The 115,343-nt window shown below is 73.4% G+C and carries 101 protein-coding genes, 1 tRNA gene and 1 pseudogene; 37 read left to right on the plus strand and 66 right to left on the minus strand.

Going from position 1 to position 115,343, the window contains the following annotated elements; translation table 11 throughout:
* Positions 1-142: 142 nt before the first annotated feature.
* On the plus strand, positions 143-964 hold the full coding sequence (gene fdhD / locus GPA02_RS00005; protein WP_156197806.1) for a formate dehydrogenase accessory sulfurtransferase FdhD: 822 nt from the start codon (positions 143-145) through the stop codon (positions 962-964).
* Between the two features lie 137 nt (positions 965-1,101).
* On the plus strand, positions 1,102-2,388 hold the full coding sequence (locus GPA02_RS00010; protein ID WP_240133787.1) for an MFS transporter: 1,287 nt from the start codon (positions 1,102-1,104) through the stop codon (positions 2,386-2,388).
* Here GPA02_RS00010 and GPA02_RS19495 read toward each other — a convergent pair.
* Positions 2,323-3,186, minus strand: a pseudogene (locus GPA02_RS19495) (helix-turn-helix transcriptional regulator); the annotation flags it as partial. The gene GPA02_RS00010 and the pseudogene GPA02_RS19495 overlap by 66 nt on opposite strands.
* Here GPA02_RS19495 and glgX point away from each other — a divergent pair.
* Together glgX and treY are read left to right on the plus strand one after the other, a co-directional pair.
* On the plus strand, positions 3,185-5,377 hold the full coding sequence (gene glgX, locus GPA02_RS00020) for a glycogen debranching protein GlgX (protein WP_156197808.1): 2,193 nt from the start codon (positions 3,185-3,187) through the stop codon (positions 5,375-5,377). The pseudogene GPA02_RS19495 and the gene glgX overlap by 2 nt on opposite strands.
* The gene (gene treY, locus GPA02_RS00025; protein WP_156197809.1) at positions 5,377-7,839 is read left to right on the plus strand and encodes a malto-oligosyltrehalose synthase; all 2,463 of its coding nucleotides are present in this window, start codon (positions 5,377-5,379) and stop codon (positions 7,837-7,839) included. The genes glgX and treY overlap by 1 nt, the downstream gene beginning before the upstream one ends.
* Here treY and GPA02_RS00030 read toward each other — a convergent pair.
* The gene (locus GPA02_RS00030; RefSeq protein WP_240133788.1) at positions 7,817-8,383 is read right to left on the minus strand and encodes a GNAT family N-acetyltransferase; all 567 of its coding nucleotides are present in this window, start codon (positions 8,381-8,383) and stop codon (positions 7,817-7,819) included. The two genes, treY and GPA02_RS00030, sit on opposite strands and share 23 nt — an antisense overlap.
* A 419-nt stretch (positions 8,384-8,802) precedes the next feature.
* On the opposite strand from GPA02_RS00030, the gene treZ reads away from it, so the two are divergent.
* Positions 8,803-10,560, plus strand: a complete 1,758-nt coding sequence (gene treZ, locus GPA02_RS00035; RefSeq protein ID WP_156197810.1) for a malto-oligosyltrehalose trehalohydrolase — start codon at positions 8,803-8,805, stop codon at positions 10,558-10,560.
* Between the two features lies 1 nt (position 10,561).
* On the opposite strand, the gene GPA02_RS00040 is transcribed toward treZ, so the two are convergent.
* The 4 genes from GPA02_RS00040 to GPA02_RS00055 form a co-directional block, all read right to left on the minus strand.
* Entirely contained in the window at positions 10,562-11,659 is a 1,098-nt protein-coding gene (locus GPA02_RS00040) for a DNA glycosylase AlkZ-like family protein (protein ID WP_162457655.1), read from the minus strand.
* Positions 11,660-11,661: 2 nt separating this feature from the next.
* A complete protein-coding gene (locus GPA02_RS00045; RefSeq protein ID WP_156197812.1) occupies positions 11,662-11,889 on the minus strand; it encodes a DUF167 domain-containing protein in 228 nt (75 codons plus the stop codon).
* A complete protein-coding gene (locus tag GPA02_RS00050) occupies positions 11,886-12,446 on the minus strand; it encodes a DUF1697 domain-containing protein (protein ID WP_162457656.1) in 561 nt (186 codons plus the stop codon). The genes GPA02_RS00045 and GPA02_RS00050 overlap by 4 nt, the downstream gene beginning before the upstream one ends.
* 91 nt (positions 12,447-12,537) lie before the next feature.
* Positions 12,538-12,981 (minus strand): carboxymuconolactone decarboxylase family protein, encoded by a 444-nt coding sequence (locus GPA02_RS00055; protein WP_156197814.1) that lies wholly within the window; start codon positions 12,979-12,981, stop codon positions 12,538-12,540.
* A gap of 45 nt (positions 12,982-13,026) precedes the next feature.
* Here GPA02_RS00055 and GPA02_RS00060 point away from each other — a divergent pair, with 45 nt between their 5' ends.
* From GPA02_RS00060 to GPA02_RS00070, 3 genes are read left to right on the plus strand one after another with little or no spacing between them, the layout of a single operon-like run.
* On the plus strand, positions 13,027-13,464 hold the full coding sequence (locus tag GPA02_RS00060; protein WP_156197815.1) for an HIT family protein: 438 nt from the start codon (positions 13,027-13,029) through the stop codon (positions 13,462-13,464).
* Positions 13,461-13,892 (plus strand): pyridoxamine 5'-phosphate oxidase family protein, encoded by a 432-nt coding sequence (locus GPA02_RS00065; protein WP_156197816.1) that lies wholly within the window; start codon positions 13,461-13,463, stop codon positions 13,890-13,892. The genes GPA02_RS00060 and GPA02_RS00065 overlap by 4 nt, the downstream gene beginning before the upstream one ends.
* A gap of 53 nt (positions 13,893-13,945) precedes the next feature.
* The gene (locus tag GPA02_RS00070) at positions 13,946-14,875 is read left to right on the plus strand and encodes a GNAT family N-acetyltransferase (protein WP_156197817.1); all 930 of its coding nucleotides are present in this window, start codon (positions 13,946-13,948) and stop codon (positions 14,873-14,875) included.
* A gap of 31 nt (positions 14,876-14,906) precedes the next feature.
* On the opposite strand, the gene GPA02_RS00075 is transcribed toward GPA02_RS00070, so the two are convergent.
* Positions 14,907-15,407: a hypothetical protein gene (locus GPA02_RS00075; RefSeq protein ID WP_240133789.1), complete on the minus strand. Its 501-nt coding sequence runs from the start codon at positions 15,405-15,407 to the stop codon at positions 14,907-14,909.
* A gap of 75 nt (positions 15,408-15,482) precedes the next feature.
* Here GPA02_RS00075 and GPA02_RS00080 point away from each other — a divergent pair, with 75 nt between their 5' ends.
* A complete protein-coding gene (locus GPA02_RS00080; RefSeq protein ID WP_156197818.1) occupies positions 15,483-15,962 on the plus strand; it encodes a hypothetical protein in 480 nt (159 codons plus the stop codon).
* A gap of 31 nt (positions 15,963-15,993) precedes the next feature.
* Positions 15,994-16,866, plus strand: a complete 873-nt coding sequence (locus GPA02_RS00085) for an exodeoxyribonuclease III (protein WP_204986444.1) — start codon at positions 15,994-15,996, stop codon at positions 16,864-16,866.
* Between the two features lie 21 nt (positions 16,867-16,887).
* Here GPA02_RS00085 and GPA02_RS00090 read toward each other — a convergent pair whose 3' ends face one another.
* Positions 16,888-18,123, minus strand: a complete 1,236-nt coding sequence (locus GPA02_RS00090) for a carboxylate--amine ligase (protein ID WP_156197819.1) — start codon at positions 18,121-18,123, stop codon at positions 16,888-16,890.
* Between the two features lie 143 nt (positions 18,124-18,266).
* On the opposite strand from GPA02_RS00090, the gene GPA02_RS00095 reads away from it, so the two are divergent.
* From GPA02_RS00095 to GPA02_RS00110, 4 genes are all read left to right on the plus strand, one after another.
* Positions 18,267-18,884 (plus strand): DUF3000 domain-containing protein, encoded by a 618-nt coding sequence (locus GPA02_RS00095; protein ID WP_324227815.1) that lies wholly within the window; start codon positions 18,267-18,269, stop codon positions 18,882-18,884.
* Positions 18,881-20,155 carry an HRDC domain-containing protein gene (locus GPA02_RS00100; RefSeq protein ID WP_156197820.1) on the plus strand — a complete coding sequence of 425 codons (1,275 nt, stop codon included), beginning with the start codon at positions 18,881-18,883 and terminating at the stop codon, positions 20,153-20,155. The genes GPA02_RS00095 and GPA02_RS00100 overlap by 4 nt, the downstream gene beginning before the upstream one ends.
* 68 nt (positions 20,156-20,223) lie before the next feature.
* Positions 20,224-21,435 (plus strand): thiolase family protein, encoded by a 1,212-nt coding sequence (locus GPA02_RS00105; RefSeq protein ID WP_156197821.1) that lies wholly within the window; start codon positions 20,224-20,226, stop codon positions 21,433-21,435.
* Positions 21,432-23,519 carry a 3-hydroxyacyl-CoA dehydrogenase NAD-binding domain-containing protein gene (locus GPA02_RS00110; protein ID WP_156197822.1) on the plus strand — a complete coding sequence of 696 codons (2,088 nt, stop codon included), beginning with the start codon at positions 21,432-21,434 and terminating at the stop codon, positions 23,517-23,519. Before GPA02_RS00105 ends, GPA02_RS00110 begins: the two co-directional genes overlap by 4 nt.
* Before the next feature lie 49 nt (positions 23,520-23,568).
* On the opposite strand, the gene GPA02_RS00115 is transcribed toward GPA02_RS00110, so the two are convergent.
* Complete coding sequence (locus GPA02_RS00115; RefSeq protein WP_156197823.1) at positions 23,569-24,834, minus strand: MFS transporter; 1,266 nt, start codon at positions 24,832-24,834, stop codon at positions 23,569-23,571.
* 73 nt (positions 24,835-24,907) lie between these two features.
* Complete coding sequence (dxs, locus tag GPA02_RS00120; protein ID WP_204986445.1) at positions 24,908-26,800, minus strand: 1-deoxy-D-xylulose-5-phosphate synthase; 1,893 nt, start codon at positions 26,798-26,800, stop codon at positions 24,908-24,910.
* A gap of 175 nt (positions 26,801-26,975) precedes the next feature.
* Here dxs and GPA02_RS00125 point away from each other — a divergent pair, with 175 nt between their 5' ends.
* Genes GPA02_RS00125 through GPA02_RS00135 form a run of 3 tightly spaced genes read left to right on the plus strand, consistent with a single transcriptional unit; the run spans position 26,976 to position 31,365 of the window.
* Positions 26,976-28,439 (plus strand): GuaB1 family IMP dehydrogenase-related protein, encoded by a 1,464-nt coding sequence (locus GPA02_RS00125; protein WP_156197825.1) that lies wholly within the window; start codon positions 26,976-26,978, stop codon positions 28,437-28,439.
* Positions 28,436-30,436 (plus strand): S9 family peptidase, encoded by a 2,001-nt coding sequence (locus tag GPA02_RS00130; RefSeq protein ID WP_204986446.1) that lies wholly within the window; start codon positions 28,436-28,438, stop codon positions 30,434-30,436. Before GPA02_RS00125 ends, GPA02_RS00130 begins: the two co-directional genes overlap by 4 nt.
* Positions 30,433-31,365, plus strand: coding sequence for a TIGR01777 family oxidoreductase (locus tag GPA02_RS00135; RefSeq protein WP_156197826.1), 933 nt, complete (start codon positions 30,433-30,435; stop codon positions 31,363-31,365). The genes GPA02_RS00130 and GPA02_RS00135 overlap by 4 nt, the downstream gene beginning before the upstream one ends.
* Before the next feature lie 22 nt (positions 31,366-31,387).
* On the opposite strand, the gene GPA02_RS00140 is transcribed toward GPA02_RS00135, so the two are convergent.
* The gene (locus GPA02_RS00140) at positions 31,388-31,750 is read right to left on the minus strand and encodes a MerR family transcriptional regulator (RefSeq protein ID WP_204986447.1); all 363 of its coding nucleotides are present in this window, start codon (positions 31,748-31,750) and stop codon (positions 31,388-31,390) included.
* On the minus strand, positions 31,747-33,834 hold the full coding sequence (locus GPA02_RS00145) for an amylo-alpha-1,6-glucosidase (protein ID WP_156197827.1): 2,088 nt from the start codon (positions 33,832-33,834) through the stop codon (positions 31,747-31,749). Before GPA02_RS00145 ends, GPA02_RS00140 begins: the two co-directional genes overlap by 4 nt.
* 116 nt (positions 33,835-33,950) lie before the next feature.
* Here GPA02_RS00145 and GPA02_RS00150 point away from each other — a divergent pair, with 116 nt between their 5' ends.
* On the plus strand, positions 33,951-35,087 hold the full coding sequence (locus GPA02_RS00150; RefSeq protein WP_156197828.1) for a glycosyltransferase family 4 protein: 1,137 nt from the start codon (positions 33,951-33,953) through the stop codon (positions 35,085-35,087).
* A 43-nt stretch (positions 35,088-35,130) separates the two neighbouring features.
* On the opposite strand, the gene GPA02_RS00155 is transcribed toward GPA02_RS00150, so the two are convergent.
* The 4 genes from GPA02_RS00155 to GPA02_RS00170 form a co-directional block, all read right to left on the minus strand.
* Complete coding sequence (locus GPA02_RS00155) at positions 35,131-36,582, minus strand: MFS transporter (RefSeq protein ID WP_156197829.1); 1,452 nt, start codon at positions 36,580-36,582, stop codon at positions 35,131-35,133.
* A 66-nt stretch (positions 36,583-36,648) separates the two neighbouring features.
* Positions 36,649-39,516 (minus strand): aconitate hydratase, encoded by a 2,868-nt coding sequence (locus tag GPA02_RS00160; protein ID WP_156197830.1) that lies wholly within the window; start codon positions 39,514-39,516, stop codon positions 36,649-36,651.
* A 121-nt stretch (positions 39,517-39,637) separates the two neighbouring features.
* Positions 39,638-42,013 (minus strand): HAD-IC family P-type ATPase, encoded by a 2,376-nt coding sequence (locus GPA02_RS00165; RefSeq protein ID WP_240133791.1) that lies wholly within the window; start codon positions 42,011-42,013, stop codon positions 39,638-39,640.
* 453 nt (positions 42,014-42,466) lie between these two features.
* A complete protein-coding gene (locus GPA02_RS00170) occupies positions 42,467-44,500 on the minus strand; it encodes an APC family permease (RefSeq protein ID WP_156197831.1) in 2,034 nt (677 codons plus the stop codon).
* A 70-nt stretch (positions 44,501-44,570) separates the two neighbouring features.
* On the opposite strand from GPA02_RS00170, the gene GPA02_RS00175 reads away from it, so the two are divergent.
* Positions 44,571-45,224, plus strand: coding sequence for a potassium channel family protein (locus GPA02_RS00175; protein WP_193567824.1), 654 nt, complete (start codon positions 44,571-44,573; stop codon positions 45,222-45,224).
* On the plus strand, positions 45,221-45,937 hold the full coding sequence (locus GPA02_RS00180; protein WP_156197833.1) for a potassium channel family protein: 717 nt from the start codon (positions 45,221-45,223) through the stop codon (positions 45,935-45,937). Before GPA02_RS00175 ends, GPA02_RS00180 begins: the two co-directional genes overlap by 4 nt.
* Here the strand turns inward: GPA02_RS00180 and GPA02_RS18885 are convergent.
* The 4 genes from GPA02_RS18885 to dut are packed head-to-tail and all read right to left on the minus strand — an operon-like array spanning position 45,828 to position 48,179.
* Positions 45,828-46,637, minus strand: a complete 810-nt coding sequence (locus tag GPA02_RS18885; protein ID WP_240133792.1) for a DUF3159 domain-containing protein — start codon at positions 46,635-46,637, stop codon at positions 45,828-45,830. The two genes, GPA02_RS00180 and GPA02_RS18885, sit on opposite strands and share 110 nt — an antisense overlap.
* On the minus strand, positions 46,634-47,008 hold the full coding sequence (locus GPA02_RS18890) for an OB-fold nucleic acid binding domain-containing protein (protein WP_170296812.1): 375 nt from the start codon (positions 47,006-47,008) through the stop codon (positions 46,634-46,636). Before GPA02_RS18890 ends, GPA02_RS18885 begins: the two co-directional genes overlap by 4 nt.
* Positions 47,008-47,712 carry a DUF3710 domain-containing protein gene (locus tag GPA02_RS00190; RefSeq protein WP_170296813.1) on the minus strand — a complete coding sequence of 235 codons (705 nt, stop codon included), beginning with the start codon at positions 47,710-47,712 and terminating at the stop codon, positions 47,008-47,010. The genes GPA02_RS18890 and GPA02_RS00190 overlap by 1 nt, the downstream gene beginning before the upstream one ends.
* Entirely contained in the window at positions 47,709-48,179 is a 471-nt protein-coding gene (gene dut, locus GPA02_RS00195; protein WP_156197835.1) for a dUTP diphosphatase, read from the minus strand. The genes GPA02_RS00190 and dut overlap by 4 nt, the downstream gene beginning before the upstream one ends.
* Before the next feature lie 68 nt (positions 48,180-48,247).
* Between dut and GPA02_RS00200 the strand changes: the two genes are divergently transcribed.
* Complete coding sequence (locus tag GPA02_RS00200) at positions 48,248-48,736, plus strand: DUF3093 domain-containing protein (RefSeq protein ID WP_162457657.1); 489 nt, start codon at positions 48,248-48,250, stop codon at positions 48,734-48,736.
* Here GPA02_RS00200 and GPA02_RS00205 read toward each other — a convergent pair.
* Positions 48,706-49,005, minus strand: a complete 300-nt coding sequence (locus GPA02_RS00205) for a DUF4193 domain-containing protein (protein ID WP_156197837.1) — start codon at positions 49,003-49,005, stop codon at positions 48,706-48,708. The genes GPA02_RS00200 and GPA02_RS00205 overlap by 31 nt on opposite strands.
* Positions 49,006-49,269: 264 nt before the next feature.
* Between GPA02_RS00205 and sepH the strand changes: the two genes are divergently transcribed.
* Positions 49,270-50,355 (plus strand): septation protein SepH, encoded by a 1,086-nt coding sequence (sepH, locus tag GPA02_RS00210; RefSeq protein WP_156197838.1) that lies wholly within the window; start codon positions 49,270-49,272, stop codon positions 50,353-50,355.
* 34 nt (positions 50,356-50,389) lie between these two features.
* Here the strand turns inward: sepH and GPA02_RS00215 are convergent, their stop codons facing one another.
* The 10 genes from GPA02_RS00215 to GPA02_RS00260 form a co-directional block, all read right to left on the minus strand.
* Positions 50,390-51,373: a DUF2332 family protein gene (locus tag GPA02_RS00215; protein WP_156197839.1), complete on the minus strand. Its 984-nt coding sequence runs from the start codon at positions 51,371-51,373 to the stop codon at positions 50,390-50,392.
* 11 nt (positions 51,374-51,384) lie between these two features.
* Positions 51,385-52,152 carry an SCO1664 family protein gene (locus tag GPA02_RS00220; protein ID WP_156197840.1) on the minus strand — a complete coding sequence of 256 codons (768 nt, stop codon included), beginning with the start codon at positions 52,150-52,152 and terminating at the stop codon, positions 51,385-51,387.
* Positions 52,149-52,694 (minus strand): DUF3090 domain-containing protein, encoded by a 546-nt coding sequence (locus GPA02_RS00225; protein WP_156197841.1) that lies wholly within the window; start codon positions 52,692-52,694, stop codon positions 52,149-52,151. The genes GPA02_RS00220 and GPA02_RS00225 overlap by 4 nt, the downstream gene beginning before the upstream one ends.
* Before the next feature lie 43 nt (positions 52,695-52,737).
* Complete coding sequence (locus GPA02_RS00230; RefSeq protein ID WP_193567821.1) at positions 52,738-53,439, minus strand: MSMEG_4193 family putative phosphomutase; 702 nt, start codon at positions 53,437-53,439, stop codon at positions 52,738-52,740.
* Between the two features lies 1 nt (position 53,440).
* On the minus strand, positions 53,441-54,181 hold the full coding sequence (locus GPA02_RS00235; RefSeq protein ID WP_156197842.1) for a pseudouridine synthase: 741 nt from the start codon (positions 54,179-54,181) through the stop codon (positions 53,441-53,443).
* Positions 54,178-55,032: an SMC-Scp complex subunit ScpB gene (scpB, locus tag GPA02_RS00240; RefSeq protein WP_156197843.1), complete on the minus strand. Its 855-nt coding sequence runs from the start codon at positions 55,030-55,032 to the stop codon at positions 54,178-54,180. Before scpB ends, GPA02_RS00235 begins: the two co-directional genes overlap by 4 nt.
* On the minus strand, positions 55,029-55,874 hold the full coding sequence (locus tag GPA02_RS00245) for a segregation and condensation protein A (RefSeq protein WP_204986448.1): 846 nt from the start codon (positions 55,872-55,874) through the stop codon (positions 55,029-55,031). The genes scpB and GPA02_RS00245 overlap by 4 nt, the downstream gene beginning before the upstream one ends.
* A complete protein-coding gene (locus GPA02_RS00250; RefSeq protein WP_156197845.1) occupies positions 55,861-56,706 on the minus strand; it encodes a ParA family protein in 846 nt (281 codons plus the stop codon). The genes GPA02_RS00245 and GPA02_RS00250 overlap by 14 nt, the downstream gene beginning before the upstream one ends.
* A 260-nt stretch (positions 56,707-56,966) precedes the next feature.
* Positions 56,967-57,893 carry a site-specific tyrosine recombinase XerD gene (locus GPA02_RS00255; protein ID WP_240133793.1) on the minus strand — a complete coding sequence of 309 codons (927 nt, stop codon included), beginning with the start codon at positions 57,891-57,893 and terminating at the stop codon, positions 56,967-56,969.
* Positions 57,894-57,909: 16 nt separating this feature from the next.
* Positions 57,910-58,869 (minus strand): heme o synthase, encoded by a 960-nt coding sequence (locus GPA02_RS00260; RefSeq protein WP_156197846.1) that lies wholly within the window; start codon positions 58,867-58,869, stop codon positions 57,910-57,912.
* Between the two features lie 280 nt (positions 58,870-59,149).
* Here GPA02_RS00260 and tkt point away from each other — a divergent pair, with 280 nt between their 5' ends.
* Genes tkt through pgl form a run of 5 tightly spaced genes read left to right on the plus strand, consistent with a single transcriptional unit; the run spans position 59,150 to position 65,690 of the window.
* Positions 59,150-61,327, plus strand: coding sequence for a transketolase (gene tkt / locus GPA02_RS00265; RefSeq protein ID WP_170296814.1), 2,178 nt, complete (start codon positions 59,150-59,152; stop codon positions 61,325-61,327).
* 13 nt (positions 61,328-61,340) lie between these two features.
* Complete coding sequence (tal, locus tag GPA02_RS00270) at positions 61,341-62,477, plus strand: transaldolase (RefSeq protein ID WP_156197848.1); 1,137 nt, start codon at positions 61,341-61,343, stop codon at positions 62,475-62,477.
* Positions 62,477-64,015 carry a glucose-6-phosphate dehydrogenase gene (gene zwf, locus GPA02_RS00275; RefSeq protein ID WP_156197849.1) on the plus strand — a complete coding sequence of 513 codons (1,539 nt, stop codon included), beginning with the start codon at positions 62,477-62,479 and terminating at the stop codon, positions 64,013-64,015. The genes tal and zwf overlap by 1 nt, the downstream gene beginning before the upstream one ends.
* Entirely contained in the window at positions 64,012-64,938 is a 927-nt protein-coding gene (locus tag GPA02_RS00280; RefSeq protein ID WP_156197850.1) for a glucose-6-phosphate dehydrogenase assembly protein OpcA, read from the plus strand. The genes zwf and GPA02_RS00280 overlap by 4 nt, the downstream gene beginning before the upstream one ends.
* Positions 64,935-65,690, plus strand: coding sequence for a 6-phosphogluconolactonase (gene pgl / locus GPA02_RS00285; RefSeq protein ID WP_156197851.1), 756 nt, complete (start codon positions 64,935-64,937; stop codon positions 65,688-65,690). The genes GPA02_RS00280 and pgl overlap by 4 nt, the downstream gene beginning before the upstream one ends.
* Before the next feature lie 38 nt (positions 65,691-65,728).
* Here pgl and GPA02_RS00290 read toward each other — a convergent pair whose 3' ends face one another.
* The 10 genes from GPA02_RS00290 to uvrC form a co-directional block, all read right to left on the minus strand.
* Positions 65,729-66,457, minus strand: a complete 729-nt coding sequence (locus GPA02_RS00290; protein ID WP_156197852.1) for a DUF6882 domain-containing protein — start codon at positions 66,455-66,457, stop codon at positions 65,729-65,731.
* A 10-nt stretch (positions 66,458-66,467) separates the two neighbouring features.
* Positions 66,468-66,815 carry an RNA polymerase-binding protein RbpA gene (locus GPA02_RS00295; protein WP_156197853.1) on the minus strand — a complete coding sequence of 116 codons (348 nt, stop codon included), beginning with the start codon at positions 66,813-66,815 and terminating at the stop codon, positions 66,468-66,470.
* A 22-nt stretch (positions 66,816-66,837) separates the two neighbouring features.
* Positions 66,838-67,083, minus strand: coding sequence for a preprotein translocase subunit SecG (secG, locus tag GPA02_RS00300; RefSeq protein ID WP_156197854.1), 246 nt, complete (start codon positions 67,081-67,083; stop codon positions 66,838-66,840).
* 96 nt (positions 67,084-67,179) lie between these two features.
* Positions 67,180-67,977 carry a triose-phosphate isomerase gene (gene tpiA / locus GPA02_RS00305; protein ID WP_156197855.1) on the minus strand — a complete coding sequence of 266 codons (798 nt, stop codon included), beginning with the start codon at positions 67,975-67,977 and terminating at the stop codon, positions 67,180-67,182.
* 6 nt (positions 67,978-67,983) lie between these two features.
* Positions 67,984-69,186, minus strand: coding sequence for a phosphoglycerate kinase (locus GPA02_RS00310; RefSeq protein WP_156197856.1), 1,203 nt, complete (start codon positions 69,184-69,186; stop codon positions 67,984-67,986).
* Between the two features lie 107 nt (positions 69,187-69,293).
* A complete protein-coding gene (gap, locus tag GPA02_RS00315; RefSeq protein ID WP_156197857.1) occupies positions 69,294-70,298 on the minus strand; it encodes a type I glyceraldehyde-3-phosphate dehydrogenase in 1,005 nt (334 codons plus the stop codon).
* Positions 70,299-70,511: 213 nt separating this feature from the next.
* Positions 70,512-71,495 (minus strand): DNA-binding protein WhiA, encoded by a 984-nt coding sequence (gene whiA, locus GPA02_RS00320; protein ID WP_156197858.1) that lies wholly within the window; start codon positions 71,493-71,495, stop codon positions 70,512-70,514.
* A gap of 17 nt (positions 71,496-71,512) precedes the next feature.
* Entirely contained in the window at positions 71,513-72,520 is a 1,008-nt protein-coding gene (locus tag GPA02_RS00325; RefSeq protein ID WP_240133794.1) for a gluconeogenesis factor YvcK family protein, read from the minus strand.
* Positions 72,513-73,517: an RNase adapter RapZ gene (gene rapZ, locus GPA02_RS00330; RefSeq protein WP_156197859.1), complete on the minus strand. Its 1,005-nt coding sequence runs from the start codon at positions 73,515-73,517 to the stop codon at positions 72,513-72,515. The genes GPA02_RS00325 and rapZ overlap by 8 nt, the downstream gene beginning before the upstream one ends.
* Positions 73,510-75,513 carry an excinuclease ABC subunit UvrC gene (gene uvrC, locus GPA02_RS00335; protein ID WP_156197860.1) on the minus strand — a complete coding sequence of 668 codons (2,004 nt, stop codon included), beginning with the start codon at positions 75,511-75,513 and terminating at the stop codon, positions 73,510-73,512. Before uvrC ends, rapZ begins: the two co-directional genes overlap by 8 nt.
* A 32-nt stretch (positions 75,514-75,545) precedes the next feature.
* On the opposite strand from uvrC, the gene GPA02_RS00340 reads away from it, so the two are divergent.
* Positions 75,546-76,031 (plus strand): OsmC family protein, encoded by a 486-nt coding sequence (locus tag GPA02_RS00340; RefSeq protein ID WP_156197861.1) that lies wholly within the window; start codon positions 75,546-75,548, stop codon positions 76,029-76,031.
* 50 nt (positions 76,032-76,081) lie between these two features.
* On the opposite strand, the gene uvrA is transcribed toward GPA02_RS00340, so the two are convergent.
* From uvrA to chvE, 6 genes are all read right to left on the minus strand, one after another.
* The gene (gene uvrA, locus GPA02_RS00345; RefSeq protein WP_204986449.1) at positions 76,082-79,069 is read right to left on the minus strand and encodes an excinuclease ABC subunit UvrA; all 2,988 of its coding nucleotides are present in this window, start codon (positions 79,067-79,069) and stop codon (positions 76,082-76,084) included.
* A 106-nt stretch (positions 79,070-79,175) separates the two neighbouring features.
* Positions 79,176-79,982 (minus strand): ATP-binding cassette domain-containing protein, encoded by an 807-nt coding sequence (locus GPA02_RS00350; protein ID WP_240133795.1) that lies wholly within the window; start codon positions 79,980-79,982, stop codon positions 79,176-79,178.
* Positions 79,979-81,145 (minus strand): ROK family transcriptional regulator, encoded by a 1,167-nt coding sequence (locus GPA02_RS00355; protein WP_156197863.1) that lies wholly within the window; start codon positions 81,143-81,145, stop codon positions 79,979-79,981. Before GPA02_RS00355 ends, GPA02_RS00350 begins: the two co-directional genes overlap by 4 nt.
* A gap of 34 nt (positions 81,146-81,179) precedes the next feature.
* The gene (gene mmsB, locus GPA02_RS00360; RefSeq protein ID WP_156197864.1) at positions 81,180-82,358 is read right to left on the minus strand and encodes a multiple monosaccharide ABC transporter permease; all 1,179 of its coding nucleotides are present in this window, start codon (positions 82,356-82,358) and stop codon (positions 81,180-81,182) included.
* Entirely contained in the window at positions 82,355-83,923 is a 1,569-nt protein-coding gene (gene mmsA / locus GPA02_RS00365) for a multiple monosaccharide ABC transporter ATP-binding protein (RefSeq protein ID WP_156197865.1), read from the minus strand. Before mmsA ends, mmsB begins: the two co-directional genes overlap by 4 nt.
* 75 nt (positions 83,924-83,998) lie before the next feature.
* Positions 83,999-85,144, minus strand: coding sequence for a multiple monosaccharide ABC transporter substrate-binding protein (gene chvE, locus GPA02_RS00370; protein ID WP_156197866.1), 1,146 nt, complete (start codon positions 85,142-85,144; stop codon positions 83,999-84,001).
* A gap of 301 nt (positions 85,145-85,445) precedes the next feature.
* On the opposite strand from chvE, the gene GPA02_RS00375 reads away from it, so the two are divergent.
* Positions 85,446-86,102 (plus strand): MBL fold metallo-hydrolase, encoded by a 657-nt coding sequence (locus GPA02_RS00375; protein WP_156197867.1) that lies wholly within the window; start codon positions 85,446-85,448, stop codon positions 86,100-86,102.
* A 1-nt stretch (position 86,103) separates the two neighbouring features.
* On the opposite strand, the gene GPA02_RS00380 is transcribed toward GPA02_RS00375, so the two are convergent.
* The 3 genes from GPA02_RS00380 to GPA02_RS00390 all read right to left on the minus strand — a co-directional run bounded on the left by GPA02_RS00380 (position 86,104) and on the right by GPA02_RS00390 (position 89,270).
* Positions 86,104-87,228 carry a TerC family protein gene (locus GPA02_RS00380; protein ID WP_156197868.1) on the minus strand — a complete coding sequence of 375 codons (1,125 nt, stop codon included), beginning with the start codon at positions 87,226-87,228 and terminating at the stop codon, positions 86,104-86,106.
* Positions 87,229-87,472: 244 nt separating this feature from the next.
* Entirely contained in the window at positions 87,473-88,756 is a 1,284-nt protein-coding gene (locus GPA02_RS00385; protein ID WP_240133796.1) for an MFS transporter, read from the minus strand.
* A 64-nt stretch (positions 88,757-88,820) separates the two neighbouring features.
* On the minus strand, positions 88,821-89,270 hold the full coding sequence (locus GPA02_RS00390) for a MarR family winged helix-turn-helix transcriptional regulator (RefSeq protein WP_156197869.1): 450 nt from the start codon (positions 89,268-89,270) through the stop codon (positions 88,821-88,823).
* Positions 89,271-89,399: 129 nt separating this feature from the next.
* Between GPA02_RS00390 and GPA02_RS18755 the strand changes: the two genes are divergently transcribed.
* Positions 89,400-90,290, plus strand: a complete 891-nt coding sequence (locus GPA02_RS18755; protein ID WP_162457658.1) for a helix-turn-helix transcriptional regulator — start codon at positions 89,400-89,402, stop codon at positions 90,288-90,290.
* Positions 90,287-90,892 carry a short chain dehydrogenase gene (locus GPA02_RS18760; protein WP_162457659.1) on the plus strand — a complete coding sequence of 202 codons (606 nt, stop codon included), beginning with the start codon at positions 90,287-90,289 and terminating at the stop codon, positions 90,890-90,892. Before GPA02_RS18755 ends, GPA02_RS18760 begins: the two co-directional genes overlap by 4 nt.
* A 102-nt stretch (positions 90,893-90,994) precedes the next feature.
* Here the strand turns inward: GPA02_RS18760 and GPA02_RS00400 are convergent, their stop codons facing one another.
* From GPA02_RS00400 to GPA02_RS00420, 5 genes are all read right to left on the minus strand, one after another.
* Complete coding sequence (locus GPA02_RS00400; protein WP_156197870.1) at positions 90,995-91,891, minus strand: carbohydrate ABC transporter permease; 897 nt, start codon at positions 91,889-91,891, stop codon at positions 90,995-90,997.
* A gap of 14 nt (positions 91,892-91,905) precedes the next feature.
* Positions 91,906-92,883 (minus strand): carbohydrate ABC transporter permease, encoded by a 978-nt coding sequence (locus GPA02_RS00405; RefSeq protein WP_156197871.1) that lies wholly within the window; start codon positions 92,881-92,883, stop codon positions 91,906-91,908.
* Positions 92,880-94,307, minus strand: a complete 1,428-nt coding sequence (gene ngcE / locus GPA02_RS00410) for an N-acetylglucosamine/diacetylchitobiose ABC transporter substrate-binding protein (protein ID WP_156197872.1) — start codon at positions 94,305-94,307, stop codon at positions 92,880-92,882. Before ngcE ends, GPA02_RS00405 begins: the two co-directional genes overlap by 4 nt.
* A gap of 64 nt (positions 94,308-94,371) precedes the next feature.
* Positions 94,372-95,130, minus strand: coding sequence for a sugar isomerase domain-containing protein (locus GPA02_RS00415; RefSeq protein ID WP_156197873.1), 759 nt, complete (start codon positions 95,128-95,130; stop codon positions 94,372-94,374).
* Positions 95,127-96,020 (minus strand): MurR/RpiR family transcriptional regulator, encoded by an 894-nt coding sequence (locus tag GPA02_RS00420; RefSeq protein WP_156197874.1) that lies wholly within the window; start codon positions 96,018-96,020, stop codon positions 95,127-95,129. Before GPA02_RS00420 ends, GPA02_RS00415 begins: the two co-directional genes overlap by 4 nt.
* 104 nt (positions 96,021-96,124) lie before the next feature.
* Here GPA02_RS00420 and GPA02_RS00425 point away from each other — a divergent pair, with 104 nt between their 5' ends.
* On the plus strand, positions 96,125-97,120 hold the full coding sequence (locus tag GPA02_RS00425) for an N-acetylglucosamine kinase (RefSeq protein ID WP_162457660.1): 996 nt from the start codon (positions 96,125-96,127) through the stop codon (positions 97,118-97,120).
* Here the strand turns inward: GPA02_RS00425 and uvrB are convergent.
* Positions 97,117-99,210 (minus strand): excinuclease ABC subunit UvrB, encoded by a 2,094-nt coding sequence (gene uvrB / locus GPA02_RS00430; RefSeq protein WP_156197876.1) that lies wholly within the window; start codon positions 99,208-99,210, stop codon positions 97,117-97,119. The two genes, GPA02_RS00425 and uvrB, sit on opposite strands and share 4 nt — an antisense overlap.
* A 74-nt stretch (positions 99,211-99,284) precedes the next feature.
* On the opposite strand from uvrB, the gene GPA02_RS00435 reads away from it, so the two are divergent.
* Both GPA02_RS00435 and GPA02_RS00440 read left to right on the plus strand, forming a co-directional pair.
* Positions 99,285-100,034 (plus strand): alpha/beta hydrolase, encoded by a 750-nt coding sequence (locus GPA02_RS00435; RefSeq protein WP_156197877.1) that lies wholly within the window; start codon positions 99,285-99,287, stop codon positions 100,032-100,034.
* Between the two features lie 119 nt (positions 100,035-100,153).
* Positions 100,154-100,579: an OsmC family peroxiredoxin gene (locus tag GPA02_RS00440; RefSeq protein ID WP_156197878.1), complete on the plus strand. Its 426-nt coding sequence runs from the start codon at positions 100,154-100,156 to the stop codon at positions 100,577-100,579.
* A 3-nt stretch (positions 100,580-100,582) separates the two neighbouring features.
* Here the strand turns inward: GPA02_RS00440 and coaE are convergent, their stop codons facing one another.
* From coaE to GPA02_RS00460, 4 genes are all read right to left on the minus strand, one after another.
* Positions 100,583-101,482 (minus strand): dephospho-CoA kinase, encoded by a 900-nt coding sequence (gene coaE / locus GPA02_RS00445; protein WP_156197879.1) that lies wholly within the window; start codon positions 101,480-101,482, stop codon positions 100,583-100,585.
* A 4-nt stretch (positions 101,483-101,486) separates the two neighbouring features.
* Entirely contained in the window at positions 101,487-103,157 is a 1,671-nt protein-coding gene (ptsP, locus tag GPA02_RS00450; RefSeq protein ID WP_156197880.1) for a phosphoenolpyruvate--protein phosphotransferase, read from the minus strand.
* Positions 103,158-103,321: 164 nt separating this feature from the next.
* Complete coding sequence (gene rpsA / locus GPA02_RS00455; RefSeq protein ID WP_156197881.1) at positions 103,322-104,779, minus strand: 30S ribosomal protein S1; 1,458 nt, start codon at positions 104,777-104,779, stop codon at positions 103,322-103,324.
* A gap of 176 nt (positions 104,780-104,955) precedes the next feature.
* Entirely contained in the window at positions 104,956-105,774 is an 819-nt protein-coding gene (locus GPA02_RS00460; protein WP_156197882.1) for an alpha/beta fold hydrolase, read from the minus strand.
* Between GPA02_RS00460 and GPA02_RS00465 the strand changes: the two genes are divergently transcribed.
* Positions 105,773-106,600, plus strand: coding sequence for a class I SAM-dependent methyltransferase (locus GPA02_RS00465; protein ID WP_156197883.1), 828 nt, complete (start codon positions 105,773-105,775; stop codon positions 106,598-106,600). The genes GPA02_RS00460 and GPA02_RS00465 overlap by 2 nt on opposite strands.
* 44 nt (positions 106,601-106,644) lie before the next feature.
* Here the strand turns inward: GPA02_RS00465 and polA are convergent, their stop codons facing one another.
* On the minus strand, positions 106,645-109,335 hold the full coding sequence (polA, locus tag GPA02_RS00470) for a DNA polymerase I (protein ID WP_193567822.1): 2,691 nt from the start codon (positions 109,333-109,335) through the stop codon (positions 106,645-106,647).
* Here polA and GPA02_RS00475 point away from each other — a divergent pair.
* Positions 109,334-109,786 (plus strand): hotdog fold thioesterase, encoded by a 453-nt coding sequence (locus GPA02_RS00475; protein ID WP_156197885.1) that lies wholly within the window; start codon positions 109,334-109,336, stop codon positions 109,784-109,786. The genes polA and GPA02_RS00475 overlap by 2 nt on opposite strands.
* 138 nt (positions 109,787-109,924) lie before the next feature.
* Here GPA02_RS00475 and GPA02_RS00480 read toward each other — a convergent pair whose 3' ends face one another.
* The 5 genes from GPA02_RS00480 to GPA02_RS00500 all read right to left on the minus strand — a co-directional run bounded on the left by GPA02_RS00480 (position 109,925) and on the right by GPA02_RS00500 (position 114,940).
* Entirely contained in the window at positions 109,925-110,866 is a 942-nt protein-coding gene (locus tag GPA02_RS00480; RefSeq protein ID WP_204986451.1) for a glycine betaine ABC transporter substrate-binding protein, read from the minus strand.
* A 50-nt stretch (positions 110,867-110,916) separates the two neighbouring features.
* Entirely contained in the window at positions 110,917-111,927 is a 1,011-nt protein-coding gene (locus GPA02_RS00485) for an ABC transporter permease (protein WP_156197886.1), read from the minus strand.
* The gene (locus GPA02_RS00490; RefSeq protein ID WP_240133798.1) at positions 111,924-113,192 is read right to left on the minus strand and encodes a quaternary amine ABC transporter ATP-binding protein; all 1,269 of its coding nucleotides are present in this window, start codon (positions 113,190-113,192) and stop codon (positions 111,924-111,926) included. The genes GPA02_RS00485 and GPA02_RS00490 overlap by 4 nt, the downstream gene beginning before the upstream one ends.
* 381 nt (positions 113,193-113,573) lie before the next feature.
* Entirely contained in the window at positions 113,574-114,149 is a 576-nt protein-coding gene (locus GPA02_RS00495; RefSeq protein ID WP_162457661.1) for a GNAT family N-acetyltransferase, read from the minus strand.
* A gap of 146 nt (positions 114,150-114,295) precedes the next feature.
* Positions 114,296-114,940 carry an ANTAR domain-containing response regulator gene (locus tag GPA02_RS00500; RefSeq protein WP_414635317.1) on the minus strand — a complete coding sequence of 215 codons (645 nt, stop codon included), beginning with the start codon at positions 114,938-114,940 and terminating at the stop codon, positions 114,296-114,298.
* Positions 114,941-115,038: 98 nt separating this feature from the next.
* Between GPA02_RS00500 and GPA02_RS00505 the strand changes: the two genes are divergently transcribed.
* Positions 115,039-115,112: transfer RNA gene (locus GPA02_RS00505), tRNA-Leu, on the plus strand.
* Positions 115,113-115,343 lie beyond the last annotated feature (231 nt).

The following is a 115,343-nucleotide window of genomic DNA, read 5'->3' on the forward strand; positions in this document are numbered from 1 at the left end:
CGACCGGCCGGAGCGAGCCGCGCATTACGGTGGACCAAGAGAAGGCCTCCCTCGAGTGACGTTGAACACCACTCAGAATGGAGGCCTTCTCCCTACATCCGTGTCACCAACGTGCTGACCGAGTACAGCTAGACACCTGGGCATGGCCCGGACGACGCGACGCTCCCCCGCCGTCCGCCTGCACGCCGACGGCACCCGGACGAGCCGGCCGGACACGCTCGCGGGCGAGGAGCCGCTGGAGATCTCGCTCGACGGTCAGCGCTGGCTGGTGACGATGCGCACGCCGGGCGACGACGTCGACCTCGTGCACGGGCTGCTGCTGGCCGAGGGCGTCATCAGCCGCGCCGACCAGGTGCTGCGGGTCGGGTACGGACCGGGCGTGGACGCCGGCGGGCTGCTCGAGTACAACGCGGTCGACGTCCGGCTCGGCGACGGCGCACGTGCGCCGGAGCGGCGCGAGCGCGCCGTCTACACGTCGGCCTCGTGCGGCATCTGCGGGACGTCGTCGATCGAGGCGCTCGCCCGGACCAGCAGCCACCCGGTCGCCGACCCGGGGGTCCGGGTCCGGCTCGCCACGCTGCTCGCGCTGCCCGACCGGCTCCGCGAGCGGCAGCGGCTGTTCGACCGCACCGGGGGCGTGCACGCCGCCGGTCTGCTGCTCGACGACGAGCTCGTGTGCGTCCGCGAGGACGTCGGGCGCCACAACGCGGTCGACAAGGTGCTCGGCCGGGCGCTGCGAGACGGGCTCGTGCCGCTCACCGGCGCCGTGCTGCAGGTCTCGGGCCGACTCTCCTACGAGCTGGTCCAGAAGGCGTCGATGGCCGGCGTCCCCGTGCTGGCGGCCGTCAGCGCGCCCAGCGCGGCGGCCGTCGAGCTGGCCGAGGAGGTCGGCATGACCGTCGTCGGGTTCTCCCGCGGCACCAGCCTCTCGGTCTACACCCGGCCGGACCGCGTCGTCGCCTGAGCCACGGCCGATCTCCGGACGATCGGTCGGAAGCCCCGGATGCGTGGTCGGACACGACGGCCGACGCCGGTGTTGCAGCCGGTGTGATCGAGACAGACACTCCCGACAGTCCCCCGTCCACCGACCGCGGGCGCCGGATGCCCTACCCGGCGCTCGTCGCGATGATGCTCACGAGCTTCGTGCTCGTCACCGCCGAGTTCCTGCCCAACGGGATCCTCACGGAGATCGCGCGCGACCTCGGCGTCACCGTCGGGCAGGCCGGTCAGATGGTGACGATCACCGCCGTCGTCGGCTTCCTCGCCGCGCTGACGATCGGCTCGGCCTTCCCCCGCATGGACCGCCGCACGCTCATGGTCCTGCTGGCGCTGGCGGCGGCGGTCTCGAACCTCGTGGTGGCGCTCGCCCCGACGCTGCCGCTCATCCTCGTCTCGCGCGCGCTGCTGGGCGGCGCGATCAGCGCGTTCTGGTCGATGTCGCTCACGGTCGCGTCCCGCATCGCCGGGCCCGAACGGCTCGGCCGGGCCGTGATGTTCACGACCGCCGGGCTCTCGCTCGCGACGATCATGGGCGTGCCGCTCGGCGTCGTGCTCTCGTCGGCCTCCGACTGGCGCAACGCCTTCGTCGTGCTCACGCTCGTCTCCGCGGCCGTGGCGCTCGCGCTGCGGCTGTCGCTGCCCGCCGTGCCCGCCGAGCGGTCGGCCGGACCCGCGGTGCTGCTGTCCACCCTGCGCTGGCCCGGTGTCGGGCTCGGCCTCGTCGGGCACGTGCTCACCGTGCTGGGCCACGTCACCGCCTACACCTACATCCGGCCCGCGCTGGAGCGGGTGGGTGACGAGGGCACCGTGGTGCTCGTGCTCGCCCTGTTCGGCGTCGGCGGGCTGGTCGGCAACATCGTCACGGGCGCCGTCGTCGACCGGTGGCTCGCCCCGCTGTCCGGCATCGTGCCCCTGCTGATCGGCGTGTCGCTGCTGGTCGTGATCGCGCTGCCGGGCTCGACGGCGGTCGTCGGCGCAGCCGTCCTCGTCTGGGGCGTGGCGTTCGCGGCCTGGCTGATCGTCCTGAACACCTGGATCGGCCGCCGCACGCCGGGCCGGCTGGAGGCGGGCGGCGCGCTCAGCGTCGCCGGGTTCCAGCTCGCGATCTCCGCCGCCGCCGGGATCGGTGGCCTGGTGATCGACCTCGTCGGCGTCACCTGGGTGTTCCTGCTCGGCTTCGGCTCCGTCACGGTCGGCGCGGTGGTCTTCTGGCTGGCCGGCCGCGTCCCGCCGGCCTCAGCCGACGCCGGCGCCGACGACGCCCTCGCGCCAGGCGGAGGGCAGCACGCCGTCGTGGTGGCGACGGAAGGCGCGGCTGAAGCCCTCGTCGGACGCGTAGCCGAGGCGACGGGCCACCTCGGAGACCCGGACCCCGTCGGCCAGGAGTGAGCGCGCCCGCGCCATCCGCACCTCGGTGACGTAGCCGAGCGGTGACGTGCCGGTCTCGGCGCGGAACCGCTCGGCGAACGCCGAGCGGGACATCGCCGCGACGGCGGCGAGGTCCTCCACGGTCCACGGGCGACCCGGGTGCTCGTGGATCGCGTCGAGGGCGCGCGCGAGGTGCCGGTCCGCCGTCCGCGCGGGCCAGCCCTCGGGTGCGCAGCCGTTGCGGGTCCACGCACGGAGCACGGCCAGCACGAGCGTGGTGGCCATCAGGCGGCACAGCCTGGTCGCCTCGTGGCACCGCGCCGGTGCCGGGTCGACGTGGCCGACGTACGGGGCGAGCGCGGCCGCCCCCGGCTCGGACGCACCCAGGTCGGGCACGGTGATCACGTCGGGGACCACCTGCAGGCGCGGAGCGCTCGTCGGGGTCGGGAGCAGCCGGGTCACCCGGACCTCGGCGTCGGAGCGTGCCCGGACCGTGACCGCCCGGCGCCCGACGGCGAGGAGCACACCGCCCGGCTCCACGAGGTCGCCCGGGCGTCCGTGCGCACCGGCCGGGTCGAGCGTGCACCGCAGCGCCCCCGACGGCACGGCGAGGGCGCCGCTGCGCACGGTCACCACGGCCGTGCGGCCGGCGCCCAGCAGCAGTGGTTGCCCCGCGACCAGGTGCTCGTGGGTGGCGGTCGCCACGTCCCACTCGAGGTCGGCGAACAGATCTTCCAGAGCCCGCTGGTTCACGTCGGCGCAACCGACCCCGGCCCGCGCGTATTCCGTTCGAGCCCCGGGGTGAGAGTCTTGGCCCATGCAGATCTGGCCCGGTGACCCGTACCCCCTGGGTGCGACCTATGACGGCAGCGGCACCAACTTCGCGCTGTTCTCCTACGTGGCGGACGCCGTCGAGCTCTGCCTCGTCGACGACGGCGAGGACGGGACGCTGGTCGAGCGGCGCGTCCCGCTCACCGAGGTGGACGCGCACGTCTTCCACGCCTACCTGCCGGGCGTGGAGCCGGGGCAGCGGTACGGCTTTCGCGTGCACGGTCCCTACGACCCTGCGCAGGGCCACCGGTGCAACCCGGCGAAGCTGCTGCTCGACCCCTACGCCCGCGCGGTCGACGGACAGATCGACGGCGACGAGTCGCTGTACTCCTACCGCTTCGACGACCCGGGCGCGGCGACCTCGGCCGACGGCGTCAACGACGACGACTCGCTCGGCCACACGATGCTGTCGGTCGTGACCTCGCCGTTCTTCGACTGGGGCCACGACCGGCCGCCGGGGCACGACTACGCCGACACGATCGTCTACGAGGCGCACGTGCGCGGCATGACCAAGCTGCACCCGGAGATCCCCGAGGAGATCCGCGGCAGCTACGCCGCGCTCGCGCACCCGGCGATGATCAACCACCTCACCGAGCTCGGCGTCACCGCCGTCGAGCTGATGCCGGTGCACCAGTTCGTCCACGACCCGCACCTGCAGGAGCAGGGCCGGCGCAACTACTGGGGCTACAACACCATCGGGTTCTTCGCGCCGCACAACGACTACGCGGCCTACGGCACGCGCGGCCAGCAGGTGCAGGAGTTCAAGTCGATGGTCAAGGCGCTGCACGAGGCCGACATCGAGGTGATCCTCGACGTCGTCTACAACCACACCGCCGAGGGCAACCACCTGGGCCCGACGCTGTCACTGCGCGGCATCGACAACGCCTCGTACTACCGCCTGGTCGACGACGACCCGACGCACTACTTCGACACCACCGGCACCGGCAACTCGCTGCTCATGCGCAGCCCGCACGTGCTGCAGATGATCATGGACTCGCTGCGGTACTGGGTGACCGAGATGCACGTCGACGGGTTCCGCTTCGACCTCGCGGCGACGCTCGCGCGACAGTTCCACGAGGTCGACAGGCTGAGCGCGTTCTTCGACCTCGTGCACCAGGACCCGGTCGTCTCGCAGGTGAAGCTGATCGCCGAGCCGTGGGACCTCGGGCAGGGCGGCTACCAGGTCGGCGGGTTCCCCCCGCTGTGGACGGAGTGGAACGGCAAGTACCGCGACACCGTGCGGGACTTCTGGCGCGGCGAGCCGTCGACGCTCGGCGAGTTCGCCAGCCGCATCACCGGCTCCTCCGACCTGTACGAGCACACCGGTCGCACCCCGATCGCCTCGATCAACTTCGTCACCGCGCACGACGGGTTCACGCTGCGCGACCTCGTGTCGTACAACGAGAAGCACAACGAGGCCAACGGCGAGGACGGCCAGGACGGCGAGAGCCACAACCGGTCGTGGAACTGCGGCGTCGAGGGCCCGACCGACGACCCGGAGATCAACGCGCTGCGGGGACGGCAGCAGCGCAACTTCCTCACGACCCTGCTGCTGTCGCAGGGTGTGCCGATGCTGCTGCACGGCGACGAGATGGGCCGCACGCAGGGCGGCAACAACAACACCTACGCCCAGGACAGCGAGATCGCCTGGATGCACTGGGACCTCACGGAGGAGCAGCGCGAGCTGCTCGCGTTCACGTCCTCGGTGATCGGGCTGCGCCGCGACCACCCGGTGCTGCGGCGTCGCCGGTTCTTCAACGGCTCGGTCTCCCACAGCCCCGAGGGCCCCGACCTGCCCGACATCGCCTGGCTCGACCTCACCGGTGAGCCGATGGACGCCGAGGCGTGGAACACCTGGTACGCGAGGTCGGTGGCGGTGTTCATCAACGGCGAGGCGATCGAGGAGCCGGACCGTCGTGGCCGCCGCATCGTCGACGACTCGTTCCTGCTGCTCATCAACGCCGACGCCTCCGACCTGGTGTTCGCGCTGCCCGGCCCCGACTACGGCGCCTCCTGGCGCGTCGTGCTCAGCACCGACACCAGCGCCGAGCACCCGGAGTCCTACGCCGCGGAGGACGCGGTGGATGTCGCCGCGCGCAGCGTCACCGTGCTCAGCCGCCCGCCGATCGAGTCCGCCAGCACCCCGGACCGCGCCGTCGCCCCCGCGGCGGGGGCCTGATGGGTCGCGTCCCGGTCAGCACCTACCGGCTGCAGCTCGGGCCGGACCTGACGTTCGACGACGCCGCGGCCCGGGTCGGCTACCTCGCCGACCTCGGGGTGACCGACCTCTACCTGTCCCCCGTCCTCGCCGCGGCACCGGGGTCGACGCACGGCTACGACGTCGTCGACCACGACCGCATCAGCGAGGTCATGGGCGGGCGCGCGGGTCTGGAGCGGCTCGTGGCGGCGGCGCGGGCGCACGACATGGGCGTGGTGCTCGACATCGTCCCCAACCACATGGCGGCACCGACGCCGGCGTACCTGAACAAGGCGCTGTGGTCGGTGCTGGCCGAGGGGCCGGAGTCGCCGTACGCGAGCTGGTTCGACGTCGACCTGGCGGCCGGACCGGTGCTGATGCCGGTGCTCGGGCGCCGCATCGGTGCCGTGCTGGCCGACGGCGAGCTCTCGGTCGAGCCCGCACCTGCCGAGTCGGGCCTGGACGGCATGGTGCTGCGCTACTACGACCACGTGCTGCCGGTGCGCGCCGGCACCGAGCAGCTGCCGCTGGCGGACCTGGTCGACCGGCAGCACTACCGGCTCGCGTACTGGAAGGTCGGCGACGAGGAGCTCAACTACCGCCGCTTCTTCGACGTCGGGACGCTCGTCGCGATCCGCGTCGAGCGCCCGGAGGTGTTCGACGCGACGCACCGGCTGGTGGTCGAGCTCGTGCAGCAGGGCCTGGTCGACGGCCTGCGGGTCGACCACCCGGACGGGCTCGCCGACCCGCGCGGCTACTTCCGGCGGCTCGACGAGGCGACCGGGGGCGCGTGGACGGTCGCCGAGAAGATCCTCGAGCCGGACGAGACGCTGCCCGGCGACTGGCCCGTGGCGGGCACCACCGGGTACGACGCCGCGTGGCGGATCGGCCAGGTGCAGATCGACCCGGCCGGCGCCACCGACCTCGCGGGCGTGATGACCGAGCTCACCGGCGACAGCCTCGGCGGGCTGCCCGCGCTGATCGAGTCGTCGAAGCGCGAGATCGCCACCGGCTCGCTCGCGGCCGAGGTCGAGCGGCTCAGCCACGCCGTCGCGGCGGAGTGCCGCGACGACGTCCGGCTGCGCGACCACACGCTGAGCGCGATCCGGGACTGCCTGCGCGAGCTCGTGGTCGCGTGCGACCGCTACCGCGCCTACGTGGTGCCGGGCGAGCCCGCTCCCCCGCTGAGCGTGTCCCTGCTCACCGAGATGGCCGAGCGGGCGCGGACCCGGCTCGACGCCGAGCGCGGCGAGACGCTCGACGTCGTCGTCGACCTCGTGCTGGGCCGGGAGGTCGGCAGCGCCGGCCGGCGGCAGCAGCCGCGCCGCGACGAGATCATCGTCCGGTTCCAGCAGGTGTGCGGAGCCGTCATGGCCAAGGGTGTCGAGGACACCGCCTTCTACCGCTGGACGCACCTGACGAGCCTGTGCGAGGTCGGCGGCGCCCCGCAGAGGTTCGCGGTCGCACCCGACGACCTGCACGCCTGGGCGCACGCGACCCAGCAGAGCCACCCGACCACGATGACGAACGGCTCGACGCACGACAGCAAGCGCGGCGAGGACGTGCGCGCCCGCATCGGCGTGCTGTCACAGCTCGCCGGCGCCTGGCGCGAGCACGTGCACGCGCTGCGCGAGGCGACCGCCGGCTACCGGCCCGCCGACCTGCACGGCCGCACCGAGAACCTGCTGTGGCAGACGCTCGCGGGCACGTGGGGCCCCGACGGCCCGATCGCCGTCGAGCGGATCACCGGCTACCTCGTCAAGGCCAGCCGCGAGGCGAAGGACTGGACGACCTGGACCGCCGTCGACGAGGCCCGTGAGGCCGCGCTGACCGGCTTCGTCGAGCAGCTGTTGCAGGACCGGGCGGTCGTCGACCTCATGGACGCGTGGGCACGGCGGACCGCCGAGCCGGTGCGCACGGCGGTGCTGGTGACCAAGGCGCTGCAGCTGACCGTGCCGGGCGTGGCCGACGTCTACCAGGGCAGCGAGACCACCACGGTCGGGCTGGTCGACCCGGACAACCGGCGACCGGTCGACGTCGAGCCGCTCGCGGCCGCCCTCGCCCGGCTCGACGCGGGGCAACGACCCGCGGACCTCGGCGAGGAGAAGCTGCGGCTGGTCGCGGCGCTGCTGCGGCTGCGGCGGTCGCTGCCGGAGGCGTTCGTCGGGTCGCGGTCGGGGTACGCGGCGCTGCCGACGACGACCGGGCACGCGCTCGCGTTCACCCGCACGCTCGACGGCGAGCCGGCCGTGTGCACGGTCGTCACCCGGCTGCCGGTCGCGCTCGCGGCCGCGGGCGGCTGGGCCGCCCACACGGTCGTGCTGCCCGAGGGGTCGTGGCGCGACGTCGTCACCGGTGCCGTGCACGACGGCGGACCGGTCGCGCTCGCGGACCTGCTCGCCGACTCGCCGGTCGCGGTGCTCAGCGCGGCTCCGCCCGCATGAGGATCCCGACGCCGCCGGTGAAGGTGACGCCGGCGAGCCGGTCGGCGCGCATCACCTCGCGGAACCCCCACCGCTCGTGCAGCGCGATCGAGGCGCGGTTCGCCGGGTTGACGACGTAGTAGACCGCGCCCTCGTGGTCGGGGAGGGCGGCGACCCAGCGCATGCGTGCGTCGGTGAGGGCGACCGCGACGCCGCGGCGCCGGTGGTCGGGGTGCACGGTGACGCCGCCGAGGTAGTGGCCTGGCGGCGCCGGGTCGGCGTCGTCGGCCGGCTCGGTGCGGTGGTGCGTCAGCGCCCAGCCGAGGACCGGGCGACCGCGGGCCGCGCGGTCGGCCGCCGTCGAGCCGGCCGCCGCGCGAGGCTCGGCGAGGAGCACGCACCTGTCGGGGTTTGCGATCGCGCGACCCAGCGCGGCGGCGTCGACGGTCCGGCCGGCGGCGTGCTGCACCGCGACGAGGGCCTCGACGTCGGCCGGCAGCGCGGCCCGGACGACGACCGGCAACGGGTCGCGCGCGCGACCGGGTCGGTACTCCGCGAAGGACATCCGAGCCACGGTAGCGAGGGGCTGGTCCGACCGGGGTGCCCAGCAGGAGCCGACCGGGTCGCCGTGCCCGCCCGGGTGCCTGGCCGCACGCCGGAGCGAGCTCGTAGCCCCGTGCCGAGCTCGTACGGTGCACGGTACGAGCTGGGCACGGTCGTACGAGATGGCGGCCCTGCCGGCGGTCGGCGCGGCCGCGGCGCCTGACCGGCGACGCCCCTGTCCGCCCTACCCCGTCCTGTCCTCGGGGCGAGCTCGTAGCCCCGTACCCATCTCGTACGGTGCACGGTACGAGCTCGGCACGGTCGTACGAGATGGCGGCCCTGCCGGCGGTCGGCGCGGGCGCGGCGCCTGCCGACGCCGAGGCCGTCCGACCCCCGGGACCCGGGTCGATCGGACGCGTGGCATCTGGGTACCGTCTTCAGATGAGCTCCGTCCCCGTCCAGGTCTGGGCGCCGCACGCGGCCGACGTCGCCCTCGTCGTCGGCGACGACCGCACACCGATGACCGCCACCACGGACGGGTGGTGGGAGCACGCGCCCGGGCTGCCCGCCGGCACCGACTACGCCTTCCTGGTCGACGGCGAGGGCCCCTACCCGGACCCGCGCAGCGCCCACCAGCCGCACGGCGTCCACGGGCCCTCGCGCACCTTCGACCCGCACGCCCACACCTGGACCGACACCGGGTGGGAGGGCGTCGAGGTGCACGGTGCGCTCGTCTACGAGCTCCACGTCGGCACGTTCACCCCCGCGGGCACCCTCGACGCCGCGATCGAGCGGCTCGACCACCTCGCCGACCTCGGCGTCGACATCGTGCAGCTGATGCCGGTGGCCGCCTTCGCCGGCTCGCGCGGCTGGGGGTACGACGGCGTCGCCCTCTACGCCGTCCACGACGCCTACGGCGGTCCCGCCGCGCTGCAGCGGTTCGTCGACGCCGCCCACGCGCGCGGCCTCGGCGTCGCGCTCGACGTCGTCTACAACCACCTCGGCCCGACCGGCAACTACCTCGGCGTCTACGGCCCCTACTTCACCGACGCCCACCACACGCCGTGGGGCGCCGCCGTCAACCTCGACCAGCCCGGGTCCGCGCAGGTGCGTGCGTTCCTCGTCGAGAACGCGCTGCGCTGGTTCCGCGACTTCCACGTCGACGCGCTGCGGCTCGACGCCGTCCACGAGCTCAAGGACGACAGCCCCACCCACCTGCTCGCCGAGCTGTCCACCGCCACCGCCGACCTCGCCGCCACCCTCGGCAGACCGCTCGGGCTGGTCGCCGAGTCCGACCTCAACGACGTCGTCATGGTCACGCCGGTGGCCGACGGCGGCCTCGGCATGACCGCGCAGTGGGACGACGACATCCACCACGCCATCCACGCCTACCTCAGCGGTGAGCGGCACGGCTACTACACCGACTTCGGCACGCTCGACACCCTCGTCGAGGCGTTGCGCCAGGTGTTCGTGCACAACGGCACGTTCTCCTCCTTCCGCGGACAGGTCTGGGGCGCCCCGGTGCCCGACGACGTCTCGCGCCACCGCTTCGTCGTCTCCACCTCGACGCACGACCAGGTCGGCAACCGCGGGCTCGGCGACCGGCCCCCGACGACCCTCACCCCGGGCCAGTGCGCGATCGGCGCAGCGCTGCTGCTCACCACGCCGTTCACCCCGATGCTGTTCATGGGCGAGGAGTGGGCGGCCCGCACCCCGTTCCAGTACTTCACCGACTTCGAGGACACCGACCTCGCCGCGGCCGTGCGCGAGGGGCGGTCCCGCGAGTTCGGCGAGCACGGCTGGGACCAGATCTACGGCGCCGGCGCCCAGGCCCCCGACCCGCAGGACGAGCGCACGTTCACCGGCAGCCGGCTCGACTGGGACGAGCCCACGCGGCCCGAGCAGGCCCGCCACCTCGCCTGGGTGCGCACGCTGGTCGCGCTGCGCCGCGTCCACGCCGGGCTGCGCGACGGCGCCGCCGACAGCATGCACATCTCCTTCGACCCCGATCGCGACTGGCTGGTGCTGCACCGCGGTGACGTCGACGTCGTCATCAACGCCGCCGCGTCCCCGCAGGACGTGCCGCTGCCCGAGGCGGACCGGGTGCTGCTCGCCTCGTGGGAGCCGCACACCGATGCGGGCGCCCCGCAGCAGGTCCGGCTCGCCGGCCACGACGTCGTCGTGCTCGGACGCCGCTGAGTCAGCGTCCGGGCGTGCCGGCGCTCGGCCCGTCGAGCCCGTCGAGCACGACGCGCAGACGTGCCACGGCGGCCGCGAGCGCCTCCGCCGGGACGCCGTCGTCGATCGCCTCGGTGCGGACGTCCGCGCCGGCGACCCGCCAGGTGCCGACCACCCGCCCGTCCAGCAGCACGGGATGCCGACCGGCGGAGAGCAGCGACCGCCGCGCAGGCGGCACCACCCGGGAGTCCGCCGTCCCGGGGCCGAGCACCCAGGGGTCGTAGCCCGGCACCAGCACGACCGTGCCGCCGGCGGCCTCGCCGCCTGCCACGGCCGTCGACGGCGCCCACGCCGGTGCGCCGTCGACGGTCACCTCGCGGACCCGGTCGCCGAGGTCCGTCAGCCAGCCGTGCACGCGTCGCCACGGGGCACCGAGCCCCTCGGTGAACCAGTACCGCAGGTTCGCCTCGGTCGCCGGCCCGTAGGCGAGGAGGTGGTCGAGCACCGCGCGCCGGCCGGCCTCGTCGACGTCGGGTGTCGCGGGCAGCGGCTCGGGGCTCAGCAGCCGGAACGTCGAGACGCCGTCGCGGTCGGGGCCGAAGGCGAGGTCGCTCCACCAGTGCAGCGGCTTGTAGAGGGCGTCCGAGCCCGCCCCGGTGGCCGCGGCCGGCGCGAGGTGCCGCAGCGACGCCGACCGCTCCAGGTGTGCGGCGATCTCCGCGCGTGTGGCCGGGCCGTCGGCCAGCGCCTCGCGCACCGCCTCCCGCAGCGGTGCCCAGTCCGCCAGCGCGAACCCGCCCTGCGCCTGCCAGCGCGCGGTCTCCCACATCCGTGTCGTCGTCCGCACCGCCAGCAGCGTGCGCGCCACCGCAGGGGTCATCACGTAGGAGCCGCCGCGGAACGCGTACGCGCGCACGAGCGCACCGGCGTCGAGCGCCTGCTCGAGCGTGCCCCGGGCAGGGTCGGCGAGCCGGGTCGCGACCGCCACACGGGTGTTCCACGACGGCCACGCGCGGACGGCGAGCACGCGGCGAACGACGTCGACGACGTCGCTCGCCCACGGCGGCACCAGCGCCTGCCGGCGCAACCGGCCGAGGAGGGCCCGGGCGCCGTCGTGCACGCTCAGCCGACCCGGAAGCGCTTGAGCCGGGAGGTCGCACCCGAGACGAGCTCGACGTCGCGGCGCGGCACCCCCAGGTGCCGGGCGAGCAGGGCCGCGGCCGCCTCCGTGGCACGGCCGTCGACCGCGCGCTCCCGCACCCACAGCGTCAGCACGCCGTCCTCGCCCTCGGCGACCCGGTCGCCCGCACGGCTGCCCGGCTTGACCCGCACCTGCACCACCCTGCTCACCGGTGCAGCATCTCCTGCAGCGCGAGCACGGTACGCCAGTTGCGCGCCGTCGCGTCCTGGTGCCCCGACGCCCTGCTGCGCCCGAGCTTCTCCGCGAGCACGCTGCGACCCATGCCGTCGGGCAGGTGCAGGTAGGCGACGCGGCCCCGGATCGTCAGCTCGTCGCGCGAGCCACCCTCGCGGACGCGCTCGGCGATCTCGAGAGCGGCCCGGCGCTGGGCGTCGGTGAACAGCTCCTGCGCGACGACGGCGTGGAGCCTCGTGCCGTAGGTCACGTGCGGGTACGGGTTGCCGTCGACGAGGTCGTCCCACTCCGCCGCGCGGAGCACGACCACGCGCGGCTCGATGCCGGCGCGCGCGGCGATCGCTGCCCGGATCTCGGCCGCGAGCCGCACGGGCGAGCGGCGGCCGCTCGCGGTCAGCACCACGTTGCCGGACTGCACGTACGTCGCGACGTCGGTGTGCCCGCAGTCCGCCACCGCGGAGCGCAGGTCCGCCATCGCGAGCCGCACCCCGCCGACGTTCACGCCCCGCAGCAGGGCGACGTAGGAGGCCACGCGACCATCGTGCCAGCCGGCGCGGGGCCCGAGCAGCCCGACGACGGTGCGCGCGCGTCGCGGCCGCGTGCGGCGCGGTGGCGGCGCGGTGTCAGTGCAGGTCGTCCGCCGTCATGCCGGTGCCGATCGCGACCCGGTTCCACGTGTTGATCGTCGCCACGGCCATCGCGAGGTGCACCACGCCCTTCTCGCCCCACTGCGCGAGGACCTCCTCGAACAGGTCGTCGGGGAGCTCGCCGTCCGGGCGGGTGAGCGCCTCGGTGTAGCGCAGGGCTGCGCGCTCGCGCGCGTCGAAGAGGTCACCGGAGCGCCAGTCGCCCGTGAGCGCGGCCGTGATGCGCTCCTCGCTCTCCCCCGCCTTGCGTGCGTCGCGCGTGTGCATCGCGGTGCAGTAGGAGCAGCCGTTGATCGCGGACGCGCGGATCTTGACGAGCTCGAGCGTCGGCCGGTCCAGGTGACGCCGGGCGTAGGCCTCGAGCGCGAGCACCGGTGCGTAGGCGGTCGGTGCGACCGACCGGATCAAGATGCGTGCCATCACCCGATCGTGCCCCCTGTCGGAGCCATCTCCTAGCCTGTCCGAATGGCAAGCCTGTTCACACGCATCATCGACGGCGAGATCCCCGGCCGGTTCGTCTGGTCCGACGAGGTCTGCGTCGCCTTCCTCACGATCACCCCGCTGCAGCTCGGCCACACGATGGTGGTGCCGCGCGCCGAGGTCGACCAGTGGGTCGATCTCGAGCCCGACGTCGCGGCGCACGTGTTCGAGGTCGCGCGGCTCATCGGCCGCGCGCAGCGCGAGGAGTTCGGCGCCGAGCGGATCGGGCTGCTGATCGAGGGCTACGAGGTCCACCACACGCACGTGCACGTGTGGCCGAGCCGCAGCCCGGCCGACTTCGACCACGCGAACGTCCTCACCGACGTCCCGGACGCCGACATGGACGACGCGGCCGCCCGCCTGCGCGAGCGGTTGCGCGCTCACGGCCACACCCACGTCGCCGAGGACGGAGCCGCTCGATGACCGCGCTGTCGATGACCGCCGAGGAGCGCGAGGCCTTCCTGGCCGACGTCCACGTCGGCGTCCTCGCCGTCGAGCGACCCGGCGGTCCGCCCTCGGTCACCCCCGTCTGGTACCGCTACGTCGACGGCGTGGTCGAGATCGTCACGTCCGGCGGGACGAGGAAGGTCGAGCTGCTGCGCGCCGCCGGGCACGCCAGCCTCTGCGCGCAGGTCGAGGCACCCACCCCCGCCTACGTCACGGTCGAGGGTCCGGTGTCGGTCACCTCGCCGGTGCCCGACGGCGTCGTCGCGTCGATCGCCGCGCGCTACCTCGGGGGAGAGGAGGCGGGCGCCGCCTACGCCGAGGGCCCCGGCAGCCACGACGACACGTTGATCTCGCTGCGCGTGCAGCGGTGGCGCACCGCCGACTTCGCGAAGATCGGGTTCTGAGCTCGCTCCGAGCAGGTGCGGCGCGGCCTCGCAGGAGCGGCAGACTGGGCACCATGTCCCTCACCTGGCGGCCCTACGGCCTGCCCGACGTCGAGGCCGTCACGGCCCTCGCCAACGCCGCACGCGCCGCCGACGGCACCGGGCGACCCCTCGCCGAGCACCACGTCGCCGAGCAGCTCGAGGGGCCTCGCTTCGACCCCACGACCGACACCGTCAGCGCCTGGGAGGGCGACACCCTGGTGGCGGCCGGCAGCGTGTGGGGACCGGCCGAGCCGGTCGACGGCGCCGCGCTCGGCGTCTTCGACGGCGACGTGCACCCCGACCACCGGGGCCGCGGCATCGGCACCGAGCTGCTGCGACGTCTGCAGGAGCGTGCGGCGGCGCTCGCCGCGCAGCGACACCCGGGGCTGCCGGTGCGGCTCCGCACACCCGGCGGGACGCCCGGCTCCGGCACGGCGCGGCTGCTCGAGCAGGCCGGCTTCTCCGCCGCCGCCTGGTTCGTGTGGATGGAGGTCGACACCGCGGCGTGGACCGACCCCGGCACCCCGAGCGCCGCCGTCCCGCTCGACGGGGAGACGCTGCGGCTGGCCCGCGACGCGCACAACGACGCCTTCCGCGACCACCGCAGCTCCAGCCCGGTGCCGGAGGACGTCTGGCAGCACTGGACGAGCGGCGCGACCGCCCGCCACGACCTCGGCCGTGTCGTCGTCGAGGACGGCGAGGTGCTCGCCTACGCGCTCGTCAGCTGCTACCGGCCCGATGTCGCCCACGTCGACCTCGTCGGGACCCGCCGGCGCGCCCGCGGCCGGGGTCTGGCGCGCGCCGTGCTCCTCGGCACCCTGCGGGCCGCACGCGACGCCGGGATCGACGTCGTCGAGCTCGAGGTCGACTCGACCAGCCCGACGGGCGCGGACCGCCTCTACGCCTCGCTCGGGTTCCGGCCGGTGCGCACGATCTCGCGTCATCAGCGCGACGTCGCCTGAGGGTCGACCCGACCCCGGCGACGTCGAGGGCTCACGGCGCGGCCCGGACCGGCGCGTCGAGGGAGCCCGGCGACTCCGCCGGCTCGCCGAGGAGGCGGCGCACGGCCGCCCGCGCGGCGAGCAGGGCCAGCACCAGCACCGTCACCTGGACGAACCCGCCGAGCGAGACCGAGTCGCCGAAGACCTGCGCGACGAGCTCGAGCACGACCAGCTTGCTGCCGGCGGCCACCAGCCACAGCGCCCCGCCCGCCAGCACCTTCGCACCCCGGGTCGTCGCGGCGTGCCACCGGCGCAGCACGGCCGCCTTGAGGAGCAGCACGGCCTCGAGCGCGATCTTGAGCAGGACCGCGGTCAGCAGCGAGATCGTGAAGCTCTCGCTCATCACCGCCGGCAGGTGCTCGATCGCGAGGTTGAGGACCACGACGTAGACGAAGACGTCGACGACATCGGCCGGCCGGGTCGCCAGCCAGCGCCGCACGCGGCCCCGCCGCGGCCGCTCACCGGACCCCGCCGGGGCGGACGGCGTCGTCACCGTCCCATCCTCCACCTCCCGCCGCCGGCGCGCGGGCGGTCGAGGGTGCCGGAGGCAGCGCCTATGCTCGCGGCCATGCCGACGATCATCCTGCTGACCGAGGACGCGCTGCGGCCCAGCGACGTCGAGAACATCGCGACGCTGCACGGCGACGAGCCGCTCACGATCACGGTCCTCGTGCCGGCGGACACCGAGCGCAACGTCGTCACCGACTTCATCGACCACCTCAGCCTGCTGGAGCTCAAGGAGGCGTGGGAGGCGATCACCGAGCGCGAGACCGAGGCCGAGGCGCGGCAGGAGGCCGGCGAGGCGCTCGAGCGGACCGTGTCGGCGCTGCAGGCGGCCGGTGCGACCGTGACGGGGTCGGTCGTCGACGACGACCCGCTGCCGGCGCTCACGCAGGCGGTCGTCAACACCGACGCCGACGAGGTCGTCGTCGTCACCAGGCCGCACGCGGTCGAGGACACCTTCCACCAGGACTGGGCGTCGCGGGCGCGCGAGAAGCTCGGCGTCCCGGTGCTGCACTTCTACACGGGGACCAACCTGCTCGGCTGAGCGCGTCGGCCCCCGTCGTTACGGTGGTGGGGTGCGGATCGCGACCTGGAACGTCAACTCGGTCAAGCAGCGCCTGCCCCGGCTGCTGCCGTGGCTCGACGAGCGCCGCCCCGACGTGGTGTGCCTGCAGGAGACCAAGCTCACGGCCGAGGCGTTCGGGGCGCAGCTGGGCGACCCGCTGCGCGAGCGCGGGTACGCGTTCGCGACAGCCGGGCAGCCGCAGTGGAACGGCGTCGCGCTGCTCTCCCGCGTCGGGCTCGACGACGTCGAGACCGGCATCCCCGGCGCCCCCGGCTTCCCCGACCCGGAGGCCCGCGCGGTGTCGGCGACCTGCGACGGGCTGCGCGTGCACTCCCTGTACGTGCCCAACGGCAGGGTCCCCGGCTCCGACCACTACCACTACAAGCTCGCGTGGCTCGCCGCGCTGCGGGACGTCGTCGCGCAACGACCCGGCGACGCCGTCGTGTGCGGCGACATGAACATCGCACCGGCCGACGCCGACGTCTTCGACCCGGAGGCCTACGTCGGCCAGACGCACGTGACCCCGCCCGAGCGCGAGGCGCTGCAGGCGCTCATGGACCTCGGGCTGCGCGACGTCGTGCGCGACCGCTGGCCCGACGAGCGGATCTTCACCTACTGGGACTACCGCGCCGGCATGTTCCACAACGACCTCGGGATGCGGATCGACCTCGTGCTCGCCGCCGCGCCGGTCGCGCGGCGCGTCCGTGCGGCATGGGTGGACCGGCACGCGCGCAAGGGCACCGGTCCGAGCGACCACGCGCCGGTGGTCGTCGACCTCGACGAGGCGCCCGACGGCGACATCGGGCCGGTCGTGCCGCCTCCGTCGGTGCGCCGGCGCCCCAACGCCAAGCGCACGGCGCGGCTGCCCCAGGCGCGCGGCTGAGCCGGCGCGGCGCGCCGGGCGCTACCCGGTGTGCCAGCGGCGGAACTTGCGGAACTGGTTGAGCATCGCGACCGAGACGTAGAGCAGGCGGCGCGGGTGCTTCTCGACCGCGTACCGGTAGACGTTGGTGACGGCGCCGCGCCGGCGCAGCTCGCGCACGCGCTCCCAGGTGCGCGCCGAGACGTAGCGGCGCAGCAGCGCGAGCGGCACGACCGTGAACAGGTGCTCCTCGGTGCCGACGACGGGCTCCTCGGACGGGGGGGCAGCGCCCTCGACGTAGGCGTCGCCGTACATGCGCGCCACGTTGTAGCCGGCCGCGGTCACCGCGTACCCGCTGCGACCCACGCGCGGGTTGAGCTCGAGGAACCGGTAGCGGCCGTCGCGCGGGTCGCGCTTGAGGTCGAGGTTCGCGAACCCGGTCCAGCCGACGTGCTCGAGCAGCCGCCGGGCGTGCTCGACGGCGGTGCGCGCCTCGGGGTCGTCGCCTCCGGTGATCTGGGCGACCGAGTTGCCCAGCCCGTTCGGGGTGGCCTCCTCCAGCAGCACCTGCCCGAACAGCAGGAACCGCACGCCGCCGTCGGGGCCGCAGAAGGCGTTCACCGCCGCCATGTCCTCGTCACCACCCGGGATCCGCTCCTGCACGACGACCTCGCCGCCGAACCCGGCGGCGGCCATCCGGTCGAGCAGGTCGCGCAGCTGGGCGGGGGTCTCCAGGTGGGAGACCTTGCGCTTGCCCTCGTACTCCAGCCCGTGCGTCTCGGCGGTCGCCGACGCCTTGACGACGACCGGGAAGTCCAACCAGCCGCCCACCTCGTGCGGGTCGGTGCCGACCCGGAGCACCACGGTGCGCGGGTGCGGCACGTCGAGCTCCTCGCACAGCCGGCTGAAGCCGGCCTTCGTCGTCACCTGCGCCATCGTGGTCGCCTCCGCGTACGGGACGACGACGTCCGCACCGAGCCGCTCGCGCACCCGCACGAGAGCGTGCACGGTGTGGTCGGCGCTGCCCAGCACCAGGTGCGGCGCGCCCGGCCGCTCGTCGGCGACCGCACGGACCGCGGCGACCAGGGCGTCGTCGTCGGCGTCGACGCCGGGCACGACCCGCAGGTCGACGACGGCGCTGTGCGCGACCGGGCCGGTCGCCACGCCAGCGAGCACGACCGTGCGCACGCCGTAGGCCTCGTGGAAGGCCCGCGCGGAGCCGTAGGCGCCGATGTCGCCGCCGACGACGATCGGTCGGAGCAGGTCGTCGTTCGGCACGGCCCGAGACTACCGAGCGCACGCGGCGCCCCGCGCACCGGCGCTCCCCCCGGTCGCCGCCTCGCGCTCGCCCCGGCACGGGGGGCGGTCCGGCCCGGCGTGGCACCTCCCGCGCGAGCCACCGGCCCGCTTACGCTGTCCGGGTGGACTCCGTCAAGCAGCCGCCACGGCCGCACGGAGACGGTGACGACACCGGCGGGATCGGTGTGCCACCGGACTTCGAGGCCGCGCTGCTCAGCCTGCGAGGGCACCGCCTCCGACCCGAGCTGCACCTGGAGGAGGTCCCGCCCCCGACGCGCATCGCGCCGTACGCGCTCGCGCTGACCGGTGAGGTCAACCGCACCCGTGAGCCCGAGGACCTGCTCGGGTCGGGACGTTTCGTCGTGCTCTACGACCCCGAGGGCCAGGAGGCATGGAACGGCACCTTCCGTGTCATCGTGATGGCGCGTGCCCGGATGGAGCCCGAGGTCGCGCAGGACCCGCTCCTCGGCGAGGTCGGCTGGGCCTGGCTCACCGACGGGCTCGTCGAGTGCGGCGCCGACCACCACTCGCTGTCGGGCACCGTCACCCGCGTGCTGTCGGAGACCTTCGGCGGCCTGGAGCTGCGCGGCGGCGAGGTGGAGATCGAGGTGCGCGCGTCCTGGACGCCCGGGAGTACCGACCTGGGGCCGCACCTGCGCGCGTGGGCGCTGCTGCTCTCGCAGGTCAGCGGCTTGCCACCGGTGCCGGACAACGTCAGCGTGCTGAGCCGGCGCCGATGACCGAGGAGGAGACCGCGACCGCACCGTCGGAGGACCTGCGACCGCTGCTCGCGCCCGCCGAGGGCGTGCCCGACGTCGTGGCCGGCCCGGACCGGCTGGCCGAGGTCGTCGAGGCGATGCGCCGGGGCCGCGGACCGGTCGCCGTCGACGCCGAGCGCGCCTCGGGCTTCCGCTACGGCCAGCGTGCCTACCTCGTGCAGCTGCGCCGCGAGGGTGCCGGGACCGCGCTCGTCGACCCGATCCCGCTCGGCGACCTCACGGCGCTCTCCGAGGCGCTGGACGGCGTCGAGTGGGTGCTGCACGCCGCCAACCAGGACCTGCCCTGCCTCGCCGAGATCGGCATGCGGCCGAGCTCGCTGTTCGACACCGAGCTCGCGGGTCGGCTGCTGGGGATGCAGCGGGTCGGGCTCGGCCCGATCGTCGCGGCCGAGCTCGGGCTGAGCCTGGCCAAGGAGCACTCGGCCGCCGACTGGTCGGTGCGCCCGCTGCCCGAGTCCTACCTGCGCTACGCGGCGCTCGACGTCGAGGTGCTCGTCGATCTTCGTGACGCCCTGAGCGAGAAGCTGGAGCGCGCCGGCAAGCTCGAGTGGGCGCGGCAGGAGTTCGAGGCGGTCCGGCTCGCTCCCCCGCCGGCGCCCAAGCCCGACGCGTGGCGGCGCGGCGCGCACGTCATCACCGACCGGCGCGGGCTCGCGGTCGTGCGCGAGCTGTGGCGCACGCGCGAGGAGATCGCCGCCCGCGCCGACATCGCCCCCGGGCGGATCCTGCCGGTCGCGGCGATGATCGCCGCCGGTCAGGCGAAGCCACGCTCGGCCGCCCGGCTCGCCGAGCTGCGCGAGTTCAAGAACCGCGGCGCCGCGCGACGCCTGCAGATCTGGGCCGCCGCCGTCGAGCGCGCGCTCGCGCTGCCCGAGGAGGAGCTGCCGCCGCGCCGCGCGCCGCAGAGCCCCGACGGCATCCCGGCACCGCGGTCCTGGCGCGACCGCAACCCCGAGGCCGCCGAGCGGCTCGAGGTCGTCAAGGCGGTCGTGCGGCACCGTGCCGCCGAGATCGACCTGCCGCAGGAGAACCTGCTGACGCCCGACTACCAGCGCCGGCTCGCCTGGTCGCCCCCGGAGCCCGCGACCGAGCAGCGCATCGGCGAGATGCTCACCGAGCTCGGCGCCCGGCCGTGGCAGGTCGAGCAGCTCGCCGGGCGGCTCGCGGCCGGTCTCGCCGACCCGTCCTCGGTCCCGCCCCCGGAGGCGGTAGGCTCGGACCCGGTTACCTAGTACCGCCGGTACCAACCACCGCCACCACCCCGGCGGCGCGGCGCCGGCGCCAGCCTCGGGAGGCGACGATGCCCTTGCACGGTCGTGACGTGGTCCTGGTGGACGCCGTCCGCTCACCCTTCGGTCGGGCCAAGCCCGACGGCCTGTACGCGCACACCCGCGCGGACGACATCGCCGTCGCCGTCGTGCGCGGGCTGCTGCGCCGCAATCCCGACCTGCCCCCGGAGCGCATCGGCGACGTCGGCCTCGCCGCCACGTCCCAGGTCGGCGACCAGGGCCTCACCCTGGGCCGCACGGTCGGCATGCTCGCCGGGCTCCCCCGCACCGTCCCCGGGTTCGCGATCGACCGCATGTGCGCGGGCGCGATGACCGCGACCACGCTGCTCGCGGGCCAGATCGCCGTCGGCGCGCTCGACGCCGCGATCGCCGGCGGCGTCGAGCACATGGGCGCGCACCCGCTCGGCAAGGGCATGGAGCCGAACCCGCGCTTCATCGCCGAGCGGCTGGTCTCCGCGGACGCGCTCGTCATGGGTGCGACGGCCGAAAACCTGCACGACCGCTACCCCGCGCTCACCAAGGAGCGCGCCGACGCCTACGGAGCCGCCTCGCAGGCCAAGTACGCCGCCGCGCTCGCCGCCGGGAAGATCACGCCCGACCTCGTGCCGGTCGCGGTCGCCGACCCGCAGCGCGGCTGGGGTCTCGCGACCGCCGACGAGCCGCCGCGCCCCGGCACCACGGTCGAGGGCATGGCCGGGCTGCCGACCCCGTTCCGGCCCGGCGGCCGCGTCACGGCCGCGACCTCCTCGCCGCTCACCGACGGCGCGACGGCGGCCCTGCTGACCTCGGCGGACCTCGCCGCCGAGCTCGGCCTGACCCCGAAGCTGCGGCTGGTCTCCTACGCCTACGCGGGCGTCGAGCCCGAGGTGATGGGCACCGGTCCGGTGCCCTCGACCGAGCGGGCGCTGGAGCTCGCCGGCCTCGACATCTCCGACATCGGGATCATCGAGGTCAACGAGGCGTTCGCCGTCCAGGTGCTCGCGTTCCTCGACGCGTTCGGCATCGCCGACGACGACCCGCGCGTCAACCCCTACGGCGGCGCGATCGCGGTCGGGCACCCGCTGGCGGCGTCGGGCGTGCGCCTGATGCTGCAGCTCGCTCGCCAGCTCGCCGAGCGCCCCGACGTCCGCTACGGCATCACGACGATGTGCGTCGGCCTCGGCCAGGGCGGCACCGTCGTCTGGGAGAACCCGAACTACACGAGCACGGAGGCCGACCAGTGAGCGCAGCGACCGACACGCCCACCGAGAGGGTCACCCACGCCCTCGTCCGCGACGTCGACCTGACCCCGTTCCGCGAGGCCGCCGGCAGCGGGGCGGGCGACCCGCTCGTGCTGGGGCTGATCACGCTCGACAACGGCGAGGACCACACCAAGCCGAACACGCTGGGCCCGATCGGGATGGCGGAGCTGCGCACCGCCCTCGAGGGCCTGCTCGAGCGCGCGCGGGCCGGCGAGGTCCACGCGATCGGCGTCACCGGCAAGCCGTTCCACTTCGCCGCCGGCGCCGACCTGCACGGCGCGGCGTCGATCCGCACCACCTCCGACGCGCGTGCGATCGCGCGCCAGGGCCACGACACCTACCGGCTGCTGCTCGACGCACCGGTGCCGACGTTCGCGTTCGTCAGCGGTGTCGCGCTCGGCGGCGGCATGGAGCTGGCGCTGTCGTGCTCCTACCGCACGGTGATGAGCTCGGTCCGCAACCTCGGGCTGCCCGAGGTCGCCCTCGGGCTCATCCCGGGCTGGGGCGGCACGTTCCTCGCGCCGGGCGTCGTCGGCATCGAGAAGGCGCTCGAGCTGATCGTGGGCAACCCGCTGCGCAACAACAAGCAGCTGACCGCGCCCGCGGCCGCCGAGATGGGGCTGATGGACGTCGTGCTCGAACCAGCGGACTTCCTCGCGGAGTCGCTGCGGTGGGCGACGGCGGTGCTCACCGGAGCGGTCGAGGTCAGCCGCCCCGAGCCGGCCCCGGCCGAGCACTGGGCCGCGGCGGTCGAGGCCGTCCGCGCCCAGGTCGACGCCCGGCTGCACGGGGCCGCACCCGCCCCCTACGAGGCGCTCGACCTGCTGGCGCTGTCGGCGCAGCGCGACCGGGAGGCGTCGTTCGCGGCCGAGGACGAGGCGCTCGCCCGGCTGCTGGTGTCGCCGGAGTTCAAGGCCAGCATGCACGCCTTCGACCTGACGACGCGTCGGGCGAAGCGACCGGTCGGGGCGCCGTCGAGCGACGAGGCACGCCCGGTGCGCTCGGTCGGGATCGCGGGCGCGGGGCTCATGGCCAGCCAGCTCGCGCTGCTGCTCGCGCGCCGCATGAAGGTGCCGGTCGTCATGCGGGACCTCGACGACGAGCGTGTGCAGCGTGGGCTCGGCTTCGTGGCCGCCGAGGTCGACAAGCTCCGGGGCCAGGGCCGCATCGGCGACGACGAGGCCAACCGGATCACCGGTCTGGTCACCGGCACGACCGACCTCGCCGACCTCGCGGACCGAGACCTCGTCATCGAGGCGGTGTTCGAGGAGCTCGACGTCAAGAAGCGGGTGTTCGCCGAGCTCGAGCAGGTGATCTCGCCCGAGACGATCCTGGCGACGAACACCTCGGCGCTCTCGGTCACCGCGATGGCGGCGGACCTGGCGCACCCCGAGCGGGTGGTCGGGCTGCACTTCTTCAACCCGGTCGCGCAGATGCCGCTGGTCGAGGTGGTCCGTGCCGAGCGCACCGACGACGCCGCGTACGCGACCGCGTTCGCCGTCGCCAAGGCGTGCGGGAAGTCGGCGATCGCCGTGGCGGACCGGCCCGGCTTCGTCGTCAACCGGCTGCTGGTGCGGATGCTCGGGGAGGTGCTCGGCTCGCTCGAGGACGGCACCGACGTCGAGACCGCCGACGCCGCGCTGCGGCCGCTCGGGCTGCCGATGGGGCCGTTCCAGCTGCTGCAGCTGGTCGGGCCGGCGGTCGCCGAGCACGTGCTCGACACGCTGCGCGAGAACCTGGGCGAGCGGTACCCGACCTCGCCGGGGCTGCGGCGGATGGTGACCGAGGGCGCCCCGTTCGTCGTCGTCGAGGGTCGCCCGACCGCGGCGTCACCGGTGGACCCGGGGATCGCGCGCTACTTCGGGTCGCGCGGCGGCCATGGCCAGACAGCCGACGAGCTGCTCGCCCGCGTGCGCGACGCGCTCGCCGAGGAGGTCCGGCTGATGCTCGAGGAGAAGGTCGTCACCGACGCCGCCGACATCGATCTCGCGATGATCCTCGGCGCCGGCTGGCCCTTCCACCTCGGCGGCATCACGCCGTACCTGCAGCGGACCGGCGCCCTCTGAGAGGACCACTCGGTCCTGTGTCGGTGTCGGCGTGCGGTGGGGGTGGGCGCTACGTGACCCCGCGGATCCGGGAGACCAGGAGCCCGCCGAGCACGCTGACGGCGGCGGAGAGCGCGTACAGCGCGGCGTAGCCGGAGGCCGCCGTCGCGAACGCCGCCACGAGCGGCGCCGCCACCACGGGCGCCACGACCTGCGGGAGCGCGGCGGCGATGTTGATGACGCCGAGGTCTCGTGCGGCGTCGCCCGACGACGGCAGCACCTGGGTCACGAGCGCGAAGTCGACGGAGATGAACACGCCGTAGGCGATCCCGAACACCGCGGCGCCGATGATCGCGCCCGGCCACGTCTGCGACACCGCCAGCACACCGGCGCCCACGCCGGACAGCACCGCGGAGAGCGACACGAACGGCTTGCGGCGTCCGACCCGGTCGGACCAGATCCCGGAGAGCACCGCGGTGCTCACCACCGACACCGCGTAGACGGCGACGAGCACCAGCACGCCGGTCGCGGGGTCGGCGATCCCGACGGCGTCCTGCAGGTAGTAGAGCAGGTACAGCGTCCCGAGCGCGTTGCCCAGGTTGACCAGCCAACGGGTCAGCCACGCCCAGCCGAAGTCCGGGTACCGCCGCGGCGACACCCAGAACCGCGCGAAGAACGCCCCCGCGCGGAAGCGGCCGACGTCACCGACCAGCCGCAGGTCGCGCGACCTCAGCAGGTACGGGATCACCAGCGCCAGCACCAGCCCGGCGCACGCGAGGTAGCCGGCCGTGACCCCGCCCGCGACGACCGCCAGACCGGTGCCGAGCACCAGCCCCAGGGTCTGCGCCATCCCCAGCCAGCCGCCCACCTCGCCGCGGCGGCGCACCGGCACCTGGTCCGCGACCGCGGCCGACACGGCGGCGTAGATCGCGTTGAGCCCCAGCTGGGTGACCATCCACGCCAGCGCCATCACGGCGACCGAGCGCGTCTGGCTGAGCACGACCAGCCCCAGGATCCCGACGACGGCGCCGCCCGCGACCCAGGGCCAGCGACGCCCGAACCGGCTGCGGGTGCGGTCCGACAGCGCACCGGCCAGCGGGTTGCCGAGCGTCGAGGCGAGCGCGCCCGCACCGGTGACGAGCCCGACGACGTACTCCTTCGCCTCGGGCGCGATCTCCTGCGCCTGCAGCGCGATCAGCACCTGGATCGGCCCGTAGAGCCCGCCGAAGATCGCGAGGTTCGCCAGCGTCAGCCCGAGCACCCAGCGGCGGGGCGGGTCGACGGTCGGGACGTGCTCGACGCCGACGCGGACCTCGGTCGCAGCAGCCAGCGTCATGGCCGAACGCTACTGGCCGCGCACCCCTCGAGGGGTCGTGCGCCACGCCGATGCGTGGCGGTGCCGCCGCAGGTCAGTGGCGGATGTCGACGTGCGCCGCGACGGCCGCGGCCGTGTCGCGCGCGACGTCGGCCGCACGCAGCCCGAGGTCCTCGACGATCTCGCCGCGGGAGGCGTGGTCGAGGAACCGGGTCGGGATCCCGTGGGTGCGCACCGGGGTCTGGACACCGGCTCGCAGCAGCGCCTCACGGACCGCGGCGCCGACGCCGTTCTCGACCAGCCCGTCCTCGATCGTGACGACCAGGTCGACGCCGCGCGCCATCTCGACGAGCTCGCCCGGCACCGGCAGCACCCAGCGCGGGTCGACGACGATGCTGCCGACGCCCTGGTCGGCCAGCCGGACCCCCACCTCGAGCGCGGTCGGCACGAACGCGCCGATCCCCACCACGAGCACGCGGGTGTCGCCGTCGCCGGCGGTTCGCGCGAGCACGTCGACGGTGCCGCTGCGCGACAGCGCCGGGATCGGCTCGGGCAGCGCCGACTTCGGGTACCGGATCACGGTCGGGGCGTCCTTGACAGCGACGGCCTCGCGCAGCGACTGCCGCAGCGTCGGTTCGTCGCGCGGCGCCGCCAGCCGGAGCCCGGGGACCAGGCGCAGCAGCGCCATGTCCCACATGCCGTTGTGCGAGGCGCCGTCGTCGCCCGTGATGCCCGCGCGATCGAGCACGACCGTCACGCCCGCCTTGTGCAGGGCGACGTCCATGAGCAGCTGGTCGAACGCACGGTTGAGGAACGTCGCGTAGAGCGCGACCACCGGGTGCAGCCCGGCGAACGCCATGCCCGCCGCCGCGGTGAGCGCGTGCTGCTCGGCGATGCCGACGTCGAGGACCCTGTCGGGCATCTCCTCGGCCATCGGCGCCAGCCCCACCGGGCCGAGCATCGCGGCGGTCACCCCGACGACGTCGGAGCGGGCACGCGCGATGTCGCGGATCTCCTCGGCGAACACCGCGGTCCACCCGAACCGCGACGGCACGACCGGCAGCCCGGTCTCGGGGTGGATGACGCCGACCGCGTGGAACCGGTCGGCGACGTCGCTCTCCGCCGGGACGTAGCCGCGGCCCTTCTCGGTGATGGCGTGCACGATCACCGGGCCGCCGAAGGCGCGTGCGCTGCGCAGCGCGGCCTCGACCGCGAGCACGTCGTGCCCGTCGACCGGCCCGACGTACTTGATGCCCAGCCCCTCGAACATGCCCTGCGGGCGCAGCACGTCACGCAGCCCGGTCTTCAGCCCGTGCAGGGCCTCGTAGGTGACGCGCCCGGGTGCGCCGCCGGCCTGCAGCGTGCGCTTGCCCCAGTCGAGGACCTTCTCGTACGGGCGTGAGGTCCGCAGCGCGTCGAGCTGCTTGGCGAGCCCGCCGATCGTCGGCGCGTAGGAGCGACCGTTGTCGTTGACGACGATGACGAGCCGCCGGTCGTCGGACTCGGCGATGTTGTTGAGGGCCTCCCAGGCCATGCCGCCGGTCAGCGCGCCGTCGCCGATGACGGCGACGACGGTCCGGTCGGTGCGGCCCGCGAGGTGGTTGGCGCGTGCGATGCCGTCCGCCCACGAGATCGCGGTCGAGGCGTGGGAGTTCTCGACGACGTCGTGGTCGGACTCGGTCCGGCTCGGGTAGCCGGACAGCCCGCCGCGCTTGCGCAGCCGGCTGAAGTCGGTGCGGCCGGTGAGGATCTTGTGCACGTAGGACTGGTGCCCGGTGTCGAACACGATCGTGTCCTGCGGCGAGCTGAACACCCGGTGCAGCGCGATCGTCAGCTCGACGACGCCGAGGTTGGGGCCGAGGTGGCCGCCGGTCTGCGAGACCGACCCGACGAGGAACTCGCGGATCTCCGCGGCGAGCCGCTCGAGCCGCGCGGGCCCGAAGGCGCGCAGGTCCTCGACCGAGGTCAGGCGGTCCAGCTCACCCACGCGGTCCCTCCCCGGTCTCGGTCTCGGCGGTGTCGCCGCACACCCGGCCATCGTACGTCCGCCCGCGTGGCAGGTCGGTGCAGCCGCGGTGGAGATGTTCCGCACGCCCGGGCAGGGCCGCGACGCCTCCGGCCGACCCCGCACCGGTGGCCGGAGCGCCCCCTAGGCTGGCGCCATGCGGTTCCTGCCAGGTCACCAGCTGACCCACGACCTCACCTACGGCGACGCGTTCCTGGTGCCGTCGCGCTCCGACGTCGCGTCCCGGTTCGACGTCGACCTCACGCCCGTCGACGGCGCCGGCACCACGATCCCGGTCGTCGTCGCGAACATGACGGCGATCAGCGGCGCCCGGATGGCGGAGACCGTCGCGCGCCGCGGCGGCGTCGCGATCCTCCCTCAGGACGTGCCGCTGCCCGAGGTGGGGCGCACGATCGCGACCGTGAAGTCGCGGCACCCGGTGCTGGAGACCGCGGTCACGGTGACCGCGCAGGACACCGTGCACACGCTGCAGTCGCTGCTGCACAAGCGCTCGCACGGCGCCGCGGTCGTGCTCGACGGCGACCGGCCGGTCGGGGTCGTCTCGCGCGCCGACTGCGAGGGCGCCGACCAGTTCGCGCAGGTCGGCGACCTCATGTCGGCCGACCCGACGACGCTCGGTGTCGACGTGCTCGACGGCGAGGGCACCGAGCCGATGCGGCGCGCCTTCGACCAGCTGCACGCCAACCGGCGTCGCTTCACCCCGGTCGTCGACGCCGAGGGCCGCTACCTCGGCGTCCTGACCCGTCTGGGCGCGCTGCGCTCCTCGATCTACTCCCCCGCCCTCGACGCCGCGGGCCGGCTGCGCGTCGGCGCCGCGATCGGCGTCAACGGCGACGTGGCGGGCCGGGCCGAGGCGCTGCTGGAGGCCGGCGCCGACCTGCTGGTCGTCGACACCGCGCACGGGCACCAGCAGAAGATGCTCGAGGCGCTGCGCGCCGTGCGAGGCGTCGCCCCGGACGTCACCGTGGTCGCCGGCAACGTCGTCACCGCCGACGGCGTCACCGACCTCGTCGAGGCCGGCGCCGACATCGTCAAGGTGGGCGTCGGGCCGGGTGCGATGTGCACGACCCGGATGATGACGGCGGTCGGGCGGCCGCAGCTGTCCGCGGTGCTCGAGTGCGCGACCCGGGCGCGCGAGCTCGGCCGGCACGTGTGGGCCGACGGCGGCGTGCGCTACCCGCGCGACGTCGCGCTCGCGCTGGCCGCGGGAGCCAGCCAGGTCATGATCGGCTCCTGGTTCGCCGGGACGTACGAGTCGCCGGGCGACCTGCACGTGACGGCGGACGGCCGCCAGTACAAGGAGAGCTTCGGGATGGCGTCGGCGCGCGCCGTCGCCGTCCGCTCCTCCAGCGAGTCCAACGCGTTCGACCGGTCGCGCAAGGCGCTCTACGAGGAGGGCATCTCGCACTCGCGGATGTACCTGGACCCGGACCGCCCCGGCGTCGAGGACCTGCTGGACCACATCACCTCGGGGCTGCGGTCCGCCTGCACGTACGCCGGGGCACGCACGCTCGCGGAGTTCGCGGACAAGGCGGTGGTCGGGCTGCAGTCCTCGGCCGGGTACGAGGAGGGCCGGCCGCTGCCGGGTGGCTGGTCGTGAGCACGCTCCCCCACGGTTCCTGGCCGTCGCCCCTGCGCGCGGCCGACCTCGCGGGCGCGACCGTGCGCCTGGGCGAGGTGGCCGTCTCCGGCGGCGACACCTACTGGACCGAGGGCCGCGCGTCCGAGGGTGGCCGCACCGTGCTGCTGCGGCGCGACGCCTCCGGCGCCGTCACCCGGGTCTCGCCCGAGACGGCGCCCGACGGCGGCACCTTCGACGTGCGCAGCCGCGCGCAGGAGTACGGTGGCGGCTCGTTCGCCGTCGTCGCCGACACCGACGGCGCCCCGCTGGTCGTCGCCTCGCGCAAGGAGGACGACCGGCTCTACCGCCTCGGCGAGGACACGGTCCCGCTCACGCCCGCCGACGGGCGCCGCTACGCCGATCTCGCCCTCGACCTGGGGCGCGGCCTCGTCTACGCGGTCGCCGAGGACCACGGCGAGCCGGGCGGCTTCCGCACCGACCCGCCCGTCACGCTGGTCGCCGTGCCGCTCGACGGCAGCGCCGCCGAGGACGGCGCCCGCGTCCGCACCGTCTTCGAGGGCACCGACTTCGTCAACGCGCCGCGACTGTCCCCCGACGGCCGCCACCTCGCCTTCGTCACGTGGGACCACCCGAGCATGCCGTGGGACTCGTCCCTGGTGCGGCTGGTCGAGCTCGCCGAGGACGGCTCGCTGCGGGGGCGCCCCGTCACGGTCGCGGGCGGCGACGGCGTCTCCGCGCAGGAGCCGGTGTGGACGTCTGCCGGCGACCTCGTGCACGTCGACGACCGCACCGGCTGGTGGAACGTCTACCGCACCGAGCTGAGCCGCCCCGAGGGCTGGCTGGAGCTGCGCACCCGGCACCTGCACCCCGCCGAGGCCGAGTTCTCGGCGCCGCAGTGGGCGTTCGGCCCGCGGACGGTCGCCGTCCTCGACGAGGACCACCTGGTGCTGTCCTGGGTCGAGCAGGGCCGCCGTCGGCTCGGGACGATGCGGCTCGCGAACGGCGAGCTCGAGGCGTGGGTCGGCGACTGGCTGCCCGAGGGCTCGATCGCCGCGGCACCCGACCGGGTGGTGTTCGTCGGCTCGCACCCGCGCCGCCCGAGCGCGGTCGTGGAGCTCGACCTGGCCGAGGGCGCCACCACGGTCGTCGCCGAGTCGAGCACGCTGCGGCTCGACGAGGACAGCGTCAGCGAGGCCGAGCCGGTCTCGTGGGAGGTCGGCGACGGCGTCGAGGCGCACGGCTTCTACTACCCGCCGCGGCTCGCCGGCGTGCAGGCGCCCGACGGCGAGCTCCCGCCGCTGCTCGTCATGATCCACGGCGGCCCGACGGCGGCGACCAGCCCGGGCTTCTCCCCCGGCGTGCAGTACTGGACGACCCGGGGCTTCGCCGTCCTCGACGTCAACTACGGCGGCTCGACCGGTTATGGCCGGGCCTACCGCGAGCGGCTCGACGGCGCCTGGGGCGTGGTCGACGTCGCCGACTGCGCGAGCGGCGCGGCGGCGATGGCGGCGGCCGGCAGGGCCGACCCGGCGCGGCTGGCGATCCGCGGCGGGTCCGCAGGCGGCTTCACGACGCTCGCGGCGCTGGCCTTCACGGCCACGTTCGCGGCGGGCACCTCCCGGTACGGCATCGGCGACCTCGCCGCGCTCGCGGCCGAGACCCACAAGTTCGAGGCGCGCTACCTCGACCGCCTCGTCGGCCCCTACCCGGAGGCGGAGGAGGTCTATCGGCAGCGCTCGCCGCTGCACCACGTCGACCGCATCGAGGCCCCCGTGCTGCTGCTGCAGGGCTCCGAGGACCGTGTCGTGCCCCCCTCGCAGTCGATCGGGATGGCGGAGGCGCTGCGGGCGCGCGGCGTGCCCGTCGCCTACGTCGAGCTCGCCGGCGAGGGCCACGGCTTCCGCGGCGCCGACGCGATCACACGAGCGCTGGAGACCGAGCTCGCCTTCTACGGCCAGGTGCTCGGGTTCACGCCCGCCGACGACGTCCCCACCGTCGACCTGGGCACGGCATGACCGAGCGGCGCACCGTCGTCGTCGCCGGCGCGTCCGGCTGGATCGGCCGCTACCTGACGGCGCGGCTGCGGCACCGCGGCGCCGTCGTGCGCACCGTCGGACGGCACGCCGAGGACGACGGCCGCTGGTCGGACGCCGGTTCGCTGCGACGCGCGCTCGCCGGCGCGGACCTGCTCGTCAACCTCGCCGGCCGGTCGGTGAGCTGCCGCTACAGCAAGCGGAACGCGGACGAGATCTTCCGCTCGCGCGTGGAGACGACCGCCGCGCTGGCCGACGCGCTGCGCGCGCTGGGCGGCGACGCGCCGCCGGTGTGGCTCAACGCGAGCACGGGCACGATCTACCGCGACGCCCGGGACCGCCCCCAGGACGAGGCGACCGGTGAGCTCGGTGGCGGCTTCTCGGTCGAGGTCGCGCGCGCGTGGGAGCGCGAGCTGGACACCGCCCCCGACGGCGTCCGGACCGTCGCGCTGCGGATGTCGATCGTGCTGGGGCCCCGGGGCGGTGCCGTCAACCCGATCATCAACCTCGTCCGGATGGGCTTCGGCGGCCCGATGGGCGACGGCGGCCAGATGTTCAGCTGGGTCCACGTCGAGGACGTCGCGCGCGTCGTCGACCACGTCGCGGCGACGCCGTCGATCCGCGGCCCGGTCAACGTCGCCACGCCGCACCCGGTCACCAACGCCGAGCTGATGGCGACGATGCGCGAGGTCTTCGGTGTCCCCGTCGGGCTGCCGGAGCCGCGCTGGCTGCTCGAGCTCGGCGCGCGGGTCATCCGGACCGAGACCGAGCTCGTGCTCAAGAGCCGCTGGGTGCACCCGGGCGTGCTGCTCGCCAGCGGCTTCGACTTCCGCTTCCCGCACCTGCGCGACGCGCTGCACCAGATCGCCTCGCGCACGCCGCGTGGGCTGCTGCCGGTCCAGCTCGGCTGACGGGCGCCGACGCGGCCCGCGCTCAGCCGCCCGCGCGGAGCCGGGCGACCTCGGCCTCGAGGTCCTCGACCCTGCGGCGCAGCTCGATCACCATGCGCGCACCCGCGAGCGAGACGCCCTCCTGGGTGAGGTCGATGACCTCGCGCAGCAGGGCGATCTCGTTCTGCGTGTAGCGGCGCTGGTTGCCCTGCGAGCGGCTCGGCTGCACGATCTCCAGGTCGTCGAGGCGGCGCAGCTGCGCCACCGGCACACCGAGCACCTCGGCGACCTGACCGATCGTGTAGAACGGCACGTCCGAGCCGGTGACGGCGTACTCGCCGCCCGGCTCGGCCGCCCCTGGGCCTGAGGCCGGTCCGGTCGCACCCTCGGCTGGTTCGCTGGTCACTGCCCCTCCTCCGCGGTCGCGTGCTCGCGCTCGGGTGCCACCGTGCCGCTGCTGCGATCGGCACGCACGCGGTGCGAGCGCTGCTCGAACGGCAGGTTGTCGATCGCGACCGAGCCGACGCGCTCCGGCGTGGCGCCGACGTCGAGCCCCGTGCTCGACGGCTCCATGCCGAGCGCGATCCGGAGCAGCTCGAACGGCACCGCCGCCGCCCACGCCTGCGGCGAGCACGACGTGGGGTAGCGCACCGGCACCTGCTGCTCGGCGCGGTCGAACCCGCAGAACAGCTCGGGCAGCCTGCCGTCGAACGCGGTCGCGGCGTCGAGGAGGCCGTCGCTCACGCGCTGCGCGTGGTCGGTGAACCCGTAGCGAGCCAGACCCGCGGTGACGATCGCGGTGTCGTGCGGCCACACCGACCCGTTGTGGTAGCTCACCGGGTTGTAGCGCACGTTGCCGGTGCCCAGCGTGCGCACCCCGAATCCGGTGAACATCTCCGGGCTCAGCAGCCGGTCGGCGACGGCGGGGGCCACCTCCTCCGGCACGATGCCGGTCCAGAGGCAGTGCCCGGCGTTCGAGGCGATCGCGTCCACCTGCCGCTTGTCGCCGTCCAGCGCGAGCGCGTAGAACTGCTGGTCGGGCATCCAGAAGGCCTCGTGGAACCGTACGCGCAGCCGCTCGGCGCGCTCGCGCCAGCCGCGCGCGGCCTCCTCGTCTCCGCGACGCGCCTCCAGGTCGGCCATCGCGAGCAGCGCCGCGTAGCAGTAGCCCTGCACCTCCGCCAGCGCGATCGGACCGTGCGCGGGCCGTCCGTCGGCGAAGCAGATCGAGTCGGCCGAGTCCTTCCAGCCCTGGTTGAGCAGACCGCGGTCGGACGTGCGCTGGTACTCGACGAAGCCGTCGCCGTCGCGGTCGCCGTGCTCGACGACCCAGCGCGCTGCGGCCTCGGCGGCCGGCAGCAGCGGCTCGATCTGCTCCCACGGCACACCCCAGCGCAGGGCGCGGCCGAGCAGCATGAGGAACAGCGGCGTGGAGTCGATCGAGCCGTAGTAGACGCCGTGACCGCCGAGCGCCTGCGAGAGGTCGGCACCGCGGCGGACCTCGTGCAGGATCCGGCCCGGCTCCTCCTCGCTGAGGTCGTCGCGCCGCGTGCCCTGCATGCGCGCCAGCGTGCGCAGCGTCCCCATCGTGAGGTCGGGCGAGAACGGCAGCGTCATCCACCCGGTGATCAGCGAGTCGCGCCCGAACAGCGCCATGAACCACGGGGCGCCGGCGGCGACGACGTCGTCGTCCGGGTAGGCGGGATCGACGATCCGCAGCGCACCGAGGTCCTCCTCGCTGCGCGCGAGCGCCCGTGAGAGCGCCGGGTCCTCGACCGTGATGTCCGGGATCGAGTCCCGCCAGCCCTGCATGCGGCGGGCGGGCGCCGTCTGCTCGACGGCGGTGTGCAGCGGGAACGGCGCCTCGATCTCGTCGCCGCTCACGCTCGCGACGACCTCGACGCGCGCCGACCACGAGCCGTGCGCGGGCACCACCGTCGTGAACCGCAGGCCCTGCTCGGTGGCAGTCGCCTCGGCGGCGCTGACACGCACGCCGCGGCCGTCGCCGTGCTCGGTCCACACCAACAGGTCGGACCCCACCGCGCGCCGCTGCACGCCGCGGCCGGACACCGCACGGTTCTCCTTGACCTCGAACAGGTCGGCGAAGTCGCAGTCGACCACCAGCCGCACCTCGACGCCGGCGGGCTCGGGGCCGTAGTTGTGCAGCGTGATGTCCTCGCGCATGCCGGCGCCGACGTAGCGGTGGCGCTCGACGACGACCGTCGGCTCCACCTGCCCGGGACGCACCGGCGCACGGCCGACGAACTCCGCCTCGAAGGGCTCGACGCGCGTCGCGGCCAGCGGCTCGACCTCCTGGCCGTCGACCTGCAGCACCCACGTCGACAGGATCCGGGTGTCCTGCACGAAGAGACCCTGCCCGCGCCCGCCGTGCAGGTCCCCCGAGACGTCGCTCACGCAGAACGAGGCGCCCTCGACGAGCGTGACCTGGGCACCGGTGACGTCGATCGCGTCGCGAGACGCTCGCTTCATGCTCACCTCCACAACTGGTGCTATATAGAAACTAACACTGCAGTCGTAGGTATCTACCACTCGCGATGCAGGTTTCTTCTCGTCCGCGCCGCACCCGGCGCAGTCAAGGAGGGTTCATGTCTGACCTGTTCGTCCCCGCCGCCGAGCAGGCGGCGGCCGAGTCCGCGCAGTCCCCGCTCCATGTCGCGATGGTCGCCCCGCCGTGGTTCGAGCTGCCGCCGCGCGGCTACGGCGGCACCGAGGCGGTGGTGGCGGCGCTCGTCGACGGTCTCGTGGACCGCGGGCACCAGGTGACGCTGGTGGCCTCGGGCTCGCACCGCACGAAGGCCACCCGGTTCCACCGCGTCTACGACGTGCCGCCGACCGAGCGGCTCGGGGACCCGGCGCCCGAGGTGGTCGCCGCCGCCGAGGCCGCGCGCGTGCTCGCGGACGCCGACGTCGACCTCGTGCACGACCACACGCTCGCCGGGCCGCTGCTGGCGCGCGGTCGCAGGCAGCCGACGGTCGTCACCACGCACGGGCCGGTCGCGGGCAGCGACGGCGACTACTACGAGAGGCTGGGCGCGAGCGTCGACGTCGTCGCGATCTCGGCGTCCCAGCGCCGGCTCAACCCCGCGCTCAACTGGGTCGGCACGGTCCACAACGCGATCGACGTGCGGTCGTTCCCCTACCGGGCCGACAAGGACGACTACGTGCTCTGGCTCGGCCGCTTCAGCCCGCAGAAGGCGCCCGACCTCGCGATCGAGGCGGCCCGCGCCGCCGGTCGCCGCATCGTGCTGGCCGGCAAGCTGAACGAGGAGCCGGAGCGCCGCTACTTCAGCGAGCGGGTCGCCCCGCTGCTGGGCCCGGACGCCGAGTACGTCGGCGAGGCCGACGCGACGCTCAAGCGCGAGCTGCTCGCGGGCGCGCAGGCGCTGGTGTTCCCCATCCAGTGGGAGGAGCCGTTCGGGATGGTGATGATCGAGGCGATGGCGACCGGCACACCGGTCGTCGCCACCCGGCGCGGCAGCGTCCCCGAGATCGTGGTCGACGGCGCCACGGGCGTGGTGGTCGACGACGTCGCCGAGCTGCCGGCGGCGATCCACCGCGCGACCGAGCTCGACCCCGCAGCCGCACGCCGTCACACGCTGGAGCACTTCGACATCCCGGTGATGGCCGCCGGCTACGAGCGGGTCTACCGGATGCTCGTCGAGGGCACGCGGAGCATCCGCGACATCACGGCGCTCGGCTCCGCCGCCGAGGCGGCAGGCTGACCGTTCGCGGGCGCGGCGACCTCGGTGGCCGCGCCCGCCGCGGTCAGCGGTCGGCGGCGGGCGCCGGCAGCGCCGAGCGCGGGGCGACCGAGGACCCGACCACCAGCATGACGACCAGCCCGAGGTAGAGCGCGGTCAGCCCGCTCCGCAGGCCGAGCACCGCCGTCAGGGCGCCGCCGACGCCGATGAGCAGCGCGGTGCCGAGACCGTCGAGGATCTGGGCCGCGGCGGTGTTGAAGCCGACCTCGCCCGGCCCCGAGTGCGTCATCACCAGCAGCGACACCGCGGGCATCCCCAGCCCCATGCCGAAGCCGGCCACGGCCTGCGCGGGGAACGCCAGCCCTGGGTGGACCCAGCCGAGGGTCACCGGCACGACGAGCAGGATCCCGCACGCGAGCAGCCCGAAGGCGATCCAGAGCAGCCGATGACGCGGGATGTGCGGGCGGCCACCCTGCCACGTCGAGGCCGCCGACCAGCCCAGCGAGCCGGCGATCAGCACCGCGCCGGCCTCGGTGAGGGTCCAGCCGTGCAGCCGGTTGAGCATGAGCGGGAGGAAGGAGTTCGTCGCGAAGAAGCCCCCCGCCAGCAGGCCGCGCGCGAGCACGGTCGAGGCGACGCCGCGGCGGGCGAGCAGGGTGCCGCGCGGGACGAGCTGCAGCAACGAGGGCACGAGCACCGCGAAGGCGACCAGCACGACCGGCAGCACCGCGGTCCCGGGCCGCTCCCCCGCCCAGCTGAGCGCGGCGACTCCGACCGCGGCACCCGGCGCCGCGAGCACCAGCCGCCGCGTCGACCGACGCTCGCGGTCCCCCTGGTCGTGCGGGGCGCCGGAGCCGGCGCGGCGCAGCACGCGCGCCATCATGACCAGCGCGACCACCGCGATCGGCGCGATGCCGAGGAACACCCAGTGCCACGACCAGGTCTCGGTGACGTAGGCGGCCGCGGGCGGCCCGAGCAGCGACGGCAGCACCCACGCGGTCGCGGTCCACCCGAAGACCGCGGGGCGCAGCTGCGGTGGGTAGACCCGCGCGACGAGCACGAAGATCGCGACCGTGAGCGCGCCGGCACCCAGCCCCTGCAGGGCGCGGCCGACCAGCAGCTGCGGCAGCGCCGCAGCGGTGCCGGCGGCGACCAGCCCGGCCGCGAACGTCGTGACGCCCGCGACCAGCGGGCCGCTCGGCCCCCGCGCGTCCGCCCAGCGGCCGCCGAGCACCGTCGCGAGCACCGAGGAGGCGAGGAACGCGACGAACGGCCACGCGTAGGTCTCGAGCGTGCCGATGTCCGCCATGACCTCCGGCATCGCGGTGCCGACGCCCATGCCCTCGAACGCGACCGCGGTGATGACGAGCAGGATGCCCGCGGTCGTGCTGCCCAGCCCGCCGCGGAACACGTCCCAGCGGCCGGTGCCGTGGGCGAGCGCGCCGTCGTCGGTCCCGGAGGGCGCGTCGGGGCTCGGCCGGTCGGTGGGCTGGTCGGTGGGCTGGTCGGTCGTCATGGTCCGTCTCATGACGCAGCGCCGACGGGTCCGTCGTGGGACCCGCCGGCGCTGCGCCGGGGTCTCTCAGCTCGCGACGAGCGAGCGCAGCACGTACTGGAGGATGCCGCCGTTGCGGTAGTAGTCGGCCTCACCGGGGGTGTCGATGCGGACCACGGCGTCGAACTCGACGACCGTGCCGTCCTCCTTGGTGGCCCGCACCTGCACGGTGCGCGGCGTGGGGCCGTCGTTGAGCGCCGAGATGCCCGAGATGTCGAACGTCTCGGTGCCGTCCAGACCGAGCGACTCGGCCGACTCACCCGCCGGGAACTGCAGCGGCAGCACGCCCATCCCGATGAGGTTCGAGCGGTGGATGCGCTCGAAGCTCTCGGTGATGACGGCCCGCACGCCCAGCAGCGCGGTGCCCTTCGCCGCCCAGTCGCGCGAGGACCCGGAGCCGTACTCCTTGCCGCCCAGCACGACCAGCGGGATGCCGGCCTCCGCGTAGGCCTGCGCCGCGTCGTAGATCGTCGTCTGCTCGCCGGTGAGGAGGTTCTTGGTGAACCCGCCCTCGACGCCGTCGAGCAGCTGGTTGCGGAGCCGGATGTTGGCGAAGGTGCCGCGGATCATCACCTCGTGGTTGCCGCGGCGGGACCCGTAGGAGTTGAAGTCGCGCCGCTCGACGCCGTGCTCGGCGAGGTAGCGGCCCGCCGGCGAGTCGGGCTTGATCGAGCCCGCGGGCGAGATGTGGTCGGTCGTGACCGAGTCGCCCAGCTTCGCCAGCACGCGCGCGCCGCTGATGTCGGTGACCGGCGCCGGCTCGAGCGTCATCCCCTCGAAGTACGGGGGCTTGCGCACGTAGGTCGACTCGGGGTCCCACGCGAACGTGTCGCCCTCGGGGGTGTCGAGGTTGCGCCAGTGCTCGTCGCCGGCGAACACGTCGGCGTAGTCGGCCGTGAACATCTCGCGGCTGATCGACGACGCGATCGTGTCCTGGACCTCCTGCGGCGTCGGCCAGATGTCACGCAGGTACACCGGCGTGCCGTCCTTGGACTCGCCGAGCGGCTCCGACTCGAAGTCGAAGTCCATCGTGCCGGCCAGCGCGTAGGCGATGACCAGCGGCGGCGACGCGAGGTAGTTCATCTTCACGTCGGGGTTGATGCGCCCCTCGAAGTTGCGGTTGCCCGAGAGCACCGACACGACCGCGAGGTCGTGCGCGTTGACCGCCGCCGACACCTCGTCCGGCAGCGGGCCGGAGTTGCCGATGCAGGTCGTGCAGCCGTAGCCGACCAGGTGGTAGCCGAGCTTCTCCAAGTAGGGCCACAGGCCCGCCTTGCTGTAGTAGTTCGTCACCACCTGCGAGCCCGGCGCCATCGAGGTCTTCACCCACGGCTTGGCCTGCAGGCCCTTCTCGACCGCGCGCTTGGCGAGCAGACCGGCGGCGAGCATCACCTCCGGGTTGGAGGTGTTGGTGCAGGAGGTGATCGAGGCGATCACGACGTGGCCGTGGTCGAGCTGGTAGGTGCGGCCGTCGGGTGCGGTCACGTCGACGAGCTTGTGGGCACGGCGGGCGACCGGCGCCGGCGAGCTGGTGGGCTCACCCAGCGGGGAGCTCTCCTCGTGCGCGTCGTGGGACGGCGCGTCCGAGGCCGGGAAGGTGTCGGCGAGCTCCTGGTCCACCGGGCTCTTCTCGATGCCCTGGCCCTCGACGACGTAGTTGCACAGGTCGGCGTGGAACTGCTCCTTGGCCCGGCTCAGCTCGATGCGGTCCTGCGGTCGCTTCGGGCCCGCGATCGAGGGCACCACCGTCGAGAGGTCGAGCTCGAGGTACTCGGAGAACTGCGGCTCGACGTAGCCCTCGGCCGACGGGTCGAGCCACAGGCCCTGCTCCTTGGCGTAGGCCTCGACCAGCTGCACCTGGGCCTCGTCGCGACCGGTGAGCCGCAGGTAGTCGAGCGTGACGCCGTCGATCGGGAACATGGCCGCGGTCGAGCCGAACTCGGGGCTCATGTTGCCGATGGTGGCGCGGTTGGCCAGCGGCACCTCGGCGACGCCCTCGCCGTAGAACTCGACGAACTTCCCGACGACGCCGTGCTGGCGCAGCATCTGGGTGATCGTGAGCACGACGTCGGTCGCGGTGACGCCCGCGGGGATCTCGCCCTTGAGCTTGAAGCCGACGACGCGCGGGATGAGCATCGAGACCGGCTGGCCCAGCATCGCGGCCTCGGCCTCGATGCCGCCGACGCCCCAGCCGAGCACGCCGAGGCCGTTGACCATCGTCGTGTGCGAGTCGGTGCCGACGAGCGTGTCGGGGTAGGCCTTGCCGTCGCGGGTCATGACGACGCGCGCGAGGTACTCGATGTTGACCTGGTGGACGATGCCGGTGCCCGGCGGCACGACCTTGAAGTCGTCGAACGCCGTCTGGCCCCAGCGGAGGAACTGGTAGCGCTCGTGGTTGCGCTGGTACTCGATCTCGACGTTGCGCTCGAACGCGTCCGGGCGGCCGAAGACGTCGATCTGCACCGAGTGGTCGATGACGAGCTCGGCCGGCGAGAGCGGGTTGATCGCCGCCGGGTCGCCGCCGAGGTCGGCGACGGCCTCGCGCATGGTGGCGAGGTCGACGACGCAGGGCACGCCCGTGAAGTCCTGCATGACCACGCGCGCGGGCGTGAACTGGATCTCGGTGCTCGGCTCGGCCGCGGGGTCCCACTCGGCGAGCGCGCGCACGTGGTCGGCGGTGATGTTCTCGCCGTCCTCGGTGCGCAGCAGGTTCTCGGCGAGGACCTTCAGCGAGTACGGCAGCCGCTCCAGCCCCGGCACCGCCGACAGCCGGTAGATCTCGTGGCTCGCGTCCCCGACCTCGAGCGTTCCCTTCGCACCGAAGCTGTTCACCGTGCTCACCGTTGCACCATCCCTCGTTCGCTGCCCGGCCGCTGCCTGCACCTGAGCGTGCATCCAGGTCGGGCTGGACTTGCTGAAACTATCTTGACGTCGAGATATCTTACCAGCCGGCCCGACGACTCCCAGCCTGGCACAGGGCGCGTCGTCGGTCAGCAGGTCCGGCGGGCACCGGCCCTCAGCCGGCCGCAGCAGCCAGCCGCCGGGCCCGCACGCGGTGCACGACCTCGATGAGGATCGCGCCCGGCACCCCGACGGCGAGGACGAGCGAGGCGGTCTCGGACGTCGGCCACTCCAGCGCGAAGAACTCGCGCACGAACGGCAGCGCGACCGCGAGCACCGCACCGAGCGCCATCGCGAGGACGAGCCCGAGCCGCCACCAGCTCCACGGCCGCGCAAGGATGCCGAGCAGCCACAGGGCCATGAGGATGAGCACCAGCGTCGCTCCCGTGCTGGCCTGCAGGTCCTCCCCGCGCACGTGCAGGGTGCCGTAGACCAGCAGCACCCCGGCGCCGCAGATCACGCCGCACGGCACCGACAGCTGCAGGACGCGGTCGAGGAAGCCACGCCGGTAGCGCTGGTCGTTCGGCGCGAGCGCGAGGAAGAACGCCGGCGTCCCGATCGTGAGCGCGCCGACGAGCGTGAGGTGGCGGGGCAGGAACGGGTAGGGCCAGGCGACCAGCGCGACGACGACCGCGAGCAGCACCGCGTAGGTGGTCTTGGTGAGGAACAGCGAGGCGACGCGCTCCATGTTCGCGATCACCCGCCGCCCCTGCGCGACGACGCCGGGCAGCGTGGCGAACCGGCCGTCGAGCAGCACCAGTCGCGCGACCGCCTTGGTCGCGGCCGCACCGCTGCCCATCGCGATGCCGAGGTCGGCGTCCTTGAGCGCGAGCGCGTCGTTGACGCCGTCGCCGGTCATCGCCGCGGTGCGGCCCGCGGCCTGCAGCGCGTGCACGAACGAGCGCTTCTGCTCGGGCGTCACACGGCCGAGCACCCGGGCGCGACCGATCGCCTCCGCCAGCTCCTCGCCGTCCTCGGGCAGCGTCCGGGCGTCGACGCCCTCGACGTCGTCGTCCACGAGCCCGACCGTGCGCGCGATCGAGGCGACGGTCGCGGGGTTGTCGCCGGAGATCACCTTGACCTCGACGCCCTGCTCGGCGAAGTACGCCAGCGTCTGCGCGGCGTCGGGTCGGATGCGCTCGCGCAGCACCGCCAGCGTCACCGGGCGCAGGTCGGCGGGCAGCGCGGCGACCGAGGGGGCCTCGCCCTCGCACCGGGCCAGCAGCACGACGCGGGCGCCGGTGGACGCGAGCTCGCGCACCCGGTCCTGGACGGCGTCGTCGGGCCGGTCGGCGAGCAGCACCTCGGGGGCGCCGAGCACCCAGTCGCCGGCCGCCGTGCGGTGACCGCTCCACTTGCGCGCGGAGCTGAACGGGACCAGCTCCTCCTCGGCCGCCCCCTCGACGCCGTCGAGGCCCTGCGCGATCGCTGCGGTGGTCGGGGACGCCGTCGCCGCGCGCGACAGCGTCGCGAGCAGCTCGCGGGCACCCTCGGCCTCCTCGAGCTCGACGAGCTCGTCGAGCTCCACCGTGCCGTCGGTGATCGTGCCGGTCTTGTCCAGGCAGAGCACGTCGACGCGCGCGAGCACCTCGACGGCCGGCAGCTCCTGCACGAGCACCTGGCGGCGCGCCAGGATCACCGCGGCCAGCGCGAAGTTGATCGAGGTCAGCAGCACGAGGCCTTCGGGCACCATGCCGACGATGCCCGCGACCGCCTGCACGACGGCGTCGCGCCAGCCACCGTCGGCGAGGGCCGCCGACCAGCCGCCCTCGTTGCGGATCTGGCTCCAGAACAGCAGCACCGCGATCGGGACGATCACCCACGACACGACGAGCAGCACCTTGTTGATGCCGTCGCGCAGCTCAGACCCCACGAGCGAGAACCGCTTCGCCTGCGCCGTGATCCGCTGCGCGTAGGAGTCCGGGCCGACCCGGGTCGCGCGCACGACCGCGGAGCCGGCGACCACCGCGGACCCCGACAGCACCGGGTCGCCGACGTCCTTCGCGACCGGCTCGCTCTCCCCCGTGAGCATCGACTCGTCGACCTCGAGGCCCGCCGAGCCGAGAACCTCGCCGTCGGCGGGCACCTGGTCGCCGATCTCCAGCCGCAGCACGTCGTCGAGCACCACCTCCCGCATCGGGACCCGGGACTCCAGCCCGTCGCGCACGACGACGACCTCGGACTCGTTGAGGATCGCCAGTCGGTCGAGCGTGCGCTTGGCGCGGTACTCGGTGACGGCACCGATGAGGGTGTTGAACAGCAGCACGAACCCGAAGACGGCGTCCTTCCAGGCGCCGACCGCGAGGACGACGACCAGGGCCGCGCCGAGGATCGCGTTGAACAGTGTGAAGAGGTTGCCGCGCACGATCGCCCAGAGGCTGCGCGAGGAGGTGTCGTCGGTGACGTTGACCTGCCCGAGCGCCACGCGCTGAGCGACCTCGGCCGAGGTCAGACCGGGCAGGGGTGGCGCATCGGCGCTGGCTGCGTGCACCCACAGGAGTATGGCCGAGGCAGCCCGCGCGCGACCCGCAACGGCACACCGGGTGCGCCCGTGCGCGACACCTGTGAGCGAGGTCACACACGCGCCGCGTCATACGCGACCGGATGCCACGTCTCTCGGGCACGTCGCACAGGAGGAGGACGGCAGATGGTTGTCACGGCGTCGCAGCATCGGCTCCGCCGCGGCCGCCGCCGACTCACCGGTGCGGCCAGTCCGCCGGGTCGGGAGGTGGGGTGGGGTCGGGCCCGCCCCGCCTCCGCCGGCGGGCGATGAGACCTCGGCGCCGGACCGACCGGCTGCACGGGTCGGGCCGGCTCGGCCCGCACCGCCCCGACGCGACGCGCTGCCAGCTGACGCGCGCGCACACCGCGCGTGCCGTCGGGCAGCCAGGGGCCGCCGTGCACCGGCGGCCCGATCTCGAGCTCGAGGAGGTCCTCGGTGCGGTCAACGGCCACGTCGCTCCTGTCCTGGGCCCGGGAGGTCGCCGGGCTGCTGGCCGGGCTCGCCGACGGCGAGCGTGCGGGAGGTGTCCTTCGAGGAGGCGAGCTGCCACGGCACCGACGCCACGACGACACCGGGCGTGAACAGCAGCCGGCTCTTCAGCCGCAGCGCCGACTGGTTGTGCAGCAGCTGCTCCCACCAGTGGCCCACGACGTACTCCGGGATGTAGACCACCACGACGTCGCGCGGCGAGTCCCGCCGGATCGAGCGGACGAACTCCAGCACCGGGCGGGTGACCTCCCGGAACGGGGAGTCCAGCACCGTCAGCGGGAGCGGGACCTCCATCTCCTCCCACTCCCGGCGCACGCGCGCCGCGTCGTCGGGGTCGACGGCGACCGTCACCGCCTGCAGCGTCGAGGGCCGGGTCGCGCGTGCGTAGGCGAGCGCGCGCAGCGTCGGCCGGTGCACCTTGGACACCAGCACGACCGCGTGCACGCGCGACGGCAGCGCCCGGGCGGCGGCGACGTCGTCGACCGCGAGCTCGGTCGCGACCTCGTCGTAGTGGCGGCGGATCCCGCGCATGACCGCGAACAGCAGCGCCATCAGCGCGATCGTGATCCAGGCGCCCTGGAGGGTCTTGGTGGCCAGCACGGTCACGAGCACGACCGCGCTCAGCGCGAACCCGAACGCGTTGATCGCGCGCGAGCGCTGGTACCGGCTGCGGTCGCGGCTGCGAGCCGCCGAGCCCAGCCGCTCCGACCAGTGCCGCACCATGCCCAGCTGCCCGAGCGTGAAGGAGACGAACACGCCCACGATGTAGAGCTGGATGAGCCGCGTCACCTGGGCGTCGAACAGCCACACCAGCAGGCCCGCGGCGACCGCGACGGTGATGATGCCGTTCGACAGCGCCAGCCGGTCGCCGCGGGTGTGCAGCTGGCGGGGCAGGTAGCCGTCGCGCGCGAGGATGCTGCCGAGCGCCGGGAAGCCGTTGAACCCGCTGTTCGCGGCGAGCAGCAGGATGAGCGCGGTGGCACCGGTGACGACGTAGAACATCACCGGGAAGCCGGCGAAGACCGTCGCGGCCACCTGGCCGATGACCGGGTCCTGCGCGTACCCCTCGGGCACCGGCCCGCCGTCCAGGCGCAGCTGCGTGGCGGGGTCGTCGACGAAGCGGACGCCGGTGGCACGCGCGAGCGCGAGCACCGTGAGCATCATGAACGCCGAGATGGCGCCGAGCAGCAGCAACGTCGTGGCCGCGTTGCGCGAGCGCGGCGCACGGAACGCGGGGACCCCGGTCGCGATCGCCTCGACACCGGTGAGCGCGACCGCCCCGGAGGTGAACGCGCGCAGCACGAGGAAGGCGCCGGCGATGCCGACGAGCCCCTGCTCGTAGCCCGGCTCCGCCGTCATCTCGAAGGAGGCCGACGCCGCCTGCCCCAGCCGGCCGGTGAGCCACTGCACCCCGCCGACGACCGCCGTCGCCCCCATGCCGGCCATGAACACGTACACGGCGACGACGAAGGCGCGCCCCGACTCGCGCACACCACGCAGGTTCAGCAGCATGAGCAGCACGACGAACCCGACGGCGACGCTCGCCTCGTGCCCCCGCGCCCCCGGCAGCACGGTCGCCAGGTACTGCGACGCCGACGACACCGAGACCGCGACCGTGAGGACGTAGTCGACGAGCAGCGCGCTCGCGACCGTGACGCCGGCCCGCGCACCGAGGTTGGCCGTCGCGACCGCGTAGTCGCCCCCGCCGTCCGGGTATGCGCGCACCGTCTGCCGGTAGGAGGCGACGACCGTGAGCAGCACGACGACGACGGCGAGCCCCACCCACGGCGACAGCGCGTAGCTCGCGAGCCCCGCGATCGAGAGCATGAGCAGGATCTCGTCGGGCGCGTAGGCGACCGAGGAGAGCGCGTCCGAGGCGAACACCGGCAGCGCGCGGCGCTTCGGCAGCAGCGGCCGCTCGACGCTGTCGCTGCGCACCGGCCGCCCGACCAGCACGCGCTTGACGGCATCGACGAGTCCCGGCACGACAGCCGATGCTACGCCGCCCGTGGGCCCGACCGGAGGTGTAGGTTCGGCAGTCGTGCACTTCGTGATCATGGGTGCGGGGCGTGTCGGCGTCACGCTCGCCGAGACGCTGGAGGAGCACGGCCACTCGGTGGGCATCATCGACCAGAACCCCGAGGCGTTCCGGCGGCTGTCCCCGGACTTCGAGGGCCGCCGCGTCACCGGGCTGGGCTTCGACCGCGACGCGCTCGTCCAGGCCGGCATCGAGGACGCCCGCGCCTTCGCCGCGGTCTCCTCGGGCGACAACTCCAACGTCATCGCCGCGCGGGTCGCGCGCGAGACGTTCGGCGTCCGCAACGTCGTCGCGCGCATCTACGACACCCGCCGCGCGGAGATCTACCAGCGGCTCGGCATCACGACGGTCGCGACCGTGCGGTGGACCGCCGACCAGGTGCTGCGGCGGATGATCCCGCGCGGCGCGGAGTCGGAGTACACCGACGCCTCCGGGCGCGTGCACCTGTGCGAGATGGACACCCACCCGGACTGGGTGGGCCGCTCGGTGCGCGACCTGCAGCGGGCGACGCTCGCACGGGTCGCGTTCCTCACCCGCTTCGGCGAGGGCCACGTCCCCACGCCGGACGAGCTGCTGCAGGAGGGTGACGTCGTGCACGTGCTCGTGACGACCGAGCGGATCAACGACGTGCAGCGCGTGCTCGCCGTGCCGCCGCGGACGGACGAGCCGTGAGGGTCGTCATCGCCGGCGCCGGCAGCGTGGGGCGCTCGATCGCGCGCGAGCTGCTCAACCACGGCCACGACGTCACGCTCATCGACAAGGAGCCCGGCGCGATGCGGGTGTCCTCGGTCGCGGAGGCGGAGTGGCTGCTGGCGGACGCGTGCGAGATCTCGACGCTGGACGACGCCCGCCTCGACACGTGCGACGTCGTCGTCGCCGCGACCGGCGACGACAAGGCGAACCTCGTCGTGTCGTTCCTGGCGAAGACCGAGTACGCGGTCCCCCGCACGGTCGCGCGCGTCAACAACCCCAAGAACGAGTGGATGTTCGACGACGCCTGGGGCGTCGACGTGCCGGTGTCGACGCCGCGCATCATGACGTCGCTCGTCGAGGAGGCGGTCAGCGTCGGCGACCTGGTGCGGATCTTCACGTTCCACCAGTCCGGCGCGAGCATGTACGAGATCACGCTCGCCGCGGACGCCCCGGTGGTCGGGATGCAGGTCTCGGCGGTCGAGTGGCCCGCGCATGCCGTGCTCGCGGCGATCATCCGCGGCGACCGGCCGATCCCGCCGTCGCCCGACGACACGCTCGAGAGCGGCGACGAGCTGCTGCTGATCAGCTCGTCGGACGATCCGGCCGACCTCGCCGGTCTGCAGGAGCTCCTCGGGGGTTCACCAGCACCCACGTCACCCACAGGACCAGAGCCCACAGCGGAAGCCCCATGACGAGCCGTGCGGCTCCCAGCCAGCCGGCCTCCGCGTTGAGGTAGAGCGGCACCTGCACCGCGAGCCGCGCGACGAACGCGCCCACCCACAGCCACGAGGCCAGGGCGTAGCGGGAGCGCTGCTCGGGGTCCTGCCGCCAGTCGTGCGAGCGTCCGAGCAGGGTGGCGACGACGACGCCGACGATCGGCCACCCGAGGAGGATCGAGGTCGTGACGCCGACCGCGAACGCCGCGTTCGTCAGCAGCCCCCACGCGAAGAAGTTCTCCGCGGCGCCGCTGCGCCAGGCCCAGACGGCGCCGATCCCGATGCCGAGCAGGCCACCGACCGCCTGCGTCACCGGCGTGCGCTGCACGAGCCGCGCGGCGGTGGCGACGACCGCGACCGCGACCGCGGCCACGACCGCGGGCATGATCTGCCGGGTCGCGACGAACACGACGACGAACACCAGACCGGGCGCGACCGACTCGACCATCCCGCGCCAGCCGCCGATGGCCTCCAGGCCGTCGAACTCGCCCGACGCGAGCTGCCGCACGCCACGGGCGGGGGCGTCGGCCGTCTCGACCGCGTCGGGCCCGGTGGGCTGGGTGGGCTGGGTGGGCTGGGTGGGCTCATCGGGCCCGGTGGGCTCGGCGGCCTCGGTGGGCTCGGCGGGACGGGCCGGCTGGTCGGGCAGCCGCTCGGGCGTGCCGGCGCCGGTCACGAGGGCCCTGCGCCGGGCAGCAGCCGGTACGCCGGGTTGTACAGCACCGGGCGCGGGCCGTCGCCGGCGGCGACGCGCCCGGTGACGACGAGCCGACGCCCTGGCTCGATGCCGGCGATCTCGCGGCGACCGAGCCACACGAGGTCGACCGACCCCGACCCGTCGTAGAGCTCGGCGACCAGCTCCGGGCGCGCACCGCGCGGCACGTAGGTGACCGATCGCAGCACGCCGGAGAGCGTCCGGCGCTCGCGCGGGCGGCACCCGGCCGCCAGGTCGGTGCCGTGCAGGGTCGCCTCGACGATCTCCTCGCCGGCCTCGAGCTCGGCGGTCGAGGCGAGGTACCGGTGCAGCCGGTCGCGCAGCGCGACCACTAGCGGACCTCGGTGATCTCGGGCCCCCGGGGCGACGCGAGGTCGATCGTCGGACGCGCGGCGCCCGTGGGCACCTCCTGGCCGGGCTTGCCCGGCAGGTGCAGCCCGAGGAGGTCGCGCGGCGCCCGGGCCTCGTGCCCACGCACGACGACGACATCGGCGAGCACCGCCTCCAGCTCCGCCGCGACGGCGGGGTCGCTGGCCTGCTCGCCGCTCAGCACGCCGCGCAGGAACCAGCGGGGCCCGTCCACGCCGATGAAGCGCGCCGCTCGGGTGGCCGTGCGGCCGTCGGGGGTGCGGGCCGGCAGCCGGGCGAGCAGCTCCGTCCCGAACGGCCCCTCCTGCTCCTCGACGCTGCCGGCCTGCTTCGTGATCGACGCCGAGAGCTCCGCGCGCAGCTCGTCCCACAGCCCCGCGCTGCGCGGGGCCGCGAACGCCTGCAGCTGCAGCGTCGTGCGGCCGAGCACGACGTTGACGGCGACGATGCGTCGGCTCTTGCGCTCCAGCTCCATCGTGATCTGCATGCCGCGACGCACCGGCACCCGCAGCGAGCCGAGGTCGACGCGCTGGCCGAGGTCGGGGACCTCCTCGACGTCCCAGGGACCGGTGCCCTCGGGCTCCTCGAGGCTCTCCTCGGTCTCGAGGGTCTCGACGGCGTCCTCGGCCGGGCGGTCGGTCCGGGCCTTGCGGCGGAACCAGCTCATGCGCGCACCTCCGCGACGGCGAAGCCCCCGGTCGACCCGAAGCCCGCCTCGCCCCGGTCGCTGCCGGGCAGCCGGGTCACCTCGACGAGGTCGGCGCGCGCGACGCGCTGCACGACCAGCTGGGCGACGCGGTCGCCACGACGGATCGTGAACGGCTCGTCGGGGTCGGTGTTGAGCAGGATCACCTGGATCTCGCCGCGGTAGCCGGCGTCGACCGTGCCCGGGGCGTTGAGCACCGTGATGCCGTGCTTGCGGGCGAGGCCCGAGCGCGGGTGGACGAGACCGACGAAGCCGTCCGGCAGCGCGATCGCGACCCCGGTGGGCACGGTCGCGCGCCGCAGCGGCGGCAGCGTCACGTCCTCGCGCGCGAGGAGGTCGAGCCCTGCGTCGCCCGGGTGCGCGTAGCCGGGGACCGGGAGGTCGGGGTCCAGCCGGTGCACGAGCACCTCGACTGCTTCGGGTTCCATGGCGTCGATCACTCCTGCGATCCTAGGCCGCGTCGTCGGTGCCCGTGGATCCTGGCAGTCTTGACCTCGTGAGCACCTACCTCGAGCGCCTGCGTCCGTCGGCGCCCTTCTGGCTGCTGGCGCCGGTCGCCGCGGTCGTCGCGACGGTGAGCACGGTGCCGTTCGGCGCCGCCGTCGCGGTCGCCGCCGGCGTGGTCGTGGGGCTGGCGGTCGTGGCGCTGCTGCTGGCGCGGGTGCCGGAGCTGCGTGTCGACACCGCGGGCCTGCGTGCCGGGCCCGCCTTCCTGGAGGCGGAGCACCTCGGCGAGATCGAGGCGCTCGACGCCATCGCGACCCAGCGGGCCCTGGGGCCGCAGCTGCGTGCCGACGCGTACGTCGTGCACCGTCCGTGGGTGCGGACCGCCGTGCGCGTGGGCGTGGCCGACGAGGCCGACCCCACGCCGTACTGGCTGGTGTCGTCCCGCCGCCCCGAAGAGCTGGCACGCGCGCTGCTGGCGTGCCGCGAGGCGGCGGGTCGCGAGGGTGGTCAGGCGGCGCACTCCGAGCAGACCGGCTGACCCTTGTCCTCGTAGGCCAGCTGGCTGCGGTGGTGCACCAGGAAGCAGCGGGAGCAGGTGAACTCGTCGGCCTGACGGGGCAGCACCCGGACGCTCAGCTCCTCGCCCGAGAGGTCGGCACCGGGGAGCTCGAACCCCTCGGCGGCCTCGGCCTCGTCCTCGTCGACCGCACCCGAGTTCTTCTCGGCACGGCGCGCCTTGAGCTCCTCCAGCGAGTCCTCGCTGAGCTCCTCGTCGGTCTTGCGCGGTGCGTCGTAGTCGGTCGCCATAACGTTCTCTTACGTCCTTCGTCGTCGTCTTCAGGTCGTGGTTCGGCACCCGTCGGGAGGAGCCGTACGCGGGTACAACGCACCGCGAGCCGGATTGTTCCCGCACGCGGGCGAAGGGATTGTGCACCATCGGGCGGCACTTTGCACACCCGGCCCGGCACATCCGTGACCTGGCCCACCGATCCCCGCCACACCGGGCCCAATCGGCGGATACCGACCCCCGCCGTGGCACGCTCGTCCCAGCGGTATGTCCTGGGAGGTGTCATGGCCGAGCTCGAGCTCGTGGGGATCCACGCCGACGGTGAGCACATCGTGCTGGTGGACGAGGAGGGGCAGCGGCACCGGCTGCTGATCGACGACGCGCTCCGCGCCGCCGTCCGCCGCGACCGACCCCAGCTCGAGCAGATCCGCTCCGAGGGTCTGCGACCGCGCGAGATCCAGGCGCTCGTGCGCGCCGGTGCCTCCGCCGAGGAGATCGCCGCCGAGGCCGGTGTGCCGGTCGAGCAGGTCCGCCGCTACGAGGGGCCCGCGCTGGCGGAGCGTGCGCACGTCGCGCAGCGCGCGCAGGCGCTCTCGATCGGCCGCGACGCCGGTTCCCCCACGCTCGGCGACCTCGTCGTCGACCGTCTCGCCTCCCGCGGCGTCGACACGATCACGTGGGACGCCCGCCGACGCGGCTCCGAGCCCTGGGAGGTCGTGGCGCGGTTCGTCGCGGGCGACCGGGAGCGCGAGGCCACCTGGCAGGTCGACCTCGGGGCCGGCACCCTCACCGCGATCGACGACGAGAGCCGCTGGCTGTCCGAGACCGACCTCGGCACCGGTGCGCCGCGACGCCACCTCACCGCGGTCCGGGGCGCGCGCCTGTACGACGTCGAGACCGACGCCGACGTCGCACCCGCGCTGGCCGCGGTCGACGCGGTCATCCGCGACCCCCGTCCGCGCGAGCTGCGGGTCGCCTCCGCCGACGAGCCCGGCTCCGCATGGAGCAGCCCGAGCGGCCCGAGCGCCGCGAGCTCCCCGAGCGCGCCGTCGGCGGCGGACCCGGCGGGACCGGAGGACGAGCCGGAGGCCCACGACACCGAGTCCCTGCTGGAGGAGCTGAGCGCCGCGCGCGGCGTCCGGCAGCGTGTCGAGGTCGACGACGAGGCGCTCGCGGAGGAGGTCGAGGCCCACACGCCCGCGCTGTGGGAGGACAAGCCCACGGGCGCCCACCCCGCGCCGTCGCACCCGGAGGAGGCGACCGACGCGACCGTCATCCCGGCTCGCCGCGGCCGTCGTTCCGCCCGCAACCGCCGCACGAGCGTCCCCAGCTGGGACGAGATCGTCTTCGGCGCCCGCAGCGACCAGTAGGTCGCGCGGGGCGGGCCCTCCGCCCCGCCGCTGCTCAGACCGGTCGGTGCCAGACCAGGTCGCGCCCGTGCGGGTGGGCATCGCCCAGCACCGCGTCGTCGAGGGTCAGCAGGAACCTGCCGGGCAGGTCCGGCGGCGCCGGGACGCCCAGGTCCGCGCTGACCTGGCTACCCTCGAGCCCGACCCGGTGCACCCCGAGGTCGCGGCACAGCACCGCGAACGTTGCTCGCTGCTCGGGCGAGAGGTAGGCCGCGGTCGCGCTGTGCACTACGACCGGCGTCGCGTCCGGCGCGGCCTCGCGCAGGCGGGCCACCGCGCCCGCGACGTCGTCCGGGGCCAGCCCCGTGAGCACGGTCGGCGGGTCGGCCGCCGCCGCCCGCAGCGCGGCGTCGAGGCGGCCGGCGCGGTCGGTGTGCTCCGGCCAGACCAGGCACCGCAGCCACTGCGCGGTGCCGGCGTCGGTGGGGTCCAGCGGGTGCGCGTCGAGCCCCAGCCGCGCGGCGAGAACGGGCACGCGGTCCGGCAGCGGCACGTCGGTGACCGCGCAGTCGAGCACGACGTCGCCGGCGCCGACCGTCACCTCCGCCGCGCCCGTGTCCGCCCGGTAGCGGTACCGATAGGCGTCGTAGCGCAGGCACAGCCCCGCCGAGGCACCGACCTCCAGCAGCGCCAACGGCTCCGGCAGCGTCGCGAGCGCCGGCAGCAGCACGGCGCACCGGGCGGGCTCGTTCGTCTGCGTCGCGTGCGAGAGGACGATCGCCCGCACGTCCTCGGCACGGTCGGTCGCCAGCCGGAGGGCGGCGTCCGGGTCGCTGACGTCGGCATCCAGCAGCCGCAGCGCGCCCAGCAGCAGGTTCGGCTGCCGCTTGCCGCGCGGCAGCCCCGCGAGCAGCGCGAGCACGCCCGGGTGCTCGGCGACGGCGAGGCAGAGACGCTCGTACGTCGGCGAGGAGCCGCGCGCCTCGATCGCGGCGAACCGGCGGTACAGACCGGCGACGTCCTCGGCGTCGACCTCCATCGTTGCCTCCCTCAGATCGGTGGCCAGGGGATCGCGGGCATCTCGCCCTCCGGCCCCGGGAACCGCTGCTCGGCGAGCAGCCGGTCGCAGCGCCGCACGCACGCGTCGACCTCGTCGTCGGCGAGCAGCGTGCGCAGCCGCTCCCCCAGCGCGCCGTCGAGCGCCTCGCGCACGCGCGCGACGCCCGCGACCTCGTCGTCGGTGAGCGGCTCACCCACCCAGCCCCACAGGATCGTGCGCAGGTGCGGCTCGGTGTGGAACGTCAGTCCGTGGTCGACTCCGCGCCGGTGCCCGTCGGCGCTCTCGAGCACGTGCCCACCCTTGCGGTCGGCGTTGTTGGTGACGACGTCGAGCAGCGCCAGCCGCCGCATCGCCGGGCTGTCCTCGTGGAGCAGCGCGACCGGGGCGCCCTGCTCGTCGACGCCGTCGAGCACGTGGCACCAGCCGCTCGCCGGGATCGCGTCGGCGGGCACGAGCGCGACCGCCGAGCCCGCCGCGTCGTCGGGCTCCTGCCAGCGCTGCAGCATGCCGGGACCGAACGGCCCCTCCCCCAGCCACGTCGGCGGCACCAGGTCCCAGCCGAGCGTCTCGGACACCGCGTAGGCGGCGACCTCGCGCGCCGCGAGCGTGCCGTCGGGGAAGTCCCACAGCGGGCGCTCGCCCGCGACCGGCTTGTAGACGACCGCGACGCCGTCGATCGTCGCGAGGAACGTCGCGTTGGACGCGGTCGTGATCCGGCCGACCAGCTCGGGCTCGCCCCGCAGCTCCCCCGCGCTCACGCGAGGTCGTCGGGGACCGCGCAGGTGTGACCGTCGGGGTCCATCGGCTCCTCGCAGATCGGGCAGATCGGGCGCCCCTGCGCGACGACGGACCGGGTGCGCGCCGCGAACGCGCGCGCCGCGCCGACCGGGAGCCGGACGACGAGCACCTCCTCCGGCTCGGCGTCGACGACCTCGCCGTCCTCGTCGAGCGGCAGCGGCAGCGCCTCGATGACCACCTGCGAGGTCGTGGCGTCCCAGCCCAGGCGCATCTCGCCGACCCGGAACCGCTCCTCGACCGGCTCGGCGAGCGGGTCGTCGTCCTCCAGCCCCTCCGGCGCCGACTCCGGGATGCCGAACGGGTTGCCGTCCTCGGCCATCAGGCGGTCGAGGACCGCGTCGACACCGTCGGCCAGCGCGGCGGACTGCTGCTTCTCGAGAGCGACGCTGAGCAGCCGCTTGCCCTCCTGCGCCTGCAGGTAGAACGTGCGCGAACCGGGTTCGCCCAGCGTCCCCGTGACGAAGCGGTCGGGCCAGTCGAAGCCGTGCACCGTGGGAGCCATCGGCACCATGCTAGTCACCGCTGTCGCGGTCGGTGACGGCCGGTCACGCCGTCGAGGCGTCGGCCTCCCGGCCCGTCGCGCCGCCGACGGTGGCGTCCGACGGCGCGCGACGCAGCCACCCGAGATCGCCGGCCAGCGTGTTGACGCCGAGCACGAGCGGGCGCTCGCCACCGCGCACCACCACCGAGACCGACGCCGGGTGGACGTCGAGCCGCTGGAAGTCGTCGAGCGCCATCCCGAGGGCGTCGGCGAGCAGCGCCTTGACGACGTCGCCGTGGCTGACCGCGAGCCAGACCGCGTCGGGGCCGTGCCGGCGGGCGACCTCGGCGTCGTGACGGCGCACCGCCTCGACCGCGCGCGCCGCCATGGCCACCATCGACTCGCCGCCGGGGAACGTCACCTCGGACGGCCGCTGCTGCACCGTGCGCCACAGCGGCTCCTGCGCGAGCTCGGCGAGCGGGCGCCCCTGCCAGGCGCCGTAGTCGCACTCGGTGAGCGCGTCGTCGACGACGAGACCGGGGCGGGGCTCGGGCTGGCGGGCCAGCACGTGCTCCGCCGTCTGCACGCACCGCGTCAGCGGGCTGGTGACGACCGCCGCCAGCGGGAGCGACGCCAGGCGCGAGGAGGCGTCGTCGGCCTGCGCGCGACCGGTCTCGTCGAGCTCGACGCCGTCCGCGCGGCCGGCGAGCACGCCCGCGGTGTTCGCGGTGCTGCGGCCGTGCCGCAGCAGCAGGAGGGTCGGCACGTCAGAGCCCGACCGCGGCCATCAGCCGACCCAGCTCGGTGCCCTCGACCACCCGCGTGCGGCCCGGCCGGAGGTGGCCGAGCCGCACCGGTCCGACCGCGGTCCGCACCAGCCGCGTGACCGGGTGCCCGACCTCGGCGAGCAGCCGGCGCACGATGTGGTTGCGACCCTCGTGGATCGTCAGCTCGACGATCGAGGACCGCGGCATCGCCTCGACGATGGTGAACCTGTCGACGCGGACCGGGCCGTCCTCGAGCTCGACGCCGTCGGCGAGGGTGCGGCCGAGGCCGCGGGCGACGCGTCCCTCGACGGTCGCGACGTAGGTCTTCGGCACCTCGTAGGAGGGGTGCATCAGCCGGTGGGCGAGCTCGCCGTCGTTGGTGAGGAGCAGCAGCCCCTCGGTCTCGGCGTCGAGCCGGCCGACGTGGTAGAGCCGCTCGGTGCGGTCGGCCACGAACGCCGACAGGTCCGGCCGCCCCTGCGGGTCCGACATCGTCGAGTGCACGCCCGCCGGCTTGTGCAGCGCGAGCGTGACGACCGCGTCGTCCAGCTGCACCCGCAGGCCGTCGACGTGGATGACGGCGGAGCGCGGGTCGACCCGTACGCCCAGCTCGCGGACCTGCTCGCCGTCGACCGTCACGCGGCCCGCCGCGATGATCTGCTCGCAGGCGCGCCGCGACCCGTAGCCCGCCTGGGCGAGGACCTTCTGCAGCCGCACCCCGGCGGGGTCGTGGGCGCTCACAGGCCCTCCCCGATGCTCGTCCCGCGGTCCACGCGCTCGATCACGTCCTCCAGCTCGTCCATGTCCGGCAGGTACGGCGCGAGCGGCGGCAGCTCGTCGAGCGACCGCAGCCCGAGCCGCTCCAGGAAGTACGACGTCGTCCGGTACAGGATCGCACCGCCGTCGGGGTCCTGCCCGGCCTCCTCGACCAGACCGCGCGACAGCAGGGTCCGCACGACCGAGTCGACGTTGACGCCGCGGATCGCCGCGATGCGGCCGCGCGAGATCGGCTGCCGGTAGGCGATGACCGCCAGCGTCTCCAGCGAGGCCTGGGTGAGCCGCGCCGTCTGGCCGTCGAGCACGAACGCGTCGACCACCGGCGCGAACACCGGGTTGGAGTAGTAGCGCCAGCCGCCACCCTGCTCGCGCAGCACGAAGCCGCGGTGGCTGCGCTCGTAGTCGGCCGCGAGCCCGGCGAGCGCGTCGGCGACCTCCGCCTCCGGGCGTGCGAGCACGGTGGCGAGCTGCGTCGTCGGGATCGGGGTGTCGGCGACCATGAGGATCGCCTCGAGCGCGGCCGGCAGCCCGCCCGGCTCGTCGAGCACGCGCGCCGCGGCCGCGAGGTCGGTCTCGCGCTCGGGCGCCTGGCGGTCGTCGACGGGCCGCGTGTCGGCCGGCTCGGGCGCCGAGGCGCCGTCGGCCGGCGGCTCGTCGAGCGTCTCGGGCGCCGGGGCGCCGTCGATCGGCGGCTCGTCCGCCGTCCCGGGCACCGGGGCGCCGGCCACCGGTGGCGCGTCGGCCGTCCCGGGCGCCGGGGCGCCGTCGAGCGCGGCGTCGCTCCCGCTCGGCTGCGGCTGCGGGTCCTCGGTCACTGTGGCTCCTCCTGCTGCGGCGCCTCGTCGGCGTCGTCGTACTCGTCGGCGACCTCGACGTCGCCCGTCGTGCTGCCGGTCCACCGGATGGTCAGCTCGCCCAGCGCGCGTGCCTGGTCGAAGGCGACGACGCCCTCGCGGTAGAGCTCCAGCAGCGCGAGGAACCGCGCGACGACGACGTTGAGCGAGCCGGCGTCGGAGGTCAGCGCGCGGAACGTCGCGGCGTGGCCGCGGCGCAACCGGTCGACGAGCACGGCCGCCTGGTCGCGCACGCTCACGACCGGCGCGTGCAGGTGCGAGATGTCGACGCCCTCGGGCTCGGGCTTGCGGTTCAGAGCCCCGGCGGCCAGCCGGGCGAGGTCCTCGGGCCCGATCGTCATGACCAGCTCGGGCAGCAGCGCCGCGAACCGGGGCTCGAGCGACACCGAGCGCGGGTGCGCGCGCCCGTGCCGCTCCCACTCGGCACCCAGGTGCGCGGCGACCTCCTTGAACGCGCGGTACTGCAGCAGCCGCGCGAAGAGCAGGTCGCGGGCCTCGAGGAGCTCGAGGTCCTCGAGCTCCTCGGACCGCTCGCCGGGCAGCAGCCGCGCGGCCTTGAGGTCGAGCAGCGTCGCGGCGATGACGAGGAACTCGCTGGCCTGCGACAGGTCCCAGTCCTGCTGGCCGCGGATGTAGGCGATGAACTCGTCGGTGACGACCGCCAGCGCCACCTCGGTGACGTCGAGCTGGTGCTTGGCGATCAGCGAGAGCAGCAGGTCGAAGGGGCCGGAGAAGTTCTCCAGGGTGACCTCGAACCGGCCGCTGCTCGCTGGTCGCGCCTCGGCGGCGTCAGGCGGCTGCACCGCGGGCGACGAGCTCGCGTGCGAGCTTCTTGTAGGCGTAGGCACCGGCGTGGTTCGGGGCGTAGGTGAGGATCGACTCGGTGGCGACCGAGGCGTCGGGGAACTTCACGGTGCGCCCGATGACGGTCGAGAACACCGTGGCGCCGAACGCCTCGCGCACGCGCGCCAGCACCTCGCGCGAGTGCAGCGTGCGGCTGTCGTACATCGTCGCGAGGATGCCGTCGGTCTGCAGCCGCGGGTTGAGGCGGTCGCGGACCTTGTCGATGGTCTCGATGAGCAGCGCGACGCCGCGCAGCGCGAAGAACTCGGTCTCCAGCGGGATGATGACGCCGTGCGCGGCGGTCAGCGCGTTGACCGTGAGCAGGCCGAGCGAGGGCTGGCAGTCGATGAGGATGACGTCGTAGTCGTCGGCGACGGTGCGCAGCACCCGGGCGAGCACCTGCTCGCGAGCCACCTCGTTGACGAGCTGCACCTCGGCTGCGGAGAGGTCGATGTTCGCCGGCGCGAGGTCGAGCCCGGGCACGGTGGTCTCGACGATGATCTCGCGGATGTCGGGCCGCGCCCGCATCAGCTCGGTGTAGATCGTGGCGTCCAGCTCGTGGGCGTTCACGCCGAGCCCCGCGGACGCGGCGCCCTGCGGGTCGAAGTCGACCAGCAGCACCTTGCGCCCGTACTGCGCGAGCGCCGCACCGAGGTTGATCGTCGTCGTCGTCTTGCCGACCCCGCCCTTCTGGTTGCACATCGCGATGATGCGCGCAGGGCCGTGCGACGACAGCGGTGGCGGCTCCGGGAAGTCGCGTGCGACGTCCGGGTCCTCGTCGTCGGTGCTCATCGCGCCCAACCTAGTTGGTCGGCGCCGTCCCGCCCAAGCACAACACGGTCGTCGTGGCCTCGGTCACGCTCCCAGCCCCCACCCTCGCCCGCCCCGGCAGCCCACCGCCCGTCTGCCACCCCTCCCCGCCCCGCCCTCCACCCCTCGCCGAGCTCGCACCGTGCAGCCGAACTCGCACCGTGCACGGTGCGAGCTCGGTGGCGGGGTGCGAGCTCGGCGTGTGCGAGGACCGGGGTGCGTGCAGCCGGGTGCGGTGTCGCTCAGCCGAGGGCGCGGGGGTGGCTGGCGGCGTAGACCTCGCGAAGGGTGTCGGGCGTGACGAGCGTGTAGATCTGGGTGGTCGTCACCGAGGCGTGGCCGAGCAGCTCCTGCACCACGCGGACGTCGGCGCCGCCCGCGAGCAGGTGGGTCGCGTAGGAGTGCCGCAGCGTGTGCGGCGAGATGTGGGCGGTCACGCCCGCGCGCTCGGCTGCGGCCTGCAGCACCGCCCACGCGCTCTGCCGCGACAACGGGTTGCCGCGCTGGTTGAGGAACAGGGTCGGGGTGCCGCGGCCCTGGCCGGCGAGCACCGGCCGGCCGCGCACGAGGTACGCCTCCAGCGCCTCGACGGCGTACCCACCGATCGGCACGACGCGCTCCTTGCGTCCCTTGCCGAACAGGCGGACCGACGGCGCGCCCCGGTCGAGGTCGACGTCGTCGACCGCGAGCCCGACCGCCTCGCTGATGCGGGCGCCGGTCCCGTAGAGGACCTCGACGAGGGCACGGTCGCGCAGCCCGAGCACGCCCTCGGCAGCCGACGCCCCCTCCAGCAGCCGCTCGACGTCCTCGAGCGCGATCGCCTTGGGCAGTCGCTTGACGCCGCCGGGAGGCCGCACCCCGGCTGCCGGGTCGGTCGGGCACCTGCCCTCGCGCACCTCGAAGCGGTGCCAGCCCCGCACCGCGACCACGGCGCGGTTGGTCGACGACGCCGAGAGCGCCGAGCCGCCGTCGGAGCCGGTGCGCAGCGCCTCGACGTAGTCGGTGACGTCGCGCTCGACGACCTGGTCGAGCGCGGTGATGCCGCGCGAGGAGAGGAAGCCGACGTAGCGCTCGAGGTCGCGCCGGTAGGCGGCGAGGGTGTGCTCGGACAGGCCGCGCTCGACACCCAGGTGGGCGAGGTACTCCGACAGCGCGTCCTGCGGGCTCACCTGCGCGATCCCGACCTCAGAACGGCAGCAGCGGGTCGATCGCCAGCGCGACGAACACGATCGTCAGGTAGGTGATCGACCCGTGGAAGACCGACATCGCCTCGATCTTGCGCACCCCGGACGCCGCGCGCCGCTGCAGTCGGATGCTCACCACCATGAACCACGCACCGGCCGCGACGGCGACCGCGGCGTAGAACCAGCCGAGACCGCCGACCGGGACCAGGGCGAGCGAGCACGCGACCATCGCCGCCGCGTAGAGCACGATCTGCCGCGCGACCGTGGTGTTGTCGGCGACGACCGGCAGCATCGGGACGCCCGCGGCCGCGTAGTCGTCCTTGAACTTCATCGACAGCGGCCAGTAGTGCGGCGGCGTCCAGAAGAAGATCATGCCGAACAGCAGCACCGGCGTCCAGTCGAGCCCGCCGGTGACGGCGGCCCACCCGATGAGCACCGGCATGCAGCCCGCGGCGCCGCCCCACACGATGTTCTGCGACGTGTGCCGCTTGAGCAGCATCGTGTACCCGACCGAGTACATGACGTTCGCCGCCAGCGCGAGCCACGCGGCGACCCAGTTGACCAGCAGCCCCAGCCAGAGCACCGAGGCGACGGCGAGCACCGACGCGAACACGACGGCCTGCACGGGCGTGACATCACCGGTGACGAGCGGTCGCTTGCGGGTGCGCTTCATGACCGCGTCGATGTCGCGGTCCCACCACATGTTGTAGGCGTTGGCGCTGCCTGCGGCGAGGGCGCCGCCGACGACGGTCGCGAGGACCAGCCACAGCCCCGGCCAGCCGTCGGCCGCCACCATCATCGTCGGGACGGTCGTGATGAGCAGCAGCTCGATGATGCGCGGCTTGGTGAGGGCGACGAAGGCGCCGACCTTGCGGCGCCAGCCGATCGGCGCGCCGGCCGGACGGTTCCCGGGGGCTCGGACCGGTGCCGTCGGCCCGGTATGCGCCTCGGTCTGTGCCACGGCTCCCACTTCGCTCGTCGACCCGGCTGCAGCGCACCGGGGTCTCGCGCGGACTCGCGGGGGCACCGGGGCGGCCGGAGGATGCTTGCAGTCTAGGCGGTACCCCCGCCGTCGGGCGACGTGCACGCGCGTGGGCGCGCTCACGCCCGTGAGACGACTGGGCCACGACGGCCGCGGGACGACTAACCTCGAGCCAGTGCCGGCCGTCGTGCCGGCGGGCCCGAGGCCGGTGTGGGCCGGCGCGAGCGAACGAGAGCCCGACAGGGCGGGAAGAGGCACCGTGACCGAATTCGGACGTCATGCACAGGCCGCAGTCGCGACGGAGGTCGGCTGGACCGACCTCGACCTCAAGGCGGTGGACACCGCGCGCGTGCTGGCCGCCGACGCCGTCGAGAAGGTGGGCAACGGCCACCCGGGCACCGCGATCAGCCTGGCGCCGCTGGCCTACCTGCTCTACCAGAACGAGATGCGGGTCGACCCCTCCGACACCCGCTGGCTGGGCCGCGACCGGTTCGTCCTCTCGGCCGGTCACGCGTGCCTGCTGCAGTACGTCCAGCTCTACCTCGGCGGGTTCGGTCTCGAGCTCTCCGACATCCAGGCGCTGCGCACGTGGGGCTCGCTGACCCCCGGCCACCCGGAGTTCCACCACACCGACGGCGTCGAGGCCACGACGGGTCCGCTGGGCCAGGGCGTCGCGATGGCCGTCGGCATGGCGATGGCGCAGCGGCGCGTCCGCGGTCTCCTCGACCCCGACGCCGCGCCCGGCACCTCGCCGTTCGACCACCACGTCTACGCGATCGTCGGCGAGGGCTGCCTGCAGGAGGGCGTCTCGTCGGAGACGGCGTCGCTCGCCGGCACCCAGCAGCTCGGCAACCTCGTGGTCATCTGGGACGACAACCGGATCACGATCGAGGGCCACACGAGCATCGCGTTCACCGAGGACGTCGTCGCGCGCTACGAGGCCTACGGCTGGCACACCCAGACGGTCGACTGGATCGGCGAGGACGGCTACCAGGAGAACGTCGACGCGCTGCACGCGGCGCTGCAGGCCGCCCGCGAGGTCACCGACCGGCCGAGCTTCATCCGGCTGCGCACGATCATCGCGTGGCCCTCCCCCACGCTGCAGGACAGCCACAACGCCCACGGCAACAAGCTGGGCGAGGACGAGGTCCGCGGCCTCAAGGAGGCGCTCGGCTTCGACCCCGACAAGACGTTCGACGTCGACCCGGCCGTGCTGGCGCGCAGCCGCGAGCTCGTCGAGCGCGGCCGCAAGGCGCACGAGGCGTGGGACGCCGAGCTCGCCGCGTGGGCCGAGCGCGAGCCGGAGCGCGCCGCGCTGCTGCGCCGGCTGCAGGCCGGCGAGCTGCCCGACGGCTGGGCCGACGCGATCCCGACCTTCGAGGCCGGCAAGGACCTGGCGACGCGTGCGGCGTCGGGCAACGTGCTGACGGCGCTCGCGCCGGCGCTGCCCGAGCTGTGGGGCGGCTCGGCCGACCTCGCCGGCTCGAACAACACCACGATGAAGGGCGAGCCGTCCTTCCTGCCGGCCGAGCACTCCAGCGAGGAGTTCTCCGGCAACGTCTACGGCCGCACGCTGCACTTCGGCATCCGCGAGTTCGGCATGGGCTCGATCCTCAACGGCATCGCGCTCTCGGGCCTGACCCGGCCCTACGGCGGCACGTTCTTCACGTTCAGCGACTACATGCGGCCCGCGGTCCGGCTCGCCGCCCTCATGGGCGTCTCGCCGATCTTCGTGTGGACGCACGACTCGATCGGTCTCGGGGAGGACGGTCCCACCCACCAGCCCGTCGAGCACCTCGCGGCCTGCCGGGCGATCCCGGGGCTCGCGGTGGTGCGGCCCGCCGACGCCAACGAGACCGCCGCCGCCTGGCGCGCGGCGCTCGAGCGCACCGACGGCCCGATCGGGCTGGTGCTGACCCGGCAGGCGGTGCCGACCTTCCCGCGCGGCACCGACGGGTTCGCACCGGCCGACGGGCTGGCGCGCGGCGCGTACGTGCTGCTGGAGTCCTCCACGCCGACCCCGGACGTCATCCTCATCGCGACCGGTTCGGAGGTGCAGTACGCGGTCGCGGCACGTGAGCAGCTCGAGGCCGAGGGCATCGGCACCCGCGTCGTCTCGGCGCCGTGCCTGGAGTGGTTCGACGAGCAGGACGACGACTACCGCGAGTCGGTGCTGCCGGCCGCGGTCTGCGCCCGCGTGAGCGTCGAGGCCGGGATCGCGATGCCGTGGTTCCGCTACCTCGGCGACGCCGGTCGGGCGATCTCGCTCGAGCACTACGGCGCCTCCGCGGACGCCAAGACGCTGTTCCGGGAGTTCGGGTTCACGCCCGAGGCGGTCGTCGCCGCCGCGCGCGAGTCGCTCGCCGCCGCAGGCGCCGCCACCCCCGGCCACGGCCCGACCGAGAGCGACTCCGGGACCGGGGACCAGCAGGCCTGAGAGGAGACGACCGATGACCGAGAGCACCACGGCGGGCGACGCGCTCGCCCGGATCAGCGCTGCGGGCGTGTCGGTCTGGCTGGACGACCTGTCCCGTGACGCGCTGCAGGACGGCACGCTCGCCGACCTCGTCGCGACCAGGCACGTCGTCGGTGTCACGACCAACCCGACGATCTTCGCGACCGCGGTCGCCGACGGGCACGCCTACGACGAGCAGCTCCGTGCGCTCGGCGCCGCAGGTACCTCGGTCGAGGACGCCGTCACGACGATCACGACCGACGACGTGCGGGCCGCGTGCGACCTGTTCAGCGCCGTCTACGAGGCGACCGGCGGTCGCGACGGCCGGGTGTCGATCGAGGTCGACCCGCGGCTGGCGCACGACACCGAGGCCACCGTCGCGGCGGCCAGCGCGCTGTGGCGGACCGTCGACCGGCCCAACGTGATGATCAAGATCCCCGCGACGGTCGAGGGGCTGCCCGCGATCACGGCGGCGATCAGCGCGGGGATCAGCGTCAACGTCACGCTGATCTTCAGCCTCGACAGGTACCGCGCGGTCGCGCAGGCCTACGTCGACGGTCTGGAGCAGGCCGAGGCCGCCGGCATCGACCTGTCCTCGATCCGCTCGGTGGCCTCGTTGTTCCTCTCCCGGATCGACACCCAGGTGGACGCCGCGCTCGACGAGATCGGCACCCCCGAGGCGGCCGATCTGCGCGGCGCGGCGGCGGTCGCCAACGCGCGTCTCGCCTACGAGATCTACGAGGAGATCTTCAGCACGCCGCGCTTCGCGGCGCTGACCGGGGCGCACCCGCAGCGCCCGCTGTGGGCGTCGACCGGCACCAAGGACCCGTCGTACCCGGACACGAAGTACGTCGACGAGCTGGTCACCTCCGACGTCGTCAGCACGATGCCGCGCGCCACCCTCGAGGCCGTCGCCGACCACGGCGCCGCGACCGGCGAGGACGTGGTGCGGGGCACCTACGACGCCGCCCGGGAGACGCTCGACGCGATCGCCCGGCTCGGGGTGCCGTTCGAGTCGATCCTCACCGACCTCGAGAGCGCGGGCGTCGCGTCGTTCGAGAAGAGCTGGGCGCAGCTCCTCGACACCGTCGCCACCGGGCTCGGCACCGCCGACCAGCAGGTGGAGGGCTGATGCCGGCACGGATCGCCCCCGGGGTCAACCCGCTGCGGCTGCCGTCGGACCGCCGGCTGCCCCGCATCGCCGGGCCGTGCGGCCTGGTGATCTTCGGCGTCACCGGCGACCTGGCGCGACGCAAGCTGATGCCCGCGGTGTACGACCTGTCGAACCGCGGCCTGCTGCCGCCCGGCTTCGCGCTGGTCGGGTTCGCTCGCCGCGACTGGGAGGACCAGGACTTCCGCTCGATCGTCCACAAGGCGATCAAGGAGAACGCGCGGACGCCGTACGACGAGCGGGTCTGGGAGCAGCTGTCCCAGGGCGTGCGCTTCGTCTCGGGCGAGTTCGGTGACGACAAGGCGTTCAAGCGGCTGGCCCGCACGGTCGAGCGCCTCGACGCCGAGCGCGGCACGGGCGGCAACCACGCCTTCTACCTGTCGGTGCCGCCGAGCCAGTTCCCGGTCGTGTGCGAGCAGCTCGCCGAGGTCGGGCTCTCGACGCCGAAGGAGGGCAGCTGGCGCCGCGTCGTCATCGAGAAGCCCTTCGGCGACGACCTCGCCTCCGCGCAGGAGCTCGACCGGGTCGTCTCCGAGGTGTTCCCGCCCGACGCCGTCTTCCGGATCGACCACTACCTCGGCAAGGAGACGGTCCAGAACCTGCTGGCGCTGCGGTTCGCGAACCAGATGTTCGAGCCGATCTGGAACGCCAACTACGTCGACCACGTGCAGATCACGATGGCCGAGGACATCGGCATCGGGTCGCGCGCGGGCTACTACGACGGCATCGGCGCGGCGCGCGACGTCATCCAGAACCACCTGCTGCAGCTGCTCGCGCTCACCGCGATGGAGGAGCCTGCCTCGTTCGAGGCCGACGAGCTGCGGGCCGAGAAGGAGAAGGTGCTGTCCTCGGTGCGGCTGCCGCGCGACCTCGGCCGCCACACCGCGCGCGGTCAGTACCTGGCCGGCTGGCAGGGCGGGCAGCAGGTCGTGGGATTCCTCGAGGAGGAGGGCATGGACCCCGACTCCCGCACCGAGTCCTACGCCGCGATCCGCCTCGACATCGACAACCGCCGCTGGGCCGGGGTGCCGTTCTACCTGCGCACCGGCAAGCGGCTCGGGCGCCGCGTCACCGAGATCGCTGTCGTGTTCAAGCGGGCGCCGCACCTGCCGTTCGACCAGCAGGCGACCCAGGAGCTCGGGCACAACGCGATCGTCATCCGGGTGCAGCCCGACGAGGGCGTCACGATCCGGTTCGGGTCGAAGGTGCCGGGCACCCAGATGGAGGTCCGCGACGTCACGATGGACTTCGGCTACGGGCACGCCTTCACCGAGTCCTCGCCCGAGGCCTACGAGCGCCTCATCCTCGACGTGCTGCTCGGCGACCCGCCGCTGTTCCCGCGCCAGCGCGAGGTCGAGCTGTCCTGGCAGATCCTCGACCCCGTGCTCGACTACTGGGAGTCGCACGGGCGGCCCGACACCTACCGGCCTGGCACGTGGGGCCCGGCCTCGGCCGACGAGATGCTCGCGCGCGACGGGCGGGTCTGGAGGCGACCGTGAAGATCAGGCTGGAGGACACCACGTCGTCGGCGATCGCCAACCGGCTCGTCGACCTGCGCGAGGAAGGTGGCGCCGTCGCGCTCGGCCGCGTGCTGACGCTCGTCATCGTCGCCGACGGCGCCGACGTCGAGACCGCGGTCGACGCCGCCAACGCGGCGAGCCGCGAGCACCCGTGCCGCGTCATCGTCGTCGCGCCAGGCGACGGCCGCCGCACCGCGGGGCTCGACGCCGAGATCCGCGTGGGCGCCGACGCCGGCGCGAGCGACGTCATCATCCTGGAGCCGCGCGGGCCCGGGCGCGACGAGGTCGACACGCTGGTGACGCCGTTGCTGCTGCCCGACGCCCCGATCGTCGTGTGGTGGCCGAAGCACCCGCCCGAGGTGATGTCGGCCGACCTGCTCGGCACGATGGCCCAGCGCCGGATCTCCGACGTCGGCGAGTGCTCGGACCCGATCGGGCTGCTGCACCGGATGGCCGAGACCTACGCGCCCGGCGACACCGACCTCAGCTGGGCGCGCACCACGCTGTGGCGCGGCGTCGTCGCGGCCGCGCTCGACGAGCCGCCCTACGAGCCGGTCAAGGAGGTGCGGGTCTACGGCAGCACGCAGCGGCCGTCGTCGTACCTGTTCTCCGGGTGGCTCGCGTACGCGCTGCGGCTGCCGGTGACGCTCGAGCACGTACCGAGCTCGACCGCGGTCGACGGCATCGACATCGTCCGCCGCAGCGGCACCATCTCGATGCGCCGCCCCGTGGGCAGCGCGGTCGTGACGATCACGCACCCCGACCAGCCCGAGCGTCGCGTCGCGATGGCGAAGCGGCCGCTGCAGGACTGCCTCATGGAGGACCTGCGCCGGCTCGACCCCGACGAGGTCTACCACGCGGTGCTGGTCAAGGGCCTGCCGAAGGTCACGGTGGCATCATGAGCGACCCCCGGCCCCACGACGAGCGCGCGGTCGTCGTGCACCCCGACGGCGACGCCGTCGCCCGTGCGACCGCCGCTCGGCTGCTGCTGGCGCTCCTGGACGCCCAGGCGCTCCGCCGCCCCGTGCACGTCGCGGTCACCGGTGGCACCGTCGGCACGAAGGTGCTGGCCGAGACCGCCCGCTCGGAGCTGCGCGACCTCGTCGACTGGACCGGCGTCCACGTCTGGTGGGGCGACGAGCGCTACGTGGCCCCCGACAGCGACGACCGCAACGAGAAGCAGGCGCGCGAGGCGCTCCTGGACGCCCTGCCGCTGCCGGCCGAGAACATCCACCCCTTCCCCGCCGACGACGGCACCAGGTCGCTCGAGGAGGCCGCCGCGGCGTTCGCCGACGAGCTTGCCGCGCACGCGCCCGACGGCGCCCGCTGGCCGGTCCTCGACGTCACCCTTCTCGGAGTCGGGCCGGACGGGCACGTCGCGTCGCTGTTCCCCGGCAAGGAGAGCCTCGGGGTGACCGACCGCGCGGTCGTCGCGGAGCCGGACTCCCCCAAGCCGCCGCCGGCCCGGCTGTCGCTCACGCTGCCGGTGCTCGACGACTCCCGCCAGGTGTGGTTCGTCGTCGCCGGCGCCGACAAGGCCGAGGCGGTGACGACGGCGCTCGCCGGCGGCGACCTGCCCGCCGCCCGGGTGCGTGGCCAGGACGTGACGCTCTGGCTGCTCGACGCCGCCGCAGCGGGCGCGGACGCGGGCTGACCACCGCGCGCCGGCGGACCGACGCACCGCTCCGGCGGTCAGGCCGGCGGCACGAGGTGCATCGAGAGGCCGGTGAGCCGACCCTGCTCGTCGCAGGTGCCGGTCACGCGTGAGCCGCGGGCGTCGGCGATCTCCACGGTGGTCGCGTCCTGCCGGACGCCCAGCCCGGTGTGCCTGGCCAGCCCCAGGAGGCTCGCGCGCAGGTCGGTGCTGGAGGCCTCCATGAGCGCCGAGCCGATCCCGGCGCCGTCGAGCCCGAGGTCGAACGGTCGCAGCGGCACACCCTCGAGCAGGTACACCATGACCGAGCCGCCGCCGATCGGCGCCACGTAGTACGGCGTGAGACCCGTCGCCTCGACGGCCGCGGCCGCGACCACGTGCGCGGCGTCCATCACCTCGGTGCCGAGCTCCGGGCCGGTGGCGGTCGTGTCGAACGGCACCTCTGGCACGGTGAGCTCGCCGATGCCGTGCTGCTCCCCCAGCTGCCGCAGCCTCTGCGCGGCCGTGCCCGTGCCCTGCGGGTGCGCCCAGCCCCACAGCAGCGACCGCGGCCCCGGCGCGAGGCTCGCGACCAGGTGCGGCCGGGTGTCGACGCGGCGCTCCGGGTCGGTCGTCGAGGCGAACCACAGCCGGCCCGCGGACGGGTCGCCGCCGAGGGTGAACTCCCCCAGCGCGGCCTGCAGGTGCTCCTCGAGGCGTCGCTGCCCCAGCAGGGCGTGCAGGGCGCCGTGGTCGGCGACCGCCTGCACCCCCGGCAGCGGGATCATGCCGGCCTGCTCAGCCGCCCCGGCGGGCCCGCAGCGCGGCGAGGGCCTCCTCGAGGAGGGCGGCGCCGTCCTCGTCGGAACGACGCTCCTTCACGTACGCCAGGTGCGTCTTGTAGGGCTCGTTCTTCGGGGGCTCGGGCGGGTTGTCCTTGTCCTGGCCCGCCGGCAGGCCGCAGCGCGGGCAGTCCCACTGCTCCGGCACCACCATGCCCGGCTCCTCGGCGAAGCTCGGCCGGGTCTCGTGACCCTGCGAGCACCAGTACGAGACCCAGACGCGCGGGGCGGCCTCGCCCCGCTCGGCCTCACCCATCGGGCCCGCGCCCACGCGCGAACCCCGGATCGCACTCCCACCAGCCACGCTGTTACCGCTCCTTCTCGCCCTACAGGCTCACACGCTGGACAAGACCCAGCAGCACGATCACGACGAACCAGACGAGCGCCGTCCCGACCGTGATCCGGTTCAGGTTGCGCTCCGCGACCCCCGAGCTGCCGATGCTGGAGGAGATGCCGCCGCCGAACATGTCGGACAGCCCGCCTCCCTTGCCCTTGTGCATGAGGATCGTCAGGGTCAGCAGCAGGCTGGTGAGCACCAGCAGCACCTGCAGAACGATGGTCAGCGCGCCCACGCGCAACTCCTCACTACGGACCCGGGGACCGGACGAGTCTAACCTGCGCACGCCCCCGGCCCGGTCACCCCGGGCCGAGGGCGTGCGTGCGGTCGGCTAGAGACCGACCTGGTGCGACTGGTAACGGACGATCGAGGCGAACTCCTCGGCGTCGAGGCTCGCGCCGCCGACGAGCGCGCCGTCGACGTCGGGCTGCGCCATGATCGAGGCGACGTTGCCGGACTTCACCGAGCCCCCGTAGAGCACGCGCACGCGGTCGGCGACGCTCGCGTCGTAGAGCCGGCCGAGCTGCTCGCGGATCGCCCCGCAGACCTCCTGCGCGTCCTCGGGCGTGGCGACCTCACCGGTGCCGATCGCCCAGACGGGCTCGTAGGCGACGACGCAGCGCGCAGCAGCCTCGGCGTCGATCCCGGCGAACGCGCCCTCGACCTGCGCGAGCGTGTAGGAGACCTGCTCCCCCGCCTTGCGCACGTCCAGGCCCTCGCCGACGCAGATGATCGGCGCCATGTCCGCGCCGAGCGTCGCCTTCGCCTTCGCGCTCACCAGCGCGTCGTCCTCGCCGTGGTACTGACGACGCTCCGAGTGCCCGACGACGACGTAGCGGACGCCGAGCTTGGCGAGCATCGTCGCCGAGATCTCGCCCGTGTAGGCGCCGCTGGCGTGCGCCGACACGTCCTGCGCGCCGTAGCCGATCTCGAGCTTGTCGGCGTCGACGAGCGTCTGCACCGACCGCAGGTCGGTGAACGGCGGCACGACGACGACCTCGACCGAGGAGAAGTCGTGCTTGGCGTCCTTGAGCGCCCACGCGAGCTTCTGCACGAGGTGCGTCGCCTGCAGGTGGTCGAGGTTCATCTTCCAGTTGCCCGCCATGAGGGGCGTCCGTGCAGCTGCCATGAGTGGTCAGTCCTCCAGAACCGAGATGCCAGGGAGGTCCTTGCCCTCCAGGAGCTCCAGCGACGCCCCGCCGCCGGTCGAGATGTGGCTGAAGCCGGACTCGTCGAAGTCCAGCGCGCGCACGGCGGCGGCGGAGTCGCCACCGCCGACGATGCTGAAGGCACCGGACGCCGTCGCGTCGACGATGCCCTGCGCGACCGCCCGGGTGCCCGCCGCGAACGCCGGGAACTCGAACACGCCCATCGGGCCGTTCCACACGATCGTCCTCGCGTCGGCCAGCGCGGCGGCGAACGCCTGCTGGGACGCGGGGCCGATGTCGAGACCGATCTGGTCGTCGGGGATCGCGTCGACGCCCACCACGGTGGCGGGCGCGTCGGCTGCGAACTCCGGCGCCACGACGACGTCGGTCGGCAGCACGATCTCCACGCCGCGCTCGGCAGCGGTGGCGAGGTAGCCCTTGACGGTGTCGATCTGGTCGGCCTCGAGCAGCGACTTGCCGACGCCGTGGCCCTGCGCGGCGAGGAAGGTGAACACCATGCCGCCGCCGATGAGCAGCCGGTCCGCCTTGCTCAGCAGGTTCTCGATGACGCCGAGCTTGTCGGAGACCTTCGCACCGCCGAGCACGACGGCGTAGGGCCGGGCCGGATCGTCGGTCGCACGGCGCAGCGCCTCGATCTCGCGCTGCACGAGACCGCCGACGGCGTGCGGCAGCTTGGTCGCGACGTCGTAGACGCTGGCCTGCTTGCGGTGCACGACCCCGAAGCCGTCGGAGACGTAGACGTCGGCGAGCGAGGCGAGCTCGGTCGCGAGCGCGTCGCGCTCCGCGGCGTCCTTGCTGGTCTCGCGGCTGTCGAAGCGCACGTTCTCCAGCAGCGCGACCTCGCCGTCGGCCAGCGCGTCGACCGTCTCGCGGGCCGAGTCGCCGACCAGGTCAGAGGCGAGCGCGACCTCGCGGCCGAGCAGCTCGCCGAGACGCGCGGCGACGGGCGCGAGCGAGTACTTCTCCTCGAAGCCGGTGCCGGCGGGGCGGCCGAGGTGAGCCACGAGGACCACCCGGGCGCCGCCGTCGAGCAGGGTCGTGATCGTCGGGAGGGCGGCGCGGATGCGACCGTCGTCGGTGATGGTGGTGCCGTCCAGCGGCACGTTGAAGTCTGCCCGGACCAGCACGCGCTTGCCGCGCAGGTCGCCGAGGTCAGTGATCGTCTTCATGGCTCACTCCAGCTCGATGTGGTGGTTCGACCGCTCCGGGCCCGTGCGTGCCGACGCCCGCGCCCACGTCGCCGGGACGCGGACGCGGGCGTCGTGCCACGCGTGGGTCAGAGACGCTCGCCGACGTAGTCGGTGAGCTTGACGAGGCTCACGCTGTAGCCCCACTCGTTGTCGTACCAGGAGACGACCTTGACCTGGTCACCGATCACCTTGGTCAGGCCCGCGTCGAAGATGCTCTGGTGCGGGTTGGTGATGATGTCCGCGGACACGATCGGGTCCTCGGTGTACTGCAGGGTGCCGGCCATCGCACCCTCGGCGGCGGCCTTGACGGCGGCGTTGACCTCCTCGACCGTCACCTCGCGCGAGGCGGTGAAGGTGAGGTCGGTGGCGGAGCCGGTGATGACCGGGACGCGCAGCGCGTAGCCGTCGAGCTTGCCCTTGAGCTCGGGCAGCACGAGGGCGACCGCCTTGGCGGCGCCGGTGGTGGTCGGCACGATGTTCTGCGCGGCGGCGCGGGCGCGACGCAGGTCGCGGTGCGGGCCGTCCTGCAGGTTCTGGTCGCCGGTGTAGGCGTGGATCGTGGTCATGAGACCACGCTCGATGCCGATCGCGTCGTTGAGCGCCTTGGCCAGCGGCGCGAGGCAGTTGGTCGTGCAGGAGGCGTTCGAGATGACGTGGTGCGCGGCCGGGTCGTAGTCGGTGTGGTTGACACCGATGACGAACGTGGCGTCCTCGTTCTTCGCGGGCGCGGAGATGATGACCTTCTTGGCGCCGGCGTCGATGTGCGCCTTGGCCTTGGTCGCGTCGGTGAAGAAGCCGGTGGACTCGATGACGATGTCGGCGCCGAGCTCGCCCCACGGGAGGTTGGCCGGGTCGCGCTCCTCGAGGGCGCGGATCTTCTTGCCGTCGACGACGATGTTCTCGTCGTCGTGGCTCACCTCCGCGTCGAGCACACCGAGGACGGTGTCGTACTTGAGCAGGTGGGCGAGGGTCTTGTTGTCGGTCAGGTCGTTCACGCCGACGACCTCGATGTCGGCGCCCGTGGCGAGGATCGCCCGGTAGAAGTTCCGACCGATACGGCCGAAGCCGTTGATTCCGACGCGGATGGTCACGATGTTCCTCCTGGCGCGTCTGGCGCGCGATCTGTCGATATCGGACTTGCTTGTGCACACGGCTGCGCGGGCGTGGCCCGCGCTGCTGCGACGTACCTCTGGCTCTTCGGGGACGCCCGGCGCCCTCGGCGTCCTCGGCGTGCCTCACGTTACACCGCGCCGCAGGCCCGCGACCCGGGCCGTTGGTCCGTGAGACGCCTCACACGGCGCGGATCAGAGGCTGTCGAGCATCTCCGGCGTGAGGCTCGCCTCGGTGTCCGGGATGCCCTCGGCGTGCGCCTTCTTGTCGGCCATCGCGAGCAGCCGCCGGATGCGGCCTGCGACGGCGTCCTTGGTCAGCGGCGGGTCGGCCAGCTGGCCGAGCTCCTCGAGGCTGGCCTGCTTGTGCTCCAGCCGGAGCCGGCCCGCCTGCACGAGGTGCTCGGGCACCTCGTCGCCGAGGATCTCGAAGGCGCGCTGCACGCGCGCACCGGCCGCGACCGCCGCCTGCGCGGACCGGCGCAGGTTCGCGTCGTCGAAGTTGGCGAGCCGGTTGGCGGTGCCGCGGACCTCGCGGCGCATGCGCCGCTCCTCCCACGCGAGCACCGCGTCGTGGGCGCCCATGCGGGTGAGCATCGCGCTGATGGCGTCGCCGTCGCGGATGACGACGCGGTCGACGCCGCGCACCTCGCGCGCCTTGGCGGCGATGCCCAGCCGACGAGCGGCGCCGACGAGAGCGAGCGCGGCCTCGGGGCCCGGGCAGGTCACCTCGAGCGCGGCCGAGCGGCCTGGCTCGGTGAGCGAGCCGTGCGCGAGGAAGGCGCCGCGCCACGCGGCGACGGCGTCGTTGAGGCTGGCGGAGACGACCTGCGGCGGGAGGCCACGCACCGGGCGGCCGCGCGAGTCGAGCAGCCCTGTCTGGCGGGCGAGCGCCTCGCCGTCCTTGACGACGCGGACGACGTAGCGGTTGCCGCGGCGCAGCGCGCCGCCGGAGACGACGATCACCTCGCTGGCGTGCCCGTACACCTCGGCGATCGCCTGCCGCAGCCGGCGGGCCGCGATCCCGGTGTCGAGCTCGGCCTCGATGACGATCCGGCCCGAGATGATGTGCAGACCCCCGGCGAAGCGCAGCGTCGCCGCCACCTCCGCCTTGCGGGCGGAGACCTTGTCCACCCTGAGCCGCGCGAGCTCGTCCTTCACGTCGGCCGTCAGCGACATGAGCGACATCCTGCCATTCACCTCGTGGTCTCCCCCACGTCTCCCAAGATCCCCTCGAACGCGTCACGGTACGCGGCCGCCAGCCGCAGCGGGTCGTGCTGGGGTGTGCCGTCCCCCACACCCACCTGCCGCAGCAGCACGCGTGCCCCCAGCATCCTTGCGCATGCGACGAGGTCGTCGAGGTCCTCGATCGCCGAGGGGTCGGCGATGACGACGTCGACGCGCAGGTCGGGCGCGTACTCGCACAGGCTACGGAGGTGGTCGGCCGCCGAGTAGCCGGCGGTCTCGCCGGGCTGCGACGACAGGTTGAGCGTGAGCGCCAGCCGCGCCCGCGTGGTCCGCAGCGCCTCGGCCATGCCCGGCAGCAGCAGGTGCGGCATCACCGAGGTGAACCACGAGCCCGGCCCCAGGATCACCCAGTCGGCGTCGCGCACCGCCGCGACCGCCTCGGGGCACGCCTCGGCGTCCTCCGGCACCAGCCGCACCTTCTCGACGATCCCGGACGTCACGGCCACCCGGCTCTGCCCGCGCACCAGCAGCGGCGGCGCGTCCGGCCGGTCGCGCTGGCGGACGTCGGCCTGGATCTCCAGCGGCGTCGTCGACATCGGCAGCACGCGCCCGGCGGCGCCGAGCAGCCGGCCGATGAGGTCGAGGCCGGCGACCTCGTCGCCCAGCAGCTCCCAGATCGCGACCAGCAGCAGGTTGCCGACGGCGTGCCCGTCGAGCTCGCCGCCGGTGCGGAACCGGTGCTGCAGCACGTCGCGCCAGATCTCGCCCCACTCCGAGGACTCGCACAGCGCGCTGACCGCCATCCGCAGGTCGCCCGGCGGGAGCACCCCCATCTCGGCGCGCAGCCGACCGGAGGATCCGCCGTCGTCGGCGACCGTGACGACCGCCGTCACGTCGGTCGTCACGTGGCGCAGCGCCGCCAGGGTCGCCGACAGCCCGTGACCGCCACCCAGCGCGGTGACCCGCAGCCCCCCGCCGCGTCCCAGCCGCGCGGGCCGCGCAGTCCCCTCACTCACGCCCGAGGTCACGATGCACCGTGACGGCGTTGTGCCCGCGCTCGCGCAGACCCGCGGCGAGCGCCTCGCTCAGCGCGACCGAGCGGTGCTTGCCGCCGGTGCAGCCGATCGCGATCGTCACGTACGGCTTCTGCTCCTGCACGTACCCGGGCAGGATCGGCTCGAGCATGTCGAGGTAGCGCGTGACGAAGTCCTTCGCACCGGGCAGGCCCAGCACGTAGTCGCGCACCGGCTCGTCCTTGCCGGTGAGGTGCCGCAGCTCGGTCACCCAGTACGGGTTGCTCAGGAAGCGCGCGTCCGCGACGTGGTCGGCGTCGAGCGGCAGCCCGTACTTGAAGCCGAAGCTGACGACCGTGATGTGCAGCCCGGCGCTGCCCTCGCCGGCCACGAAGTCCCGCACGGCGCGCGCGAGGTCGTGCACCGACAGCGAGCTGGTGTCGATCGTGACGTCGGCGCGGTCGCGCAGGTGGTCGAGCAGCTGCCGCTCGCGGTGGATGCCGTCGAGCATCCGCCCGTCGCCCTGCAGCGGGTGCGGCCGCCTGACCTGCTCGAAGCGGCGCACGAGCGTCTCGTCGGATGCGTCGAGGAAGACGATCCGGTAGTCGATGCGCTGCGCACGGAGGTCGTCGAGCACCTGGACGAGGTCCGCGAAGAACTCGCGGCTGCGCACGTCGAGCACGACCGCGAGACGCTTGACGCCGCCCTCGCCCGGCCTGAGCATGCCGGCCAGCGGCAGCACCATGCGCGGCGGCAGGTTGTCGACGACGTACCAGTCGAGGTCCTCGAGCACCGCCGCGGCGCGGGTGCGCCCGGCGCCCGACATCCCGGTGACGATGATGACCTCCGGACGCGGCTCCGCCGGGACCCGCGTCTGCGCCTCCAGCAGCGGGATGCCCGCAGGCACCGTCGGCGGCAGCGTGTCGTCGAGCGGCACCTCGCCCCCGTCCCGCTCGCGCGGGTCCTCCTCCTGCCGGTCGGTGCGCCCTGGTTCAGTCATGGTCCGAGGATGGCACGGTTCCGGCGGCAGCCTCGGCCCGATCCTTCTCCGGGGCGCCGCCGAGCGCCGCGACGACGCTCTGGGCGACCTTCGGGCCGATGCCCGGCACCGCCGCGACCTCCTCGACGGTGGCGGCACGCAGGTTCCGGACCGACCCGAACGCGCGCAGCAGCGTGCTCTGCCGGCCGGGCCCGAGCCCGGGGATGCCCTCGAGCTCCGAGCGGGTCATCCGCTTCGCGCGCCGCTTGCGGTGGTGGGTGATCGCGAACCGGTGCGCCTCGTCGCGGACCCGCTGCAGCAGGTACAGGCCCTCGGACGTGCGCGGCAGCACCAGCGGGAACTCCTCGCCCGGCAGCCACACCTCCTCCAGCCGCTTGGCGAGCCCGACGATCGCGACGTCGACGACGCCGAGGTCCGACAGCGCCCGCTGGGCGGCCGCGACCTGGGGGGCGCCGCCGTCGACCACGACGAGGTTGGGCGGGTACGCGAACCGCTTGGCGCGGCCGCGCTCGTCGCGCGCCGCGTCCGCGCCGTCCGTCCCGCTCTCGCCCTCGCCGTCAGTCTCGTCCGGCGAGCCGGCCGCGTCGACGAGGTAGCGCCGGAAGCGGCGCGTGAGCACCTCGTACATCGCCTCGGTGTCGTCGCGCGCGCCCTCGCCGGTCTCGCCGCGCACGACGAAGTGGCGGTACTGGTTCTTGCGCGGCAGCCCGTCCTCGAAGACGACCATCGACGCCACCTGCTCGGTGCCACCGGTGTGCGAGACGTCGTAGCACTCGATCCGCAGCGGCGACTCCGGCAGGCCGAGCTCCTCCTGCAGCTCCTGCAGCGCGCGCGAGCGGGCGGTGAGGTCGCCCGCGCGGCGCGTCTTGTGGAGCGCGAGCGCCTGCTCGGCGTTGCGGTGCACCGTCTGGGCGAGCGCCCGCTTGTCGCCGCGCTGCGCCACCCGGATGCTCACGCGCGAGCCGCGCACCGAGCTGAGCAGCGCCTCGAGGTCGTCGACGTCCTCCGGGAGCACCGGCACGATCACCTCGCGCGGGATCGCGTCGGTGTCGCCCTGCTCGGCGTCGCCGTAGACCTGCAGCAGCAGCCGGTCGACGAGCTCGGCGTCGGAGAGCTCCTCGACCCGCTCGGTCACCCAGCCGCGCTGGCCGCGCACCCGGCCGCCTCGCACGTGGAACACCTGCACGGAGGCCTCGAGCTCGTCGGCCGCCATCGCGAACACGTCGGCGTCGGTGCGCTCCCCCAGCACGACGGCGTTGCGGTCGAGGACCTTGCGCAGCGCGCCGATGTCGTCGCGCAGCCGGGCCGCGCGCTCGAACTCCAGCTCGGCGGCCGCCTGCTTCATCTCGTTCTCCAGGCGGCGCACGTACGTCGAGGTGTCGCCCGCCATGAAGGCGCAGAAGTCCTCCGCCAGCGCGCGGTGCTGGTCGGCGTCGACGCGGCCCACGCACGGCGCGGAGCACTTCTCGATGTATCCCAGCAGGCACGGCCGGCCGGTCTGCTCCGCGCGCCGGAACACACCGGCCGAGCAGGACCGGATCGGGAACACGCGCAGCAGCAGGTCGACGGTCTCGCGGATCGCCCACGCGTGCGAGTACGGGCCGAAGTAGCGCGTGCCGGGCTTCTTCCTGCCCCGCATCACCTGCACGCGCGGGTACTCCTCGCCCATCGTGACGGCGAGGAACGGGTACGACTTGTCGTCGCGGTACTTGACGTTGAACCGCGGGTCGAACTCCTTGATCCAGGCGTACTCCAGCTGCAGCGCCTCGACCTCGTTGGAGACGACGGTCCAGTCGACGCTCGCGGCGGTCGTCACCATCTGCCGCGTGCGCGGGTGCAGCGAGCCGAGGTCGGCGAAGTACGACGACAGCCGTTGCCGCAGCGACACCGCCTTGCCGACGTAGATGACGCGGCCGTGCGAGTCGCGGAACCGGTACACGCCCGGCTGGGTGGGGATCTCGCCCGGCTTGGGCCGGTAGGTCCTCGGATCCGCCATGCCGATCAGCGTAGTTCGCTAGCGTGACGGCTATGGGTGGTGGTCTTCACAGCTTCTCCGTCAACGTCACGTGGACCGGCGCCGGTTCCGAGGGCACCACGAGCTACACCTCCTACAGCCGCGACCACGAGGTGGTGGTCGAGGGCAAGCCGCCGCTGCTCGGGTCGGCCGACGCCGCCTTCCGGGGTGACGCCTCGCGCTACTCCCCCGAGGACCTGTTCGTCGCGTCGCTCAGCCAGTGCCACATGCTGTGGGCGCTGCACATGGCCGCGCGCGCGGGCGTCGTCGTGGTCGGCTACTCCGACCGCGCGACCGGCACGATGCGCGTCGAGTCGGCGGGTGCCGGCCAGTTCATCGAGGTGACGCTGCGCCCCCAGCTGACGGTCGTGGGCGACGTCGACGAGGCCGTGGTCGCCAAGATCCACGACGACGCCCACGCCCACTGCTTCATCGCGCGCTCCGTGAACTTCCCGGTGCGTCACGTCCCGCTGGTCACCGAGGTCGTCACGCCCCGCTGACGGGCCGCGCCCGCCCGGGCCGCGTCCACCCCTGCGCTCCACGACCGCCATCAGGCGCTGCGGGCCGCCTTCGCGGCCCGCGCGGAGCGGCGCGCCGACCGCGCCTTGGGGCGTGCGAGCGGGGCCACCTGGGTGACCTGCTTGGTGGGCGCCGCCCGGCCCGGCTCGAGCACCTCGGCGATGAACCGCCCGGTGTGGCTCTCCGCGACGGTCGCGACGTGCTCGGGCGGGCCCTCGGCCACGACCGTGCCGCCCTTGTCGCCGCCCTCGGGACCCATGTCGATGATCCAGTCGGCGTTCTTGATGACGTCGAGGTTGTGCTCGATGACGATGACCGTGTTGCCCTTGTCGACCAGCCCCTGCAGGACGCCCATCAGCTTGCGGATGTCCTCGAAGTGCAGGCCGGTGGTGGGCTCGTCGAGCACGTAGACGGTGCGGCCGGTCGAGCGCTTCTGCAGCTCGCTGGCGAGCTTGACGCGCTGCGCCTCGCCTCCGGAGAGCGTCGGGGCCGGCTGCCCGAGCCGCACGTAGCCGAGGCCGACGTCGACCAGCGTCCGCAGGTGGCGCGCGATCGCCGGCACCGCGGAGAAGAACTCGGCGGCCTCCTCGATCGGCATGTCGAGGACGTCGGCGACAGTCTTGCCCTTGAAGTGCACCTCGAGCGTCTCGCGGTTGTAGCGGGCGCCGTGGCACACCTCGCACGGGACGTAGACGTCCGGGAGGAAGTTCATCTCGATCTTGATCGTGCCGTCGCCCGAGCACGCCTCGCAGCGGCCGCCCTTGACGTTGAACGAGAACCGGCCCGGGCCGTAGCCGCGCACCTTGGCCTCGGCCGTCTCCGCGAAGAGCTTGCGCATGTGGTCCCAGACGCCGGTGTAGGTCGCCGGGTTCGAGCGCGGGGTGCGGCCGATCGGGCTCTGGTCGACGTGGACGACCTTGTCGAGCTGGTCGAGCCCGTGCACCCGCTTGTGACGGCCCGGCACGTGCCGGGCGCCGTTGAGCTCGTTGGCGAGCACGTTGTAGAGGATCGTGTTGACCAGCGTGGACTTGCCGGAGCCGGAGACGCCGGTGACCGCGACGAAGCAGCCGAGCGGGAACGACACCGTGACGTCCTTGAGGTTGTGCTCGCGCGCACCCTCGACGGTGATCCAGCGGTCGGTCGCGGGGGCGCGACGCTCGGCCGGCACCGGGATCGAGCGCCGACCGGCGAGGTAGTCGCCGGTCAGCGAGCCCTCCGCCTCCAGCAGCCCGGCGTAGTCGCCCGAGTGCACGATGTGACCGCCGAGCTCGCCCGCGCCGGGGCCGATGTCGACGACCCAGTCGGCGGTGCGGATCGTGTCCTCGTCGTGCTCGACGACGATCAGCGTGTTGCCGAGGTCGCGCAGCCGCGTGAGCGTGTCGATGAGGCGGCGGTTGTCCCGCTGGTGCAGCCCGATGCTGGGCTCGTCGAGCACGTACAGCACGCCGACGAGACCGGACCCGATCTGGGTCGCGAGCCGGATCCGCTGCGCCTCGCCGCCGGACAGCGTGCCCGCGGGGCGCGACAGCGACAGGTAGTCGAGGCCGACGTCGAGCAGGAACCCGAGCCGGGCGTCGATCTCCTTGAGCACCATGCCCGCGATCGCGGCCTCGCGCGGCCCGAGCTCGAGCCCGGTGAGCACCTCGTGCGCACGCGCGATCGGGAGCGCGCAGACGTCGGCGATCGACATGCCGCCGACGGTGACCGCGAGCACCTCGGGCTTGAGCCGGGCGCCCTTGCACGCGGGGCAGGGCACCTCCCGCATGTAGCCCTCGTACTTCTCGCGCGACCACTCCGACTCGGTCTCGGCGTGCCGGCGCTCGAGGAAGGAGATCACGCCCTCGAACCCGGTCGTGTAGGCGCGCTCGCGGCCCCACCGGTTGCGGTAGCGCACGTGCACCTTGTGGTCCTTGCCGTGCAGGATCGCGTTCTTCGCACGCTCCGGCAGCGCCCGCCACGGGGTGTCGACCGAGAACTTCAGCTCCTCGCCCAGCGCCGCGAGGATGCGGTCGAAGTACTGGCTGCTGCTGCCCTGCGACCACGGCGCGATCGCGCCCTCGGCGATCGACAGGTCCTCGTCGGGCACGACGAGCTCGGGGTCGACCTCCAGCCGCGTCCCGATGCCGGTGCACTCCGGGCACGCTCCGTAGGGGGCGTTGAAGGAGAACGTGCGCGGCTCGATCTCCTCCAGGCTCAGCGGGTGGTCGTTGGGGCAGGCCCGCTTCTCGGAGTAACGGCGCTCGCGCTGCGGGTCGTCCGGGTCGGCGTCGACCAGCTCGATGACGACGAGGCCCTCGGCCAGCCCGAGCGCGGTCTCGACCGAGTCGGTGAGCCGCTGCTTGATCGTGTCGCGCACGACGAGACGGTCGACGACGACCTCGATCGAGTGCTTGAGCTTCTTCTCCAGCACCGGCGGCTCGCTGAGCTGGACGACCTCGCCGTCGACCCGGGCGCGCGCGAAGCCGCGGCTCTGCAGCTCGCGGAAGAGCTCGGAGTACTCGCCCTTGCGGCCGCGCACGACAGGCGCGAGCACCTGGAAGCGGGTGCCCTCGGGCAGCTCGCGGATGCGGTCGACGATCTGCTGCGGGGTCTGCGCGGTCACGCGCTCGCCGCACACCGGGCAGTGCTGGATGCCGGCGCGCGCGAACAGCAGCCGCAGGTAGTCGTAGACCTCGGTGATCGTGCCCACGGTCGAGCGCGGGTTGCGGTTGGTCGACTTCTGGTCGATCGAGACCGCGGGCGAGAGGCCCTCGATGAAGTCGACGTCGGGCTTGTCCATCTGCCCGAGGAACTGCCGCGCGTAGGAGCTGAGCGACTCGACGTAGCGGCGCTGGCCCTCGGCGAAGATGGTGTCGAACGCCAGCGACGACTTCCCGGATCCGGACAGCCCGGTGAAGACGATCAGACGGTCCCGAGGGAGCTCGAGACCGACGTTCTTGAGGTTGTGCTCACGCGCACCACGGACGACGAGGGAATCCGACACCCGGACATGGTAGGTCGGTCGACCGACATCGCACATGTGTTCGACGGGGTGTCGGGGCGTGTCCTTGCGCACACGGGCGCAGCCCCACGGCCCGGCCGAGACCCGTGCCGACCTTCCCCGGACGGCCGAGGACGGCCCGGTGTCACTGCCGCCAGGCGCCCGTGATCGCCCCGATGATCTCGTCGTTGCGCGACGTCGGGCCGTCGAAGGAGCCGTTGTTGCGTCCGTGCCGCAGCACCTCGATGCGGTCGGCGACGGCGCGCAGGTCGTTGAGGTTGTGCCCGATGACCAGCACCGCCATGCCGAGCGAGCGCAGCCGGTCGAGGTGCGTGAGCACCTCGGCGGTCTGCACGACGCCGAGCGAGGCCATCGGCTCGTCGAGCACGACGACGCGCGGCTCGCCGAGCATCGTGCGCGCGATCGCCACGCCCTGCCGCTGGCCACCGGACAGCCGCCCCACCGGGGTGCGCAGCGACGGCACGTTGGCGCCGATCATCGACAGCACCTCGCGCGAGACCCGCTCCATGCCGCCCTGGTCGAGCAGGCCACGGTGCGTGCGCTCCTGCCCGAGGAAGACGTTGGCGGTCACGTCGAGGTTGTCGCACACGCCGAGGTCCTGGAACACCGCCGCGATGCCGTGCTGGCGCGCGGCGCCCGGGCCGGGCAGCGAGACCGGCTGGCCGTCGATCTCGAGGTAGCCGGCGTCCGGCTGCAGCACGCCCGCGATCACCTTCGCCAGCGTCGACTTGCCGGCGGCGTTGTCGCCGACCAGCGCGACGACCTCGCCCGCGTACAGGTCGAGGGAGCACTCGACGAGCGCCTCGACCGCGCCGAACCGCTTGGAGACCCCGAGCACGCTCAGCACGGGCGTGCGGGCGTCGTCGGCCACCGGGGCCGGCCCGAGGTCGTGCAGGGCCGTGGTCCCCGCGTGCATCGGCGTGTCCGTCATGTCTCGCTCCTGTGCGTGACGTCGGTCCGCTGGACGGCGAGCACGAGCGCTCCCGTGACCTCCGCCGTCGAGCCTAGCCTGCTCGGCACGACCTCGACCGGGCCGAGGAGGTGCCTGATCGTGTGCTGCGCCAGGGCCGCCCGCAGCGGCTCCAGGAACACCTCGCCGCTCTCGGCGAGCGGGCCGCCGACGACGACCATCGGCGGGTTGACCATCTGGCACACCGAGCCGACGACGCGACCGATCGTCGCGGCGGCGTCGGCGATGACGCGGCGGCAGCCGGCGTCCCCGTGGACGGCGCGGTCGACCAGGTCGCGCAGCGTCAGGTGCGGGTGCAGCGGGCGCAGCGGCGCGAGCAGCGCCTCGGCGCCCACGACCGTCTCGAGGCAGCCCCGGTTGCCGCAGCGGCAGATGGACCCGGTCGGGTCGACCTGGACGTGACCGATCTCCCCCGCCGCGCCCGCGAACCCGCGGTGCACGCGCCGCCCGAGCACGAGCCCGGCGCCCACGCCGTCGGAGACGGTGAGCCACAGGCTGTCGGCGACCTCGCGCGAGGCGCCGAGCGTGACCTCGGCGAGCGCGCCGAGGTTCGCGTCGTTGTCGACGTGCACCGCGCACCCGAGCCGCTTGGCGACCAGCTCGCCGATCTGCTCGTCCTCCCAGCCCGGCATCAGGCCGCGCACCGAGACCATGCCGGTCGCGTCCACCGGGGCCGGGCAGGCGATCCCGACGGCGAGCAGGTCCGACGTCGAGCGACCGACGCCGTCGATCATCTCCGCGAGCAGCAGCGCGATCCGGTCCAGCCCGGTGTCGGCGGGCTGGTCGAACGGCACCGGCAGCGACGTCGAGGCGAGCGTCGTGTAGGAGAAGTCCCCCAGCAGCACCCGGATCTGACGCCGCGCGACGTGCACGCCCGCGACCAGCCCCGTCTGCGGCGACAGCGTGACCATCTGCGCGCGCCGGCCGCTGCGCGACGTCGGCTGGGTGTCGACGACGCCGGAGCTCGTGAGCTCCTTGACGATCGTCGAGACGGTGGCGGCCGAGAGCCCGGTCGCGTCGATCAGCTCGACCTGCGTGAGGCCGCCGAACTCCTTGACCGTCTCGATGACGAGCGTGCGGTTCGCCTCCCGCAACGAGGACTGCGAACCCGTCGTCCGACTCACTGCCGCCTCACAGGCGCATGCTAGTGGCGGGCCGTCACACGGTCGCCGAACCGCGCCGCTTGCTGTAGACGTCGAAGCCGACCGCGACCAGCAGCACGAGGCCCTTGACCACCTGCTGCGTCGACGTCGGGACGCCCATCAGCTGCATGCCGTTGCTCATCACCGCCATGATCAGGCCGCCGACGATCGCGCCGGTGATCCGGCCGACGCCGCCGCTGACGGCGGCGCCGCCGATGAAGCAGGCGGCGATCGCGTCGAGCTCGAACATGTTGCCCGCGCCCGGCTGGGCGCCGTTGGTGCGCGAGGAGTAGATCACGCCCGCGACCGCGGCCAGCAGGCCCATGTTGACCATGATCCAGAAGTTGACGAACCGCACCCGGACGCCCGACAGCCGCGCGGCGTTGAGGTTGCCGCCGATCGCGTAGACGTGCCGCCCGAACACCGTCGACTGGGTGAGGACCGCGTAGACGAGCACCAGCACGGCGAGGATGACCAGCACCACCGGGAGCCCGCGGCTCTGCGACAGCTGCCAGCCGAACGCCATCACGACCGCCGCGACCAGCACGAGCCGGACCACGAACAGCGGCAGCGACTCGACGACCTGGTTGTAGGCGATGCGGCCCTGCCGGCGGCGCCACTGGCTGAACGCGTAGCCGGCGACACCGATGCCGAACACCACCAGCGTGAAGACGTCGAAGCCCTGGCCGCCCAGCAGGCCGTTGAGGAAGCCGTTGTTGATCTGGTAGTAGGTGCCGCCGAACGGGGACAGCGACACGTTGTTGAGCACCTGGTAGGTGAGGCCGCGGAACATCAGCATGCCCGCGAGCGTCACGATGAAGGCCGGGATGCCGACGACGGCGACCCAGAAGCCCTGCCACGCACCGACGAGCAGCCCGACGCCGAGCGCCGCGAGCACGCCCACCCACCACGGCTGCCCGTGCCGGATGACGACGACCGCGGCCACCGCGCCGGTGAGCGCAACCAGCGAGCCGACCGACAGGTCGATGTGACCGCCGATGATGACGATCATCATCCCGATCGCGAGGATGAGGATGTAGGAGTACTGCAGCACCAGGTTGGTGAGGTTGCCCGGGCTGAGGAAGTTGCTGTTGAGGAACGTGAACAGCCCGCAGATGACGACGAACGCGACGACGATGCCGCTCTGCCGGACGTTGCGCTGGGCCAGCTCCCACACGGAGGCGACGGCGTTCATCGGACGACCTCCGGCTGCAGGGTCTCGTCGGTCACGTTTCTCTCCAGGGTCATGAGTCGCATGAGGTTCTCCTGCGTCGCCTCGGCGGTGGGCACCTCGCCCGTCACCCGGCCGAACGCGACGGTGTAGATGCGGTCGCAGGTCCCGAGCAGCTCCTGCAGCTCGGAGGAGATGACGACGACGGCCTTGCCCGCGGCGACCATGCGGTTGATGAGGCCGTAGATCTCGTACTTGGCGCCGACGTCGATGCCGCGCGTGGGCTCGTCGAGGATCAGCACCTCGGGCTCGGTGTACAGCCACTTCCCCAGCACGACCTTCTGCTGGTTGCCGCCCGAGAGCTGCCCGACGAGCGAGAGCACGCTGGGCGCCTTGATGCCGAGGTCGGAGCGGAAGGTCTCCGCGACGGCGATCTCGGCGTTGGCGTCGACCAGCCCGCCGCGCGACAGCCTGCTCAGGCCGGCGGCGGAGATGTTGTGGCGGATGTCGTCGATGAGGTTCAGACCGTAGCCCTTGCGGTCCTCGGTCACGTAGGCGATGCCGTGCCGGATGCAGTCGGCGACGGTGCTGGTGTCGACGGGGACGCCGTGCAGGTAGACCTGGCCGCCGACGTGCCGGCCGTAGGAGCGCCCGAAGATGCTCATCGCGAGCTCGGTGCGGCCGGCGCCCATGAGTCCCGCGATGCCGACGACCTCGCCCGCGCGCACCGACAGCGTCGCGTGGTCGACGACGACGCGCCCCGGCTGCGTCGGGTGCATGACCGTCCAGTCCTCGACGCGGAAGACCTCCTCGCCGATCGTGGACTCGCGCTCGGGGTAGAACGTCTCGAGGTCGCGGCCGACCATGCCCCGGATGATCCGTTCCTGCAGGCCAGGGCTGCCGTCCATCTCGATCGTCTCGACGGTGCGACCGTCGCGGATGATCGTCGTGCGGTCGGCGATGCTGGCGACCTCGTTGAGCTTGTGGGAGATGATGATCGAGGTGATGCCCTCGTCCCGCAGCCGCCGCAGCAGGTCGAGCAGGTGCTCGGAGTCGGTGTCGTTGAGCGCCGACGTCGGCTCGTCGAGGATGAGCAGCCGCACGTTCTTCGACAGCGCCTTGGCGATCTCGACCAGCTGCTGCTTGCCGACGCCGAGGTGCCCCACCGGGGTGGTCGGGTTCTCGTCGAGGCCGACCTGCGCGAGCAGCTCGGCGGCCTCGTGGTTGGTGCGGTTCCAGTCCAGGAAGCCGGCGCGGTCGCGGCGCTCGTTGCCGAGGAAGATGTTCTCGGACACCGAGAGGTAGCGGATGAGCGCGAGCTCCTGGTGGATGATGACGATCCCCAGCCGCTCGCTGTCGTTGATCGACCCGAACGCGACCGGGCTGCCGTCGTAGACGATCTCGCCCTCGAAGCTGCCGTGCGGGTAGACGCCGGACAGCACCTTCATGAGGGTGGACTTGCCCGCGCCGTTCTCGCCGCAGATCGCGTGGATCTCGCCGCGCGTGACGGTGAGGTTGACGTCCTCGAGCGCGGTGACGCCCGGGAACTTCTTCGTGATGCCGCGCATCTCGAGGATGGTGTCGGCCATGGTTCTCCTCGTCGAGACTTGGCGACGCTCGCCGGTGGGACGCGCGAGGCGCCCCACCGGCGAGCGGTCGGCGGGTCAGTCGGCCTGGCCGGCCTCGATCTCCTCCTGGGTCCAGTAGCCGGTCTCGACGAGCGCGGGCTCGACGTTGTCGGCGACCACGATCACCGACTCGAGCAGGTACGAGGGCACGACCTTGATGCCGTTGTCGTACGTCTCGGTGTCGTTCGCCTCGGGCTCGCCGCCGTTGACGTAGGCCTCGGTGGCGATGACCGCCTGCTCGGCGAGCAGCCGGGTGTCCTTGAAGATCGTGGCGAACTGGACGCCGTCGACGATGAGCTTGACCGACGCGATCTCGGCGTCCTGGCCGGTGACGACCGGCAGCCCGTCGGCGAGCGACGGGCCCATGCCGGCGCCCTGGAGCGCGGTGATGATGCCGCGCGAGAGGCCGTCGTAGGGCGAGAGGACGCCGTGCAGCTCGGTGCCGTCGGAGTAGGTCGAGGTCAGCAGGTCCTCCATGCGGCGCTGCGCGGTCTCCTGCTGCCAGCGCAGGATCGCGGCCTGCTCGAAGTCGGTCTGACCGCTGGGCACGGTGAGCACGCCCGAGTCGAGGTAGGGCTGCAGCGTCTCCATCGCGCCGTTCCAGAAGAACGTGGCGTTGTTGTCGTCCGGCGAGCCGGCGAACAGCTCGATGTTGAACGGGCCCTCCTCGCCGGTCTCGTTGCGGTCGGCGTCGAGGATGCCGAGGCCCTGCAGCAGCGAGGTGGCCTGCTGGACGCCGACGTCGTAGTTGTCGAACGTCACGTAGAAGTCGACGTTCTCGTTGTCGCGGATCAGCCGGTCGTAGGAGATCACCGGGATGCCCGCGGCCGCGGCGGCGTCGAGCTGGGAGCCCAGCGCGGTGCCGTCGATGGCGGCGATGATGAGCACGTCCGCGCCGTTGGTGATCATCTGGTCGATCTGCTGCGACTGCGTGGGGATGTCGTCGTTGGCGAACTGCAGGTCGACGTCGTAGCCGAGCTCCTCGAGCCCGGCCTCGACGGCCTCGCCGTCGGCGATCCACCGCTCCGAGGTCTGCGTCGGCATCGAGACACCGACGAGGACGTCCTCGGGCGCGAGGGTCTCGCCGCCTTCCACCCCGCCGCCGCCGGCGCCCTCGCCGGCGCAGGCACCGAGTGCCAACACCGCCGCTGCGCCGAAGGCGACCGCTGCGAGCTTGCGCATGTTCCAACTCCTTCGTCCGGGAACTCCTGCGACCGAGCGCGGTCGCGCCGAGGCACGAGCACTCTCGGCGACCTCGCCGCAACTCGTGACGGCGCCTACCCTGCTGGCTTCGACTTCCGAAGTCAAGAGGCGTGAAGCGAGCCGAGGTCACAGTAGGGTAACGAGGTAACGACGGAACGCGCTGTCCGTAGACTTCTCAACGGGTGAGAGCGCGCCCACCTGGGCCGCTCGCGGTGCTTGCCTGGCTTTGGGCGCCGAACCCAAGCGCTCAGGGGGTGCTCCGCCGACTACGGTGGCTGCCATGGGACTCGCTCACGTCGAACCCCACGGCGACGGTGTCGAGGTCGGCGACGACGGGCTCGCGGTCCTCAAGGTCAGCGTGTCCGACATGGACAACAACGCCTACCTGCTCACCGACGCCGCCACCGGGACGCAGCTGCTGGTCGACGCGGCCGACTCCGCGCCGCGGCTGCTGCGGCTCGTCGCCGAGCGGGGTGATGGTCGGCTGTCGGCCGTGCTGACCACGCACCGGCATGCCGACCACCACCGGGCGCTCGCCGAGGTCGTCGCCGCCACCGGTGCCACCGTGCTCGCGGGTGCCGCCGACGCCGACGCCCTGCCCGTGCCGGTCGACGTGCGCCTGCGCCACGGCGACACGGTCCGGGTCGGTGAGCACGTCCTCGACGTCGTCGCGCTGCGCGGTCACACGCCCGGCTCGGTGGCACTCGTCGTCCGCACCGGCGCGCGGACGCTGCTCCTCACCGGCGACTCGCTCTTCCCCGGCGGGGTCGGCAAGACCACCTCGCCCGCCGACTTCACCAGCCTCCTGGACGACGTCGAGCAGCGACTCTTTGCGGTGCTCCCCGACGAGACCGTCGTGCACCCGGGGCACGGCGACAGCACGACGCTCGGCGCCGAGCGGCCGCACCTGCCCGCGTGGCGCGCACGCGGCTGGTAGGTCAGCGGCGCTCGTCGTCGGGGACGGCACCCCTCGGGGTGCTCTCCCCCGCCGGGTCGGACGAGGCGTCGTGCACGGCGTCGTCCTGACCGCTCGCGCCGCCACCGGCGGCCGTCGCGCCCGCGGTGGTCGCCGGCTCCTCGCGGCGCGCCCCGATCGTCAGCGACGTCACGGTCGTGATCGTCAGCACGACGACGATGACCACCAGCGAGAGCCACGACGGCACCTCGGGCACGACCGTGATGTGCTCGCCGCCGTTGAGCCACGACAGCTCGTTGGTGTGCATCGCGTGGATGAGCAGCTTGACGCCGATGAACGCGAGGATCGCGGCGAGCCCGTAGTTGAGGTAGACCAGCTTGTCGAGCAGGCCGTCGACGAGGAAGAACAGCTGCCGCAGGCCGAGCAGCGAGAACGCGTTCGCGGCGAAGATGATATACACCTGCGAGGCACCGCTCAGCTGCTCGGTGACGCCGAAGATCGCCGGGATCGAGTCGACCGCGAACAGCAGGTCGGCCGAGCCGATCGCGAGCATCACCACGAGCATCGGCGTCACGTGCAGGCGGCCGCTGCGGCGCACGAGCATGCGGTCGCCCTCGTAGCCGTCGGTGGTCGGGAACAGCCGGCGCACCCCGCGCAGCGCGATGTTCTCCGTGAACTCCTCGTCCTCGTCGTCGTCCTGCCGCAGCTGCGACCACGCCGTCCAGAGCAGGAAGCCGCCGAAGATCCAGAACACCCACGAGAAGTTCTCGACGATGGCGACGCCGGCGACGATGAAGACCGTGCGCATGACCAGCGCGATCACGATGCCGATGAGCAGCACCTTCTGCTGGTACTCCCGTGGCACCCGGAAGCTGGCCATGATCAGCACGAACACGAACAGGTTGTCGAGGCTGAGCGACTTCTCGAGCAGGTAGCCGGAGAAGTAGGCGACCCCGTGCGTGTGGTCCCACAGGAACCACACGAGCGCGCCGAAGACGAGCGCGATCGCCACGTACGCGGCCGACCAGGCACCCGCCTCCTTGAGCGAGGGCGCGTGCGGGGTGCGCACGTGGCCGACGAAGTCGACCGTCAGCATGACGACGATGAGACCGACCGTGGCGAACCACAGCCAGAGGGGGACGTCCAACGAAACCTCCGGTGTCGACAGCACAGCACCGGAGGTCTCCCCCACCGCGGTCTGCGACCGTGGCCGCTGGAACCGAGCCTGATCCGTCTCAGGGCCGTGATGACGACGCCAGCGCTTGTGGGGTACTCCCCTCCAACCGGGTCAGCGTACGACACCGCGACCGACGACCGCACCAGGCGCGGCGGGCGTCGCGGCATCCGGACGCCCGACGACGTCGGGCCGATCGACGGTGGCCGCGCCCTGGCTAGGGCCGAGCAGGCTGCGGGGCCTGCGGCCGCACCTCCTGGACGGGCACGACCGCGGGCTCGGCCGGCGAGTCCCCGGCGACGTCGGGCAGCACGGTCGTGCCGGCGTCGTGCGCCGCCGCCGCGGCGTCGGCGATCATCCGCCGGGAGCGGACGAGCAGCGCGACCGCCACGGCCAGCGCGACGACGGCGATCGCGAACGGGAGGTGGACGCTCACCGCGGCACCGACCACCCCCGCGACCAGCGGTGCGAGCGAGCCTCCGAAGAAGCGGACGAAGCTGTAGGCCGCCGAGGCGACCGGGCGCTCGACCGGCGCGACCTCCATGACGGCCTCGGTCACCAGCGCGTTGTTCAGCCCCGAGCAGGCACCCGAGACGATCACGGTCACCACGAGCACCCCGGGCACCTCGGTCCACACCGCCATCGCCGCGAGGTCGAGCGCGAGCACCACGAACGTGACGACGAGCACGGGCACCAGGCCGAACCGGCGCTCGAGCCGCGGGGCCACGACGACGGCGAAGACGGCGACCAGCACGCCCCAGCCGAAGAAGACGGCGCCGAGCTGCAGCGCGCCGAAGCCGAGCAGCAGCGGCGCGTAGGCCAGCACGGTGAAGAAGGCCCAGTTGTAGAGGAACGCGACCAGGCTGAGCAGCAGCAGGCCGGGGTGACGCAGCGCGCGCACGGGCGCCGAGAGCGGCAGCGGCCGGGCGGAGGTGGGGACGTTCGGCACGAACAGCAGCGTGCCGACCAGCCCGACGAGCATGAGCACGGCCACACCGAAGAAGGGCCACCGCCAGCTGACGGCTCCGAGGAGACCGCCCAGCACCGGGCCGACGGCGATGCCGACGCCCATCGCGGCCTCGTAGATCGCGATCGCGCCACCGATGCCGCCGCTCGCGGAGCCGACGATCACCGCGAGGCTCGTCGCGATGAACAGGGCGTTGCCCAGCCCCCAGCCGGCGCGGAAGCCGACGAGCGCACCGATCGAGGGTGACAGCCCCGAGAGCGCGGCGAACACCACGACGACGACGAGCCCGGCCACGAGGGTCCGCTTGCCGCCGATGCGGCTCGACACCCACCCGGTGACGAGCATCGCCAGCCCCGTCACGAGGAGGTAGCTGGTGAACAGCAGCTCGACCTGGGCGTGGCTGGCGTCCATCTGCTCGCCGATCGCAGGCAGGATGGGGTCGACGAAGCCGATCCCCATGAAGGAGATCACGCAGGCGAAGGCGACCGCCCAGACAGCCTTCGGCTGCTGGGTGCGTCGGACGGCGGTGGGCACGGGACAGGACCTCCTCGGGTCGGGAGCCGGCTGGGCAGGCAGATGGGCTCGGGTCAGGCGCGGGTCAGGCTCGGCCGGGATCGGCGTCGCCGAGGGCGACGAGGCCCTCGAGCGCGGGCACGGCGGCGGCGATCGCGTCGCGCTGGTCGCGCGGCAGACGACCCAGCAGCGTCGCGAGGACCTCGCCGCGGGCTGCGCGCCGGGCGAGGCTCAGGTCGCGACCGGCGTCGGTGGCGGAGACGATGACGACGCGGCCGTCGTCGGGGTCGGCCCCGCGCGCGACGAGGCCGGCCGCCTCGAGACGCGCGACGAGCTGGGTCATGGCCGGCTGCGAGACGTGCTCGGCCGCGGCCAGCGCGGTCAGCCGCGCGGGGCCGGTCGTGACCAGCGTGTACAGCGTGGACGCGGCGGCCGGGCTGAGGTCCCCCGGCAGCGACGACCGCCGCAGCAGGCGCGTGAGGCGGTCGAGCGCCGAGCCGAGGCGAGCGACGTCGAGCGACGGCTGACTTTCCATAGGTGCACTATATATTGTCCTTATTGATGTGCGCGAGGCCTGGTCGGAGCCGCTGCACCCGGGCGTCGTCGGCTGGGTGCTCCTCGCAGGGGCAGGCAGCGGCGGGTGCCGCGCGGCATGCTGGAGGACGTGACGACGACGAGGCACGGCGCGTCCGACGAGCTGGGCGCGTTCCTGCGCAGCCGGCGCGAACGGCTCTCCCCCGAGCACGCCGGCGTGGCCACGGACGGGAGGGCACGACGGGTCCGGGGGCTGCGGCGCGAGGAGCTCGCGGATCTCGCGGGCGTGAGCGTCGGGTACTACACGCGCCTGGAGCAGGGCGCCGGGCACGCGGTCTCCCCCGCCGTCCTCGACGCGCTCGCACGCGCGCTGCAGCTCGACGACACCGAGCACCAGCACCTGCGCACGCTCGCGACGCCGCCCCGCAGAGATCGCCGCCGTGCGCGGCGGACGGTGCTGCGACCCGCCGTGCGCGACCTGACGTTCGAGGACGTGGCCGCCGTCGTCGTCGACCACCGCGACGACGTGCTCGGCTGGAACCCGCTCGGGCACGCCCTGCTCGCCGGTCACCTCGACCCCGCGGCTCCGGATTGCCGCGAGCGGCCGAACGTCGCGCGCATGCTGTTCCTCGACCCCGACCACCGTGCCCTGTACCGCGACTGGCGGTCCAAGGCCGCCACGACCGTGTCGGCGCTGCACCAGGAGCAGGCGCGCCGCCCGGACGACGACGCGCTCGGGGGTCTGGTCGACGAGCTCTGCTCCGCGAGCGAGGAGTTCGTCGCGATGTGGTCGCAGCGGCCGGTCCGCGTCTGCGCGTCGGGCGCGCGGGACCTCGACCACCCGGAGGTCGGCCGGCTGCGGGTGACCAACGAGACGCTCACGCTCCCCGACGACGACCAGCAGCTGGGGCTGTTCCACGCGCGGCGCGGGACGCCCGACCACGCGGCGCTCGCGCGGTTGGCGTCGCGCGAGCGGCGGCGCGCCGTCGTGGCCGGCGTCCGGACGGACGTGAGCGCATGAGGGTCCTCGTCGTCGGCGGCGAGGCCACGATCGGTCGCCACGTGAGCGCCGAGCTGCGGCGCCGTGGGCACGTCGTCGTGACGGCCGGGCGGAGCTCGGGCGACGTCCGCGTCGACGTGCGGCACCGCGACTCCGTCGCGGACATGTACCGCGAGATCGGCGGCGTGGACGCCGTCGTCGCGCCCGCGGCCCACGGCACGACCGACCGGCTGCAGACGCTGAGCCGCGACGAGCTCCTCCAGAACATGCAGGGCAAGCTCCTCGGCCAGGTCGACCTCGTCCTGCTGGGCCAGCACCACGCGGCCGCCGGGGCGTCGTTCACGCTGACGTCCGGGATCTTCGCGGACGAGCCGTGGCCGGGCGTCACGGGCGGAGCGATGATCAACGCGGCCCTGCACGCGTTCGTCCGTTCGGCTGCCCTCGAGCTGCCCCGCGGCATGCGGGTCAACGTCGTGAGCCCGACGATGGTCGGCGACTCCGTCGACAGCTTCTCATCCACGTTCCCCGGGATGCGACCGGTGCCGATGGACGCCCTGGTGACCGGCTACCTGTCGGTGATCGAGGGCGAGCGCACCGGCGAGGTCGTGCGCGCCTACGGCTGACCGGCCGGGGCGGCCGGCCTGCGGCTGGTCGGTGACACGCCGACGGCGGTGCCCCTCCCCTGCGGGTGAGGCACCGCCGTCGAGCAGCGGCAGGAGCCGCGACTACTTCATCGTCCCCTGCGATACCGACCCCTGCAGCTGGCGCTGGAACAGCACGTAGCCGACGAGCACCGGCACGATCGTGATGACCACGCCCGCGAACAGCAGCCCGTACTGCGACTGGTAGCCGGCGCCCGAGACGAACGAGGCCACCGCCTGCGACAGCACCCAGTTGTTCCGCTTGGTGTTGAGGGCCACCGGCAGCAGGTACTGGTTCCACAACCCGAGGAAGTTGAAGATCGCCACCGACGCCATGCCGCTGGTCGCCATCGGCAGCATCACCTGGAAGAAGGTGCGCCACTTGCCGGCGCCGTCGATCGCCGCCGCCTCCGAGATCTCCCCGGGCAGGCCCTGGAAGAACGCGTAGAGGAAGAAGACCGTGAACGGCAGCGCGAACGCGACGTAGGTCAGGATCAGCCCGTGCAGCGTGTTCAGCACGCCCATCGTCTGCAGGACGAAGAACAGCGGCACGATCGCGAGGAACACCGGGAAGGTGAGCCCCGCGAGCATCAGGTAGTAGATCGCCCGCCGGCCGAAGAACTCGAACCGGGCGAGCACGTAGGCGCACATCGCGCCGAGCAGCATGACGAGCACGAGCGCGCAGCCGACGACGATGACCGTGTTGAGCATCGCCTGGCCGAGCTTCTCGTCGACCCACGCCAGCACGAAGTTGTCGAACGACCAGCTGCTCGGCAGCGCGAGCGGCGAGCCCGAGATGATCTCGCGGTTCGACTTGAACGCCGACAGGAACACCCACAGCAGCGGGAGCACCACCACGAGCGACCAGATCCCGAGCACGACGTGCGAGGTGACGGTGACCGCACGGTCGCCGCCGGAGCCGGGTCCGGTGCTGCCGCGACCGGCACGGCCTGCCCGCGGCTCGACTCGGTCTTCCACCATGTTCGACCCTGCCATCAGCTGCTCCTCGTGGTTCCGCCGGTGAGGCGGTTGATCGTGAACACCAGGCCCGCGAAGACCAGGGTCACCACGGCCATCGCGACGCCGACCGCGCTGGCGTACCCGAACTGGTTCTGGCTGAACGCCAGCCGGAACAGGTACTGCGGCATCACGAGGGTCGAGTTGTCGGGGCCGCCGGAGTTGTTCAGCACGTGCATGTACACGAACGCGTCCAGCGCGGCGATCCCGAGGTAGATCCAGGCCGTCTGGATGTTCTCCCGGATGCTCGGGATCGTGATCGACCACATGGTGCGCATCCGGCCGGCGCCGTCGAGGCGCGCGGCCTCGAACGTCTCCGCCGGGATCGCCTTGATCGCGGCGATGAAGAGCAGCATGTAGAAGCCGACCGCGCCCCAGATGATGACGAACATCGACGACGGCAGCGCGGTGCTCACCTGCCCGAGCCAGTTCTGCCGCAGGCCCTCGGGCAGCAACCCGTTGAGCAGACCGTTCGAGGGGTCGAACACCTTGGAGAAGATCACGCCGGAGACGACGGCGGGGATGACGTAGGGGAAGAAGGAGACCACCCGGTAGAAACCGGAGTTCTTCACACCGATCGTCTGCCCGATGCCGCGGCCACCGACGGTGACCAGCGTGGCGAAGATCATCGCGATCACGATGACGACGAGCGGCACCACGATCGCGAGCTTGATGTTGTTCCCGAGCGCGGTCTTGAACGTGGCGTCGTTCACGAGCCGCTGGTAGTTGGCGAGCCCGATGATGTCGAAGTCCTGCGAGAACCCGCCCCAGTTGGTGAACGAGTAGAACACCGCCTGGACGAACGGCCAGATCACCAGCAGCAGGAACAGCGCCAGAGGCAGCCCGAGGAACACCAGGAAGAAGCTGATGCTGTCGAAGGTCCAACGCGCCTTGCGGCGCGCCCGCCCTCCGCGACGGAGGGCGGGCGCGCCGGCGCCGGTGACTGGTGTGGTCACGAGACCGGGATGACTTCCTGGGTGTTGCGGGCCTCGTCGGTGATCGCCTGGAGGTCGCTGGTGAGCTCCTCCACGCTCTTGGAACCGTCGAGGAACGCGTTCCAGACGACCAGCTGGGCCTGGTTCAGGCCGTACAGACCCACGAACTTGTGGGTGAACGTGTCCGAACCGGCGGCGGCCAGCATCTCGACCTGGGACACCAGCGCGGTCGAGCCGAAGCCGTCCTCGGGGACGGTGTCGGCGATGACGGTCGGGGCCAGCTTCGTCTTGGCGAAGTTGGTCGCGGCCTCCTTCGACAGCATGATCCGCAGGATCTCCTTGCCGCCCGCGACGTTGGCCGCGTCGCTCGGGACGATGAACGGCTCACCCGCCTCGGAGTGCAGCGCGGTCGCCGGCAGCGCCGAGGAGTCGTCCACGACGAACGCCGGAACGCCCATCATCTGGAAGTCGTCCGCGGTGTTGTCCTTCATCTCGTTCTCGATCCACGAGCCCGAGGGGTAGAGCAGCGCGTCCTGGTCGAGCGACCACTGCGCCTGCGCGTCGGTGAAGAAGGTGCCGGAGCCGCCGGGCTTGACGTAGCCGGCGTCGACGATCTCCTTCATCGCCGAGAACACGGCCTGCACGGCGTCGAGCGACCAGCAGCCCTCCTCGAGGTTCTCGAGCGCGAGCCGCACCTCGTCGCCGCCCTGCTTGATCGCGGAGTCGATGGCGAGGGTCTGGTAGTAGGTGGCGGCCTCCTTGCCCCACGCGAACAGGTACTTGCCCTGCTCCTTGGCGGCGGCACCGAGCTCGAGGGCCTCGGCCCACGTGGTCGGCGCGGTCCAGCCGTTGGCGTCGAAGAGGCTCTTCGAGTACCAGACGCCGTAGACCGTGAGGACGTAGTTGATCGCGGCGAGCTTGCCGTCGTAGACACCGGAGTCGAGGACGTTCGGCGCGATCAGGGTGTCGCGGATCGGGGTGCCCTCGAGGTTCGGGGCGTCGACGACGTCGGTGAGGTCCTCGAGCTGGTCGAGGATCGCGCCGAAGCCCATCGACTGGGCACCGGAGTTGTCGACGAGGTCCGGCGGGTCGCCCGCGACGAACCGCGGCTGCAGCGCCGCGGTGATCTCGGTGGTGGGCTCGACCGTGGCCTCGCCGCCCCACATCTCGTTGAAGATCTCAGCGGCGAACTCGACGTAGTCGACGCCGTAGCCACCGTTGAAGATGACGGTCTCGACGCTCGAGCCCTCCTCGATGCCGAAGGGGTTGGAGGCGTCGGCCGGCTCGGTGGCATCGCCGCCACCGTCGGTCGTGGGGTCGTCGTCGCCGCCGCCACCACCGGTGGCGCAGGACGCGAGCGTGACCCCGAAGGGCACGGCGGCCGCCGTGAAGAGCGCGCCACGCAGCACGCTCCGGCGGGTGATGGTGGACCTGGAGTCCGTCATGGTGGTGGTGCTTCCTTTCAGGAGGGTGGGACGGTGCTGGCTGCTGGCCGCCCCGGAGGGGGTGCTAGATGGACTGGATGCGGCCGCCGTAGCGTGCCGTGAGCTTGTCGTTGTGCTCGTCGCCGCCGGGCACGTTGGCGGAGACGTACACGGGCGGGGTCTCGCCGTCGGCGAGCATCCGGGTGACCACGCCGACGGTGAGCGCCTGCGCGATGTAGGCGGCGGTGATCGACGACACCGCGCCCACCTTGATACCCTCGCCGACGGTGACGGTCGCGTCGCCGTAGGGCGCGAGGGTGTCGATGACGACGTCGGCGACCTCGGCGAGGCGCTTGCCGCTGGGGTGCTTGGGGGTGACGGCGTTGGTGTGCTCGAGGCTCGTCACGGCCACGACCTTGTGGCCGCGCTCCTTGGCGGCCAGCGCCATGCCGACGATCGAGGAGTTGACGCCGGAGTTGCTGGCGATGAGGAACACGTCGGCCGGGTGCAGCTCGGTGAGCGCGAGGAGCTCGTCGACGACGGAGCCGTCGCGCTCGAGGTCCGGGCCGGTCAGCGCCTCGACGTCACGGCTGCCGCGCAGCACGACGTTGCGCAGCGCGATCCGGTGCGCCGGGATCAGCCCGCCCGCGCGGCCGGCGATCTCCATGGCGAACGCCTCGGAGTGGCCGGTGCCGAACGCCTGCAGGACGCCGCCCTCACGGATCGAGGCGACCAGCAGGTCGATCGCGGGGTCGAGCCCGCCCTCACGGACGTGCTCCGCGAGCCGGTCGAGACGCGACCGGATCTCGTGGGCGAGCTGCTCCTGCGGCTGGGTGGTGCTCAAGCGATGGCCTCCTGGGTAGTGGTGTCGGCGTCGGTCACTCGGTGTCCCGCCACGGCAGCGGCGGAGACGTCGAGCTTGGCCACGGCCCCTGCGTAGTCCTCCTGGATGACGAGCATGTAAATGAAGTCCAGGACGAGGAGCTGTGCGTGCTTGGTGCTGAGGTCGGCCGGGTGCAGGTACTGGTTCGGCACGGTGGCGATCAGGCACTCGTCGGCGACGCCCTCCAGCGGGGTGCCGCGCCGGCTGGTCACCGCGACGGCCAGCGCGCCCGACTGACGCGCCCGCGCGAGCATCTCGACGGTCTCGGAGGTCGCGCCGCTGTTGGAGATGCCGATCGCGACGTCGGAGGGGCCGAGCATCGAGGCGCTCGCCAGCCCGGTGTGAGGGTCGGCCCACGCGTGCGTGTTGACGCCGATGCGGTAGAACCGGTGCTCCATCTCGGCCGCGACGGCGGCGGAGCCGCCGGCGCCGTAGAGGTCGACCTGCCCGCAGTGCGCGATCGCGTGCGCGACGCGCGCGCACGCCTCGAGGTCGACGTTGGCGGCGGTGGTCTGCAGCGAGCTCACGTGGCCGCTGAGCAGGGTCCGCAGCACGTCGCGCGGCTCGTCGGTCGGGTGGAACGCGGTGCCGATCTCGATGCGCGTGGGCGCCCGCCCGACGTCGGTCGCGACCGCGACACGGAACTGCACGTAGCCGTCGTAGCCGAGCATCCGGCAGAAGCGCGTGACGGTCGCGGGCGAGGCACCCGCGCGGTCGGCGAGCTCGGTGATCGACATGCGCAGGGGCGCTGTCGGGTCGCTGAGCAGGACCTGCCCGATCTTGCGCATAGCCTCGCTCATGCCGGACAGCGCAGCCTCGACCTGCTGCGACACCTGGAGCGTGGTGCCCATCTCGGTCGAGCCTGCGATCACCTGAAAATCCCTCTCACATCGTTGGGGGGTTGGGTGAAAGATATTCTCATACGATGCTCGATGTCGAGCATCTAGGACACAGAATGATCACAATGCTGCATCTTCTTGGTATCGACGCTGGTGGCACGTCCACCCGCGCCATGGTCGTGCGTGCGGACGGGCAGTGCCTGGGCGTCGGTCGCGGCGGACGGGGCAACCCGGTCTCCGACGGCGTGGAGGCCGCGGCGGCCTCGATCGGCCAGGCGGTCGCGGGTGCTCTCGAGCGCTGGGGCGGCGCGGAGCCGATCAGCGGCGTCGCGCTGGCGATCGCGGGCGGCTCGGTGGCGGGCGGCCCGAGCTGGCTCTCCCCCACCCTCGCCGCGCTCGGCGTCGACGCCGAGATCAGGGTCGAGCCCGACCTGCTGGCGATGTTCGCCTCCGGCACCCACGAGCCCGACGGCTACGGCCTCGTCGCCGGCACCGGGGCGACCGCCGTGCGCGTGCGCGACGGCGAGGTCGACGCCACCGCCGACGGTCTCGGCTGGTTGATCGGCGACTCGGGCTCCGGCTTCTGGATCGGGCACCAGGTCGCGCGCGCCGTCGCCGCCGACCTCGACGGCCGCGGGCCGTCGACGTCGCTGACGCCGGCGGTGCTCGACGCGCTCGGCATCACCGTCGAGGGTCCGCTGGTGCAGGGCCGGGTGCCGGCCCTCGCGCGCCTCGTGAGCGCGGTCTACGGCGCCTCGCCGCTGCGGCTGGCCGCGCTCGCCCCGCTCGCCTTCGCCGACCCCGCGGACGAGGTGGCCGACGCGATCGTGACGGCCGCCGAGGAGGCGCTGGCGCAGGCGGTGCTCGACGTCGCCGAGCCCGGGCTGCGCGGGCCGCTGGTGATCGGCGGCGGCGTCGCCACCCAGGCGCGGATCCGCGAGGCGGTCACGACGCGCGTGCGCGCAGGCGGCGTCGACGGCGAGATCCACCTCGTCGACGACGGCCTGGTGGGCGCCGGCGTGCTGGCGCTGCGCCGCGCCGGCGTCGCACCGGACGCCGAGACGTTCGCGCGGCTGCGCGACACCACCGCCGCGGCGCGGCAGCTGGGCTAGGCGGTCGCGCTCGACATCTGCCGCAGCTCCTTCTTGAGGTCGCGGATCTCGTCGCGCAGGCGCGCCGCGACCTCGAACTGGAGCTCCTCGGCGGCGGCGTGCATCTGCTCGGACAGCTGCTGGATGAGGTCGGCCAGGTCGCTGGCCGCGGCGCCCTCGGGACGGGCCGTGGCCGCCGCGCCACCGGCGGGCACCGGGGCCTTGCGGCCCTTGCCCTGCTGCCGGTAGCCGCCCTTGAGCAGCTCGGCGGTGTCGACGTCCTCGCGCGCGAGCATGTCGGTGATGTCGTTGATCCGCTTGCGCAGCGGCGTCGGATCGATGCCGTGCTCGAGGTTGTAGGCGACCTGGATATCGCGCCGGCGGTTGGTCTCCTCGATCGCGGCCGCCATCGACGGCGTCACGGTGTCGGCGTACATGTGCACCTCGCCGGAGACGTTGCGCGCGGCACGCCCGATCGTCTGGATGAGCGAGGTCCCCGAGCGCAGGAAGCCCTCCTTGTCGGCGTCGAGGATCGCCACGAGCGACACCTCGGGCAGGTCGAGGCCCTCGCGCAGCAGGTTGATGCCGACGAGCACGTCGAAGACGCCGCTGCGCAGCTCGCGCAGCAGCTCGACGCGGCGCAGCGTGTCGACCTCGGAGTGCAGGTAGCGCACCCGGACGTCGCGCTCGAGGAAGTAGTCGGTGAGGTCCTCGGCCATCTTCTTCGTGAGCGTCGTGACCAGCACCCGCTCGTCGCGCTTCACCCGCTCCCCGATCTCGTGGAGGAGGTCGTCGATCTGGCCCTTGGTCGGCTTGACGACGACCTTGGGGTCGACGAGGCCGGTCGGCCGGATGATCTGCTCGACCACGCCGTCGGAGACCGAGAGCTCGTACGGCCCCGGCGTCGCCGACAGGTAGACCGTCTGCCCGATCCGGTCGAGGAACTCCTCCCACTTCAGCGGCCGGTTGTCGACCGCCGACGGCAGCCGGAACCCGTGCTCGACCAGCACGCGCTTGCGGGAGTAGTCGCCCTCGAACATGCCGCCGATCTGCGGCACCGTCACGTGCGACTCGTCGATGACGAGGAGGAAGTCCTCGGGGAAGTAGTCGAGCAGCGTGTGCGGCGCGGACCCGGGCTCCCGGCCGTCGATGTGCATCGAGTAGTTCTCGATGCCCGAGCAGGTGCCGATCTGGCGCATCATCTCGATGTCGTAGGTCGTGCGCATGCGCAGCCGCTGCGCCTCGAGGAGCTTGCCCTGCTTCTCGAGCTCGGCGAGGCGGTCGGCCAGCTCGGCCTCGATGCCGGCGATCGCACGCTCCATGCGCTCGGGGCCGGCCACGTAGTGCGTCGCCGGGAACAGGTACATCTCCTGCTCGGGGCGGATGACGTCGCCGGTGATCGGGTGCAGCGTCGCGATCGCCTCGATCTCGTCGCCGAACATCTCGATCCGGATCGCGAGCTCCTCGTAGACCGGGATGATCTCGATCGTGTCGCCGCGCACCCGGAAGGTGCCGCGCGTGAACGACATGTCGTTGCGCACGTACTGCATCTGCACGAAGCGGCGCAGCAGGTCGTCGCGGTCGATCTGCTGACCGACCCGCAGCCGCACCATGCGGTCGACGTACTCCTGCGGCGTGCCCAGGCCGTAGATGCACGACACCGACGCCACGACGACGACGTCGCGCCGCGTCAGCAGCGAGTTGGTCGCCGAGTGCCGCAGCCGCTCGACCTCGTCGTTGATCGAGGAGTCCTTCTCGATGTAGGTGTCGGTCGAGGGGACGTACGCCTCGGGCTGGTAGTAGTCGTAGTAGGAGACGAAGTACTCGACCGCGTTGTTCGGGAGCAGCTCGCGGAACTCGGTGGCCAGCTGCGCGGCGAGCGTCTTGTTGGGCGCCATCACGAGCGTGGGGCGCTGCACCTGCTCGATCAGCCACGCGGTCGTGGCCGACTTGCCGGTGCCGGTCGCGCCCAGCAGCACGACGTCCTTCTCGCCCGCCTGCAGGCGTCGCGTCAGCTCGGCGATGGCGGCGGGCTGGTCGCCGGAGGGGCTGTACTCGGAGACCACCTCGAACGGGGCGACCGTGCGCTGGAGATCGGTGACGGGACGCATGCCACCACGCTACGTCCACCCACCGACACCAGCGGCTGCCACGGTGCAGGTTTCACGCACGGGAGAATGCCCGCATGACCGACGACGGCGCCCGCCAGGGAGCCCACCACCCGCCCCGACCGGAACGCCCGCGGCCGCCGCACGTGCCGCGCACCCTGCCGATCGACGACGCCGCCACCTGGTGGTCGGTGCCCGCGGCCGCGCTGGCCGAGGCGCTCACGACGCGGCCGTTGGTCGTGCTGCTGCACGGCCTCGGCGCCGACGAGCGCGACCTCGCAGGCCTGGTGCCCGCGCTGCCGGACCGGTTCGTCTACGCCTCGGTCCGCGCGCCGCTGCCGATCGCCGGGATGCCGGGTTACGCGTGGTTCCCGCCGCTGCTGGCGGAGGGCATCACGGCCGACCCCGCCTACGTCGACGCCGCCGCGCGCGGGTTGCTCGTGTGGCTGGAGCGGGCGCAGGCACGGGCGCGCAGCCACGCCCGGCCCGCGCTGGTCGGGTTCTCGCAGGGTGGCGCGATGGCCGTGCAGCTGCTGCGTCACGCGCCCGAGGCGTTCGCGGGCGCGGCGACGCTGTCCGGCTTCGTCGCGCCCGGGCTCCTCGCCGGGGACGAGGCGCTCGCGCAGATCCGGCCGCGGGTGCTGTGGGGCTACGACCCGGCGGACCCGGTGGTGACGACACCCGCGATCGAGCGCCTGCGCGCCTTCCTGGTCGCGCACACCGACCTCGACGAGCGGACCTACCCGGGCACCGGGCACGGGATCGCGACGACCGAGGCCGCCGATCTCGCCGCGTTCCTGACGTCGGTGCTCGACGGCGAGGCCTGAGCGCCGCGCGTCACGGCGCCGTCGGGCACCGACCGGCCGCCGACCGCGCCCGTCCGGCTGACCTCTCCCCCGTGGTCCGGCAGGATGGTCGGACCAGATCGTCGACGAGAGGAGCAGACATGGCAGCCGTGTCCCAGGCGACCACGACGTGGAACGGTGACCTCCCCAGCGGGTCGGGCTCGACCGCCCTGGAGACCTCGGGGGTGGGCACCTACGAGGTGTCGTGGAAGGCCCGCACCGAGCCCGGCGGCGGCACCACGAACCCCGAGGAGCTGCTGGCCGCCGCGCACGCGTCCTGCTTCTCGATGGCGCTCGCGCACGGCCTCGGCGAGCGAGGCACGCCACCGACCTCGATCTCGACGACGGCGAAGGTCTCGTTCGTGCCCGGCACCGGGATCACCGGCATCGAGCTGAGCACGACGGCGTCCGTCGAGGGCATCTCGGAGGCGGACTTCCAGGAGGTCGCGGAGGCGACGAAGACCGGGTGCCCGGTGTCGGCCGCGCTCGCCGCCGTGCCGATCACGCTGACCGCGACGCTCGCCTGACCCTCAGTCCCCGCCGGGCTCGAGCGCGAGCTCGGCGGGGCGGCCGGGGTCGGCGCTCGCGAACCGGCCCGGACCGGTCGGCACGAACCCGGCGTCGTGGGCGGCGCGCTCCCCCAGCCGGCCGACGCCGTGCAGGACGAACGGCGTCGACCGCCCGGCCGGGGGGTCGTAGCGCAGCTGCGCGAGGTCGTCGCCCGCGACGTGCCGCAGCCGCGCCACCAGGCGCTCCACCTGCTGCTGGGGCGTGCCGTGCCCCGCGGCCGGCACGGGCAGCGGCGTCGACGCCGCCGGTGTCCCCGACCGCAGGTTGTCGGCGAACGGTCGCAGGCGCGCCCGCCACACGGTCGCGACGGCGTCCCGCAGCGCGTCCTCGTCGCCCTCGTTGGGCAGCCAGACGTCGGCGACCGCGTGCCGGGCGTCGTCGTCGGCCTGAGCGGCGATGCGGGCCGCGGCGGCGTCCTCGTCGAGACCGCGCGCGACCGCGCGCCGCAGCCGCAGCTCCGCAGGCGCCGCGACGACCACGACGAGGTGGAACTGCGGCGCCATCCCGTTCTCGACGATCAGCGGCACGTCGTGGACGACGACGGCGTCGTCGGGCAGCTCCGCGACCCGCGCGGCCGACGCCTCCCGCACGAGCGGGTGCACGATCCCGTTGAGCACCGCCCGCGCCGCGTCGTCGCCGAACACGCGCCGGCCCAGCGCCGGGCGGTCGAGCGACCCGTCCGGCAGCAGCACGTCCTCGCCGAACGCCGCCACGACCGCCCGCAGACCCGGGGTGCCCGGCTCGACCACCTCGCGCGCGAGCCGGTCGGCGTCGACGACGACCCCTCCGTGGCCCGCCAGCAGGGCGGCCACGGTCGACTTCCCCGACGCGAGACCTCCGGTCAGCCCGACGTGCAGCATCCGGCTACTCGACCTCGAGGACCGCGCGGGCGGCGTCACGGGCGGCGACCGGGTCGCTGGTGGCGAGCACCGCGGTCGCGGCCTGCCGGCACTGCTCGAGCGTGTGGCGCGACAGCCGGGCACCGACGGCGGGCAGCGCGGCCGCGGCCGCGGACAGCGACGTCACGCCGAGACCGACGAGCACGGCGGCCAGCACGGGATCGGCAGCGGCCTCGCCGCAGACGCCGACCGGCTTGCCGAGCCGCTGCCCGGCCTCGGCGGTCATCCCGACCAGCCGCAGCACCGCTGGCTGCCAGGGGTCGCTCAGCGACGCCAGCGAGGGCGAGAGCCGGTCCGCGGCCATCGTGTACTGGGTGAGGTCGTTGGTGCCGATCGAGACGAAGTCGACCTCGGCGAGCAGCGCGTCCGCGAGCAGGGCCGCGGCGGGCACCTCGACCATGATGCCGGGGGTCAGCCCGCGCGCCCGCACACGCTCGGCGAAGAACGCGGCCTCGGCGACGGTCGCGACCATCGGGGCCATCACCCACACCTCGGCGCTGGTCGCGCCCGCGGCCGCGGCGATCGCGTCGAGCTGACGGTCGAGGATGCCCGGGTCGTCCATCGCGATGCGCAGCCCGCGCACGCCGAGCGCCGGGTTGGCCTCCTCGTCGAGCCCGGCGTACACCAGCGGCTTGTCGGAACCGGCGTCCAGCGTGCGGACGACGACCTTGCGGCCTGGGAAGGCCTCGAGGACCTCGGCGTAGATCGCCGTCTGCTGCTCGACGCTCGGCTCGGTGGCGGCGGACAGGAAGCACAGCTCGGTCCGGAACAGGCCGACGCCCTGGGCGACGCCCTGGGCCGCCTCGCGGGCCGCGGCGCCGTCGGCCACGTTGGCGAGGATGTCGACGGCGTGACCGTCGCTGGTGCGGCCCTCGCCCCGCCACTGCGCCGCCTCGCGCGCGAGCTCGCGGGCCGCCCGCACGCGCGTCTCGGCCTCCTCCTCCTCGGGGGCGACGACGACCTCGCCGGTGCCGCCGTCGACGAGCAGCGGGGTGCCGGAGGCGACGTCGCCGAGGTCGGGCACGGCGACGACGCACGGGATGCCGAGCTGGCGCGCGATGATCGCCGTGTGGCTCGTCGGCCCGCCGAGCCGGGTGGCGAGCGCGACGACGAGCGCCGGGTCGAGCAGCGCGGCGTCGGCGGGCGCGAGGTCGTCCGCGACCAGCACCGACGGCTCGTCCGGGTGCGGGACGCCGGGCTCCGGGTGCCCGAGCAGCTCGGCGACGACGCGGTCGCGGATGTCCTCCAGGTCCGTGACGCGCTCGGCCATGAGGCCGCCGGCCGCGCTGAACATCGCGGTGAACTCGGCGGTCGCCGACGCGACCGCCTGCACCGCGGGGACGCCGTCGGCGATGGCCTTCTCGACCCCGGCCGCGAGCGTGGGGTCGGCCGCCATGGTGGCCGTGGTCGCGAGCACCTCGGCCGCCTGCCCGGTCGCACGGGCGGCGCGCTGCTCCAGGCGCTCGGCGACCGCGGCGACGGCGGCGCGGAACCTCTCCCGCTCGGCCTCGCGGGCCGGCTCGGGAAGCTCCGAGGCGACCGGGGGGATCGCCGGCCGTGGCGCCGCCCGCAGCGCCGGTCCGTACCCGGTGCCGGGCACCACCGGTGTCCCGTGAAGCCTCGCTCCGGTCGTCATCGCAGTGCCTCCCGCCGGGGTCCGTGTGCTCGTCCCACAGTAGGGAGCGGCGCCCACCCCGAACCCGGGATCCCGGGGTACGTGCGTGTGAAACGAGGCACACCCTGAGACGACGACGGCGGCCCGCCACCCCCGAGAGGGTGACGGGCCGCCGTCGTGATGGCTCAGTTGCCGGTGAGCTTCTCGCGGAGCGCCGCGAGCGCCTCGTCCGAGGCGAGCGTGCCGGTCGTCTCCGGGGCCGCGGAGGTGTAGCTGGCGGTGTCGGCGCTGCCGCCACCCACCTCGCTGTCCGCCTCCTGCGCCGCGGCGACCTGCTTCTTGTGGGCCTCCCAGCGGGCGTGGGCGGCCGCGTACTGCGCCTCCCAGGCCTCGCGCTGGGCCTCGTAGCCCTCGAGCCACTCGTTGGTCTCGGGGTCGAAGCCCTCGGGGTACTTGTAGTTGCCCTGCTCGTCGTACTCGGCGGCCATGCCGTACAGCGACGGGTCGAAGTCGTCGCTGTTGGGGTCGACGCCCTCGTTGGCCTGCTTGAGCGACAGCGAGATGCGACGACGCTCGAGGTCGATGTCGATGACCTTGACGAACACCTCGTCGTCGACCTTCGCGACCTGCTCGGGCACCTCGACGTGACGCTGCGCGAGCTCCGAGATGTGCACGAGGCCCTCGATGCCGTCCTCGACACGGACGAACGCACCGAACGGCACGAGCTTGGTGACCTTGCCCGGCACGACCTGACCGATCGCGTGGGTCCGGGCGAACGCCTGCCACGGGTCCTCCTGCGTCGCCTTGAGCGACAGCGAGACACGCTCGCGGTCGAAGTCGACGTCGAGCACCTCGACCGTGACCTCCTGGCCGACCTCGACGACCTCGTTCGGGTGGTCGATGTGCTTCCAGGACAGCTCCGAGACGTGCACGAGGCCGTCGACGCCGCCGAGGTCCACGAACGCACCGAAGTTGACGATCGAGGAGACCACACCGGTGCGGACCTGACCCTTGGCCAGCGTCTGCAGGAAGGTGGAGCGCACCTCCGACTGGGTCTGCTCGAGCCACGCACGACGCGAGAGCACGACGTTGTTGCGGTTCTTGTCGAGCTCGATGATCTTGGCCTCGAGCTGCTGACCGATGTAGGGCTGCAGGTCGCGCACGCGACGCATCTCCACCAGCGACGCCGGCAGGAAGCCGCGCAGGCCGATGTCGAGGATCAGGCCGCCCTTGACGACCTCGATGACGGTGCCGGTGACGACGCCGTCCTCCTCCTTGATCTTCTCGATCGTGCCCCAGGCGCGCTCGTACTGGGCGCGCTTCTTGGACAGCAGCAGACGACCCTCCTTGTCCTCCTTCTGGAGGACAAGGGCCTCGACGCGCTCGCCCACCTCGACGACCTCGGTCGGGTCGACGTCGTGCTTGATGGACAGCTCGCGGGAGAGGATGACGCCTTCGGTCTTGTAGCCGATGTCGAGGAGAACCTCGTCGCGGTCGACCTTGACGATGGTGCCTTCGACGATGTCGCCGTCGTTGAAGTACTTGATGGTCGCGTCGACGGCTGCGAGGAAGTCCTCTTCCGAGCCGATGTCGTTGACGGCGACCTGCGGTGCGGCGGTGGTCGAAGGGGCGGTGATAGTCAAGAGATGAGCTCCGATGCGGACAGGGATAGTCGGGACAGATGACGTGGCGACCGACGGCCTGACGGTCCTCGGTGCCGTAGCGTTCGAGACGGCCTCAGCAGCTCCCGCACCTGTTCTCCAGGGCACGACCACCAAGCGCGCACGATGCGCCAACGGATCATCCTACCAGCGCTGCGTCAGAGCAGGAACCGGCGCACGACCTCGCCGAACACCTCCGGCCGCTCGGAGTGCACCCAGTGGCCGGCGCCCTTGACGACCACGTGACGCGTCGCCGGGAACAGCCGCCGCATCGCGGTCTCCTCGTCGGGCCCGGTGTAGTCGGAGCGCTCACCGGTGACCCAGAGCACCGGGCCGTCGTGCCGCGCGTCTCCGACGTCCGGGAAGCCGCCGATGACGTCGAGCGAGCGGCGCAGCAGCGCGAGGTTGGCGCGCCACGCCCAGCCGTCGTCGTCGCGGTGCAGGTTCTGCAGCAGGAACGCGCGCACGGTCTCGTTCGGGATCTGCTCGCGCAGCGCCTCGTCGGCGTCGCCGCGGCGCTCCAGCGTCGTGAGGTCGAGCGTCGCCAGCGCGCCGAGCAGGTGCTCGAACTCCCCGACCGAGCGGCTCGCGGTCGGCGCGATGTCGACGACGACGAGCCGGTCCAGCAGCTCGGGGTGCCGCAGCGCGACCAGCATCGCGACCTTGCCGCCCAGCGAGTGCCCGACGAGGTGGACCGGTGCGTCCGCGCCCGCCCGCACCCGCTCCGCGACGGCGTCGGCCATCGCCGCGAGGTCGACGGTCTCGGTCCACGCCGAGCGGCCGTGGTTCGGCAGGTCGACGAGCACGCTGCGCGCGTCGGGCAGCAGCCCCTTGGCGATCGTCGAGAAGTTGCGCCCCTGCCCGAAGAGACCGTGCAGGAACACGACGGTCGGGACGTCGTCGGGCAGCTCGTCGCCGACGGTGAGGACGTGGAGCACGCACGCCACGCTACCGGGGTGCTGGGATGCTGACGCCATGAGCGACGAGCACCCCGCGATGGCGCGCGCGGGCTACACCGACGTCGACGGCGCCGCGGCCGCCCGGGCGACGGCGCGCTGGTGGAGCGCCGAGGCGTCCGACTACCTCGCCGAGCACGGCGCGTTCCTGGGCGACGCGGACTTCTGCTGGTGCCCCGAGGGGCTGCGCGAGGCCGACGCGGCGCTGCTGGGCCCGTTGCCGGGCCTGCGCGGCCGCCGCGTGCTCGAGGTCGGTGCCGGGGCCGCGCAGTGCTCGCGCTGGCTCGCGGCCCGGGGCGTCGACGCGGTCGCGACCGACGTCGCGCCCGGCATGGTCGAGGCCGCCGCCGCGCTCGACGCCCGCACCGGGATCACGGTGCCGGCCCGGGTCGCCGACGCGCGCGAGCTGCCGTTCGAGGACGCGACGTTCGACGTCGCGTTCACGGCGTTCGGCGCGATCCCGTTCGTCCCCGACGCCGACCGCGTCCACCGCGAGGTCGCGCGCGTGCTGCGGCCGGGCGGGCTGTGGGTGTTCTCGGTGACGCACCCGCTGCGATGGGCGTTCCCGGACGACCCGACCGCGGCCGGCCTGACCGTGGTGCGCTCGTACTTCGACCGCACCCCCTACGTCGAGGAGGACGCCGCGGGCGAGCCGGTGTACGCGGAGTTCCACCGCACGTTCGGCGACCACGTGCGCGACGTCGTCGGTGCGGGCCTGGTGCTGCTCGATGTCGTCGAGCCGGAGTGGCCCGACGACCTCGAGGAGGTGTGGGGCGGCTGGGGCCCCGAACGCGGCCGGCTGCTGCCCGGCACCGCGATCTTCCGCACCCGGAAGCCGCCTGCGTGACTCCGTGAGCGTCAGGGCCCGAGCCGACGCGGGCCTCGGCCGTCTCAGTGCCCGGCGGCCTGCCACGACGGTCCGGTCCCGACGCTGACGTCGAGCGGGACCGAGAGCGCGGTCGCCGAGCCCATCTGCTCACGCAGCACCAGCTCGGCCGCGGCCTCCTCGCCCGGTGCCACCTCGAGCACGAGCTCGTCGTGCACCTGCAGCAGCAGCCTGGTCGCCATCCCCTGCGCGCGCAGCTCGCGGTCGACGTTGATCATCGCGACCTTGATGATGTCGGCGGCGCTGCCCTGGATCGGGGCGTTGAGCGCCATCCGCTCCGCCATCTCGCGGCGCTGGCGGTTGTCGCTGACGAGGTCCGGCAGGTAGCGGCGGCGGCCGAGGATCGTCTCGGTGTAGCCCACGCCGCGCGCCTCCGCGACGATGTCGTCGAGGTAGGCGCGCACCGCGCCGAAGCGCTCGAAGTACTCCTCCATGAGCTCCTTGGCCTCGGCCGTGGAGATCTTCAGCTGGTTCGACAGGCCGAACGCGCTCAGGCCGTAGGCGAGGCCGTAGCTCATCGCCTTGATCTTGCTCCGCTGCGCGGGCGTGACCTCCTCCGGCGGGACGCCGAACACGCGGGACCCGACGAAGCTGTGCAGGTCCTCCCCCGAGCGGAACGCCTCGATCAGCCCGGCGTCACCCGAGAGGTGGGCCATGATCCTCATCTCGATCTGGCTGTAGTCGGCCGTCATGAGGGTCGCGTAGCCCTCGCCGACGACGAAGGCCGCCCGGATCCGGTTGCCCTCCTCGGTGCGGATCGGGATGTTCTGCAGGTTCGGGTCGGAGGAGGACAGCCGGCCGGTGGCGGCGATCGTCTGGCTGTAGGTGGTGTGGATACGGCCGTCGGGCGCCACGGTGCGCAGCAGACCCTCGACCGTCTGCCGCAGCCGGATCGCGTCGCGGTGGGCGAGCAGGTGCTGCAGGAACGGGTGCTCGGTCTTGGCGTACAGGTCGGCCAGCGCGTCGGCGTCGGTCGTGTAGCCGGTCTTCGTCTTGCGCGTCTTCGGCATCCCCAGCTGGTCGAAGAGGATCTCCTGCAGCTGCTTGGGCGAGGACAGGTTCACCTCGCGGCCGATGACCGCGTACGCCTCCGACGCCGCGTCGTCGACCGCGGCACCGAAGTGCTTCTCGAGGTCGCGCAGGTAGTCGACGTCGGCCGCGATGCCGGCCTTCTCCATGCGCGCGAGCACCCCGGCGACCGGCAGCTCGACGTCGGCGAGCAGCCGGGTGCCGCCGCGCTGCTGGAGATCGGCTCCGATGACGTCGACGAGCTCGCGCACCGCCGCGGCGCGCACGGCGCCCAGCTCGTCCTCGGCGGGACCGTCGAGGCTGAGCATCTGCTGCCCGCCCGCGTCGGTCCCGGTGCCGCCGATCTCCTTGTGGAGCCGGCGCACCGCGAGGTCGTCGAGGGCGAACAGCCGCTGGTCGGGGTGGCACAGGTACTCGGCGATCGCGGTGTCGAAGGTGACGCCCGCGAGCGTCAGCCCGCGGCTGTCGAGCGCGTGCCACGCCGTCTTGGCGTCGTGGAGCGCCTTGGGCTGCGACTCGTCGGCGAGCCACGCCGCGAGGGCGCCCTCGTCGGCGGGGTCGATGTCGGTGAGGTCGAGCACGAGCGCGGCACCCGCGGCGTCGGCGACGGCGATCCCCCAGGCGTCGCCGCTGCCGTGCGCGACGCTGCCGCGCACGTCGACGCCGAGCAGCTGACCGGCACGGGCGGCGAACCAGTCGGCGGCGCCGCTGCGGGAGATCTCCACCTCGAACGGCTGCGCCTCGACCGTCTCGGCGTCGGTCGGGGTCATCGCGAACAGGCGGTCGCGCAGGATCCGGAACTCCAGCGCGTCGAAGACCTGGTGCACCTGCTCGCGCGAGAACGGGCGACGCTCGAGGTCCTCGACGCCGACCGGCAGCGCGACGTCGGTGAGCAGCCGGTTGACCTGGCGGTTGACGATCACCTGGTCGAGGTGCGCGCGCAGGTTCTCGCCCGCCACTCCCTTGATGGCGCCCGCGTTGCCGATGACGCCGTCGAGCCCTCCGTAGGTGAGGATCCACTTGGCGGCGGTCTTCGGCCCCACCTTCGGCACGCCCGGGAGGTTGTCGCTGGACTCCCCCACCAGCGCCGCGAGGTCGCTGTAGCTCGACGGCGGTACGCCGTAGCGCTCCTCGACCGCGGCGGCGTCCATCCGGGCCAGGTCGGAGACGCCCTTGCGCGGGTAGAGCACGAGCACGCGCTCGTCGATCAGCTGGAACGTGTCGCGGTCGCCGGAGCAGATCAGCACGTCCATGCCGGCGGCGCGGCCCTGGTCCGCCAGGGTCGCGAGCACGTCGTCGGCCTCGTAGCCCTCGATGCCCAGCCGCGGGATCGACAGCGCGTCCAGCACCTGCTCGATCAGCGGGATCTGCCCGCGGAACTCCTCGGGCGAGCTCGTGCGGTTGGCCTTGTAGTCGGCGTACGCCTCGGTACGGAACGCCGCACCGCTGACGTCGAAGGCGACGGCGACGTGGGTCGGCTCCTCGTCGCGCAACAGGTTGATGAGCATCGACGTGAACCCGTACACCGCGTTGGTGTGCTGGCCTGTCGTGGTGGAGAAGTTCTCCACCGGCAGGGCGAAGAACGCCCGGTATGCCATCGAGTGGCCGTCGATGAGCAGGAGCCTCGGTCGCGCAGGTGCCGTCACAGGTGCCAGCCTAGGTGCCATGACCGACACCGATGGCTCCGCCGCCGGCCCCGCCGCGGCCACGCCGGGCACCGCCGCCGCGGGGCGCTTCCGCGACGTCTCGGGCACGCTGCTGGAGCGCATGGGCATCGAGCTGACCGAGATCGGCGCCGAGCGGACCGCGGGCACGATGCCGGTCGCGGGCAACACCCAGCCGGCGGGGCTGCTGCACGGCGGCGCCTCGGCGGTGCTGGCGGAGAGCCTGGGGTCGATCGCGGCGACGCTGCACGCCGGGCCGGGGCGGGCCGCCGTCGGCATCGAGATCAGCGCGACGCACCACCGCGCGGTGCGCGAGGGCGTCGTCTCGGGCGTCGCGACGCCGCTGCACCTGGGCCGCACGGTCGCCACCTACGAGATCGTCATCACCGACGAGCGGGACCGCCGCGTCTGCACGTCGCGGCTCACCTGCATGCTGGTCGACGCGCGGGACTGAGCCGCGCACACGGGTCGAGGCGGCGCACCCCTGCCCGGAGCAGGACGAGGGGCGGGCGTACGACGAGGGCCGGGCACCTGCGCGGTGCCCGGCCCTGCGTGCCGGTCGCTGCCGGCCGTGACGGCTCGGCGAGCCGTGTCAGCCCTCGACCGAGCCCACGACGTCGTCGTGCTGCTCGAGCCACGCGGCGACACCGGCCGCCGGGTCGTCGGGGTTGTCGTTGACGACAGAGCTCTCGAGCGCGCCGTACTGCTCGTCGTCGAGGTGGATGCCGCCGATCCACTCGGCGACCTCCGGGAACTCCTCGGCGAAGCCGTCGGTCGCGAGGAAGTGCAGGCCCTCGGCCTCGCCCAGCGCGCCCTCCGGGTCCTCCAGGTCGCGCACCGGGTAGGTGGCGTTCGCCCAGAACGGCCGCCACAGCGTGACGACGATCTCCTCCTCGGCCGAGACCGCGCTCTCCAGCTCGGCGAGCATCGCCTGGGTCGACGACGTCGCGAGCGTGAAGCCGGCCTCGTCGAGACCGTAGGTCGGGATGACGCTCTCCTGCGTCACCTCGGTCAGACCGGCGCCGGGCTCGATGCCGACGATCCGGCCGCCGAGCTCGTCGACGTGGTCGGGGAGCTCGGCGATCGAGGTGATCTCGCTGTACTCCGGCACCGCGAAGGTCAGCTTCGCGTTGTCGTAGTAGGTGGCGAGGTCCTCGATCTGGTCCCCGTACTCCTCCATGTAGGAGGCGTGGGTGACCTCCGGCCACGCCGACGGGTAGATGTCGACGTCACCCTGCGCGAGGGCCGTGTACAGCACACCGGCCTCGGTGAGCTCCTGGTGCTCGACCGTGTAGCCGGCCTCCTCGAGCTTGGCCTCGAGCAGGTAGGCGGTGCTCAGGCCGTCGGTCCACGACGGGATGTAGCCGAGCGTGATCGTGCCCTTGTCGCCACCGCCCTCGGCGGCGGAGGTCTCGTCGGTGCCGTCGCCGTCGGCGGACGGGTTGTCGGGGTTGCACGCGGCGAGCGTGAGCCCGAGCGCGGCGGCCGCGCCCAGCGCGACCACCTGACGGCGGCCGAACATCCTGCGGGACATGGGTACTCCTTCTCTCCAGGCGGTGCCTGGTTCGACGGTGGGTGGTCTGGTCAGTGGACGGGCTCGGGCGCGCCGGTGGCCTCCGGCTCCGCGGTGCCCGTCCGCTGCGGTGCGTCGGTGACGGCGCCGCCTGCGGTGCTGCCCGCACCGGCCGTGCTGCTCGCCTCGGCCGCGACGGCGGCCTGCGCGGCACGCCGGCGACGACCGCGCAGGCGCGAGGCGAGCGAGTGCGGCGTCGGCTGCCCGACGGCGCCGGTCAGCCGGTCGAGGACGATCGCCAGGATGACGATCGAGAGCCCGGCCTCGAAGCCCTGCGCGACGTCGACGCGGCTGAAGGCGCTGGTCACCGACTGGCCGAGGCCCGGTGCGCCGACGAAGCCGGCGATGACGACCATCGACAGCGCGAGCATGATCACCTGGTTGACGCCGGCCATGATCGTCGGCAGCCCCAGCGGCAGCTGGATGCCGCGCAGGATCTGCCACGGTGTGCCGCCGAACGCCTCGCCCGCCTCGACGGTCTCGGCGTCGACCTGGCGGATGGCCAGCTCGGTGAGCCGGATGCCCGGTGCGATCGCGAACACCACGGTCGCGACGATCCCCGGTGCGTAGCCGATGCTGAAGAAGATGACGACCGGCACGAGGTAGACCAGAGACGGGATCGTCTGCAGGAAGTCGAGCACCGGCCGCAGCACCACGCTCACGGCCGAGCTCTTGGCGGCGAGGATGCCGAGCGGGATCCCGATGACGAGCGCGACGAGGGTCGCGACGAGCACCATCGACAGCGTCTGGACCGTCTGGGTCCACAGGCCCATGCTCATCGTCAGCACGAGCCCGACGAGCGCGAACGCGGCGAACCACAGCGAGCGCACCCAGGCGGCCAGCAGCGCGACGAGCAGGGCCACGAGCAGCGGGTGGAGCAGCAGCACGACGTCGGTGATCGTCGTCGCGGCGGTGTTGAACGTGCTCTGGATGCCCGCGAGCAGGCCGGGCAGGTGAGCCTTGATCCAGGCCACGAGCGCCGCGGCGCCGGACCCGAGCGGGATCTGCGGGAGCCAGCTCATCGGGCACCTCCCTGGGTGTCGGTGGCGGCGTCGGGCTCGGGTGCGTCGGTCTCGTGCCCGGAGCCGTTCGGGTCGGCGAGGGCGCTGAGCAGCGTCACACGCGGGATCAGCCCGACGAGCACACCGGCGTCGTCGACGACGGCGAGCGGCGACCGGGTGGCGGCCGCGTCGGCGAGCAGGTCGGCGAGCTGGGTGTCGGGCCCGACCGTGGTCACCTCACGTGCCGACAGCCGCGGCAGCGCCTCGGCGCCGCGCCGGATGGCCTCGGCGACGTCGTCCTCGTGGACGACGCCCAGGACCCGCCGGTCGCGGCTCACGACCAGCAGCGACGACGTCTGGTGCTCCCGCATCAGGCGGTGCGCCGTGCGCGGCCCGGCCTCGGGGCCGATGACGGCGACCGGGCGCTCCATGACCGAGCTCGCGGTCAGCACCCGGGCGCGGTCGACCTCGGCGACGAACTGGGCGACGTAGTCGTTCGCGGGGTCGGTGAGAATGTCCTCGGGGGTGCCGACCTGCACGATCCGACCGGCGCGCATCATCGCGATGCGGTCGCCCAGGCGCATCGCCTCGTTGAGGTCGTGCGTGATGAAGACGATCGTCATGCCGAGCTTGGACTGCAGCTCGAGCAGCTGGTCCTGCATCTCCTTGCGGATCAGCGGGTCGAGCGCGCTGAACGCCTCGTCCATGAGCAGGATGTCGGTGCCTGCGGCGAGCGCACGGGCCAGCCCGACGCGCTGCCGCATGCCGCCCGACAGCTCCGAGGGCAGCGAGGCACCCCAGCCGGCGAGCCCGACCATGCCGAGGGCCTCCTCGGCACGCTGCAGCCGCTCGGCCTTGCGGACGCCGCGCAGCTCCAGGGCGTAGGCGGCGTTCTCGAGCACCGTGCGGTGCGGCAGCAGCGCGAAGTGCTGGAACACCATCGAGACCCGGGAGCGGCGCACCTCGCGCAGCTGCGCGGCCGAGGCACCGGAGACCAGCGCGTCGCCGATCTCGACGGTGCCCGCGGTGGGCTCCAGCAGGCCGTTGAGGGTGCGGATCAGGGTCGACTTCCCCGACCCCGACAGCCCCATGACGACGAAGATCTCGCCGGGGTGCACCTCGAAGCTGGCATCGATGACTGCTGCGGTCGTCCCCTGCGGGAGGTCGTCGCGCGAGGCGCCCTCCTGCAGGCGGCGCACCGCCTCGGGAGCCCCCCGCCCGAAGACCTTGTACAGGCCCTCGACGCGCAGCGCGTGGGTGGCTGGAGCCTCGGACGGCTCGGCCACGGTTCGGATGGTCTCGGTCACGTGTCCTGTGCCTCGCGGCACCTGTGCGTGCACGGCGAGGTCTTTGGGTTACGGTCCGGGCCACCGGGGCGGGTCGTGCCGAGCGCCACGCCTTGGGCGCCACCCCGGGTGCCGTACGCCCGCCATCCCCCCGGTGGCGGCCGCGGCCTGGGCTTGACGTCCCCGTTGCCAGCAGGCGTCCAGGGACCGTCAAGCACCGTAGCAAGGTACAACGGTGGGCGCACCCGCCCGATCCGTGGGCCAACCTCCGAGGATCCGCATGCTGGTGCGGATCGTGCGCGGTCCTCGCCGAGAGCGAACGTTAGCGAATCGTGACCCAGCACTCACCGAGCGATGGCTCGGCCGTGAGGTGGTTGTGACCTAGGTCTCGGCGGAGGTGCGCTCGACGAAGGTCGTACCGCGACCGGTGCGGGCGCCCAACGAGATCCCGCTCGGCGGCGTCGGAGGCAGCCCGCGGGAGCGGCGCCGGCGCGCGATCAGCTCGTCGATGCCCCGCGTGCGGCGCGGGCTGGCGAGCGCGTCGAGGCGGCGCTGGAGCATGGGCGTCTCGACGATGCGGCGCGTCGCCGCCGGCGAGAACCCCAGGCCCGACAGGAAACGCTGCTCGGAGCGGTTGCCGCTCAGCGGCTGCGTGACGACGTGGCTGCCACCGCTCTCGGCGGCGACGTGGGCGACCAGGGACATCAGCGAGCGGCCGACGCCGCGGCGCCGGTGGGCCGGGTCGACGAACAGCGCCTCCAGCTGGAGGTAGGCGACGTCGGCGAACAGGTTGACGTCGACGTGCTGCGTGAGGGCCACGCCCACGACGTCGTCGGCGACCTCGGCGACGAGCAGGGCGGCGCCCGGCATCGTGCACCACACGGTCACCTGCTCCCCCAGCGAGGAGGAGTCGGGGCTGCACAGCTGGGGCCCGAGCGGTGAGTCCGCACGGGCCATCCGAAGAAGCTCCACGACCCGTGGCAGGTCGTCGGGGCGGGCAAGCCTGGCTGTCGCGCCGTGCCGCACGCGTCGCTCCCTTCCGGTCTCGGTCCAGCGTGGTCCCTGGGACACCTTACGCATGGAAACCGTGTCGCGTACGGTTCTCAGCCCTCGCTGCGACCGACCTGGTCGATGACGGCGTCGGCGACCTCGCGCATCGTGAGGCGGCGGTCCATCGACGTCTTCTGGATCCAGCGGAACGCCTCGGGCTCGGTCAGGCCCATGCGGGTCATGAGCAGTCCCTTGGCGCGGTCGACGCGCTTGCGGGTCTCGAAGCGGTCGGTGAGGTCGGCGACCTCGGCCTCGAGCGCGACGATCTCGCGGTGGCGGTGCAGCGCGATCTCGAGCGCCGGCAGCAGGTCGGCGGGCGTGAACGGCTTGACGACGTAGGCCATCGCGCCGGCGTCGCGCGCCCGCTCGACGAGCTCGGTCTGGGAGAAGGCGGTGAGCAGCACGACCGGGGCGATCCGGGCCTTGGTGATGCGCTCGGCGGCGGTGATGCCGTCGAGGACGGGCATCTTGACGTCCATGACGACGACGTCGGGCTCGAGGTCGGTGGCGAGCTTGACGGCGGTCTCGCCGTCGCCGGCCTCGCCGATGACGTCGTAGCCGGCCTCGTTGAGGGTCTCGACGACGTCCATCCGGATGAGGGGCTCGTCCTCGGCGACGACCACGGTGCGGCGCTCGCCGGCGCCGGTGGGCGCGGGCGCGTCCTCGGCCTGGCGGGCGTGGTCGAGGTCGAGGACCACGTCGTCGGCGGGCGTCCTGGGCTGCTTACCGTTCGCTTCTGTCACGGGGGTAGCGTAGTGCTCCGTCGCGTCGACGCAGGTGAGACCGACGTCACTGTGCCCCGATAGCCCAACCGGCAGAGGCAATCGGCTCAAACCCGATCCAGTGTGGGTTCGAATCCCACTCGGGGCACCGAGCGCCAGCGAGGTGCCCCGAGCGGGATGACGGGAGCCGGAACGGCGTGCGAGGAACGAGCACGACGAGACGGCGGCTCCCACTCGGGGCACCGAGCGCCAGCGAGGTGCCCCGAGCGGGATGACGGGAGCCGGAACGGCGTGCGAGGAACGAGCACGACGAGACGGCGGCTCCCACTCGGGGCAGCAGCCGACCAGTGCGCCAGCGAGGAGCCCCGCGCGGGATGAC

Origin of the sequence: Actinotalea caeni (genome assembly GCF_009733795.1) — a bacterium.
GTDB lineage: Bacteria > Actinomycetota > Actinomycetes > Actinomycetales > Beutenbergiaceae > Pseudactinotalea > Pseudactinotalea caeni.

Coding starts and splice junctions, on each gene's coding strand:
- GPA02_RS00125 (WP_156197825.1), top strand. CDS start 26,976: ATGCGGTTCCTGCCAGGTCACCAGCTGACCCACGACCTCACCTACGGC.
- dut (WP_156197835.1), bottom strand. CDS start 48,179: ATGGAACCCGAAGCAGTCGAGGTGCTCGTGCACCGGCTGGACCCCGAC.
- GPA02_RS00190 (WP_170296813.1), bottom strand. CDS start 47,712: ATGAGCTGGTTCCGCCGCAAGGCCCGGACCGACCGCCCGGCCGAGGAC.
- sepH (WP_156197838.1), top strand. CDS start 49,270: ATGGCCGAGCTCGAGCTCGTGGGGATCCACGCCGACGGTGAGCACATC.
- GPA02_RS00290 (WP_156197852.1), bottom strand. CDS start 66,457: ATGATCCCGCTGCCGGGGGTGCAGGCGGTCGCCGACCACGGCGCCCTG.
- GPA02_RS00475 (WP_156197885.1), top strand. CDS start 109,334: ATGACCGACACCGATGGCTCCGCCGCCGGCCCCGCCGCGGCCACGCCG.
- GPA02_RS00030 (WP_240133788.1), bottom strand. CDS start 8,383: ATGTCCTTCGCGGAGTACCGACCCGGTCGCGCGCGCGACCCGTTGCCG.
- GPA02_RS00070 (WP_156197817.1), top strand. CDS start 13,946: ATGTCCCTCACCTGGCGGCCCTACGGCCTGCCCGACGTCGAGGCCGTC.
- GPA02_RS00225 (WP_156197841.1), bottom strand. CDS start 52,694: ATGGCTCCCACGGTGCACGGCTTCGACTGGCCCGACCGCTTCGTCACG.
- uvrC (WP_156197860.1), bottom strand. CDS start 75,513: ATGGCGGATCCGAGGACCTACCGGCCCAAGCCGGGCGAGATCCCCACC.
- treY (WP_156197809.1), top strand. CDS start 5,377: ATGGGTCGCGTCCCGGTCAGCACCTACCGGCTGCAGCTCGGGCCGGAC.
- tal (WP_156197848.1), top strand. CDS start 61,341: ATGACCGAGAGCACCACGGCGGGCGACGCGCTCGCCCGGATCAGCGCT.
- GPA02_RS00390 (WP_156197869.1), bottom strand. CDS start 89,270: ATGGAAAGTCAGCCGTCGCTCGACGTCGCTCGCCTCGGCTCGGCGCTC.
- GPA02_RS00145 (WP_156197827.1), bottom strand. CDS start 33,834: ATGAAGCGAGCGTCTCGCGACGCGATCGACGTCACCGGTGCCCAGGTC.
- GPA02_RS00135 (WP_156197826.1), top strand. CDS start 30,433: ATGACCGAGCGGCGCACCGTCGTCGTCGCCGGCGCGTCCGGCTGGATC.
- GPA02_RS00215 (WP_156197839.1), bottom strand. CDS start 51,373: ATGGAGGTCGACGCCGAGGACGTCGCCGGTCTGTACCGCCGGTTCGCC.
- GPA02_RS00105 (WP_156197821.1), top strand. CDS start 20,224: ATGCCCTTGCACGGTCGTGACGTGGTCCTGGTGGACGCCGTCCGCTCA.
- GPA02_RS00055 (WP_156197814.1), bottom strand. CDS start 12,981: ATGGCACGCATCTTGATCCGGTCGGTCGCACCGACCGCCTACGCACCG.
- tpiA (WP_156197855.1), bottom strand. CDS start 67,977: ATGGCAGCTGCACGGACGCCCCTCATGGCGGGCAACTGGAAGATGAAC.
- ptsP (WP_156197880.1), bottom strand. CDS start 103,157: ATGACGACCGGAGCGAGGCTTCACGGGACACCGGTGGTGCCCGGCACC.
- GPA02_RS00065 (WP_156197816.1), top strand. CDS start 13,461: ATGACCGCGCTGTCGATGACCGCCGAGGAGCGCGAGGCCTTCCTGGCC.
- GPA02_RS00250 (WP_156197845.1), bottom strand. CDS start 56,706: ATGAGCACCGACGACGAGGACCCGGACGTCGCACGCGACTTCCCGGAG.
- glgX (WP_156197808.1), top strand. CDS start 3,185: ATGCAGATCTGGCCCGGTGACCCGTACCCCCTGGGTGCGACCTATGAC.
- treZ (WP_156197810.1), top strand. CDS start 8,803: ATGAGCTCCGTCCCCGTCCAGGTCTGGGCGCCGCACGCGGCCGACGTC.
- GPA02_RS00480 (WP_204986451.1), bottom strand. CDS start 110,866: ATGTCCCGCAGGATGTTCGGCCGCCGTCAGGTGGTCGCGCTGGGCGCG.
- GPA02_RS00465 (WP_156197883.1), top strand. CDS start 105,773: ATGAGCGACGAGCACCCCGCGATGGCGCGCGCGGGCTACACCGACGTC.
- GPA02_RS00495 (WP_162457661.1), bottom strand. CDS start 114,149: ATGGCCCGTGCGGACTCACCGCTCGGGCCCCAGCTGTGCAGCCCCGAC.
- mmsA (WP_156197865.1), bottom strand. CDS start 83,923: ATGGCCGACACCATCCTCGAGATGCGCGGCATCACGAAGAAGTTCCCG.
- GPA02_RS00060 (WP_156197815.1), top strand. CDS start 13,027: ATGGCAAGCCTGTTCACACGCATCATCGACGGCGAGATCCCCGGCCGG.
- uvrB (WP_156197876.1), bottom strand. CDS start 99,210: ATGCGTCCCGTCACCGATCTCCAGCGCACGGTCGCCCCGTTCGAGGTG.
- GPA02_RS00160 (WP_156197830.1), bottom strand. CDS start 39,516: ATGCACGCTCAGGTGCAGGCAGCGGCCGGGCAGCGAACGAGGGATGGT.
- GPA02_RS00485 (WP_156197886.1), bottom strand. CDS start 111,927: ATGAGCTGGCTCCCGCAGATCCCGCTCGGGTCCGGCGCCGCGGCGCTC.
- GPA02_RS18760 (WP_162457659.1), top strand. CDS start 90,287: ATGAGGGTCCTCGTCGTCGGCGGCGAGGCCACGATCGGTCGCCACGTG.
- GPA02_RS00400 (WP_156197870.1), bottom strand. CDS start 91,891: ATGGTGGAAGACCGAGTCGAGCCGCGGGCAGGCCGTGCCGGTCGCGGC.
- whiA (WP_156197858.1), bottom strand. CDS start 71,495: ATGTCGCTGACGGCCGACGTGAAGGACGAGCTCGCGCGGCTCAGGGTG.
- GPA02_RS00310 (WP_156197856.1), bottom strand. CDS start 69,186: ATGAAGACGATCACTGACCTCGGCGACCTGCGCGGCAAGCGCGTGCTG.
- GPA02_RS00150 (WP_156197828.1), top strand. CDS start 33,951: ATGTCTGACCTGTTCGTCCCCGCCGCCGAGCAGGCGGCGGCCGAGTCC.
- GPA02_RS00340 (WP_156197861.1), top strand. CDS start 75,546: ATGGGTGGTGGTCTTCACAGCTTCTCCGTCAACGTCACGTGGACCGGC.
- GPA02_RS00100 (WP_156197820.1), top strand. CDS start 18,881: ATGACCGAGGAGGAGACCGCGACCGCACCGTCGGAGGACCTGCGACCG.
- ngcE (WP_156197872.1), bottom strand. CDS start 94,307: ATGACGGACTCCAGGTCCACCATCACCCGCCGGAGCGTGCTGCGTGGC.
- fdhD (WP_156197806.1), top strand. CDS start 143: ATGGCCCGGACGACGCGACGCTCCCCCGCCGTCCGCCTGCACGCCGAC.
- GPA02_RS00440 (WP_156197878.1), top strand. CDS start 100,154: ATGGCAGCCGTGTCCCAGGCGACCACGACGTGGAACGGTGACCTCCCC.
- GPA02_RS00080 (WP_156197818.1), top strand. CDS start 15,483: ATGCCGACGATCATCCTGCTGACCGAGGACGCGCTGCGGCCCAGCGAC.
- pgl (WP_156197851.1), top strand. CDS start 64,935: ATGAGCGACCCCCGGCCCCACGACGAGCGCGCGGTCGTCGTGCACCCC.
- GPA02_RS00375 (WP_156197867.1), top strand. CDS start 85,446: ATGGGACTCGCTCACGTCGAACCCCACGGCGACGGTGTCGAGGTCGGC.
- mmsB (WP_156197864.1), bottom strand. CDS start 82,358: ATGAACGCCGTCGCCTCCGTGTGGGAGCTGGCCCAGCGCAACGTCCGG.
- GPA02_RS00350 (WP_240133795.1), bottom strand. CDS start 79,982: ATGACGGACACGCCGATGCACGCGGGGACCACGGCCCTGCACGACCTC.
- GPA02_RS00460 (WP_156197882.1), bottom strand. CDS start 105,774: ATGGCGTCAGCATCCCAGCACCCCGGTAGCGTGGCGTGCGTGCTCCAC.
- chvE (WP_156197866.1), bottom strand. CDS start 85,144: ATGCGCAAGCTCGCAGCGGTCGCCTTCGGCGCAGCGGCGGTGTTGGCA.
- GPA02_RS00420 (WP_156197874.1), bottom strand. CDS start 96,020: ATGGGCACCACGCTCCAGGTGTCGCAGCAGGTCGAGGCTGCGCTGTCC.
- GPA02_RS00115 (WP_156197823.1), bottom strand. CDS start 24,834: ATGACGCTGGCTGCTGCGACCGAGGTCCGCGTCGGCGTCGAGCACGTC.
- GPA02_RS00175 (WP_193567824.1), top strand. CDS start 44,571: ATGGGTGCGGGGCGTGTCGGCGTCACGCTCGCCGAGACGCTGGAGGAG.
- GPA02_RS00155 (WP_156197829.1), bottom strand. CDS start 36,582: ATGACGACCGACCAGCCCACCGACCAGCCCACCGACCGGCCGAGCCCC.
- coaE (WP_156197879.1), bottom strand. CDS start 101,482: ATGCTGCACGTCGGGCTGACCGGAGGTCTCGCGTCGGGGAAGTCGACC.
- GPA02_RS00425 (WP_162457660.1), top strand. CDS start 96,125: ATGATCACAATGCTGCATCTTCTTGGTATCGACGCTGGTGGCACGTCC.
- polA (WP_193567822.1), bottom strand. CDS start 109,335: ATGGCACCTAGGCTGGCACCTGTGACGGCACCTGCGCGACCGAGGCTC.
- rapZ (WP_156197859.1), bottom strand. CDS start 73,517: ATGACTGAACCAGGGCGCACCGACCGGCAGGAGGAGGACCCGCGCGAG.
- GPA02_RS00435 (WP_156197877.1), top strand. CDS start 99,285: ATGACCGACGACGGCGCCCGCCAGGGAGCCCACCACCCGCCCCGACCG.
- GPA02_RS00205 (WP_156197837.1), bottom strand. CDS start 49,005: ATGGCGACCGACTACGACGCACCGCGCAAGACCGACGAGGAGCTCAGC.
- zwf (WP_156197849.1), top strand. CDS start 62,477: ATGCCGGCACGGATCGCCCCCGGGGTCAACCCGCTGCGGCTGCCGTCG.
- GPA02_RS00010 (WP_240133787.1), top strand. CDS start 1,102: ATGCCCTACCCGGCGCTCGTCGCGATGATGCTCACGAGCTTCGTGCTC.
- uvrA (WP_204986449.1), bottom strand. CDS start 79,069: ATGTGCGATGTCGGTCGACCGACCTACCATGTCCGGGTGTCGGATTCC.